The organism is Cryobacterium sp. CG_9.6 (assembly GCF_029893365.1).
Classification (GTDB): Bacteria; Actinomycetota; Actinomycetes; order Actinomycetales; family Microbacteriaceae; genus Cryobacterium.
The window spans coordinates 57,315-172,657 of record NZ_JARXUZ010000001.1 but is presented as its reverse complement, the minus strand read 5'-3'; the positions used below and the strand labels follow the sequence as shown (position 1 = coordinate 172,657).

The following is a 115,343-nucleotide window of genomic DNA, read 5'->3' as shown; positions in this document are numbered from 1 at the left end:
CGGGGAGCTGGCAGGCTGGCAACTCGGTGCGCTGATCGGGTTCCTTCCGCCCGTGCAGTGGGCGATGTACGGGGCCGCAGTGGCCGTGGGCGGTCTCACCCTCGTTGAGGCTCTGCACACTCGTGTGGCCGGACCACCGGAGTTCCGAGTGGCGGCCCGTGGAGAAGAGACCGCACCCACCTCATCGGCACTGCAGGTGGATCCGCGCCTCTTCACGAGCACGGCCTTTGTCGGTGCGCTGCGGGTAGTCATGTCGTCCCTCGACGACGTCCAGGCCGGAATGCTGCGCATTCCCTTTCCGGTGTCACAGTTTGCGGGCGAGGGTGGTTTGGGCATCGAGGGAGTGCAGAGCATGGCACGCGGGGTTCTCGGTGGAGGCCGCGCGGTGAGCGTGTTCCGGCGCAGCCCGGTGACCGTGAAACGTGTGGGTGAGGCCGTCCCGGTGCTGCCACCGCGCACGCTCGAATCCGTGGCCACGCGAATTCCGAATGCCCGGGCGCATCGACCTCAGGTGCGCATAGAAAAGTACGGTGACCTGCGGCATCCGTCGTGGGGGGTGTACGTGGCCGGGACCGTGGAGTGGAATCCGCGAGCATCGTCGGAGCCCTGGGACATCAGCTCCAACATTGCCGCGGTGGCCGGCGAGCAACCCGCCTCCGAGATGGCGGTACGCCACGCCATGCGTGCGGCGGGGATCGCCCCCGGTGACCCCGTGGTTTTAGCCGGCCACTCGCAGGGAGGTGCGGTGGTGCAACGCATTGCCGCTGAGGGTGAGTTCAACACGCGGGCCGTGGTGACCTTTGGTGCGCCGGAGGGAAACCTGCCCGTTCCGGCCGGTGTCTCCGAGGTGGCAGTGGAGCACACGAACGACCTCGTGCCCGCTCTCACCGGGGTGGGCGGTGTGGGCGGGGCCGAGTCCACGGGGGACCGACTGATCGTGCGCCGGGAGGCCTTTCATGACCAGCCCATTCCCACCAACGACCCACTTCCCGCCCACAACATGTCGACCTATGCCCACACGGCGCGGGCTATGGATGGGTCCACGGAGACTCGCCTCACTGACTTTGCCCGGCTCGTCACGACAACCCTGGGTGCAGGTGCCGGGTCCGCCACCCTGTGGAAGGGGGAGCGGCTGGTGCCTAGTTCTGTGGGGCCCGCACGATGAGGCCGAGGAGCCAGCTCACGATGCTGAGCACCACGGCACCGATTACGCCCTCCCAGAAGCCATCGACCACGAGCCCGAAGCCCAGAAAGCCGGAGACCCAGGCCGAGAGCAGCAGCAGGGCACCGTTCACGATGAGCGCAAACAGCCCCAGCGTGAGGATGTAAAGGGGAAAAGCCACCACCCGAACAACGGTTCCCACGATGGTATTGACCAGACCAAAGATGAGTGCCACCAGCAGGTAGGTGATAATCACGGCACTGGTTTGGGGTGCGTAGGGCAGCACCGTCACGCCCGAGACGAGGCTCGCGGTCACCCACAGGGCCACCGCATTGATGAGGAGTTTGATCAGAAAACGTGCCATGTGACCATGATGACACCCCATGGGGGCTGGTCACGGCGTTGAAAGGCATGCCACCTTGCGAATATGGGGCGGCGTAGAATCGCGGAGTGAGCCAATCTGACCAGCCCTCAGTCCGACTGCGCCCGGAGATCATTGCCCTGCCGGCATATAAGCAGGGTAAACCGGCCCAGGCCGATGCATTCAAGCTGTCCAGCAACGAGAACCCGTTTGATCCGTTGCCGGGCGTCATCGCTGCGGTGCAGGCCGAAACCGCCTTCAACCGCTACCCCGATGCGTCTGCGCTTGCCCTCCGTCAGCAGCTCGCTGCCAAGTTCGGTGTGGATGCCGAGCAGGTGCACGTGGGCAGCGGCTCGGTTGCCCTTCTGGCGCAGCTGATCCTCGCTGCGGCGGGCCCTGGCGACGAGGTGCTCTATTCCTGGCGCTCCTTCGAGGCCTACCCGGGCCTCGTTGCTGTTGCCGGTGCCACCAGCGTCCGAGTGCCGAACCGCGCCGATCATGGTCACGACCTGGTGGCGATGGCCGACGCCATCACCCCCCAAACCCGCGTCGTCATCATCTGCTCGCCCAACAACCCCACCGGAACCATTGTTACCGCCGACGAGTTCCACGCTTTCATGGCCGCGGCCCCCACCGACCTTCTCGTGCTCCTCGACGAGGCCTACGCCGAGTTCGTAACGGATGCCGATGCCGGCGCCGTTTCGGGCGGCCCGCTACTCGTGCGCTACCCCAACCTTGTGCTTCTGCGCACCTTCTCCAAGGCTTATGGCCTCGCCGGTCTGCGCGTGGGCTACGCCCTCGGGCCCATCCCCATTTTGAACGCGGCCCGCTCCACCGCCATCCCGCTCTCGGTAACCGGGCAGGCCAGCGCCGCCGCCATCGCCAGCCTCGCCGCCGAACCCGAACTTCTGGGGCGAGTGGCCGTGCTGGCGAGCCTCCGCGACGCCACCTGGCGCGCGCTCACCCTGCAGGGCTGGCAGCTTCCGGCCTCGCACGCGAACTTCGTGTGGCTGCCCACCGGCGAGGAGACGGCCGCCGTGGCGGAAACTCTGGCCGCGGCCGGTCTGGTCGTGCGCGCCTTCGCCCCCGAAGGTATTCGGGTGTCGATTGGGGAAGACGAGGCCATGCAAAAACTTCTCAGCGTGACCGCAGACATTATCAAGTCGTTGCCGCCCGAACACGCGGCACGACGGAAGGACTAGGTCTGTGACAGCTCAGACAACACCGCCCACGAGTCAGAACGACACGTCCGCGAGCCCCACCGTGCGCATGCTCTCGACCGAGGGTCGCTTTGAGCTCACCGATTCCGCCGCCGAGTTCCTGCCCTACCTCGATGCCCTCACCGAAGCGGACTATCGACGCTTCTACCGTGACATGGTCGTGGTGCGAAAGTTCGACACCGAGGCTGCCAACCTGCAGCGCCAGGGCCAGCTCGCTCTCTGGGTACCCAGCCACGGTCAGGAAGCGGCGCAGGTGGGTTCCGCGTACGCCACTCGCCCGCAGGACCACGTGTTCCCCTCCTACCGCGAGCACGTCGTTGGCATGATCCGCGGCCTTGACCTCGTCGACATTTTGCGGATGCTGCGGGGCGTCACCCTGGGCGGCTGGAAGCCCGAGGAGCACGGCAACTTTCACCTCTATACCCTCGTGCTCGCCTCGCAGACCCTGCACGCCACGGGCTATGCCATGGGGATGCAGCTGGACGGATCCACGGCCACCGGCACCCCGGAGACCGACCAGGCCGTGATCGTGTACTACGGCGACGGGGCCTCGTCTCAGGGCGACGCCAACGAAGCTCTCGTCTTTGCGGCGAGCTACCAGACACCTCAGGTCTTCTTCCTGCAGAACAACCAGTGGGCCATCTCCGTTCCGGTATCGCGCCAGTCCCGCACCCCGCTCTACCTGCGCGCCGGTGGTTTCGGCATGCCCGGCACGCAGATTGATGGCAACGACGTGCTCGCCAGCTACGCGGTCACGCGCAAGTCCCTGGACGACGCCCGTGCGGGCCTCGGTCCGTCGATGATCGAAGCGCTCACCTACCGTGTGGGCGCCCACACCACGGCCGACGACCCCACCAAGTACCGCGACGCCGATGAACTGGCCTACTGGGTGGCTCGCGACCCCATCCTGCGCTTCCGCAGCTACCTGCAGGGACTCGGCATCGAGCAGCAGTTCCTCGATTCCGTCGACGAAGAGGCCGCTGATTTCGCTGCGGACACCCGGCGACGTGCGCTGGACATCACCGGGCCGGAACGCTCCGTGATTTTCGACAACGTCTACGCCGAACCGCACGCCCTCGTGGCCGAGCAGAAGGCCTGGCTCGAACGCTACGAGGCGACCTTCGAAGAAGGATCCCACTGATGACCGACACGACTGTTCGCACGCTCGCAGCCCCCGCGGCACAGGCCCACGTGAGCGCTCCGGCATCCGCTACCATGCCCATGACGAAGGCGCTCAATGCCGGCATGCGTCAGGCGATGCGTGATGACCCCAAGGTCCTGCTCATGGGCGAGGACATCGGCCCGCTCGGCGGTGTGTTCCGCGTGACCGAAGGTCTCATTGCCGAGTTCGGCGACAAGCGCGTGCTCGACACGCCGCTGGCCGAGTCCGGCATCATCGGCACCGCCATCGGCCTGGCCATGCGCGGTTTCCGGCCGGTGTGTGAGATTCAGTTCGACGGCTTCGTGTTTCCCGGCTTCGACCAGATCACCAGCCAGCTGGCCCGCATGCGCAACCGGCACGAGGGCAACCTCATCATGCCCGTGGTCATTCGCATTCCCTACGGCGGGCACATCGGTTCGATCGAGCACCATCAGGAGAGCCCGGAGGCTTACTTCGCGCACACCCCCGGCCTGCGCGTTGTCAGCCCGTCCAACCCGCACGACGCCTACTGGATGATGCAGCAGGCCATTGCGAGCGACGACCCGGTGATCTTCTTCGAGCCCAAGAGCCGCTACTGGCCCAAGGGCGAGGTGGTCATGGCCGAAAGCGGCACGGCTCTGCACGCGAGCAGGGTCGTGCGCGTGGGCACCGACGTCACGGTCACCGGTCACGGCGCCATGGTGAGCGTGCTCTTGCAGGCCGCCGAGCTTGCCGCCGCCGAGGGCATCAGCATGGAGGTCATTGACCTGCGTTCGCTCTCTCCCATCGACTACGCGCCCATTCTCGAGTCCGTGCACAAGACGGGCCGCCTCGTGGTTGCCCAGGAGGCCGCCGGCTTCGTGAGTGTGGGAAGCGAAATTGCCGCCACCGTGGCCGAGAGGGCGTTCTACTCCCTCGAAGCGCCGGTTTTGCGGGTGTCAGGGTTTGATACCCCGTTCCCGCCGGCATCCGTTGAGACGCACTTTCTGCCTAGCCCCGACCGGGTGCTCGAGGCCGTGGACCGGTCCCTCGCCTTTTAATAACACCCCACTGTTGGTGAGCAACAGTTCCATCATCTGCAAGAAAGGCACCTCATGAGCGTGTCGCATTTCACCCTGCCCGACGTTGGCGAGGGTCTCACCGAGGCCGAAATCGTGGAGTGGAAGGTTGCCCCCGGCGACACGATTGCCATCAATCAGGTGCTGGTCGAGATTGAAACGGCCAAGTCGCTGGTGGAGCTGCCCTCACCCTACGTGGGTGTTGTGGGCGAGATTCTGGTTCAGCCCGGCACCACCATCGATGTGGGCACGGTCATCATCACCATCCGTTCGCACGACGATGCGACCGAAGCCGTAGCGGATGCCCCGGCCGGCGACCGCGAGCTGGCCGACGCGGCCGCCGACACCAGTTCCACCATCACGGAAGAGCCCGAAGACAAGGTTTTGGTCGGGCGCGCGGCCCCGGCCACCATGCCCACACGTCGTCAGCGGCACACGAGCGCCCCGGTGGCGCACGAGGCGCTGGCACCGGCCCCGCCCCGTTCTACGGCACCGGCCGCGCCGCTGCCGGCCGCGCCCGCTGGCCCGGTGATTGCCAAGCCTCCGATTCGTAAGCTCGCCAAGGATCTCGGTGTGGAACTCGGCCTCGTAGAGGCAACGGGACCCATCGGCGACGTCACCCGCGAAGACGTGCTGCGTGCCGCAACGCAGGCGAGCGTGTTCCGCAACATTCAGACGCCGGAGTGGCCCGTCGACCGCGACGAGCACATTCCGGTGAAGGGCGTGCGAAAGGCCATTGCGCAGGCCATGGTGAAGAGCGCCTTCACCGCGCCGCACGTGAGCCTGTTCGTGGATGTGGATGCCACCCGCACGATGGAATTCGTGAAGCGGCTGAAGGCATCCACTGACTTTGCTGGTGTGCGGGTGTCGCCGCTGCTCATTATGGCGAAGGCCATGATTTGGGCCGTGCGTCGCAACCCCACGGTCAACTCCACGTTCACCGATGAGGAGATCATTGTTCGGCACTATGTGAACCTCGGGATTGCTGCGGCCACGCCGCGTGGACTCATTGTGCCCAACATTAAAGAGGCCCAGGACATGAGCCTGCTCGAGCTTGCGTCGGCGCTGGAGGCGCTCACGATCACGGCTCGCGATGGCAAGACCAGCCCCGCGCAAATGGCGAACGGCACCATCACCATCACCAACATCGGTGTGTTTGGTATGGACACGGGAACGCCCATTCTCAACTCGGGCGAGGCCGGAATTGTGGCGCTCGGCACCATCAAGCAGAAGCCCTGGGTGGTGGACGGGGAGGTGCGCGCCCGGTTCGTCACCACCATCGGTGCGAGCTTCGACCACCGTGTCGTCGATGGAGATGTGGCGAGCCGCTTCCTGGCCGATGTCGCCAGCATCATCGAGGAGCCGGCTCTCCTCCTCGAGTAGCCCGTCTCCGCCCCCTCCCGCTGGTCGAGGAGCCGGCATGTTCTTCGCCGGCGTCTCGACGCTTCTATGGGAGTTGTCAAGCTGTTGAGGTCTTTTTTGATGATGTTTCGTGAGTCGTGTGGCGTGTTTTTGGGCGCGTGAGGGTGGCGGGCGGGCCGTCGAAGATGGCCTGTCCGCTGGGCGGTGGTGTCGTTTTAGGTGGTGTGGTTATCGAGGACGCGGAACAGGTGCCGGGCGATGTAGCGTTTCAGGACGCGTTGGATCTCTTTGGGTGTCTTGCCTTCCTTCGTCCGTTTCTCGACGTAGGCGGCGGTCGCCGGGTCGTGGTGTTAGCGGTAGAACGTGGTGACCCAGATGGCGGTGTTGAGCGCCCGGTCGCCACCGCGGTGCAGACGGTAGCGGATGGTGTTGCCCGATGACGCGGGGATGGGCGCGATGCCCGCGAAGCGGGCAAACGCGGCCTCGGAGCGGATGCGTCCCTGGTGCGACCACGACACGATCAGCTGCGCGGCGACGATCGCGCCGACGCCGTGCTCAAGCAGCAGGTAGGGGGCGAGGGCTTTCACGTGCTTGAGGAGGCCCTTCTCGTTCGCCGTGAGCTCGGCTTGACGGCTGAGGATCTCTCGCGCTTCGCGGGCAGCCTCGGCGCGGATGGTGACCATGCCGACGTCATCGTTTCGATGGGCGCGCCAGGCTGCGACGACTTTGATTTGCTCGGCTGTGAGGGCCAGGCGAACGTCCAGGCCGAAGCCGTACCCGCGCAGCAGCGCTGTGAGGCGGTTGTTGGAGGCGCTGTGGGCCTTCTTGAGGGCGGCGCGCGCGGTCAGTAGCACCGTCAAGGCTGCGTGGTGCCCAGCGTGGTTGCGGGGCGTGATGAGGTGCTCCATTGGCAGGGCGAGGGCGTAGCGGGCGGCGTGCTCTGCGTCGATGGGGTCGGTTTTGCCGGCCCGGCGAACGCCGCGCTTGGGCGGCCTGGTTTCGGTGACGCGCACGCCGGCGGCCGTCAGGAGGTCGCAGAACTGGGCTCCGTAGGACCCGGTGCCCTCCATGGCCACCAAAACCGGCCCTGTTGTTTCGCGTTCGATCCACGCCTGAGCCCGTTTGAGTCCGGGCGGAGTTGTCGGGAATGTTTGCGCGGTGCCGTGTTTCCCGCCCAGATGGTCGAGGGCGACCAGCGTGTGTGTCTTGGCATGGGTATCCACCCCGATGACATAACTGAACTGCTGTGAGACCATGGTCACGATAACTCCTTCGATGGGTGTTATGTCGTGCCGGTCTGGGGTTCCTCGGAGAACATCTCTGTAATGAGTCACGACCCTGTTGGGGGTACGGACAGGCTTCTAATCAAGTCACTCTGAGGGTCACAGGCCGGCCTGATTCGATGCGTGGAGCGGACATGTCGAGACGAAGACACCTCCGTGAAGAGAGTCAGAGACCAAAAGAGTCACGCAACCCACACGAATCAAGACCAGCCTGCCAGCTGATAACCAGACCAGCTACAACCATTACAGAGACCTCGCAACCTAGTCTCGAGATCGGCTCACGGGGTCTCGACTGCTCGCAAGCTCGCGCTCGACCAGCGAGAGGGGGGCGCGACCCTCGCGCTCGACCAGCGGAGGGCGCCGACCCTTGTTCAGTTGCCCTCCCCTCCCTACACTGAGAGAACCTCAGCAGAACGGCGGCGAGCGATGTGGTGCAGTCAGTGAGGCGAGCGTCCTGCCTTGTGGCCCTGCTCCTCACCGTCACCCTCACGGCCTGCGTGGCCGAGGTCTCCGCCACTCCGCCCACCGTCCTCCAGGTGCAGACCTCACTCCCCAGCGACTTCCTCACCGTTGCCGCCGACACCGATCCCGTGCAAAACGCCCTCGCCGTGAGCGCTGCACTGTTCGATCGGTCCGAGCTCGTGATCACCGCGCCGACGGGCAACGACCGCGCCCAGCTCCTCGCAGCATCAGCGGCCATTGATCTCGGTGTTCCTCTCCTGCTCACCCCCGCCTTCGGTGCGCCCACCACAGCCAATCTCAGCGCCGAACTCACCCGGCTACGCGTGTCCCACGTCGTAAACATCGGTGGCAGCACCCCCACGTCAATCGCGTCCGCGTCTACCGGTCCCACATGGGGAGCGGATGCCCCACGCACGCGACTTTCCGTTGCGGCGACCTCCGTGGCGGTGAATGCCCTGCTGCCCGCGCCGCTTCCCGTCGTTCGGGTCGCGTCGCCGCAGCTCGCGCTCACCGCGCTCTCCGTCATCAGTCCTGCGGCCCCGGTGCTGCTCGATCTTCCGCCGGCGTCCCGGCCTGCAGCCACCTCCTCTCCCGCGCCTGGCCCCACCGACTCGACGCCCGACTTTGCTCTGCCCCGCGTCACCCGCGCCGCCGCCCTCACAGGAGGCCTCCTGCTCGCCGCGGATGTCCCGGCCCAGCTCGCCGGCGTTGCCACGGCTCGCGCGGCCGGGGTGTCGGTCACGCTCCTCCCGAACGACGCCCCGAACCCGCAGTCCTCGTCCGCCGTGGTGGCCGCGATGGGCTCGGTGGCACCCACCGCTGTGCTGGCGCTCGGCGCACCCTTCGCCACCGAGATCGGTCTCGACTACAAGGTGCGCGCGGCCGCCACGGGTACCCAGCTTCCAGGCGGGGGTCAGGTGCTGTTTCCGAGCAGGCGCTTCGTGGCTCTCTACGGCACGCCGGGCACGTCGGCGCTCGGCGTACTGGGGGAGCAGGGCGTGGTCGAGGCTATTGCGCGCGCGCAGCAGCTGGCAGCGGACTACCAGCCGCTCAGCGATCGACCCGTGATTGCCATGCACGAGATCATCGCCACGGTGGCGTCTGCCGGACCCGGGGCCGACGGCAACTATTCCAGTGAGATTCCGGCAGAACAGCTGCGCCCCTGGGTGGAAGCGGCTGGAGCCGCCGGAGTGTACGTCGTGCTCGACCTGCAGCCCGGTCGCACCGACTTTCTCACCCAGGCGCAGCAGTACGCAGACCTCCTCACCCTGCCCTACGTGGGGCTGGCGCTCGACCCGGAGTGGCGGCTGGGCCCGGATCAACGCCATCTCGCGCAGATTGGACGCGTGGACATTGCCGAGATTAATGCCGTTGTCAGCTGGCTGGCCGCGCTCACGAGCGAGAATGCCCTGCCGCAGAAGCTGCTGGTGCTGCACCAGTTTCGCGGGAGCATGATTCAGAATCGCGCGGCCCTCGACCTCACCCACCCGGAGCTGGCCCTGCTCATTCACGTGGACGGTCTCGGTGGGCAGCCCGACAAGCAGGCCACCTGGGCCACTTTGCAAGCGGATGCCCCACCCGGCGTGGCCTGGGGGTGGAAGAACTTTATCGACGAGGATCAACCCATGCTCACCCCGGAGCAGACCATGCAGGGCGTCGTGCCGACGCCGGACCTGGTGACCTACCAGTGACCTGCACCAAGCGACCAGTCCACCCTATCGATAATGGTTTTGACAATCATTATCAACAACGGTACCGTCGAAGCATGCAGACAAGATACTTCGCCGTTCCCGTGCTGATCGCTTCAGCGGCCCTGGCCCTCTCGGGGTGCGCCGCGACTCCGAGCACGGCCTCGTCGGATTCCGCACTCAAGGTTGTGGCCACCACCACGCAGGTCGCGGACTTTACCCGTGCCGTTGTCGGCGATGCCGCTGACGTGAGCCTCACCCAGTTGATCCAGCCCAACCAGAGCGCCCACAGCTACGACCCGTCGGCCGCCGACCTCACCGCCTTGGGTACGGCTGATGTGCTCGTGATCAACGGTGTGGGCCTCGAAGAGTGGCTCGCGGATGCGATTGACGCCTCCGGTTTTGACGGGGTCACCATCGATGCGAGCCACGACATCACCGTGCTCGGCAGTGAGGTTGAAGCCGACCACGCCGATGAAACGGAGGAGGAGCACGCGGCCGAGACCGAGGACGACCACGCCGGTGAAACCGCCGAGGAGCACGACGAGCATGCCGAGGGTGACCCGCACATCTGGACCGACGTGCGCAACGCCGAAACGATCGTGAAAACCATCGAAGAGGGCCTCGCCGAGGCCGACACCGCGAGCGCGGCAAACGTCGCGGCCTTCGCGGACAACACGGCGGCCTACACGGCCCAGTTGGCCGACCTGGAGACGTGGATTCGCACCAACGTTGAGGCCGTGCCCGCCGCCGAACGACTGCTCGTGAGCAATCACGACGCCCTCGGCTACTACACAGCCGCCTACGGCATCACGTATGTGGGCGCTGTTATCCCAAGCTTCGACGACAACGCCGAGCCGAGCGCCGCAGCCATCGACACGCTGGTGAGCGCCATTCAGGCAACCGGCGTACAGGCTGTGTTCTCCGAGGCCTCCCTCAACGCTAAGACGGCCGACACCATTGCGACCGAAGCGAACGTTGCGGTCTACTCCGGTGATGATGCTCTGTACGTGGATTCCCTCGGTCCTGTGGGCGGCGCCGGCGAGAGCTACCTCAAGGCTCAGGTACACAACACGACACTGATTCTTGAGTCGTGGGGCGTTACGCCCACTGCGCTGCCCGCCGACCTGCAATAGTTAACACGTGATCGAGAACCCTTCTCAAGAATTGCTGACCGCTCCCGCCGCGCTTCGTGTGGCGGGGGCGTCTTTCGCGTACGGCCCGGCACCCGCACTCACCGACATGAACTTTCAGGTTCTACCGGGTGAGGCCGTGGCACTCATCGGGCCCAATGGGTCGGGCAAGTCCACCCTGCTCAAGGGAATTCTCGGTCTCATTCAGCGCACCGCGGGAACCGTGGAGGTGCTCGGTGCCGCCCATGCCCCGGCCGGATCGGTCGGTTACGTGCCACAGACCGATCAGCTTGACCCGCAATTTCCGATCACGCTCGCTCAGGTCGTGATGATGGGCCGTTACCGTTCGCTCGGCTGGTTCCGGTTGCCCGGCAAGGCCGACAGGCGCGCGGTGGCCGCTGCCCTTGAGGCCGTTGGCCTCAGCGACCGGGCCAAGACCCGTTTCGGTGAGCTCTCGGGCGGTCAGCAGCAACGCGGCCTGCTGGCGCGTGCCGTGGCATCCGGTCCCCGGCTGTTGCTGCTCGATGAACCGTTCAACGGCCTCGATCAGCAGAACCGGGATGCCCTGATTGACACCGTGCGCCGGCTGAAGGCCGATGGTGTGGCCGTGCTGGTCTCCACCCACGACCTGGAGCTGGCTCGCGCGGTGTGTGAATCGGTGCTGCTTCTGAACGGCACCCAGGTGGCGTTCGGTGCGCGCGACGCGGTACTCACTCTCGAGAACGTTCAGCGCGCCTTCCATGATGTGGGTATCGAAATGGACGAGCACACCGTGGTGCTACCCGGCCACGGCGGTCACTGAATGGATCTCACCGGCCCGCTCTTTGACGCCTTCGCGCTGCCCTTCATGTCGCGGGCGCTGCTGGTGCTCGCGGTGCTGAGCCTCGTGGCCGGACTCGTGGGCGTGCTCGTCAACCTGCGCGGGCTGGAGTTCATCAGCGACGGCCTCACCCACGCTGTTTTCCCCGGCATTGCCGTGGGATTCGTGTGGGGTGGGCGTGAGGGGCTCTTCCTCGGTGCCATGCTGTCGGCGCTCGTCGCGGCGGTTGTGCTCACGCTCATTGTGCGGCGGGCCGTGAGCTCGGATGCCGCCATCGCCGTGGTCTTCACGGCCATGTTCAGCGTGGGCGTCATCGTGGTGTCTCGGCAGACCAACTATGTGGGCCAGCTGGAGCAACTGCTCTTCGGCCGTCTGCTCACGGTGAGCGCGACCGAGGTGCTGCAGGCCACCGTCATTTGCGGTATCGCCCTCCTGCTCGTGGGTGTCACGCTTCGGCAACAGGTCTTTCGCGCCTTCGACCACTCCGGCAGCGCGGCCGCCGGGTATCGCCCGCTCGTGCTGGACATTGTGCTCAACGTGGCCATTGCGCTCGTGGTGGTGGCGGCCAGCAACGCTGTGGGGAACCTCCTGGTTCTGGCCGTGCTGATCGTGCCCGGCGCCTTCGCTCGGCTCGTCACCAACCGGCTCTGGCTGCTCTTTCCCATTGCGGCCGGCTTTGCCGTGCTCGCAGCCTGGTTCGGTCTCGCCATCGGATTCGAGGCATCCGTTAATGCGGGCATCGACCTGCCGAGTGGCGCCACCGTGGTGTTGCTGCTCGTGGCCGGTTACGCCGTGGCACTCGTGGCCCGGCTGGCCATTGACCGGTTTGCTGGCCGCTGGCCGGTTGGGGTGCGGCGCTAATGGGCTACTTCGAACAGGCGCTACTTGCCAGTGTGGTGATCGGCGCCCTCAGCGGCCTCGTGGGCACCCTGGTGGTGCTGCGCCGGCGCACCTTTTTTGCTCAGGCACTCACCCACGCCACGTTCCCCGGAGCGGTGGGCGCCACGCTTCTGGGGGTGAGCATCCCGCTGGGGGCGGCGGTGGCCAGCGTGCTGATTGTGGGCCTGATGACGCTCATCGGTCGGGTTCGACGTCAGGGCAGCCAGGTGGCCTCCGGCATTCTGCTCACCGCCGGCTTCGCGCTCGGCGTGCTGCTGCAATCACTGAACCCCTCGCTCCCCGTGCGCGTGGACTCCTTTCTCGTGGGCTCGATCCTCACCGTGACCACGAGCGACATCGTGCTCGCCTCCAGTGTGCTGCTCGTGGCGCTCGTGGTGATCATCGTGCTGGGCAAGCAGATTCTCTTCAGCACCTTTGACGTGAATGGCTACCGTGCGGCCGGGTATCGCGAGTGGCCCATTGAGCTGCTCACCCTCACCCTCATCACGGCCACGGTCGTCACCGCCATGCCCGCGGTGGGCGCAATTTTGGCCATTGCCCTCATTGCGGCCCCGGCAGCGGCCGCCCGCCTGCTCTCGCACACCACGACGCACATCTTTGTGATTGCCCCGGTGCTGGGCGCGGCGTCGGGTGTGATCGGTGTGCTGCTCTCCCGCTGGTTCGATCTGGCCGCGGGACCCGCCATCGCTCTCACCGCGGCGGGCTTCTTTGTGCTCGCCCTGGGGGTCAGCCGGGTGGGGCGACTGGGTCAGATGTCGGTACGGTTAAAGACATGAAGCGAAACACCTGGCAGCGCGAGGCTGTGCGCGGCGCCCTCGACGCGAGCGAGGGCTTTGTGAGCGCACAGGGCCTCCACTCCACCCTGCACGCCACGGGTTCACCCATCGGCCTCGCCACGGTGTACCGCGCACTCGCCGACCTCGCCACCGAGGGCAGCGCCGATTCCCTGCAGTCGCCCGACGGCGAAAGCCTGTACCGCGCGTGCAGCACCAACGACCACCATCACCACCTCATTTGCCGTAACTGTGGCCTCACCGTTGAAATTGAAGCGGATGCCGTAGAAACGTGGGCGAAGAACGTGGCGTCCGAGCATGGGTTCAGCGCTGCGGCGCACGTGGTTGACGTGTTTGGGCTGTGCGAGCGCTGCACGAGCGCTGCTGCCGCGGCATCCGCTGACTAAAGCGTGGGTTTGCGGTCGGGCGTCAAACCCCGTATCGTTGAAGACTGCTACGCCTCTGTGCGTGCATTGCGGGAACTTGCCACACGTGGCTGCCCGCCGACAAGGAATCTTGGGAAAGGCATTCGCCTTTCGGTAATGGAGGAAACCATGGCATCTGTATGCCAGGTGACCGGAGCTGTTCCTGGCTTCGGACACAACATTTCGCACTCGCACCGACGCACCAAGCGTCGCTTCGACCCGAACGTTCAGAAGAAGACGTACTACGTGCCGTCGCTTCGTCGTAATGTAACGCTGACCCTGTCAGCAAAGGGCATCAAGGTTATTGATGCTCGTGGTATCGAGCGCGTCGTCAAGGACGTTCTCGCTCGTGGGGTGAAGATCTAATGGCCAAGGCACATGACGTCCGTCCGATCATCAAGCTGCGTTCGACGGCTGGAACCGGTTACACCTACGTAACCAAGAAGAACCGTCGTAACGACCCCGACCGTCTCGTACTCAAGAAGTACGATCCCGTAGTGCGTAAGCACGTTGGCTTCCGTGAGGAGCGCTAAAAATGGCGAAGAAGAGCATGATTGCCAAGAACAACCAGCGCAAGGTTATCGTCGAGCGCTACGCCGCGAAGCGCCTTGAGCTCAAGAAGGCCCTCGTGGACCCGGCCGGCACCGACGAGTCTCGCGAAGAGGCACGCAAGGGCCTGCAGAAGCTTCCGCGCAACGCGAGCCCGGTGCGCCTGCGCAACCGCGACGCCGTTGACGGTCGTCCCCGTGGCCACCTCTCCAAGTTCGGCATCTCGCGCGTACGTTTCCGCGACATGGCGCACCGCGGCGAGCTGCCCGGCATCACCAAGTCCAGCTGGTAACTCCTGCTGGCGGTCGCTGTAGCGGCCACTGACGCATTCAAACGGGATGTCGACTTCGGTCGGCATCCCGTTTTTTTGTGTTCCACGCGCCGCCCTGGGTTTTCGCCCAGAGCGAAAATAGGGCGTTTCAGAGGGTGAAAGTGCCCTGAAACCGCCGGAAACAGGCGTAAATCCGCGGAATCTCGCGGATCTCTGCTAGATTTCAACTCGGTCGAACCGACCAACGGGTCAACTTTTACCAGTTGCATCCGCTTACGAATATCGCTGTTTTTACAGACGTAGGTCCGAGGAGGACACTCAATGGCTGACAAGTCGCTGAACAAGACCGAGCTCGTTGCCAAGGTTGCCGCTGACTCCGGACAGAGCCAGGCTGCAGTTGACGGCGTTCTGAACGCATTCTTCGCAACCCTTGCTGAGACCGTTGCCGCTGACGGCAAGGTCACCATCCCGGGATGGTTGGGCGTCGAGCGCACCGCCACCGCCGCTCGCACCGGCCGTAACCCGCAGACCGGCGAAGAGATCGCCATCGCTGCCGGCCACCGCGTCAAGCTGACCGCTGGTAGCAAGCTCAAGGCTGCCGCCAAGTAGCTTTCGCTCACTGGTATTACGGGGCGTCGACTTTGGTCGGCGCCCTTTTGCGTGCCACTCGGCACACGTTCGGCTGGGTCACGGGTGGGACGGTTAAGCTGATGAGGTGCCTCGTCTTGCCCGCGTTCTCGGTCCGTCAGCCCTGCTGCTGGTGGCGCTCCTGTCCACCCTTGTTGCCCTCGATTTTGGTGGGGGATCAGCGGCGCAGTTGATCGCCGACCCGGGCCCGGTGGTGCGGTGGGGCCTGCCCATCTCGAAGCTGCTGGTGAACATCTCGGCCGCCGGCGCGATCGGGGCACTCCTGCTCGCAATCTTCGCTCTCAGCCCGAAGGAGCGCGAGTTCGGCATTGCGCTCGACTTTGCCGCGGCATCCGCTGCGGTCTTCGCCGTGGCATCGGCCGTCACCGCCTTCTTCACCTTTCTGCAGGTCACGAACGTGCCGATCAGTCTTGATGATCGTTTCAGTGCCACGGTGGGCCAATTCTTCGGTCAGATCGATCTGGGTCAGGCGTGGCTGGCCACAACCCTGATCGCCGCCCTGGTGACCGTGCTGTGCTTTGCCGTGCGCAACCAGACGGCTCTCGTGTTCGTGTTCGGTCTGGCACTGCTGTCGCTGCTCCCCATGGCGCAGCAGGGCCACTCAGCCGGCGCCTCCGGGCACAACGCGGCCATCACCGCCCTCGGCCTGCACCTCGTGTTTGCGGCCATCTGGCTGGGCGGACTGCTCACCATCATTGTGCTGCGCAATCACCTCGTCAAGGACCGCCTCGGCGAGGTGCTCGGGCGGTATTCCACACTGGCCCTGGTGTCATTCATTGTCGTGGCGTCATCTGGTTATGTGAGCGCGGAACTGCGCGTGGGCACGTGGGACAACCTCTTCACGCCCTACGGCATTCTGGTGCTCGTGAAGGTGTCCGCTCTGATCGTGCTGGGCATGTTCGGCATTCTGCACCGGCGCTTCTTCATTGGACGCCTCAACGCCAGCGCCGAACACGGGCGCCGCTGGTTCTGGTGGCTCGTTGTGGCCGAGCTGGGCTTCATGGGCCTGGCCTTCGGTGTTGCCGCGGCGCTCGCCCGCACGGCCACCCCCATTTCGCAGACCGTACTCGCGGACGTGGCTGCGTCCACGCCCGCGCAGATTCTCACGGGTGAGCCGCTGCCGCCGGAACTTACCTTCAGCCGGTATTTCACCGAGTGGAACTTTGACCTGCTGTGGATGCTGTTCTGCGCGTTCGCCATCTTCTTCTACATCGCGGGCGTGCGGCGCTTGCACCGCCGCGGCGACAAGTGGCCCCTGTACCGCACCCTGCTGTGGGTGAGCGGGCTCGTTATCCTCTTCTATCTCACCAGTGGTGGCCTGAGCGTGTATCAGGAGTACCTCTTCTCCACGCACATGATCATGCACATGATGCTGACCATGCTCGTTCCCGTGCTTCTGGTTCCGGGCGCACCCGTCACTCTCGCCGCGCGTGCTATTGCCAAGCGCAAGGACGGCAGCCGGGGGTCCCGCGAGTGGATTCTCATCACCGTGCACTCCAAATTTGCGAGTACCATCGCGAACCCCTTCGTGGCGGCCGCCCTCTTTGTGGGCTCCCTCTGGGTTTTCTATTACACGCCCATCTTCAGCTGGGCCACAACCGAGCACCTGGGCCACCAGTGGATGATCGTGCACTTCCTGATCACCGGCTACCTGTTTGTGCAATCGCTCATCGGCATCGATCCGGTGCCCTTCCGCCTGCCGTATGCGTTCCGGCTGCTGCTGCTCATCGGCACCATGGTCTTCCACGCCTTCTTCGGCGTGGCACTCATGATGGGTTCCGGTCTGCTCCTCGCCGACTGGTTCGGCGCCATGGGTCGCACCTGGGGGCTGAGCGCTATCGCTGATCAGCAGATGGGTGGCGGATACGCCTGGGGAATCGGCGAGCTGCCCACGATTGCGCTGGCGATCGTGGTGGCCGTTCAGTGGAGCCGCAGCGACGAGAAAGAGACCAAGCGTCTCGACCGTAATGCCGATCGCACGCACGAAGCGGAACTCACCGACTACAACGCCAAGCTCGCTCGCATGGCCGCCCAGGATCGGTAGCCCGGCCCGCACCGAAACGTCTGAGCGGGATTAGGAGCGGAAGCGTTAGCGCAGCTGAATGGCCAGGGCGCCGCTCGGCTGAATGGCCACACTGAGGCCCATGGTGAACGGCACGTCTTCGTCGCGCGTCTCGATGCTGCCATCGAAGAGTGACTGCACCTCCACCACGAGGTGCGCCAGGCCCTCGGTCTGCGGCATCTCGAATGACGTCTCGCCGGGGGTGAGCGTCACCTCCGGGTAGGCGGCCATCGTCCAGGTGGGCGCACTGAGCACCCGGTTGTCGATGTCCATGCCAAACCGGCATCCGGTGGGTTGCAGCACCGTCTGAGTGATGCACTGTGCATCCAAAAATTCGTTCAGTTCAACCTGAACCTGATCCACGAAGACCGCGTTCGGAACCGCGTCCACCACCACATCGATGACGCCCGTCTTGGTCACGGGCACGGGCACCGCTGCCGCGTTCAGCAGCGTGGTGTCGTGCCGAAACGTGTACACCGACGGCGCGAAGGCGAGGTAGGTGGCGGCATTCGTGAACGAGGCCGGGGCATCCGCTTCGGCGTGCGCCCGGGTGTCGAGGGTGAGGCCGTTCACGGTGAAGATCGACTCGTGCTGTACCTCCACGGCCAGTGCAGCGACGGGGCTCGTGGCGAAGCGCCAGCTGGAGAAGACGCCCCCGAATGTGCCCGTGCTTTCCACGGAGAACCGCATGCTGGACGGCTGGCCGTTGAGGTCAAAATCGTAGACCACGGTGTGTTTGCCGGGCTGCACCTCAACATCGCTCGTGAGTGTGACGTTGGTCAGATCTCCCAGAGCGGATGCCCGCAGCAGCGTTGTGGGCAGATCGCTTGGCAACCCCGCCGCCTCGAGTTGAGCCGCGCGGGGCCGCACGCCGCCGAGTGACAGCGCCCCCACGGTGTCTTTTCGTTCCAGAGCATTGAGGTACTGACCCACAAAACCGCCGGCGCTATAGACGTTTGTGTTCAGTGCCGTGATGGTGGCCACGAGGGCACCCACCAGGAGGGCGGCGATGAGGGCTGTGGCCAGGACGGCGCGCAGCATGGCGCTGCGCTGCTTCTGGTCGGCGTGGGTCACTCCAATATCCTACGGTGGCAGTCGTGACTACCCTGCCGGACAGTTACAGTGGAATGTCCCGTTGATACCACCGCTGGTGGTGCGCGCGGGATCTAGCGAAAGTACGTGTGTGTCTGAGATCCCACTGTCCCGCGAGCAGGCCGCCGTTTTCGCGGCCATCGAGGGCACCCGCCAGAACGTGTTCGTCACCGGCCGCGCCGGCACGGGAAAGTCGACGCTGCTCAACCACCTGTCCTGGAACACGAGCAAGCAAATTGTCATTGCCGCGCCCACCGGCGTCGCTGCGCTGAACGTGGGCGGACAGACTCTGCACTCCCTGTTTCGACTGCCGATCGGCGTGATTGCCGACAGCCCCATTGATCAAAACGATCAGGTGCGCAAGCTGCTCAACACCATCGACACCCTCGTCATCGACGAGGTCTCCATGGTGAACGCCGATCTGATGGATGCCATTGACCGCAGCCTGCGCCAGGCTCGGCATCGTCCGCACGACACGTTTGGCGGCGTGCAGATTGTGCTCTTTGGCGACCCGTACCAGCTGGCTCCGGTGCCGGGTGGCCCCGAGGAGCGCGCGTACTTTGCCGACCACTACCGCTCCATGTGGTTCTTCGATGCCAAGATCTGGCAGGACGCCGATCTGCGCATCTTCGAACTCACCGAGATTCACCGCCAGAGTGACTCCGACTTTAAGCTGATGCTCAACGCCGTGCGACACGGGCAGGTCACCCCCGCCATCGGTGGTGCGCTCAACGCCGCCGGGGGCCGCACACCTCCCACGGAGGGCGTGATCACCCTCGCCACGCGCAACGACTCGGTGAACCGCATCAACGCATCCGCTCTCAAGCGCCTGTCGGGTAAATCGCTCACCGCCAAAGCGGATGTCGTGGGCGACTTTGGCGGGCGCACGTTCCCTGCCGACGAGGTGCTGGAGCTCAAGGTGGGCGCGCAGGTGATGTTTCTACGCAATGACTCACCGCTGGACGGCGGACCGCGCTGGGTGAACGGCACGATTGGCACCGTCACCAAGGTGGATTCCACGGTGTTCGTGGACATTGACGGGCAGACGCACGAGGTGGAGCCCGTGGTGTGGGAGAAGTACAAGTACACCTACAACGCGGCCACGAAGAAGCTCAGCAAAGATGTGGTGGCCGAGTTTACGCAGTTTCCGCTGCGGCTGGCCTGGGCCGTAACCATTCACAAGTCCCAGGGTGCCACGTATGAGCGGGCGATTGTGGACCTCGGGTCCCGGGTGTTCAGCCCCGGACAGACCTATGTGGCGCTCAGTCGCCTCACGAGCCTCGCGGGGTTGTACCTCACGCGGCCGCTGCGGCCGAGCGACATCATTGTGGACGAGAACGTGCAACGGTTCATGAACGTGCAACCGAGTGAGGCGCCCGGACTCACGTCGTAGCGCGTGCACTAGTGACCGGCGTGACCGCCGCCGTTGAGGCTCTCGAGCCCCGGGACCGAGTGGGAACCGTGGGGTACCGCGTAGAGGCCGGCGTTCGTTCCGGCTAGTGCCGGTGTGGTGAGACCTGAGAAGACGAGGCCGCCCACAACCAGCGCGGTGGCAAATTTCCACCCGGCCGGCTTGGCCGGTGTCGCGGTCTCCGTGGTGCCTGCGGTTTTCGCCGGGTTCGCACGCTGACGGCCAATGACGGTGAGTGCCACGGCGAGGAACACGTTGAACAGCGAGGCAACAAGCATGGGATAGAGCGGAAGTCCGGTGTCCGCCGCGGTCACGCCCAGGCCACTGCCGAGCGCGACCGTGACCGCCCACACAGCCACCGGAATGAGCGCGCCGCCCAGGGTGATGCGCGGCCAAATAATGCGCCCGGTCGCCAGCGTGGCCACGGCCCAGCCGAGTTCGGCGACACCGAACCCCACGAGCAGGACCGACAAGGGGAAGGGAGCTCCGGCGCCAATGGCCAGGTGGATGAGCCCGGCCCCGAGGGCCGAGAAGGCAAGCAAGATGCGGATAGCCGGGGTCATGGGGGCTCCCTTCCAGTGTCGGCGAGGTTCAGCTACGCGGTGGCTGAACGCACGGACTTATCGGCGGCCAGACCGGCGCCGAGCAGAACGATAGCGCTCGCGAGGTGCAAGAAGTGGTCGGCCGTGTTGAGAGCCAGGATGTTGAGGCCGGTACCCACCAGGAAGAAACCGACAATACCCAGCAGCAGGTAAACCGCACCGATTGTGGTGTTGGTCGCCTTCGCGGCCGAGACGCTGGAGAGTCCGGCGATGAGAAGGGCGGCACCAATGAGAAGGTGGGCAATATTGTGCAGCGGGTTGACCTCAAAGATGCCGAGAATCAGTCCACCTGATGTTGCGACAAGGCTTACGCCTCCGGTGTAGGCGAAGCCGAGAAGTCCAACGAGCAGATAGACCGCACCAAAAATGGTTGCGATGAGACGGTTGGGTGATTGAGTCATGTCGATTACCTCCTGTAGATTTCACGGCTAACCCGTGGCTTGCTATCTATTCGGAGATCCAGTCAACTCGGATTGGTCGGGTTTCTTGGGTGGAGCGAAATCGGGGTCAGGGGGCTCCTTTTTCAGGGGTATCTCATCGCCAATTGCGCACTCTCAACAGCCCATCTATGTGGGCAGTTAGACCCCCAAGTCAGGGGTGTCGTACTCCGTCACCATTGAGGAGCGCGCGGTAGCCCTCTCGATAGGTGGGATACGTGAACGCGAAGCCCGTGTCGCGCAGCAGCTGGTTGCTCAGGCGCTTGTCGCCGCCCCGCTTGCTGGGGTTCGGGGTGTCGTCACGCTCCGGTTCGGGCAGGCCCAGCTCCTCGGCCAAGAACGTGACCACCTCGTTCATGAGCACGGGAGCGTTATCGACGCCCAGGTACAGGGGAGCCGGTGCCTCGTCGCGGGTGAGCAGATGCATGATCGCGCCGGCCGCATCGTCGCGGTGGATGCGGTTCGTGTGCCTCGACGCCGTGGATACCCGGGCCTTGCCGTCGCGCACCTGCGCAATGAGTCGTTCCCGACCGGGACCGTAGATTCCCGAGAGGCGCAGAACGGTGGCGTCGGGAAAGCGTGCGTGCAACATCTGCTCGGCTTCCAGCAAAATGGTGTCGTTTCCCGCACTCGGGGTGGCGGGGGTCTCTTCGTTCACCCAGCTGCCGTCGTGCACGTCGTATACGGCGGTGGAGGACACGAGCAGCACCCGGCGGGGCGTGATGCCGTCGAGGGCGTTGAGCAGGTTGCGCAGGCCGTCAACGTAGGCCGCCCGGTACACCTCGGGGGTGGGGTTGCCGGCGGCAATGGCCACCACCACGAATTCCGTGTCGGCGGGCAGCGCGGGCTTCTCGAGGGAGAGGTCTACGGACTGCCCGGTGAAGCTGTCGGGAAGCACATCGGCGTTTCGGCGCAGCCCCAGAATGTTGTGACCGAGGGCGGCGAACCGCAACCCAACCTCGGTGCCCAGGTCGCCGCATCCTGCAATAACTACCGTCATATCGCTCCTCTTTGCCTGGCGCGACTCGGTCGTGCCGTTCCTCATAATCTACTTGTACCGAGGTGGTGTTTCGCTGGCAGGTGCGTACCCCCGAACACCGTCTTCGTTCGCCTGCTTATGAGGCGATACAATGAAATGTATGACTAGAATCCGGCCCGAACAGATGGGCCACAAAGCGCTGCTACGTCGTGGTCGCAGCACCAAAGCACTGCAGTACGTGCTTCTCGCGGTGGCTGTGATCGCCGCTGGTGGCCTCGGCTACGCGGCCCTCACCATCGGCTAGATCACAAAGGCTCGATCACAGCCCGCTCCGGCTACTTCTGGGGCGTACAACCCGGGGCGTCCACCGTCACCACGGTGGGGTTCAACATGGGGGTTGTCTGCAGCACGGGAGTGGCATAGGGGCCGGCCGCGCCGGTGAACGTGGCCGTGACTGCGCTGGTCTGTCCGGGAGTGAGCATCACCGAGAACCGCGCCACGGGGCGCCCCAGGTCGTCGGTTGTGGTCTCGAGCTCCGCGCCGCCGGAGGCCTCAACGGCCGACGACTCGAACGTGGTTCCGGGAGGACCGTAGACGAAGATTTCGGTGCGGAACTGCTCGGCCTTCCACGCGCCGCTGGCCACATATCTCGGCAGCGTCGCGGCGATAGCCGGCGTAACGGTGGAGTGCAGGTTCACTCTCGTGCTAAAGGTGGGGTTCTCTGCGGTGCACGAATCGGTGCTCAGCTGGGCACTGGTCTCAAGGTAGTAGTCCATCTTCGACTCGGACATGTCTCGAAAAAACACCCCGGTGGTGGTGGCCTCATCGTTGCTGGTCGGCAAGATACCCGCGATCGGTGTGCCGGCAAGAATTGCCTGTTCCTCCGGGTGCGAGCTCCAGGCCATGATGCGGTGCTCCTCCACACCCTGAGCCACGGCCTTCAGCATCACCTGCGGGTCGGCGGTGGAGTTCGTTACCGCGTCGAACATGGTCTTCGCGGCCTCGGCAAAGAACGCGTCGGTCTGATCGGGGCCATCCCTGCCCTGGTAGCGAAAGTAGATCTCGTTCAGCAACAGCGACACGGCGTTGTCCTCGGTGAGCACATCGCCTGTCGTCATGGTCACCGGGCCGGTGGCCCCGAGCATGTGTGCCAGGGCAGCCGGGTCGATCGAGATGACCCCGTCAACCGTTCCGCCCATGTCGTTTTGCCAGAACGCCTGCGTAATCTCTGCCGCCGTGGGAAAGTCGGGCCTGCTGGTGGCGAGGTTCAGCCGCGTGTACATCAACGGTCCAAACAGGGCCGATAGCGTGGGATTTTCCGCAATGACCGGTGCTCCGTCACGCCACGCGAAGTCCTGACTCGAGGCCTGGCGCGCAATACTGATGGCACCATCGTTCACCGTCACCTCGGTGAGCGCCGCCGCTGTTCCGCCCAGCGCAGTGGTTTCGGCGAGGTTCTGAAAGATCAGAATGTAGGTGCGCGGTCCAGAGACTCCGAGCATCTCGGGGGCCACCGAGGTGAACGTGCTCACGTCGCTCACGGTGGTCGCTGCGCTGTCCAACATGGTGGAAAGCTGGGTGCCGGCCGCGTTCACTTGGTCAATGGTGCCGCCTAGTTCGATGGCAGCCACGGATGCCGCGGCCGAGTCAAGCGCGGTGCTCGCTGTCGCGAGGGCGGTGTTCAGCGCCACGATCGGTGCGAGATCAATCTTTCCGTCAACGGGTTTCAGTGACGCGGCACTCAAGCTCGAAGCCACGGTCGCCACTGGCCCCACGGCATCCTGCGCCACGAGATCAATGGCTTCGGCCATCTGGCGCACGGCGGTGAGGTTCGCTCCTGCAATAGGAATAACTTCGGCCGCCCGCCACAGTGGGTCGTGGGCTTCGGCAACGGCTTTGCTCGTGGCGGCGGATAGGTCAGTCGACGTCTCGCCGAGTTTCACGAAGTCCATGGCTGCTGCGTCCGTCTTGAGCGTGCCGACGAGCCCCTGTGCTGTCTCTAACTCTGTTTTCACGGAGAGAGCCTTGGCGCCTACCCAGCCGCCAGCTGCTCCGAGCACGAGAACCGCGCCCACGGCCACGGACGCGCCAGTCCACACGCGGCGGTTGCGACGTTTTTTCACCCCTCGCCGAGCTGGGGTACTACCCACATCGTTTCCCCCACCGCTAGTGTTACCGATATTTGTTGGCCTCTTCGCGCCCGCAGCACGGTCCCCTACTGAATCACTCACAGATCAAACGCTAATCTATGAACCCGAGCTGACCTGACGTGAACCGATCGTTCAATCTATCCGCTCTCACGAGATTGCCAGTTGGAAGTGGGAGCGCTCCGAATTTCAATGGTCTTTGAATGTTTATGGCCACCGCCCTCCACTCGATTCTTTCAAAAAACTTCGTTTGAGGAGGTGGGTCCGGTTGAGGTTTCTACGTGTGCTCGTTCCGAGAACTTCCGTGGAAGTCGTTTAGGGAGAGACTCGTGTTCCTTCGCTACCAGCCCGGTGATACTTATGCACAGTCTTGGACCCAGTAGTCCTCGCACTCCGCAGAACACCAGCGATTCACGAGAGCCCCCGTTATGGTGCGCTGACACTGAAGGCAGCGATTTTGGCCTTTTTCTCCTAGGGCATGAATCCAGCGTAGGACGATTCTTCGTGGCACCTGAATACCTCCTGAGCCAGTCGAGTGAATGGTGCCAACACCATAGACCCGTCATGATGTGGAGATAACGGGATGGTGACCCTAACGGCATCTCCCCAGTTTTGAGCTCAGGGATGAATTGATTGGCCGTTGTGGCTGGAAGCCGCGCCGACCATGTTGGCAGCCGTCGGAGGATCACTTCAAATAGGTCAAGCGACCGAACTATTGCCCAATGACAGATCAACTCACGCTCAAGGCACTCTTGAGCCCGGTGATCTTCATATTCACTGCAAAGCCACTGTGCTCAATAAGAGTCTTCGAGTGTGTCACGAAATGAAACGCAGCCATTACGCCGTCCAAGCCACATTCCCTCGGACGGATGGGCGGCGGATTTATCCTCTTCAGCCAGCCAGCCAGCCAGCCAGCCAGCCAGCCAGCCAGCCAGCCAGCCAGCCAGCCAGCCAGCCAGCTAGGTGATGTCGTCGTCACAATAATCCAGAAACCAAACGACGGGACTGGGGAATGTCATCTTCACGGCGCCCCATTTAATCGCTAAAAGCACGGTACAGCGAAGCAGCTGACATGATTGTCGAGCCGGATGTTAGAGACGCTTCGTGCCTCGAAGCGTACCTTTTGCACGAGATTGGTTGCTACGGTCGCTCGGCAACACTGCCGCGTAAACGATACTCACGGACGCTATAGTCGATATTGACTTGTTGAACAAGGGCATGGCCGCGCAGGCCTTAGCTTCGCTACTTCGCAGTCCCAAAGGGGTAGGGGAATTCTAGATTGAGCGTCTGCAGGGCATGTTTCGTGGGGAACGCAATATGGCTCAATCAGCTTGACCCGGTAAATCTCTTGTCTGTTGCACTGTCGGAGATTTGCCTGTGAGCTTGTCGGCTGCTGCTACTCGAGGTGGCACGGCAGTGGTTACAGGGCAGGTCATCAAGCTAGGCCTGCTCCTCGTGAATCTAGTTGTTCTTGGACGCCTGCTGTCGCCCTCGGACTTCGGCCTTCTAGCAATGGTTATGGCCATCGTCGGAGTGGGGGAGCTTTTTCGAGATTTCGGTCTTTCATCAGCGGCCGTGCAAGCAAAATCGGTAAGTCACGCACAGAAATCCAACCTTTTCTGGATTAACTCACTGCTTGGCCTTTTTCTCGCAGGGGCTAGCTGTGCGGCAGCCAATCTAATCGCGTCGCTTTATGGCGATCCTCGACTGGTTAACGTCATTCTTGCGATCTCGATGACGTTCATCCTGAATGGCGTTCAGACGCAATTTCAAGTCGAGCTCATACGGAATCACCGATTTTTAGCCGTAGCCGCCACAGATGTGGCGTCGCAGGTCGCAGGCTTGGCCGTTGCCGTGATTCTTGCGCTTCTTGGAGGGGGATATTGGGCACTAGTTGGGTTACAACTGGGGATAGCAGCCACACTCTGCATTCTCCGGGTTGCATCTGCCAGATGGATTCCCAGCCTGCCGTCGCGTAGAACAGAAATTAAGTCATTTCTTCAGTACGGGTGGAATCTGGGCTGGGCCCAAATCGTCGGTTACATAAGCTACAACATTGACAGCATCATCCTCGGTGCTCGGTCGGGTGCCTCGGCCCTCGGCCTCTATAGTCGAGCATTCCAGATCATTACATTGCCGGTCGTGCAGCTTTTGGCCCCTCTTTCAAACGTTGTGCTTCCACTTCTATCTCGAGTTGAGTCCAAGGACGTGTTCGTTCGGGCGATCATTCGTATACAACTGATACTTAGCTATAGTGCAGCTCTATTCTTCGGACTTCTGGTCGCGACGGCGTACCCATTTGTTCGACTACTTCTGGGGGCCGCTTGGGTGCAATCCGCGCCAATCCTTCAGCTGTTGAGCATCGGTGCGCTCTTCCAAGTGGTGACCTTTGCAGGGTATTGGGTCTTTCTTGCTCGCGCTCTCACGAAATCGCTTCTCCGATATAACCTCGTCACAAAAACTTTTGTGATTCTCTGCGTCGCGGTGGGAAGCAGTTGGGGTCCGCTCGGCGTCGCGGCTGGCTATTCCCTTGGCCTTGTAGTTTCTTGGCCCGTTTCATTGTTTTGGCTAAGTCGCATCAGTGATTTCCCGGTGAGACAAACGACGCCTATAGTCCTCAGGGGAATCGGTCTAGCCGTGACAGTGGCCTCGTGCGGCCTTGCATTCGGGGCGCTTATGCCCGTAAACCACACCGTCCTCCAGTTCGCGATCAACTTCATCGGAGCAATCCTTGGACTTGGGCTAACGCTGGCTTACCGACCTTTGAGAATGGAACTTCTGCAGTTGGCTGCAGCCGCAGCCCAAACAGTTCGACGAAAGCTGTGATGGTCATCTCCACCACCGGCATGATGGGAATAAAAATTTGATATCCGCGAAATCTACGCGTCCGATCCCAACTAGAGCACCTTTGAACTCCAGGGTTAAAGCCGCCCTCACACGCGCTCTAGACAGTCGCTTCAGCCTCGCTCTGACTTCCAAACTTGATTGTCTCGTTGTTGGATGGCATTCCCGCTCGCGGGACAAAGGCCAAAACTTGGGCGCGCACGTACTTATTAATTCCACAGGAGGTGGAAATATTGGCGACCAAGCTATGTTCGAAAGTTTCCTAGGCAACGTCGACGGACCTGTACGAGTAATAGTTCGCAGTGTGGATGCTTTCGAAGTTCCGGAGGAATTTGAGCGGGCGAGGATCAAACTCGTTGTGCTCCCACGGCTCGTCTATGGACGGGGCGTGAGCCGTCTTTTTAACATCGTTGCGTTCGCTCGCGTTCTTCGCGGCGCTCGCTCCCTATCTATTGTTGGCGCTGATGTTATGGATGGCGGGTACGGACGACGGCCGTCGGTACTCGAGTGGAGCTTGGCTTCCGCGGCGGCCAAGGCTGGCATTCAGACCCGCGTACTTGGGTTTAGCTGGAAAAACGACGTAGACCGTCAGGTTCAGGTTGCTGCGCGCCGGGCAACACGCAGCGGAGTCGTTGCTTTCGCTCGCGATCCGCATTCACGAGCTCGATTGCAGGCCAATGGTGTGAAGGTGGAAGAGGCTGCCGACGTCGTCTTTTTGCATTCAGGAACCTCAAAACCGAATGTGCACGACGAACGCCTTCAAGGGTGGATCGAAGCGGGGAAACGTGTCGCCATTCTCAACATGAGTGGTCTGATCCAGGCGACATTTGATCAGACTGAAGAATATGGCCTCATAGTCGAAGTCCTCCGAGGGCTCGGGTATGAAATACTACTGCTTCCTCATGTTTCGACGGACATTTCCGTGATCGAGGCCTTTAGGTCGAGTGGCCCTACATACTCGAACATTGATTACGTAGAGCGATTGCTCACTCCGACTGAAGTCAAGGCTCTCGTGGCTAAAGCAGACGTTGTCGTCACAGGCCGAATGCACTTGTCCATCCTCGGCCTAAGTATGGGGGTCCCTTCCATTGTTCTGGCGACACAGGGGAAGGTTCTTGGTTTGATGGAATTGGTCGGTACGCCCAGATTCTGCGTCGACCCAGTGACGGGTTTCGCCAACATCGTCGAAATTCGGCTGCGTGAGCTGGAAATCAGTCGAACCGAGACGGTAGCGATGATCAATTCAGGTGTGCACGAGGCACGCGTGCTGGCTGCGGTAAATTTCCGTGATCTCTAGAAATGGCAAGAGCACGCATAATCGGTTCTCTGTCTCCGGTTGGGCGGAAGTGTCGCGTGCTCGCTAGTCTCTTGAATATTGTCAGGGCGTTAATCGTTCTGCGTACAGCTCGAGCTCGGGTGAGAGGTCTACCACGCCTTGACGGTCTGCTCCCGCAAATAAGAAATAGGGGCACGCTGCTTGTTGGGTCGGGGTTCCAAGCCCAAGGACAACGATTCCGCGTTGGGATTGCGGTCGGTCCGGGTGGGACCTTAGATATTGGTGAAAACGTGTTCCTGAATCAAGGTGTGAGCATTGCAGCAATGACGACAGTAACCATTGGTGACAACGTCAAGATTGCCGATCTCGTGACAATTCAGGACACTAATTACCATCGGGTCGCCCCGGGTGAACAGGTGGTTTCAGCCCCAATCACTATTTGCAGGAATGCTTGGCTCGGTCGACTTTCAATAATCTCTCCCGGAGTAACCATTGGTGAAAATTCGGTTGTGGCCGCCGGCGCGGTCGTGACCAGAGACGTCCAACCAAATACGGTTGTGGCCGGGACGCCCGCAAAAGTGGTTAGAACGTTTTTAGCGCCTCAAGGATGGATCCGTGAATAGTTGATCACAGGTTCCAGGGCTGGTGCTGTGGCGAGTAGCGCTTTATGGTAGCGCCAGTCCAGGTAGTTGGTAACAAATTTCTGACGAGGTGGTAGCGGCCCGGGAGTGGTGCCCGGGCCGCTTTGGTGTTATTCCCAGTAGCTCTCGTGGGCGCGGGCTTGGTCGTTGCGCTGCTGGCGCATGTCGATCTGGCCGAGCTTAATGATGCGGGCGTTGTTGGCGAGGCGGTTCACGATCGAGTCCGCTGCGACGCGGTCGGGCAGCTCGACGACCCAGTGCGCGGGTCCGGTCTGCGAGGCAATCATCGTCGGGAGGCGGTGTTCCCGGTTGGCGAGTATCGCGAATAGGTCGTTGCCAGCGTCGCTGTCGATGCCGACGGTGAGGAAGTCATCGATGATGAGCAGGTCGACGTTCGACAGCTCGTTCAACAGCTTCTGGTGAGCGATGGCATCACCGCGAGCGATGACGAGCTTTCGGGCGAGGTCGTCCATCCGGTAGTAGAGCACCGAATGCTCGCTCTCGCAGGCGCCGATGGCCAACGCGCAGGCGAGATAGGTTTTCCCGCCTCCGGTGGGTGAAATGATCAGCAGATTCGTCGCATCGGAGCGCCAGTCATGAGCGGCATAGCGTCGCATCCTGACCTGGGTGATGCCGCGTCCCTCGCGATAGTCGACCTCGGCGATGGTGGCGCCCGGGATCGGGAACGCAGCCTGGCGGATGAGCTTGTCGACCTTATTGATCCGGCGAGACTCCAACGCGTCGTCGACCGCGGTGAGGAACAGCTGCTCGGGGGTGAGGATGTCGTTGGCTTCGTCCTGAATGAGTTCCTCCAGCCGAGTCGCAACATGGGTCACCCGCAGGGCCCGGAACTTGTCGTAATCAACGCTGGTGAACATCACTTGACCTCCTCGTCGCGGGCATAGTGCGAGGCGTCACGCACATAAACATCCGGCATGGTGTCGCGGAACACGACCGTACTGACGTGTTTGCGCGTGGAGGCGGCCGGGACCTTCGCCCGCGGCTTTTTCGTGTCGCTGTCGATGGCCGCCATCAACCGTTTCAGCGTCGAATAGGTCGGATGCGCGCTGCGGTTCACGAGCTCCTGGCAGGCCGCCTCCAGCCGTTCCCGGTTGTTCTTGCCAAGCCCGTCGAGGATGTTCTGGCAGGACAGGTAGCCCTGCGCTTCGATCGCCTGGCTGTCCAGGATCTGCTCGATCACGGTGACGGTGGCCGGCCCGACGCTGCGCGCCCGGTCGGTGAACCAGCGCCTCGACCACAGCCCGTCGATATCGCGGTGCTGCGGCGGGACATGGTCCGGCAGGGTCGAGTATTGGCCTTTGCGGCCCGTCAGCCGCGGGTGTTCGCAGATGCTCTCGTGCCCGTCGAAGACCGTCACCCGTGACGACGTCAGCCGAACCCGCAGCAGCTTGCCCGCCAGAGCGAACGGCACCGAATACCGTTGCGTGTCCGCGGTGACATGGTAATTTCGGGCCGCCTTCAGCTCCTTCCACTCGACATCCTCGAACCCCGCATCTGGAAGAGGGCCCAGCAGCTCCCGCTCCTCGCTGTCGAAGCGTTCCCACCGGGTGGTGTCGTCAGCGCGGCGGATGTCATGGTTGATCTCCCGCACCCGTTCCTCAATCGCCGCGTTCAACTCGCCCAGCGTCGTGAAGACGTCGTCCTCGAGGTAGCCGATGACGCGTTTGTTGACCACGTTCACCGCATTCTCGGCAGCCGCTTTATCGCGGGGCTTTTTCACTCTGGCCGGAACAATTGCTGTCTGGTAGTGATCAGCGAGCTGCTGATACCTGGCGTTAACGATCCGCTCCGCATCACCCTTATGAGTCTGGTGGGTGGACGTTGTTGGGTTATCCGGCACGACGATCTGCGTCACGCCGCCGAAGAACGCGAACGCTTGAACGTGCGCGTCGAGCCACGCCGGAGACTTCATATCCGCGTAGGCGCGGCAGAACATCAGTCCCGAATACGGCAGCACCGCGACGAACAGAATTGCTCTGACGACCTCGCCGGTGATGGTGTCGACGACGTCCATCGTGTCGCCGGCCCAGTCCACCAGCATCGCCCGACCAGGCTCATGGCGCAGCATGTGTGTGATCAACTCTTTGTAGGCCGTTTCGGCGGTGGAATCCTGCCAAGTTAGCGGCTGGTTTCCTGCCAAAAGAGCACTAAAAATCAGGCCAGTCGATTCCCCTCCACGACCGTGGATTCGGGGATGGCGCAGAGATTGAGATCACCGGTGGCCGAGGCCCTCTTCAGTGAGCTGGAGACATGGGCCCGCCACCCCCCGATAGGTTCCTTACGGCGCAGCAACTGCCAAGCGGTCGCGCCGGAAGGAACCAGGAAGCAGATGACGGTACCCATGTCCGTGCAAGAAAATATCAGAACTCTCGACTCTCACGGAATCGCGGGCCGTGAAATCGCCCGCAGGCTCGGAGTCAGTCGCGACGCGGTGGTCAAATACACCAAGCAGCAGGATTACTCGCCGAAACCACCGGCACCCGTGCCCCGGCCCGCTGGGTCAGTTTTGACCGGGTGTGAGACCACCATTGAGATGTGGTTGGGTGAGGATCAGCGTCGGCCCCGGAAGCAACGCCACACCGCCAAGCGGGTCTTTGATCGCCTCGCCACCGAGGAAAGCTACACCGGGAGTTACTCCTCGGTGCAACGCTTCGTCAGGACGTGGAACGACCAACACCGCCAGGCCGGGGAGGGCTTCACCGAACTGGTCTGGCCGGCTGGCACCGCGCAGGTTGACTTCGGTCAGGCCGACGCCATCATCGGCGGAATCCGGCAGGTTCTGCACATCTTCGTTGTCACGTTCCCGTTTTCGAACATGCGCTTCGTTCAGGCCTACCGCGGCGAAACCGCCGAGTGTGTCTGCCACGGGCTGCGAACCGTGTTCGATCACATCGGTGCGGCTCCCCGGCACCTCGTCTTTGACAACGCCACCGGCATCGGCCGCCGCGTTGGCACCAAGGTCGTTGAGACGAAACTGTTCGGCGCGTTCAAGTTGCACTACAGATCCGAGTCCCGGTACTGCAACCCGTACTCCGGCAATGAGAAGGGGAACGTGGAAAACGCGGTCGGTTTCCTTCGGCGGAACTTGATGGTCCCCGAGCCCGAGGCGGCCACCCTGCAGGGCCTGAACAACGTGTTAATGGTGCGGTGCATGGCGTTGGCTGAGGCCACGCACTACCGCAAAGGCCTGCCCATCAGCGAGCTCTTCGCCCAGGACGTCGCCGCAAGCCTTGCTTTGCCCGGCGTTGGCTTTGACCCGGTGCGTTATGAATCCCGCACGGCCGACAAGAAAGGGAGCCTCCTCATTGACGGGAACACCTACGCCGCCGGGTCCTCTTTCCACAGCCGCACTCTCACGGTCGGACTCCGCCATGACGTCGTCGAGATCCTCGACGAGCACGCCACACCAGTCCGTTCATTCCCGCGAGCCTTCGGTCACCAGAGTGAGACGATCTTCGAACCGGCCGCCCTGCTGCCGTTGCTAGTGACCAAACCCGGAGCCTGGGGCCATTCCCAACTGCGGCCATTGGTCCCGGGGCTGGTGCGCGACTGGCTTGACACAGCCACCGCCACCAACCGCCGCCGGCTCCTCAGCGCCGTTGATGCCGCATCGGGATCAGCCGGTTTCGACGCCGCCATCACTGCTGCTGACCTGCTCATCCAGCGCGGAGACACCCCGGAGATCGCAGCACTGGGCATGCTCGCCCGGCGCCTGGCCGACGGCACTGCCCCGTCGGTGGAGAACGTGGACTTGAGCGTTTATGACATCTTCACCACCGACGCCTTCAGCACCATCAACACCATCAACACTCTGACGGGAGAAATCGCATGAGCCTCATCACCGTCCAAGACATCATCGACACCGGCCGGCAGGCATCACTGACCCAAACGGTGCTGCTCAAATGGGCTGAGAAAGGCACCCCGAAACAACGCGAATACCTCCACGGGATGCTCCTTGCGGAGCACGAATCCCGACAAGCATCACGCCGCCAACGACTGTTGAGCGCCGCCCGGCTGCCCGCACTGAAATCACTCACGGGTTTTGACTACTCGAGCGTCAAGTTCCCCGAGGACTACGGCCGGGAAGAGCTGACGTCGCTGGAATTCATCAACCGAGCCGAGGACCTGGTCCTCTATGGCGATGTCGGCACCGGCAAAACTCACCTCGCCAGTGCACTGATCGCCGCAGCCTGCCGCGAAGGAATCCCGGCACGCTTCTTCACCACCTCATCCCTAGTCATGCAGTTGCGCCGCGCTAAAGACGAAGGCCGACTCGACCGGGAGCTGGCCAACATAGCCAGAAACCGGCTAATCGCAATTGATGAATTTGGCTACTTACCCATTGACACCGAGGGCGCGCGGCTACTCTTCCAAGTCATCGCCGATGGTTATGAAAAAAGAAGCCTGATCATCACTACAAATTTGGAATTTTCGCGCTGGGGAACAGTGTTCGGCGACGACAACATGGCCGCTGCCGTCATCGACCGCATCGTCCACCACGGCCGCCTCCTCCAGTTTCGCGGAGAGTCCTACCGCGTGAAACACGCCCTCATGAAATAGCGTCGCGCCCGGCCGACCTCGACCCAAAGCCATCCGAGCCACCCAAACGCCACTCCGCCGCGGAGCAGAGCGATGAAACGACCCCAAAACCAGGCCGCTGCAGACACCATGCTCAAATGGCCGGAAACAGTGCCGCACTGGCCGGTTAATTAGTGCTCAAATGGCCGGCTTCAAGTTGACAAAACACACAGCACCGCGACCAAGTCATGGGTGCGGAGGTAGTCGGTGAACAGGGCGCAGAACTGCGAATACCCATACTTCTTCCCGGCGTCCTTGGTGTCGACATAGCGACGCCACGCCAACAGCAACGTGAAGTGCCGGTTCGCTTTCATCGACGCAAGCACACGCGATAAGTCGGGCTGGTCATACTCCTCCGACACGTTCCGGCGACCGTCGGGGAACCACTCGGCCAGCTCGACGTCGCTAACCGCGACCGTCGAGATCACACCGCGTCGCTGGACCTCGTGCCGGACCCGGGCCACGTCGCGATGGGAGCACCCCGCAATCTCCACGACCTCGCGGTAACTCCGCCCCTCCAGCAACAACCCCAAGATTCTTCGATAGTCCGCCATAACCCGCCCCTTACTGAAAAGGACCACGCCTGATGCGTGGCCCTCTCACAGCAGAGCAGATCACCCTGGCCCGCGCTACCGTGTAACCGGAATCGCGCTACCAGGTCGCCGGACTGGCGCTACCCACAAGCCCTACTCGCCATGCTGCTTAGACGCCACGTCCTGCTGCATCGCGCCAGGTCGTCCCATCAGACCAAATTGGTCTCTTCAATGTAGTGTCGTAATACTGTTGGCCGGGGTTGGAGGCCGGAGGGCGCTGCGAGCTCGTACCTGCCTGAGGCGTAAAGACTGCTTCACCTAGGGACGTTTGGAAGACAAGTTCCGGTCGGCCCTGATTGCTCAACCTAGCGAATGCTCTTGCCTGACCGGCAGATGGTAGGCCTTGAGAAGCCGTCTGTGGTACCTCAAATAGTATGAACCCAGCACCTCCAGCGCCATGTAGTCTCAGGCTCTCAGCGTGGATGGCTCCATCAGTCCTGAGGACCCTACGGCCCGCTCGATACAGGTTCGTATCGAGCGGTGCACTGCCGGTACCCCAAGTTATTTCACCATCACCCCGGACACGAAACCTCTCGTACAGGTCGGAAGCCACTTTTGAGCGCAATGCCACATCAGTGGCAAGTTGAGGATATATATCTGAGTGAAAGAGCCGAGTTCTAAGTGCATCCACATTGCTGAATCGCCCCATTACGTGGTACGTCGAGGATGCCCAGTAGTTTCCGATCTCGTTGATAAACCCGACCCCGTTTCCGGTCTGGATAGCGTAGCTAGTCCTCGCAGAGCTGCCTCCAGAGGCACCCGAGAAGTTACCAAGAAAACTCAAGGCGGCTACCTCCTCAAGGTAGATGTCGGGGTGCAAACCAATGCCCGCGGTGCTGTTCCCGCGGAATAGGTTTCCAGAAACCAGAGTGTTCAGCGAGCTTCCAGCTGCACCTATGGCGCCAAGGCCCGCGCCAATGTTGTTATCTATCGAGTTGTGAACTATTAAACAACTCGCGGCCCGACGCGTGAGCTGAATCCCGTATTTCGAGTTCGACCAGATTCCGCTATCCCGCACCCAGTTCGCTCCCCCATCAATATATGCACCAACTTGACCACGTATCCCGCCAATGCCACCGTGACTAAACGCACAGTCTGTCGATCTAACGACCCAACCGTACCGACCAAAATCTCGTATGGTGACATGACGAAATTGAATCTGCAAACGCGCTGCCTCGATTCTCGCGCCGTCTGTCAATGCGTTGATGATGTGGGAATTAATGATGTTCGATCGATCGGCATACCTAAATGTCAGTCCGAAGTATTCTTCGAAAACAAGGCAGTGCGACGTACCGAGCTGCGCCGTGTAGTTTCCATCGAGCGTGATGCCCTCCGCATTGAATCGCACTGCGTTGACACCGATCGACAGCAGAATCTGATCGGTGCCCGCGGCCAACCGAAGTGTTGCCCCGTAGGCAATAATTCGAACATCGGGGCTGTCTATACGTAGCGGCGTTACAACGTACTGCCCTGGGACGATCTCGATTTCACAGGCTCGACCGAAGGAATTCACCGCGCGGAACATCTCGTTGATTGAAGCGTAGTTGTTCGAATTGAAGGCAACCAAGGGTGCATAGTTTGCCGAAACGACACGTCTAGTTAGAGACTCTGGCTTGTCAATGAGGCTTGAAATCACTTCGTCGCTCGATGACGGCTGGATTTCATTCGGCACTGAATTCCCAGGCACGGTTTTCGCACCAGTTGCTGCAGCAGCCAGTGCAGCAGCAATACCGACGACGAACTGGCGGCGAGGAGTCTGGGTCATGGAGCACAGAGTAAACCCGAGTGAGCTATTGGTTTAGGTCCCCAAATGCGGGCAATTGCTGAAAATCACGCTGGCGCTGCGAAGACCAGGCAGATCATTTCATTCACAACAAGACTGCGACCATTTTAGTTGAGGGCTGCCTTCACGGTCGCGCAGTATTGGCAGACAAGCACATCTCTCAGGCATGCCTCACCAGAACCTCATCAATCTGCCTACGGGGAGACCTCGCTACCTTGAAACTCTTTGGCGGAATGCCGACTGCGATCAGGGTAACGATGTCTTCGTGTGCCGCGATTCCTGCCGAGCTTCGGAGGGCGTCCGATTCGGAATTCTTCATCGACCAGTTTAGGAAGCATGTCCCGAGATCTCGTGAATGAAGAGCCCACCCCAAAGTCATGGCAAAAAGTCCACCGTCAATCCATCTCTGATTGCGCTCTGATGCGCCAGAAAAAAGCCGCGCATCAACGGTTACTACCAGCACAACTGGAATTGAATTCCGAAAACCTGCATTCCCATTTTGCTGAGATAGGACTGAGGTAACAGCCTGCTTCCCTGTATACATGTGTACTCGAAACGCCTGCCTATTGCAGACAGATGGAGTATTCGTTGCCAGCGCTACAGCCGCCTCAATGTCCGCGATGTCGACGTTAAGAGAGCTGTCGAAGTCCCTGATGCTCCTCCGGGACGTGAAGAAGTCATCGAAGAGAATAGTTCGAGCTTCGCTCGAGTTAGCTTGGCGAAGCACGTCATCGCGGACGACGGGTAAAGCGACCCGGGGGTCAGCCGCACCTCCGGCGTTCCAACTTTGCAGGGCAGTCAGCGCAGATTCAGCGAAAGAACCATAGGTAATCGGACCCGCTGTCCCAGCTGCAAGAGTGCTTAGGCCTACTCGAAGTCTCTTTTCTACTTCTGCACCGAACGGGCGTTTGGGTTCACGAAGCGCTAACCCCTTCTCAACTCTGTGATAGTCCTTGGTCAGTTGAGTTTCCAGTTGCCGTCCGGTCCAGGAAGAATCGAAAGAGCCCTCTCCCGGACCTCCATAGACGCGGTGACGTTTCGCATCAAGAAGTGCCTCCCGAGTATTGGTTAGGCCTGTCTGCATCGTCTTCCAGCTATTCAGAACTCGAGTAGGCAAGTGCCTCTTCACTAGAGTTTTCATGCGCTGAATCATAAAGGTAAGGTCCTGTCATGTTCTTGAATAGATTGTGGGCGTCCGAGTATTCGGGCTCGGAATATGAATTGACCCCACAGAGGTATGGACTGGTTAGGGTGCTGCTCGGAGTCTCGTAATTCGTGGGCTGAAGCTTGCGGGACGACCGATGTCGTTGCGTGCGGTTGACCGTCTAATCTGTTCCTCACAGAACCCCAACACAAACAGCCATAATGGCAATGTGTCAGCCATCATGCCCCAGCCGGTGAGCGCCACTATCGAGATTCCGGGGAACGACGCAAGAATGGCGCGTGAATACCAACCGTTTGCGTGTAACGATCGTCGCGTACGCCAGGCCCGGACCATGAGAATCAAAATAGGCAGGAATAAGAGGATTGCACCAAGGAACCCGAGTTCAACAACGGCCAAAAGGACCGAATTATGTACGGGCCATCCGGTTGCTGTGAGCGCGTCATAGGGCCCGACTGCAGTCACGTAGGTACCTGGACCAGTCCCCACCCACCATGGTCTCATCTCTATCTGGGCGAGTGCTACGTCAGTAAAACGAGCACGATATCCCCCAATTTCGCCAGTTTCGAATCGACCCAGCCAAACACCGGCTGATGCGGCCACGACGCCAATCGCGGCCAAGGGAATCATTACCCGTCTGCCGGCGTGCTGAGCGCCCTCCGAAGTCATAGCCCAGATCACGACCATGATGATCACTGCAAAAAAGTTCGCTCTGCCTCCCGACAAGATGAAGGGGATTGCCGAGAGACAGATGGCCCACCATGCAAGCTTTCGAGCCCTCGGGTCCGAGGATTTTGTGAGGGGCAGTAGGAGGACAGTCAACAAGAGCAGGATTTTGCCGAGGGTTGTCGGATGCCCGAATGAACCGTTCACCCTCCCAAGAAGGCCTGTGTCTGCAGCGGCTGAAGCGCCAAGGGGAAACAACGGAATGCCAGCTACTTGTGCAACAGAAATTGCGACCTGAACAAAGACCGCAATGAATAGCCAGCCTGCAAGAATCTGTTCTGACTTACCGCTTGAAGCTACGTGTGTCGAGATGTAGCTACCCGCAACCCACGCCAAAGTAGCGACGCCGAGATGTACGACCCCGGCCCATTGCTCGCCGTTTCCAGCCCAAACCAAGGAGACCCAGATCAGTAGGAAGATGGTGAAAGCGCTATAGGTAGTCCACAGCGTGCCTTTTCTATGCAAAAAGCTCGCCACGAGGACCACGATACAAATGGCCACAGTGTAGGTCATTACCCGTGGTTCGGCACCCGAAATAGATGCCCTGGTCTGATCGGCAACGGTACCGCCGATGAGTACCTTTGGAAGAAAACAAAGACTCCCAAGCATGAGTGGCAGCAAGACATTCAGGCTTCCGAGAAAATGCCCGACGACAAGTAGAGCGACTAGGCCGACAAGGCCAATAACTATGAACATGTACCTACGTCCGGCGTCCTCTGGGCAGTCGACATTCGACGAACTCCATTCAGTCTCTTGAGTTGATCAGCAATTCGTGCGATCCATTGATAGTTTGCGCGCCTCATCTTTTGAGTATTTCTTCAACAGAAGCTGTGAACGCGTCTTGTGTGAAACGCGACGCTATTTGTGCATTGACCGATTCTGTAGGTGCTGATGGCTGATCTAATAATTCAGATTGAAATAACTCATCAATATTCCTGATCAAAGGCCAAAAATCTGGACTGAAGCCCGATCGGACATGGTCCGTCCCATAAACGATGAGCCCACGCGCTAAGGCCTCAACAGCCTTGACCTTGATACCTCCACCGTGGTCGATCGGCACAATCACCGCGTCAATACTGTCGTAGAAACTTTCTAGCTCGTCCAACGAGCCTAGGACGGTTGCCGGCACACCCCAACCTTTGACGCGCTCAGAACCGAATCCTGCGACAACGATTTCGAGCTTCTTAGACGAGAGTTGATGGCCAAAATCACGAAAAAATTTCCTCAGGGACATCTCATTTGGCTCATACCCCAAGTTTCCTATGAACCCAACGCGTCGAGGTCGACCTGGTGCGTTGAAAGTCCGCGGGTACATGCGGGTGGGCGTTGGTAGCCAGCCCGCGGTCGCATGACTACCGATAACTGCAAGGTCACCGAAGCCAGCCACTGTATTGAAGCGAGCCCTCCGGGGCAGATTCTTCTCTCGATGCTTCCAGACTAGGCTCTGCGTTAGCCCACCGGGGATTGAAAGAGGGGATGAGGCCCCCATCGTCCGAGCATTAACACTCCAGAGATCCATCCAGTCGAAGATCAGCGACTCTTTCTGAATCGCTTGGGCTGCAGATTTGAAAACCACGGGAACGGTCATTACATGAAGATCCGCCTTTCGCAACGGTGGGATGGCACGCGAGAACGGCATCGGCGCGATCATTCGCTTGGTGCTTGTTAAGAATGAGGGGTTGTCGTTGAGGCTCGGCCCTTGAGGGTTGATTCCCTGAATCTCCACTGAGTAGCCAAGGCTTTGCAAAGCCTCTTCCCATGCGAGTACCCGCAACCCTCCACCATCACGGGGCATTGAGGCGCGACTGTACCAATACACAATTGTCGCGGTCGGAGTCACTCGGCACGTCCAGCTGGAGATATTTCAGTCCAGAAGGATCTGAATCTGCTGTTGAAAGCCTCAATGGAATATGTGCGGAGGTAGGAATCTCTGGCAGCTGAACCCATTGCTTGCGCCTGTCCAATGTCGAGGCTCTCCAAGACTGACCTCAGTGCCTTGGGGTCACGCAGAGGGAATACTCGACCGGTTTTGCCATCATCGATGATCTCCGAGAGCCCGCCACCGTCGCTCCCGATAACGGCCCGTCCTCGCGCGAACGCTTCTATGGCAACTAGCCCGAAGGGCTCGGGCTCATCAGAAGGCACCACAACAAAATCTGCCGCGTCAACCAAAGTCGCGATGTCTTGTACCTCACCGCCAATCACAACGGTCCCACGATTTGTCATCCGCTCCACGAGGCGTGGAACATCGACTGGCTTCCCCATTTCAGGAGGGCCACCCAAAATGACAAGCTCACCAAGGGGAACGCCAGCATCCCAGGCGGCTAGCAGAGTCGCGTGCCCCTTCCAAGAATTCCATCTGCTTGCTACCAAGAAATTTAGCTTGCCGCCCCGGTCCTCAGGTTCGTATCGAGGCCGGTCATAGTCCTCGATACCGTTCAACATCACCCTTGAGCGATTTCGAACAGGTCCCTTCAGAGCCTCGTTTGCTGCATTCGAGATGCACAGGCATTCCGTCGCCGCTGTCGCAAGCGCGCCAAGCACGAATGCTTCACGCCCGCGCCAGACTTCTTGGCAGTGCAAGACAACGTGAGGGACTCCTAGGAGCCGCGCAAGAATGCCTACAGCAAGCGATGCGGACGTCGTCAAATAAACTGTCTGCGGTCTTAGTCTGAGCAGTTTGTATGCGGTTCGGAGCATCATAAGTAGCGTCTTTGGGAGGAACCGCGGGGATAGGTACTTGCGCCGGAGAATTGGTAGGGCCCGAATTTCAAAGTTGAATCCGCTACGTTTCAACTCTGCGTCCAAGCTATAAGTGGATGACGATGCGTCGTCAGGCAGCCATACCGTGGTTGAGCTTAGTTCAGTCGGGGGAAGAGTTTTGAGCACCTGCAGCAAAACCTTGTCGGCACCGTACATTTCGTTTGAGGAGTGGACGAAAACAATCCCGGACCTACTTCGACTCATGGTTTACTTTCCCCCGCGCTGACGAAGGACTCGGGCCGGTATGCCTCCGGCGACCGAGTTGTCGGGAATATCCCGGGTGACAACACTGCCAGCGGCTATGACCACTCCAGATCCAATACGAACACCTGCAGTAATCGTCACGCCGCTCGCGATCCAGCAGTTGTCTCCTATCTCAACAAAGCTCCGAGTAACTCCTTGTGATTTAATGCTGCTTGCCAAGCTATCGAATGAGTGATTTTCAGAGAAGACACGCACGCCGGGCCCAATCATCACGTCGGACCCAATCGAGATTCGCCCAGAACAACCTATGAATCCATCACAGCCGATGCTGGATCTGTCGCCAATCCATAGGCCTTCGCCGACTTCGCCTCCGTAGTAGCTGCTGGGGCGAATGGTCGTGCCCCGGCCGATAGACACATCCGCTCCGAGGTTAATGCCCCCGCGTGATATTCCCTGAAGTTCCGAATATGGCTCCAGGACCAGTCTCCCCGTGTGGCTCACGTAGCTCGGATTCAAAATTCGTGCGCCGCGGCCTAGAAGAAGTGCGCCCGTCGATCTCTTAAGGAGTGGCTTTACCGTCAAGGCCCGGAGGGCCATGAACGCAACACGTAGGTACACGTGCATCGTCGCATGAAGGTTTTGGTTTCGGGGCAGGCCCTTAAATCTGTGGAAGCGGCTCACGAGCTCAACCTGGCGGCGGACTTTTGTTGAATTCGATCGGAGTCTGCATTCGTTTGTGCATCCACGAGGCTAAAGAGATTCTCTTCGTAGGACTCGCAGACCTTTTCCCATGTGTAGGTGTCCTCTATCCGTTTGCGCCCGCGCGCAATTGCCTCAGACTGCCACTTGGGGTCGGCCATCGCAGCTGATATTACGTGCCATATATCGATGCTATTTGGGGCAACAAACCTTCCGGACGGGCCCAGAACTTCACGATTGTAATCAGTGTCTCTCGCAACCGTGGGTGCTCCACACGCCATTGCTTGAACTAGCGCAGGATTCGTGCCGCCAACGCTGTGGCCATGGAAATAGACGCCACAGTGTTGCCATAAAGAAAAGAGACGGCGGTCATCGCTGACGTGACCAAGCCAGGTGATCTTCGGGTTCAACTTTGCAAGGGCTGCAGCCTGTGCGTCGAGTGGCCCGCCGTAACCCTCTGAACCGACGATTACAACTTGATATGTCTGAGAAATCGATTCCGCAGCAACAAGGAATTCGGGAATTGTATTCTCGGGAACAAATCGCGCTACGACGAGCACGTAGCCGCGATGAGTTAGACCGCGCTCCAACGGCAGTTCAGGTGGCACATCGCCTCCATACGGGATGAAGGCACCATCTGTACCAAAGTCTCGCTTCCAACGTTCCGCGATTACTTTGGAGTCATACACTAGACGCGTTCCAAAGCGGGCCGTGAGTTTGGCGCCAGTCCGAAACATCCACTTAGCCATCCGACCCCACTTTGCGCGGTCCCACTCAATTCCATCTACGTTAATCAGCGTGGGGATGCCCCGTGCCTTCAAGATAGGGAGCCAGAATCCGTTTGCAACGTTCATTACGAGAGCAACATCGGGCTTCTGCTGGGCAGCGTCAAGACAGGCTGTTAGCCCATAAGAGAGGGTGCTGAGCGATTTCCGCTCCACGCCTCGGGTCACTTTGGAGTGCACACGTGGGTCAAGATTGGGATCAGTTGCGCTGGTCGCTCCGTGCCTTCCATAGACGGTGACGTCCCAACCTTGCTCAACCAAGTACGGCGCGAGCTTTCTGACAGCAGTTTCAAAACCACCGTAGTAACTCGGATATCCGCGCGTCCCAATGATTACAACGCTTGGCATTTCAGTAAGCTCCATTCGGTCGTGCGACAGCCCGCACGGTGCGGTACAAGATGATGACGTCCCCAAGAAGGGACCAGTTTTCTACGTAGTAGAGGTCCAGCCGTATGCTGTCGTCCCATGAAAGGTCCGAACGACCACTCACCTGCCAGAGACCGGTGATACCGGGCTTCACCAGGAGGCGGCGCTCGGCCCAGCCGTCGTACTGTTCCACTTCGCTCGCGAGTGGCGGGCGTGGGCCGACCAGAGACATGTGCCCGAGGAAGACGTTCACCAGCTGCGGCAGTTCGTCCAGGCTCAATCGGCGAAGCGTGGAGCCAACCTTGGTGATGCGTGGGTCTGCCTTCAGCTTGAAGAGCACTCCGTTGCCTTCGGATTGGTCGAGCAGGCCCGGGAGCTGCTCTTCTGCGTCTGTCACCATGGAGCGGAACTTGATCATTCGGAATCCATTGCCGTTCAGGCCGACACGTTTCTGAAAGAAGAACGCGGGCCCGGCGCTGTCCCGACGGATGGCGACGACGATCCACAACAGTAGGGGGCTGATCACGAGAAGACCGAGCCCGGAGGAAATAACGTCGAAGGTACGCTTCGCCAGGTGCCGGCGTCCTTCAAAGGACGGGAAGTCAACCTGGATGAGTGGCAGCCCAGACACCGGGCGTGCGTGAATTCGAGGGCCGGCAACGTCGGTGAGTGCGGGGGCCATAATCAGGTCCACCTTGCGGGACTGAAGCTCCCAGCCCAGCTCCCGCATTTGACGGGGTCCGTAGTTGTCGGCACCGGTCAAGATAACGGTGTCGGCACGCGAGGCATCAATGGCATTCAGAATTTGACTGAAATTGCCGAGCACGGGCACGCCCTCGATGAGGTCTTCGGTCACGGTGCCGTTCTCTGTGATGGCCCCGACAAGAAAGAGACCGGCGCCCGCATCACGTCGAACACCGATAGCTACGTGTTCGCTTTTCACGCGCTCGCCCACCACGAGGGTCCGGTGCACATACCGGCCCTCACGGCGCCGGGAGACAAGCCAGTGCCGCCAAGACCAGCGACCAAGGACGATGAGGACAAGCCCGATAGGCAGAGCGGTCAGAAAGTATCCGCGCGCCAGATCCACCTTGAAGAGAAACGAAATGATGGCGGTGGTGCCAAAGACCCGAATCGTGGCATCTACGAGCCGTTTGTATTCGGTAATGCCGGTTCCGATTATTTTATGGTCGCGGGTAGCGAAGTATGCGAGGGCGAGCATCCAGAGCACGATGATGCACAGGGACACGAGCGTGTACCCAATGGTGAAGTTACGCATCTCTTCGAGCGGAACACTCAATTCTGAGCGACGTGTGCCAAACCACAGAACCTGGCTGCCGAGCACCGTACCGACAACAACGAGAAGATCGGTCAGAAAGAGCCTTATGGCGTAGGCGCGCTGCCAGGTGCGCGTTTGACCGCTCAGGCCCACGACACACCATTGTCAGTCGAGCGAGCAAAGGCATCGCCGGCCCAGAGCCAGAGCGTGCCATCCTCGGCCGCAGACAAGGCAACCTCACCGGGGTTCACCGTGGCCGACACGCAGGCCGCGGGTGTGGAGTCGAGTGCGCCCACTAACGAGATGGTCACGAGTGAGATGCCGGTGCAGCCGGTCGGGTTCACCACGGCCACTCGGTAGCCCTCGGTCGAGGCCGTAAGCGCTGCGGCGCCGGGAACGGATGCCGCCGCCGACCACGTGGCGCCGGCATCCACTGTTGTGAACACAGACGCGTCGGTGCACAGCACGGCCGCCGTTGTGTCATCCGTGGCGGCGAGCGTGGCAACAGCTCCGCAGGGGGCCGTCACATCGCCGCTGGGGCTGTGAACGACAGCGGATGTCGCCGGGTCGACGTACCACTCGGCATCGACGCGATCCGAGTAGGCCCGCCACTGCTCGCCAGCAACGAAGGTACTCACCAGCTGCGGGGCGCAGTCGGTGATGTTGAGGGTCACCAGGGAGGCTTCGGCTTCGTCGAAAACATTGATCGCCAAAATAGAGGAGGCGTCGGTGTCGATAGCTGCGTTGAATCCGTCCCACGTGGCACCAGAGTCGGTGGTCAACTCGGGTGCAGCGGGCGCGGCCGGGCAGGCACCCGTTGTGGCCCGCCAGGCAGTTGTGGCGTCAAGTGCCGCCAATATTCGCGTGGGTGCCACCGTGGCAACAGGTGCGACGGCTGCCGCCGTGGTTTCCACCGGAGTGGGGGTGGGTTCAACGGCAGGAGCGGATGCCACCGGCTCGACCACCGCACCGGCATCAGTGGTTGGTTGACCCGTGGTGAGTGCCACAGACACCAAGACCACGTCGAACAGAAGAAATACGGCCAGGCCGGCAATGAATAGGCGCCGCCGAAGCCGGTTATCCCGGTTCTTGCGGCTCATCGTTTTGAAACCCCCCATGACGCCCCCTAGGCCTGACGTACCGATGCGGCACGGTGGAACAGGCCAATAACCGCGTTGACCGCGGGTAGAAGCTGCTGGGCGGACTGAACGTACACCTCATCGCTGCGGCGGTACGGGTCAATCACGTCATCGTCCTCGGGTGCCGCGGGCTGCGGCACGGCACCGCGCTGGGAGGCAGCGAGGGCTATCAGTGAGGAGAACCGCCCCACGACGTCGTCTACCGACAGTGCGGCAGCATCCTCGAGGTCATTGTCCGTGAGGTCGTTCACCAGGCGCGCGAATTCGCGAATGGTGAATGTGTAGCGGATGGCGCGGGGCACGAGCTCCACAATCGCGCGCCGGTGCTCCCGAGACATCGCGAACACCAGATCGGCGGTGGCCAAATGTTCTTCGGTGAGCAGCTGGGCAACATGGTTGGAGGGATCCCCACCGAAATGACGAGACAGGTCCGCGGCTTGCGCGGGCATAGCCTCACCGGTGAGGCCGACGGTGCCGGCGCTGGCCAGCGCAACTTCGGGCCACGGCGCCAAGCCCGTGCGCAACAGCTGTTCGGCCAACGGCGACCGACAGATATTGCCCGAGCACACCGTGAGAATAGAGAATTTTGTCATTATGCGGTTCTCCGGCGAGCCTTGCGGAACCCCGCGCGGGCGGGCGGAGCAGCCGCAGCGGTTTTCGTCTCTTCCAGGGCTGCGCCGTAGCTGTACTGGCCGTAGCCATAGGAGTCGGGGCCCTTGGTGGGCAGCATGGTGATAACCACACCCACGAGTCGGCTTCCGGCGCGCTCAAGTGCCTTCACCGCGCTGGCAAGTTCATTGCGCTTGGTGCGGCCGGAGGCCACCACCATGATGGCGCCGCCACAGAGCTTGCTCAGCACCGCGGCATCCGTTACGAGGAGCAGGGGAGGGGCGTCAATCACGACAATGTCGAACTCGCTCGTGAGAGCGGCCAGGGTGCGCACCATTGCGGCAGAGCCGAGCAACTCGCTGGGGTTCGGGGGCACGCGACCGCTGGGCAGAACGAACAGCTTGTTCTTGCCCCACTTCTGCAGCACATCAGCGAGTTCAGCCCGGCCGATGAGCACGTCGGTGAGACCTACCCCACCCTCAACACCCATGTATTCGGCCACGCGAGGCAGACGAAGGTCGCCATCGATGAGGGCCACGCGCGCGCCCGTTTCGGCGAGGGCGATGGCAAGGTTGGCCGAGGTTGTGCTCTTACCCTCGCCCGGAACCGAACTCGTGACCACGAAGCTGCGCGGACCACCCTCGATGTTCACAAACTGCAGGTTGGTGCGCAGCGCTCGGAACGACTCCGCACGCGGGTTCTTCGGGTCGGAGTGCACCACGAGGGGGCGCAGCCTGGCCTCGGGGTCGTTGGTGATGCCGCCGAGCATGGGCGAGTCGGTGACGAGCTCGATGTCATGCAGGGCATGAATGCGGGTGTCAAGCACGCTGCGCAGCACGGCCAGGCCCAGGCCCACAGCCAAACCAACCAGAAGTCCGAGAGCGATGTTCAGCGGGACATTGGGGCTGGCCGGCGCGGTGGGCATGATGGCCGGCTGAATGGTTGCGATCTTAACGGGGCTGACTGTTTCACCGTTGGGCTTTTCGAGCTGGTTGACGACGATCTTGCTGAAGTTCTGGCCCACCGAGTTGGCGATCTGCGCCGCGAGCTGCGGATCACTGTTCGTGACAGACACGTCAATAAGCACACTGTTGAGGGGGGAGGCAGAGGTGATGGTCTCTGCCAGTTCGGCAGCGGTCAGGTCGAGGTTCAACTCCGTAATGACCTCGTCGAGCACAATCGCGCTATTCACCACGTCAACATAGGAGACCACGGCTTGACGGGCGAAGCTCGTGCCCTGCAGCAGTTCTCCCGTGGCGGCGCCGTCGGCGGCCTGCACAGACACATACAGCTGCGTACTTGCGATGTATGTGGGCGTTGTGGCGATGGCCGCTCCGGCCGCTGCTGCGATCCCGAAGAGGACGGAAGCGAGTATCAGAATCCAGCTTTTATGCAAGATTCTGACGTAATCCTTGAGCTCCACGTGTTCCTCCGGTCGTGCTTGGCATGGAGAAATCGCCGAGATTGCCCCGTTTCCCCCGTGGCTATCTTGACACATACCTGACGGTCTACCCCCCAGAAGACACTGACGGATGCTCAAATTGGCGTTCGTTGGGCTGTCGGGCGGCATGTGATTGCTCGCTAGCTGTTCCGTTTTCCTCACAAACATCGAGCAAAATCGTGCGTAGTCGAGAACCGATAGGCTCGGCTTAGTGGGGGGAGTACGGGCTGAATGAGTCTGTAGTTCACCTCGACAAGGCCGCGCACCACGCCTCAGATGTGACAGTGACCTTCGGGTCGGGGGAGCAGGGGGCTGGCTGAGGTGTTTACCTCTGTCGCGGACGTGTGGCTGATGTGCTTGCGCACAAAGCGGCCGTGTGCGTCGACATCGGCTGTTTTCGGTGTTGCTCGCACGACCCGTCGTGTGGGGTGCCGCTCGCATGACTGATAGTGGATTGGGATGACCATGACGAGACCGACAAAAGCTCAGACGCCCAGAAAACGCACGGGCTGGAGAATCGCGCTGATTTCGGTGGGGACAGTGGTGTTACTCGTCGCCGGCGGTGCGGGCGCGTATGCGTGGAACCTCACCCGCACCTTCGACACGAAGACGCAGAAGATCACCGAGGTTTTTCCCGAGAACGAAGCCAACCGGCCTGCGGAGCTGGAGGGTGAGGCCGCGAAGTCACAGAACATCCTTCTGCTGGGAACCGACACGCGTGGTTCGATTAACGGCTCGATCGATGACATCAGTGGGCAACGCTCGGACACGGTGATGGTGGTGAATATCCCCGCCGACCGCACGAAAATATCTGTGATGTCGATCATGCGCGACAGCTGGCTCGAGGTTCCGGGTTATGGACAGGCGAAGATCAACGCGGCGCTCTCCTATGGCGGAGTGCCCCTGGCCGTTGAAACCGTGGAGGGTCTGCTCGGTGTACGCATGGACCACGTGGCAATCATCGATTTCGACGGGTTTACAGGCGTGACAGATGCCCTCGGTGGCGTCGATATTGAGAACTCGATTGGCTTCAATTCCTACCATTTAAAGGGACACTATTTCGAGCCGGGTACCCTGCACGTGAACGGCACGGAGGCGCTCGCGTTTGTGCGGGAGCGCTACGCGTTCCAAGATGGGGACTTTCAACGCACGCGTAACCAGCAGATCTTCATTCAGGCCGTTCTGAAGCAGGCCTTAAGCGCCGAAACGCTCACCAGCCCCGGCAAGGTGAGCGCGCTGATTGGAGCTGTTGCGCCCTACCTCGCCGTCGATGACGGCTTCAACTCTTCTTATGTGGCGGGCCTCGGCGTGGAGCTGCGCAGTGTGCGTGTCGGCGACGTGAACTTCTTCACGCTGCCCACTCTGGGCACCGGCACGGCGGGTGGGCAATCTGTGGTCAACATTGACTGGAACGAGCTCCCGCTCCTGCAGCAAGCCTTCCAATCTGACGCCCTGGCCGCCTACCAGCCTCCCGCCTGACCCCTGCTCCTGTCGCGACCCCACTCGCCAACCTCCGCAACGCCCCCGCCTCGCTCTCTTTTCCGCTGGTCATGCTTGTCGAGACCCCGCGAGCCAACCTTCGGAACGCTCCCCTTTTCGCTCTCTTTTGCGTTGGTCGTGTCTCGGCAGGCTCGACAACCGAACGAGACCCCCGCAACCCGACCTCAGGAACGCTCCCATCGCATCCGCTCGTCGGTACATGAGGTGTTCTCATGAATGTCGGTGGTGCCTGCTTGACTTGGGTTATGGAGAACAACGACGAAGTGCCTCCAGAGGAGGATGCCGCGGGACTTGTCCCGCCCGACCCACCAGCACCAACCATCCCCAGTTTGCCGATCCCTGGTCAGTTGGCGATCACCACCGGTGACATTCGGCCCTGTGACGTGCCGCGGGTGAGGCGGGTGATTGATAAGGGTCAGAACATTCTGCTGGAGAGCATCACGGCCTTTGACCGCCTCATCAACTCCGCGCATGCCGCCCGTGCCACTGTCATTGCTGGCGCGCACCTGTGGACCACCAGTACCGCGCAGACCGGTCGCCCGAACGGCTCGCACGACCTCAGCGAATTTCAGTGGTCTGATGCCACCGCAGCGCATGAGGGGTTCGTGGCGGAACTGGCGGCGTTACTGACCATCTCGGAAGGTTCCGCCCGCAACCTCCTTACCGAAAGTGAGGTGTTACAAAACACTCTGCCCGGTACCCGCCGGGCCCTGCAGGCGGGAGACATCAGCTACCGCCACGCGCAGGTGATCATCGACAACGCTCTCTCCTTGCCCGATGCGTCGCACGGCGACTACGAAACGGAGGTCCTCACCAACGCCGCCACGCTCACCGTCCCGCAACTAAAGAAAAAAGCCATCACCGTGCGCGAACTCACCCACCCCGACAGTATCCGCGCCCGGCACCGAACAGCCCTGACCGATCGGTGCCTGCACGTGCAACCCGCCCGGGACGCCATGGCCTACCTTGACCTCACCCTCTCCAACGAGGATGCGGCCGCGATCAACGACCGCATCGACACCCTCGCCCGCAGCCTGCAAACCACCGACGAAGACCGCACCCTCACCCAGTTACGCTGCGACGTGGCTGTTGACTTGCTCCTGAAAGGCGTCACCGACACCGGTCTCGGCGCCGGGGTCACCGGCAACGTTTACGTCACCGTGCCCGTACTCACCCTCATGGGTAAAGGAAACGAACCGGCGATGCTCGAAGGGTTCGGACCCATCGACCCCGACACGGCCCGCCGCATCGCCGGCACCGCCACCGGGTTCCACCGCCTCCTCATCCACCCCGAAACCGGTGCCGTGCTCTCCTTCGGCAAAGACACCTACCGTGTCCCGGCAGCCCTGCGCCGCTACCTCGAAGTACGCGACGAAACGTGCCGCTTCGTGGGCTGCAACAAAAGCGCCCGGCACTGCGACATGGACCACACCCTCGCCTGGCAACACGGCGGCGACACCACCTTCACCAACCTCGCCGCCCTCTGCCGACGAAGCCACAAAATCAAACACGAAACCGGGTGGAACGTCACCCAAGACACCACCGGCACCCTCACCTGGACCAGCCCCGCCGGCAAACACTACGCCACCCACCCCGCCAGCAGGCTCCGGCCCCCGGTCCTCCCGCCAGAACTCACCTCACCCCCAGAAAAGGCGCCCTACCTCAACCCCTGGACCCAACCCATCACCTTCCCCACCGACGCCCCCTTCTAGAAGAAGACGGCACGTCAGATCAGGCTCGTTCTAGCTGAACCGGCTCTCTTTCACGAGCCTGCCGTCTCGGTCATAGGTGCACCAGAGGCCTGTTTGTACGCCACGATTGAACGAGCCGGTGCGCATGCGGGATCCGTCGAGGCGAAACCACTCCCACTCGCCATGAAGTTCACCGTCAAGCATGAAGCCTCGCGCCTTGGTGACTCCGGTCTCGTACACCTCGATGCGTTCCACCGGCTGTTCACCATCCATGCGCTCAGCGTGCCACCGCCCTGCTCGACGCGCAACGGCGCATCCGTGTAGTGGCTTTGTCTTACATGTCGCGATAAACTTGGATATGGCTGTTGTGAATTTCAGAACCGATGACGCGAGTGACCGGGCGCTTGCGGAGCTGACCGCCGACGGTTCGACGGTCTCCGTCGCAATCCGCCAGGCTCTGGTGGATGCCGTTCGACTTCGCCGGCGAGAACGCATGCGCGCCGAATCGTTCGAGGCCGCCCACAACGAGAACGACCTCGCTGAGGCCCGCCAGGTGCTGAGCGAAACCGAGGCCCTGCGTGCGCGGTGACATCCATCGCCTCCCGGCTCCGCGGGACACCCGAGGGAATGAACAGTCGGGTGCGCGGTTCGCCGTAATTTTGCAGTCCGATGACCTTCTGCTGTCAACCACGCTGGTCGCTCCCACCTCGCGCTCGTCGATGCCGCGCAGTTTTCGACCCACAATTACGATCGGTCTCGACACGACGCAGGTGCTTGTGGAGCAGACCATCACGGTAGCGCCCGAACGGCTCGGTGAATTTGTGGGGAGAGTCACGCGCGCGGAACTCGACGAGATCAACCAGGCACTGCGCCTAGTGTTCGAACTCGACTGAGGTCGAGGAGGGAACGAGTACCAACTGAGCGGATGACGGGAATCGAACCCGCGCTATCAGATTGGAAGATGAGCCGCTCCTTAGGGGGCAGTCGTGGCTGGGTGGCGAGACTGACCACTTTCAGCTTCTGAATTAGCTCCACTCAGAGGAGACGTCCCAGAACTGACCGGGGGCCAGCTTGCTCTCCGACATTTCTTTCTGGAGGTCAGCGTAGAACTTCTCCACGGCGGCCCGTTCGGGCAGGGGAACCGGGTAGTCGGCGATGAACTCCTCGACAGTGGTCTTCTGTGCGATGGCCACCTGGATCCTATTCATCATGTCTACGGTGAGGAATAGACGTTCCCCAAATGCTGTCGGGTAGTCCTGTTCTGCCTTCTCGGGAGTGATCTGGTCCAGATCTACCCGACCAGAAAAGATGTCGTCCGCGAGGTAAGGAGCGACACTTATCCATGTGCTGGAGGTGTCGTCCCACCGCTCTTGGCGATTGGTTGCTGGAGCCCACCGAAATAGCCGGCCGATGCCCTGTTTGACGTAGTAATCAAAAGTCATGAGCGCCCCCCTGCTCTCATTTCTATTCTGTCGGGTCGGATGGCAATTGTCCTAGTCGTGAGTGCTTTGGAAGAACTTGATATGAAACCAACTTCTTCTCCGCAGAATCCGATGCCCCGAGACGTCCGTGAGGCGGCTGAATACCTGCACGTCAACATCCACTTCGTTCGACGCCTGGTGCGAGACCGTAAGATCCCGTTCGTTAAGCTCGGCCACCTCATGACTCAGTACACCTGATGTGTAGCCTTCTTGGTCAAGTGGGCGCCGCTTCTGCAACTTTGGACCGAGTCACCTGTTAACCCCGTCAGCAGAGGCGCAGATGGCTGCATACTGTGGTGTCGACGTATTTCACTCTGGTTTCGATGAAGGCCACGAATATGTCCCCCGAATCGAGGACTTTGTCCAAAGGGGCCAGTCCTATTGGAGGCTCTTCAGAGACGACTATGCCGGACAGCGGGCTGGAAGGGGTTTGCACCTGTTTTCTGATAGTTGCGTTGTCGGCCCGTCCAAACGTCACCCTCACCAGCTGCCCGTTGCAGTCGTAACCACCCTGGACAGGCTGCGCCGCTCCCCCCTCATCCAGCGCGTCCAGAGCGGGTTGCGTTGCCGGTGTCACCAGCGGCCACGATAACGTGCACGATCGTGCGGCGAAGCTTTCGTCGACGAGTGACGCGGCCTCTGAGGCTCGCACTGCCGGTGGGAAAGTAAGAAGAGCGGCTCGCGATACGAAGCAGGAGTAGGCCCGGGGGGCGTCCGGATTGCTGATCGAGCCGAGGGGGTCCACTGAGCAAGCATCCAAGATGCGGGTTGCGACGGGAGCACCGGCACCGGCACTGAGACTCGTCACTTCTATAACTGTGGCGGTGGCCGCCGGGCGGGTCTCATCTCCCATCGCTGGGCTCGCCTTTTCGGAAGTATCGCTACACCCCGTCAGGATGAGCACTACGAGGAGTACCGAGAGCGCTGTCATTCTGGTGCCAGATGCGGCCATGACATCCCCCCTTCCTATTGCTGTTCCGATGGGGCTGCTCCACGAAGTACGGTTCGCAGATTACGGGCCCCCACGGGCCAGATTAGAGTTTTACAAACGTCTAGGCCACAAATCTGACCGACCTTCTGCGGCATGTGGCAGCTATTGCAGCGGTGTCCTAACGTTCACGGCAACCGGTGAAATCTCAACCCATCGACACACAGCGCACTCATTCGATCGCCACGACTGAAGCTACTTCGATGAAACCCGCTTCGGAAATGCAAATTTCCAGTTATCTTCCTAAATCCTTTTGCCGCGGAAGAAGACTGCAACTTGCATACATTGGGAGAGCAGTCTCGGTATGAATGACGAAAGTCTTGATTACCTTGAGATCTGACGGAGGAAACGAATAACAACTGAGCGGATGACGGGAATCGAACCCGCGCTATCAGCTTGGGAAGCTGAAGTTCTACCATTGAACTACATCCGCGCGCCCGACCGTGAGTGATCAACAACCGGAACGGTGTCAGCTTACCAAGCTCTCGCCTATAGGCTGGCACCGTGCTGCTCTCGGATCGCGATATTAAGGCCCAACTCGACGCCGAACGAATCGGTCTCGACCCCTTCGACCCCGCCATGATTCAGCCGTCGAGTATCGACGTGCGACTTGATGGCTTCTTTCGGCTCTTCGATAATCACAAGTATGCCTATATCGACCCGGCCGAAGACCAGCCCGAGCTCACCCGTCTGATTGAAGCGAAGCCGGGCGAACCGTTTATTCTGCATCCGGGCGAGTTCGTGCTGGGTGCCACCTACGAAAAGGTGACCCTGCCCGACGATATTGCTGCCCGCCTCGAAGGTAAAAGCTCTCTGGGTCGACTGGGGTTGCTCACACACTCCACCGCCGGCTTCATCGACCCGGGCTTCACCGGGCACGTCACCCTCGAACTCAGCAACGTGGCGACACTGCCGATCAAGCTCTGGCCCGGAATGAAAATCGGACAGCTGTGCTTTTTCCAGCTCAGCTCGCCCTCCGAACGCCCCTACGGTTCAAGCCAGTACGGCTCCCGCTATCAGGGACAGCGTGGCCCCACGGCGAGCCGCTCGTTCCAGAACTTTCACCGCACCGACGTGCGCGGCGACGACGGTACCAGCGCCGAGTAGGCGGCCACGGGCATCTGCTGTGCTGTAATCGGGCTGATGAGCTCCCACTCAGGGGAGAGGGACAACCAACACGGGAACGCTGGTGAACTCCAGAACCCGCAGGGTGTGACTGCCGATGGAGGGAATGACGTGCCCGGGTCGCTCCACCCGACCCATAACGATCATGATGGCCTGCACAGCATGGGCCTCCTCGAGGATCTCGGCCGCCACCCGCCCGGAACGCTGACGAACCGTCACCATCAACCCGGCAGACGAGCCGCGCACGGCAACATGCCGCAACACGGCATCCGCTGCTGCTCGTCGCTTGTCGGCCAGCAGATCGTGGGCCGCCAAATGACGTTCCATTTCGCCGCCCTCGATCACCGTCACCGCGTGCAACCGAGCGTCTAACCGTCGGGCGTGCTCAATGGCTACGGTCACCGCCGCAAATGCCGCCGAGGAATCATTGACCGCCACGAGGATCACGTCACTCATCGCGTTACCGCCTCTCCTGTCACGCCCACCGACGACTGCTGACCGGCCTGCTGATGCTCTGCCGCCCAGTGCACCCGCAGATTCTCCTCAAGCTCCTGTTCCTCGAGCCTCTGCCGGATCACCCGAAGCTCGCGCTCCAACCGGGGAATCCACCGGTTTTCGACGGCGGCCTGACGAGTGCGGGTGGCAGCCAACTCCCGCGAGAGCAGTAGAACCGCCCGTTGCGCAGCCGCGTGCGCGGCGGCGGCGCCGAGGGCGGAGCGGTGCGTTACCGACGCCCACGCTAGCGCCGAGCTGCCGCCCGCCCGGGGTGCGTCGGGCAGCTGGCAGGTGGCCTCCACCGGAAACCTCACCCCCATGGCACCTCCCCAGGTGAGCATGACGGTGGCGGGGTCCGCCGGGGAGGCCTGGGCCAGAAGGTCGTGGCCGTCTAACGCCACGGCACGGCCTAGCCACACCGCGGCCTCGGCAGCGTGCTGCTCCCACAGGCGCCGCGCACTATCGGCGTGCAGATGCAAGCGGTCGAGTTCATCAGAGAGGATGCGTTGTTTTCGGTCGAGCAGCTCGGCCCCGTGCCGCGCTGTCACCAACCGCCGCTCGATGCGTACCTTGCCGGCCCGCCCGGTGGCCGTCACGATGCGTCCGATCGCGGAGGGAGATACTTCTGCAGCAGGTCGGTCGAGAGCATGGTGAGTTCCGAGCGGGGGAGTGCGGCCAGCGCGGACCAGGCCCGATCGAGCGTGTCGTTCAGGGTGCGAACCTCGTCGCGTCCCTGAGCGAACAGGTTTCGCTCCACCAGCTGGTGGTAGGCGAGGTAACTCCGGTCGGTCTCACTCAGCGCGTCGGCCCCCACCAGCTCGGCGAGTTCCCCGGCCTGCCCGGCCCGCGCCAGAGCCGCCAGCAGCTGCGCCGCAACATCAAGGTGGTCTTCCCGGGTTCGACCGGCACCGGCTCCGCTGCGCATGAGCCGGGAGAGCGATGACAGAGCGTCGACGGGTGGGTAAATCCCGCGAGCGTAGGCCTCCGGAGACAGCACAATCTGGCCCTCGGTGATGTAGCCGGTGAGGTCGGGAACCGGATGCGTGATGTCGCCTCCCGGCATCGTCAACACGGGAACAATGGTCACCGAACCAGCCCGCCCGCGCACGCGACCGCACCGCTCATACAAACCGGCCAGATCGCTGTAGAGGTAGCCGGGATAGCCTCGCCGGGCCGGAATTTCTCGGCGGGCGGCAGACACCTCGCGCACAGCCTCGGCGTAGCTGGTCATGTCCGACATGATCACGAGCACGTCGTTGCCCTCCGTGTAGGCGAGATGCTCCGCAATCGTCAAGGCAATTCGGGGCGTCAGGATGCGTTCAATCACCGGATCGTCGGCGGCGTTCAGCAGCAGCACCAACTCGCCGGCCGCCGATCGTTGCTCGAGCCGGTCGCGCACGTAAGCAATATCGGCGTGGGTGAGACCCATGGCGGCAAAGACCACCCGAAAGCTGGTGTCGCCCGACGTAGCCTGCGCCGCAATCTGCGTGGCCAGCGTGAGGTGGGGCAACCCGGCCACCGAGAAGATCGGCAGTTTCTGGCCCCGCACCAGTGTGGTCAGAGCATCAATGACAGAGACGCCGGTGAGAACGGGTTCCTGCGGTGGTTCCCGGTGCACCGGGTTGAGTGGCCAGCCAGAGACGGGGAGGGACGTGGCCCCGGTCACCGGCGGACCGCCATCCAGCGGTTCCCCGCGACCATTGCACACCCGCCCCAGCCAGCCCGTACTCACGGGAATCTGCAGGGGCTGACCGGCAAAACACACCCGGATGGAGCCAGGCGCCATGTTGTCGGTGCCTTCCAGAACCTGCAGCGTGACGATGTCGTGGTCCACCTCCAGAACGAGGCCATGCCGGTCGGTCCTTGCGGTGTCTGATAGGTCGGTGTGAGTCAGCTCGATGGTGGCGAACTCGTCCCAGCCCACGTTCTCAACATCGCCGAGAACCACCAACGGGCCGCGCAGCTCGCGCACGTCGCCGAACGACAGCCGGCCTGTACCCGCAGTCCCTGCACCTGCAAGGCCTGTACCCGCGTTACTGGCCGGTGCCGGCTCGGCAGCGGCGGGATCTCTGGCACCCGTCACGACACCTCCCGAATTCGCTGAATAATTGAGGCGCCGAGGTCAGCCACACCGGCGGCATCCGCTGGCCCCACGTCTTCTCGCGCACGCAGCACCGGCCGCAGGTCCATCTGCTCGATCACCGTGGCCGGAACGCCACTCTCAATGCGTTGCTGACACGCATCCACAACCTGTAAAACCAGATCCAGCAGCGCTGCCCCCTTCTCCGCCGAACAGAAACCATCGTTGCCGCTGAGTGCGTTCTGCATCAGGACGCCGTCCCGCAGTAATCGCCCGCCGAGGAGAACCATGCGCTCATGGCCGGGAAGAGAGTTGGTGCCAATGATCTCCGCCAGCTCGCCCAACCTGTCGGCCTCGGCGAGCAGGGCCGCGGCCCGGGCCCGCCGCTCGCCCCACCGCGGGTCACCGTTGGCCGCATGCCAGAGGCCCAGCGCCTCCGAGTCTCGCGCGAAGGAGCCGGTGCAACTCACCGCCGGATAGTGCCGTGAATAGGCAAGATCACGGTCGAGTAGCCACAGTGAGCGGATGAATCGTTGCGTGTCGGTCGTGACCGGCTCGGTCATGTCGCCCCCGGGCGGGGAAACGGCCCCGATCACGGTGACCGAGGCGATCGGGCCGCCGAGCGTTGTCACGCGGCCCGCCCGTTCATAGAAGGCGGCCAACGCCGAGGCGAGGCTGGCCGGGTACCCCTCCTCGGCGGGAAGGTCGCCGTTGCGGTTCGCGAACTCGCGCAGCGCCTCCGCCCACCGTGAGGTGGAGTCGGCGATCAGCACCACGTCGTAGCCCATATCCCGGTAGTACTCAGCCACGCAGATACCGCTGTAAATGCTGGCCTCACGCGCCATCATGGGCATGTTCGACGTGTTCGCAATGATCACCGTGCGATCAATCAGCCTGCCGCCCGTGCGTTCGTCCACGAGCGTCGCCAGCCCGTCGAGCACATCCGCCATCTCGTTGCCGCGCTCGCCGCAGCCCACGTAAACGATCACGTCGGCAGCACTCCACTTGGCAATCTGTTGCAACAGCATGGTCTTTCCGGTGCCGAACCCGCCAGGCACGGCGGCGGCAGCACCGCGGGCGAGCGGATACATCAGGTCCAGCACGCGCTGGCCGGTGTGCAGGGGCACGATGCCTGGCGGTCGGTCCCGAAAGGGGCGCGGGGTGCGAATGGGCCACGACTCCGCCAGCGGCACATCGACCTCGCCCACCGTGGCGACGGTATCGAGGGCGTGCAGGGTGCCCGGCGGCGCCAACCCGGTCACGATTCCGGCAACCCCCGGCGGCACCAGCACGCGGTGTTCCACAGCGCCCGAGTGGGGAACGGTACCGAGAACCTGCCCCGGAGCCACGGTATCGCCCACGGTCACGGCCGGCACAAAGGTCCACTCTCGAGCAAGGGTGGCGGAATCGTAAGCGGATGCCGCGGGCTGTGCTTCCGACGGCTGTACTTCCGACGGCTGTGTTCCCAAGCGGTGTGGCTGAAGCCACAGTGGCGCAGAGGACAGCGGTCGCAGCAGCCCATCGAAAGCCTGCCCGAGCATGCCCGGCCCCAACAGCCCGGTGAGGGGGCCGTCGAGAGCGGCCGCGATATCGCCCACCTTCAGTCCCCCCGTATATTCGTAAGCCTGAAGCGTGCAGAGGTCACCCCGAATGGCCACGGTTTCGGCGCTGATGCGATTGGGGCCAAGGGCCACGATCTCCAGCATGGACAGGTCGTCGAGACCCTCCACCTGCACCAGCGGACCACTTACCCGCACGACGGTGCCGCGCCGCCTCGTCATTCCGAGCCCCAGAGGGTGCTGAGCTCTGCCGCCATGGCGTTCAGGGTGCCGAGCGCCAGAGTGGGCAGGGACAGGTCAAGCCGCCGGGACCCGAGGTGCGCGAGACTGCCGCCATCGGCACTTTCGGTGATTACGGCATCCGCTCCGAGGGTGCTGCGGGCGCGTTCGGCCAGTCGAGTTTGGAGCGACGCGTAGCGGGGGTCGGTGCGGAGCGCCGTCGCGGATGCGGTAACGCGGTAACGCAGCTCCAGCAGAAGGCGGTTTTGCTCGGCCAGCACCAGCTCATGGGCCTGTCGGCGAGAGCGAGCCGATTGCAGCGCGGCCTCCGACCGACCGGTCGACTCGCCGGCTGCGGTGGCTTTGGCGCGAATGGTGTGAGCCTCGGCACGCGCCGCCGCGAGGATGCCCGTGGCCTGCTCCTCGGCCATCTGGCGAATCTCCGCGGCTCTCGCCTGCGCGGCGGCCAGAAGCGCGGCCCGCACGGGGGCGAGGGTGGCGTCGACTTCTGCGGGAAGCCCGGTCACGACGGCAACTCCTTGAGCAGCACCGATGGCAGCACCGACGGCAGCACGGCGGTGAGCGGCGCGTGCGGATCGGTGATGGCGGCGCCCAATGCCCGTGCTGCGTGTGGGGTCACAATGACGAGGCCGGTCTGGCCGAGCAGCGTCGCCCAGACACGACGCACCTCGTCATCGGTTTCGGCAGAATAGAGGCGCACCCCGGCGAGGGCGAAGCCGTCGATCAGCACTCGTTCACCGAGCGCAGCCACAACAGTCGACATGGTGAGCACGCCTCAGGCTTTTCCGATGAGAATGATGGCGATAATCAGGCCGTAAATGGCGATTCCTTCTGCCAACCCCACCACCACCATGGCCCGGCCGAAAATCTCCGGTCGTTCGCTCATGGCGGCCAGCGCCGCCGACCCCGTGTAGGCAACGGCAAACGAGGCACCAATTGACGACCCCGCCACGGCAATGGCGGCGGCAATGAGCGCGGACCCGCCACTGCCCGTGGGTGGGGCGGTGGCCATCTCGGTGGCGGCGCTCGCCGGACCCGCCGTGAGCGCCACCGTCACGAGCGCGAGGGCGCCCGCCATGATGGCGACATTCACCACCACGAGCAGGGTGAGCCCCGACCGGCGTCGACGTTGCAGAAGCACAACGGCCCCGGCCGTGGCCAGAAGAAAAATGGGGATCGTGCCGAGCCAAATGTTCACGACGCACGCCTTTCGGTTTCACGAGTGGGAGAGCGGATGCCGTCGGTCGACACGTCGGTCGATTCCTCGGCACGGAGCGGTGACCAGGCCTGGAAGGCACGTCCTTCGGACTGAAAGATTCGGGAAAAAAGCTCGTAGTACTCGAGCCGAAGCGCCTGAATTGCGGCCACCAGAGCCTCGAGAGCGAAGGTGAGTGCATTGCCCACCAGGAACACCGCAATGGCGGCGACGGCCCGCCAATCCGGGGCCCACAGTGCGGTGGTTCCGGCCCAGACCACCGCCAGCAGCGCCGCGTGCGTCAGACCGAAGGCGGCGAGCCGGGCAAAGGAGACCAGATTAGAGCCGAGCCGAATCACCGTGTCAATGAGTTCGATGGCGGCCTGAGCAACCCCCGTTGCGCCACCACCGGCATCCACAAAGTACCCGACGAAGATGAACCCGAGAGCCGCCGCCCCGAGCACGGCGGCCAGGCCGATCAGCGCACTCTGGTTGGCGAGGAGCCCCCACGTGAGGAGGCCGACCGCGAGAAATAGGGCGGAGCCGGCCAGCCCGGAACTGGCATACAGCGCATACCCCCAGCCGCCCTCACGCACGCGGTTGATCGTGCCGAGCGCGTAGGCGCCGGCCAGAAGAACGGCTCCGAAGACGAGGGCGGTCACGAGCAGGGGGATGGGGTTTTCCAATGGGTTCAACCACAGCACAGGGATGAGTCCGGTGGGTCCAAACGCCTCGCCGTACAGCAGCCCAAAGAACATGGAGGTGAGACCGGCACCGGTCACAAAGAGCCACGTTGTGCGCAGTCGTTTCAGCCGGGTGATTTTTCCCGTGCGCAGGAGGAGTCCGATACCGAGCAGAATAGCCCCGTGTCCCAGGTCGCCAAACATCATGCCGAACATGACGATGTAGGCAAGGCCTGCTAACCGTGACGGGTCTACGTCGGCGTAGGGGACGGTTCCGTAGGTGTCCACGAGACTGCGCGACACCCGGCCGGTTCTGGTGCCAGTTCCGGTGAGCAGCGTTGGAGGTTGCACGCCGCGCGGACGAGCCAGCGGAACCACGGCTGCACCCAGTGGCTCAAGCGCCTGGGTGAGTGCGGCGAGTTCCCGCGCGGGGGTCCAGCCCACCCAGCCCGCAGTTGGGCCGGACACCACGGCCGCCTTCGCCGCGCGCAGAATCTCCTCGGGGCCCACACCCACCGGGGCGGGTAGCTCGAGCTCAACCGCGGCGGTGTGAGCGACCGCACGCAGAGCGGCCTCACGCCGGTTTTCGGGGGCCACAATGGCCACTCGCGTCATCTGCACGGGACTGAGCGACTCACGCCAGGGCATCGAGCACCTCGCTGTGACCGATGCCTGCAGCCGCCGCCGAGAGGGCGGCCCGTACGCGCCACGCGTCCATCGCGAGCACCGCTATACCCCCGAGAACAATGTCTGGTCCCGGCATGGCGCCCCGCAAAAGACGGAACCCCTCGGCCTCCACCCTTGCCCGCAGCCTGGCCTCCGATCGCCACAGATCGAGCGGTCCCTCGGTGTGGCGCAGAGCGTCGCGCGCCCCCCGGGGCAGGCTCGCCCGAAGATCAGCAAGGGTTCCAGCACGCTCCCATGCTCGTCCGAGCAGCGGCCGGGCAACCGCACACAGGCGCGGCGAGGCCGGGGTCTGGTCCACGAGCAGCATTCGTGCCACGAGTAGCCCTGCGGCAGCCTCCGCCCACGGCCGAGCGGCCCCCGCAACCGCAGCAATGCGAGTGAGCCAGACGAGGGTGAGAACGTCTCGGTCAGCGGGGGTGCTGGTCTCACCCGTGTTGGAATCGCCCGCGCTGACGCTACCCGCGCCAGCCTCACCTGCGTTGGAGTAGGCCCACGGCGAGGTGCGCAGTGCCGCATCCAGTTCCGAAACGGATGTCGCCTCCCGCAACCGAGGCCATGCCGTTGCCAACGCTCCCAACTCGAACGGCTGCCCCGCGGGCTGACCGGTGCCGAGAGTGTGGGCCAGCGCCACAATGTTGTCGCGTTCGTAGCCGGCAGCCACCGCGCGCACCAGCCGCGTTCCCGTGGCGGGAATCCAGCCCGCGAGCACTCGAATGTGCCACAGCACCGTGCTGCGGATGGCGTGTTCGGCAGCACCCTGCTCCGTGCACCCGGCCACGCCCGCGCCATACGTCGTGTCGGCCAGCAGAGCGAGGGCGTTGCTCAGGCGGCGGGGGTCGTTCGTGCTGTTCGTGCTGTTCGTGCTGTTCAGGTCGGTCAGTACATTCAGCGTTGCGATCTGCTGGCAGGCACCCGCGCCCACGCGGCGCTCGGCTAGTGATCTGGCCCGCACCGACGCGGCCACCCAGTCAGACTTCATCGACTGGCCGTTTTCATTGTCTGGCCGTTTTCATTGCCCGGCAGGTTTCCCCCTGCGCCCGATTCATTGTGCGGCCAGCTGTTCGCTCAGCATGGTGGTGAGAACCCGCTGTGCGGCAACCGATAGTCGGGCATCGCCGGCAACTCCGAGCGACGTGGCCCTGGCGTGAGCCGCCGCGAGCACGCGGGCATCCGCTTCGGCCTCGGTCTGCACGATGTGTGCTGCAGCACGTGCCTGGTCGGCACCGGTGTTCAGTCTGGCCTCGGCCACGAGTGCCGTGGCGCGGTCCGAGGCCTTCGCAACCGCAGCCGCGGCGTCACGTTCGGCTTCCTGCACGAGCGTCTGGCATGCGGCCAGATCGGCGGCGAGGGCGGCGAAAACCGGCGCCAGCTCCACGGCGGGGCCGAGCACGTCCGTGGCCGGAACACCGACCGCACCCGCTGCTCCGGGCGCGCCCACCGGGCGAAACCGGTCCAGAAAATTCTGTCCTGCCATGAATCTCCCTGGGTTGAGAGCCCTGTGATGCTTGGAGTGTAAACCCAAGCCGCCACCATCACACCGGGCACAGCGACTCTATTTTGCCTGCTGCCTCGATGCGCCACCGGCGTTCATACGCAGGTAACGTTCACCCGGTAAAATCGTGGCATGACCGCCACGCCCATTCCGCCCTTCGCAGACGCCCTGATCGTGCCCGAAGCGACACCCGAGTACCCGGAACGCATGAAACGATTCGGACGACTCGTGGGCTCCTGGGCGGCCAAGGGAAGCCGGCTCAACGAGGAGACCGGCGAGTGGTCCGAGCGCACCTTCGTGTGGCAGATGGCGTTCATCCTCGACGGCCGTGCCGTGCAAGACATCGAGATCGAAACGAACGACGCACACCCGGCCGGCCGCGAAACCGTCGCGACCGCGATTCGGGTCTATGACGCCCTCGCCGGTGCCTGGCGCGTGAGTTATTTCGCGCCCACCCTGGGGGAGTACTGCCACCTCGTGGCCACCCCGTATCGGCTGGGGATTCGCCAGGATGGAACGCGCACCGACGGCAAACCGATCCGCTGGAACTTCACGTCAATTACGGCCAACTCCTACAAGTGGGAGGGCTGGGTGTCCTCCGACGAGGGCGCCACCTGGCTGCTGATTGAGCACAACGAGGCCACGCGCATCCACTGAAAATAGGCGAGTGGATGCCCCAACCAGGTTGGGGCATCCACTCGCCTTGGGTCACGTGGCCGGGTGTGCGACCGCCACGTGTGTGCTGCGGAGTTTAGAGCTCGAACTTAAAGCCGAGCTCAGCGGGGTATTCGCCGAGCGCGGTGAGGTTCGTGGCGGCGTTCTGCAGCGCGGCGAGCGTGAGACCGAGCGTGCCCGGTCCGAAGCTCACCCGGGAGATGCCGAGCTCGGCCAGGCGGGCGAGCGGCACGAGGCCGGGAGCGCCGATCACGGAAATGCGACCGTTTACCTGCTCCAGGGCGCGCTGCACCTTGTCTTCGTCGGTGAGGCCGAGGAAGAAGATGACGTCGGCTCCGGCGCCGAGGTAGGCGTTGGCGCGGGCAACCGCTTCGTCCCAGTCGCCGCCACCGGCGAGCGTGTCGACGCGGGCGTTGATCACGAGGGGGATTCCGCTCTGGTCGGCACCGGCGCGGGCGGCGGCCACGCGGGCGGCCGCAGTGGCAATGTCGTACTGCGGGGCCTTGGGGGCGCCGATGGAGTCCTCAATATTGATGCCCACAATGCCGGATTCCTCGATCAGGCGACGCACGTTGCGCGTGATGCCGGCCTCGCTGTCGGAGTAACCCTTTTCGAAATCGGCGGAGACGGGCAGATCAACGGCGTGGGCGATGATGCCGGCGGCGATGATGGCCTCGTCCACCGTGAGGCCTTCGCCGTCTTGCAGACCGCGAACGTTGGAGATGGAGTGGCTCGCCGTGGCGAGTGCCTTCACTCCGGGAGCCTCGGAGACAATCTTCGCGGTGATGGCGTCCCAGACGTTCGTCACGATGAGCGGCTCACCGGGTACGTGCAGGGCGTTCAGCAGTTCGGCTTTCTGAAGCTGTGAGAGTGTCATCCTTCCAGTCTGCAGCGGGCCTCGCTCGATCACAGCATCAACTCAGTGGATGCTCAGGCTGCGCCCTGCTGCCACTCAGGTCGTTCGCACCCGGTCAGGAAATCTGCTTTTGGTGCGCTTTCACGGGCAGCAACAGCAGCAGGCCAAGCAGCAGCACGAGCATGATGCCCAGAATGCCCCAGTAGGTTTCACCGGAGATTGTCACCATCACCGCGAAGGACAGCGGCGCCAGAAAACTCACGGCACGCCCCGTGGTGGCATAGAGGCCAAACACCTCGCCCTCCCGTCCCGGCGGAATGAGCCGGGCCAAAAACGTGCGGCTGGCCGACTGCGCCGGACCCACAAACAGACAGAGTGCGAGTCCGGCTGTCCAGAACACAATTTGGCCACCATCGTGCAGAAAAAAGACCACCAGACCACTCACGAGCAGCCCAATGAGCGCCGTGACAATCACCGGTTTGGCCCCCAGTCGATCGTCGAGGGCGCCCACACTCATGGTGGCCACGCCGGCCACCACGTTCGCGGCAATGGCAAAAATAATCACCTCGCCCGCCGAGAATCCGAAAACGGATGCCGCCAGCACGCCCCCAAACGTGAACACCCCCGCGAGCCCATCACGAAAAACGGCACTGGCCAACAGAAAGTACACCGTGGGACGGCTGGTCTTCCAGAGGCGCGCAATGTCGTGACCGAGCTCCGCGTACGAACGCAGAAACCCCACGCGTTCGCGGCGGGCGGCCTTCGGCACGCGGTATTCCGGCACCCCCAGCAACACCGGGAGTGCAAACAGGCCAAACCAGGCCGCCGAGATGAGCATCGATACCCGAACGGCCATCCCGTTTTCGCTCGTGACTCCGAACAAACCCACCTCGGGGCTGATGAAGCCGAAGTACACAATGAGCAGCAGCACAATGCCGCCGAGATAGCCCATGCCCCAGCCAAAGCCGCTCACCCGGCCGATGCTTTGCGGGGTCGATACCTGCGCGAGCATGGCGTTGTAGTTCACCCCGGCAAACTCGAAGAACACGTTGCCGGCGGCCACAAGGAACAGGCCGAGAAGGAGTGCGCTGGGGCTCGCTTCCACGAAGAACATGCACGCCGTGATGGCCACCACCACGAAGGTGTTCACGCCGAGCCAGAACTTGCGGCGACCGGAGGTGTCGGAGCGCTGCCCGGTGATGGGCGCGAGCACGGCAATCAGAAACCCGGCGATGGCAAGCGCCCAACCCAGCTGAGCGGAGACGATGTCCTTATCACCGAAGGCCGAACCGGTGAGGTACACGGTGAAGACAAACGTTGTGACGACCGCATTGAAGGCGGCGGATCCCCAGTCCCAGAAGGCCCAGGCCACCACCCGCCCGCGCGTGGGGGTGGCACCAGCGTCTACGGCGACTGTCTCGGTCATGAGCACAATCTACTGCGCCGAGGCAACAGACACGCGCTAGTTGTCGCGGTAGTCCTTCAGGTACAGGTTAGCCACCGAATCTCGGGTGATCAGCTCGGTGGGGAGCACCACGAGCTCGGTTGGTTGGCCGGGCTCGTCGATCTCGGCGAGGAGTTTCGTCACGGCTAGACGGCCGATTTCTTCGACCGGACGCGCGACCACGGTAATGCCGGGAACGATGGCGGCTGCCCACTGGCTATCGTCCACCGTGATGACCGACAGATCCCGTCCGATGGTGAGTCGGCGATGACCGGCAACCTTGAGCACGGCCAGCGCCATGTCGTTGTTTGACGTGAAGATGATGGTGGGCGGGTTTGGTCGGTCAAGAAGTGATGCCACGGCCGCTTCGGACAGCACCGGCTTATCTTCGCAGAAGATCCAGTGCTGGTTTGCGGGCCTGATGCCGGCATCGGTGGCGCCCTGCAGAAATCCCTCGGTACGGTCCTGCACGGTGGAGATGAGCTCGCTCGGGCGCTGCTCCGTCATTCCCTTCACGCTGGAGGCGGTGATGAGAAAGCCCAGCCGCTTGTGACCGAGGGAAATGGCGTGGCGCACGGCTGCCCGCGTGCCGCTGAAGTCATCCGTGGTGATGGCGGTGAGGGGCGGGTAGTCGAGGCGGCGGTCAATGAGCACGATTGGTTTTCCGCCAAGCTTGGCCGGTGTGAGGTGCTTGTAGTTCGCCGACAGGGACGGGACGACGATCAACCCGTCTACCTGTTTTTCGAGCAGCGTCTCAATGGCCTGCCGCTCGATGGTGCTGTCTTCATCGGCGTTGGTGATGAGCAGCTGGTACCCGTTTTTCTTCGCCTCGTCAACGATTGCCTTGGTGGCGCGATCAAAGAAGGCGTTGGTGAAGTCAGCAATGATCACCAGCCCGATGGTCTTGGTGACGCCCACGCGCATTGCGCGCGCAAGCTCGTTCGGACGGTAGCCCAGTACCTCCGCGGCCTGTTCTACCCGGGCCACGGTGGCGGCAGACGTGCGCCCATAGCGGCCTAATGCCCGGGATGCGGTGGCGCGGGAGACTCCCGCCTCGGCAGCCACATCGACAATCGTGGGCGGCTGACCCGGTTTGGTGACGTCCTCGTCCCGCACAGTGTTCCCCTTTAATCGTGACCTAACCGTTACCCAGTCAAGTTGCGAAATCTTTTCTCACATTGGAATATATAGTACCAAGGTTTGCGAGAACGATCTCGCACCGGTCACGTAAGTCAAAGGAGACATTCATGAGGCGTTCAACCCGATCGATTGCAGTTGTTGGTGCAATGGCGGCTTTCGCATTGACGCTCGCCGGTTGCTCAAGCGCCGGCAGCGCCGATTCCACCGATGCTGCGGCACCGGAGGACATCACAATTGCATTCGTCATGGGCGCAGAGGCAGACCCCTTCTTCCAGGCCATGAAGGTCGGTGCAGAAGACGAAGCCGCAAAGCTCGGCGTCACCCTCATCTGGCAGGGCGACCCGTCCAACTACTCGGCCGAGACGCAGATTCCGATCGTCGACGCGGTTCTCGCCCAGCAGCCCTCGGGCCTCGTGCTGATTCCCACCGACCCGACCGCGCTGCAGGCTTCGGTCTCCAAGGCCGTTGCGGCCGGCATTCCGGTGGTCAACGTGGACACCCACGTGGACGACCTCAGCGATGTTGTCTCGTTCATCACGGGTGACAACGCCGACGGCGGCGCGAAGGCTGCCGACGCACTCGCCACGCAGATCGGCTACACCGAGGGCGAGACGTACCAGGTTGTTGTTGGACTCACCAGCGCCACCGCCACCACCAACGTCAGCCGTCTCGATGGCTTCACGGCTCAGATCGAAGCCGAGTACCCCGGCATCGAAATCGCTGATGTTGCCTACTCCGAGTCCAACCCGGAAAAGGCCGCCACCAACGTGAACGGCTGGCTCACCCGCTTCCCCGACCTGGCTGGCATCTTCGCCATTGACGGCACGAACGCCTCGGGTGCGGCTGCCGCGCTCGAAGCCAAGGGTCTCGAAGGCACCATCGGTCTCGTCGGCTACGACGCATACCCGGACAACGTGGCCAAGGTCAAGTCGGGTGTCTTCACCGCGCTCGTCGCCCAGGACCCCGCCGCCGAGGCCCGTCTGGCCATCCAGACGCTCGTTGAGTACATCAAGACCGGGAAGACAGCCACCGCAAGCGAAGTTGTCATCCCGAACGTCGTTCTGGACGCCAACACGTCCGACGCCGACTTCTCGAAGTACACCTACGTCGCTTCCTAAGCCGACGTCCTCCCGGTAGCTGCAGAAAACAAAGGCACACACATGACCAACGTCAGTCAGAGCGCGCAGAAACCCGCCCTCTCGTCCCGACTCGCCGCACTGGCCAACCAGAGCACCATCCTGGTGGGGGTGATGATCATCTTGATCGGAGTCTTCACCCTGCTCGAACCGAAGTTCTTTTCGGTCGCCACGGCCAACAACGTGCTCACGGACTGGGGCTCTGTCGCCCTGATTGCCGTTGGTCAAACCTTTGTTGTCATCAGCGGTGGCATCGACCTGTCGGTCGGTGCCACCATCGGACTCAGCGGAGTGATCTCCGCCTGGACCATGGCCAACGTTCTGGGCCTGGACCAGACCGTGAAGGGGCAGGATGCCGCCGGGCCCCTCCTCATCGGAACCGTCGTCTCGGTTGCCGTGGGGCTGGGTGTCGGTTTGGTGAATGCCTTCCTGATCAACAAACTCAGAATTGTTCCCTTCATCGCCACCCTGGCCACCATGGGAGCCGCGCTCGGCTTCTCGGTGATCATTTCCAAGGGCGCCCCCATTGGCAGCGCCAATGACTTCGGCCTCATCACGGCCATCTCACCCACCTGGAACCCACTGTCCTGGGCCGTGCTTTTCGTGGCGATCGTGATCGCCGTTCTTGGTCTTTTTCTCCACAAGTCCCGCTTTGGTCTCTACACCTACGCCATCGGCTCCAACGCCTTCGCCGCACGGGCGGCCGGCATCAACGTGGAACGCCACCTCACCATGGTCTATGCGCTCTCGGGTGCACTGGCCGGCCTCGCGGGTATGTACGTGTATATACGTCTGGGTGCAGGCTCGCCCTCCTCGGGTACCGGACGCGAACTCGACGCCATTGCGGCAGTCGTCATCGGCGGTGCGTCCCTCATGGGCGGCGTGGGTCGCATCATGGGTACCATCCTCGGCGCCCTCATTCTCTTCACGGTTCAGTCCGGCCTCATCATGGTCGGTGTCGCACCCGACTGGAAGAAGGTCGTCGTGGCCGTTCTCATCGCCGCGGCAGTCGCCGCGCAGACCCTCCAGAGCAAGAACGGGAGAAAATAACCATGGTCGGCGAAGTCATCTATGAAGTACGGAACGTCTCCAAGCGCTACGGATCGGTGATCGCACTCGACGGAGCCAGCCTCAAGCTGCACGCCGGAGAGGTTGTCGGCCTCGTTGGTGACAACGGAGCCGGAAAATCAACCCTGGTGAAGGTTCTCTCGGGAGCCCACAAACCGGATGGCGGACAAATCTTTCTCGACGGTGTGGAGCGGGAGTGGAGCTCACCGCGCGAGGCCCTCGAGGCCGGCGTGGAGACGCTGTATCAGGACTCGGGCCTGGCACCACACCTGACCGTCTCGGAGAACGTGTTCCTGGGCCGTGAAAAGGTCGTGCCGGGAATTCTTGGCAAGCTGGGCTTTCTGTCCAAGACCGCCATGGCTCGGGAGGCTCACAACGACCTCGAGCGGGTGGGGATTGCTGTGCCCGCGTCGAATCGCTCCGTATCCCAGCTGTCCGGCGGTCAGCGCCAGGCGGTGGCAATCGGCCGCGCGGTGTCGTGGGCGAGAAAGGTGATCATTCTTGATGAGCCCACCAACCACCTCGGTGCGCGGCAGGCCGGCGAGGTGCTCAACGTCATTCGCGCCGCCAAGGCCAAGGGGCTCGGCGTCATTTTCATCTCGCACACCCTCCCGCACGTGCTCGAGGTGACCGACCGCGTGGTGGTGTTGCGCCTCGGCCGCATCGTGATGGATGCCCCCACCTCCGAGTTCGATGGCGACCGCCTGATCGGCGTGCTCACCGGAACCATCTCCACCATCAAGGTGGACGGCGACTAGCCAGCCTTCGGGCACTTCATACCTGGACGGGTCGCACTGAGTACAGCGTGCGGCCCGTTCTTCCATTTAGTACTGGCTTCCATTTCATGCTGGCTTCCCGCAAAGTTGAGTCACTCACACTCAACTTTCAGCACGAGAAATTGACACCTGCCACGGTGGTCTGGAATACTTGAGTCATCGAGGCTCAAGTCTTGAGATCACTTAGCAGTTTGTTTCACACATGATTGAAGGAGAACAACCCACATGGCTCGTGCAGTAGGTATTGACCTGGGAACCACTAACTCCGTGGTGGCCGTGCTCGAAGGTGGAGAACCCACCGTCATCGCCAACGCTGAAGGACTGCGCACCACTCCTTCGGTCGTTGCCTTCACCAAGGACGGCGAAGTTCTCGTTGGTGAAACCGCCAAGCGCCAGAACGTCACCAACGTTGACCGCACCATCTCCTCCGTGAAGCGCCACATGGGCACCGGCTGGACCGTGGGCATCGACGAGAAGAAGTACACGCCGCAGGAGATTTCCTCGCGTATTCTGGCCAAGCTCAAGCGTGACGCCGAGCAGTACCTCGGAGAAAAGGTCAGCGACGCCGTCGTCACCGTTCCCGCGTACTTCAACGACGCCGAGCGCCAGGCCACCAAGGAGGCCGGTGAGATTGCCGGACTCAACGTGCTGCGCATCATCAACGAGCCCACCGCGGCCGCTCTGGCCTACGGGCTCGACAAGGGTAAGGAAGACGAGCTTATTCTGGTCTTCGACCTCGGAGGCGGAACGTTCGACGTGTCACTGCTCGAAGTGGGCAAGGACGACGACTTCTCCACCATTCAGGTTCGCTCGACCGCCGGTGACAACCGCCTCGGTGGAGACGACTGGGACCAGCGCATCGTTGATCACCTGATCAAGAAGTTCAAGGAGACCACGGGCGTCGACGTCTCCGGCGACAAGATCGCCAAGCAGCGCCTGAAGGAAGCCGCCGAGCAGGCGAAGAAGGAACTCTCCTCGAGCATGTCGACGAGCATTCAGCTTCCCTACCTGTCGCTGACCGAAAACGGCCCGGCCAACCTCGACGAGACGCTCACCCGCGCCCAGTTCGAGAAGATGACCGAGGACCTGCTCGACCGCACGAAGAAGCCCTTCCAGGACGTCATTCGTGAAGCCGGCGTGAAGGTGGGCGACATTGCCCACGTTGTTCTCGTTGGTGGTTCCACCCGTATGCCCGCCGTGTACGAGCTCGTCAAGAGCGAGACCGGCGGCAAGGACCCGAACAAGGGCGTCAACCCCGATGAGGTCGTCGCCGTGGGCGCTGCCCTGCAGGCCGGCGTGCTGAAGGGCGAGCGCAAGGACGTTCTGCTCATTGACGTCACCCCGTTGAGCCTCGGTATCGAGACCAAGGGCGGCATCATGACGCGCCTCATCGAGCGCAACACGGCCATCCCCACCAAGCGCAGTGAGACCTTCACCACGGCTGATGACAACCAGCCGTCCGTGGCCATTCAGGTCTTCCAGGGCGAGCGTGAGTTCACCCGCGACAACAAGAACCTCGGTACCTTCGAGCTCACTGGAATCGCACCGGCACCCCGTGGCATCCCGCAGGTTGAGGTCACCTTCGACATTGACGCCAACGGCATCGTGCACGTGTCCGCCAAGGACAAAGGCACCGGAACCGAGCAGTCAATGACCATCACGGGTGGATCCTCACTCGCGAAGGAAGACATCGAGCGCATGGTTCGCGAGGGTGAAGAGCACGCGGCAGAAGACAAGCGTCGCCGTGCCGAGGCCGAGACCCGCAACACGGCCGAGCAGCTCGCCTACTCCATCGAGAAGCTCATCAAGGACAACGACGAGAAGCTGCCCGAAGACGTGAAGAGCGAAGTTCAGGCCGACGTTGACGCACTCAAGTCGGCTCTGGCCGGCGACGACGAGGCAACCGTCAAGACCGCCTACGACAAGCTCAACGAGAGCCAGGGCAAGCTTGGCGAGGCCATCTACAAGGCCAGCGAAGCGGATGCCGCAGCTGCTGCTGCCGGCGAGGCAAGTGCCGAGGAGGCACCTGCCGACGCCAACAAGGATGAAGACGTTGTCGACGCCGAGGTTGTCGACGACGACGAAGACGAGAAAAAGAAGTAGACCGAGAAATGGCAGACAAGAAGCACCCCGACAAGAAGCGCCGGGACGACGAGTCTTCCGCTCCGGAGGCATCCACTACGGGTGCCCCCGGGGCTGGCGACCAGGCGTCTGGTGCCGACTCAGTCTCCGGCGCGGAAGCGACTGAGGCATCCGCTACCGAGGCTGAGGCCGCGGAGAGCGCCGATGGTATCGAGGAAGACGAGCTGACCGTACAGGATATTCTCGACGCTGCCGAGCGCGAGGCTACCGAGCCGACCAGTGAGCACCTGGCCGATCTGAAGCGGGTCACCGCCGAGTACGCCAACTACCGTCGACGCACCGAGGCCAACCGTCAGGTGGAGAAGGAGCGCATCACCGGCGACATTGTGAAGCTGCTCATTCCCATTCTCGATGACCTCTACCGCGCCGAGAAGCACGGGGACCTGGACAGTGACTCGGCGTTCTCCACCATCGCCGCGAAGCTGCGCTCCAGCGTAGAGCGCCTCGGACTCACCTCGTTCGGAGCCGTGGGCGACCCCTTCGACCCCACCATGCACGAGGCGATCTTCCAGCAGCCGTCCGCAGACGTCGACACGGAAACCGTCGGCGATGTGGCGGAGACGGGCTACTACCTCGGGTCCACACTGCTTCGTGCGGCCAAGGTCGTCGTGCAGGTACCGAGCGATGGCTAGCCAAGACTGGTTCGACAAGGACTTCTACAAGGTTCTGGGCGTCTCGAAAGATGTCACCCCGGCCGAACTGAAGAAGGCGTATCGCAAACTCGCTCGCAAGTACCACCCGGACTCCAACCCGGGGAACCCCGCCGCCGAGGCGAAGTTCAAGGAACTGAGTGAGGCGCACTCCGTGCTCTCCGACGCCGCGCAGCGCAAGGAGTACGACGCCGTTCGGGCTATGGGCAGCGGGGCGCGGTTCGCCGCGCCCGGCGGCCGTGGCCAGTCGGGTGGTTTTGAAGATGCCTTCGGCGGCATGTTCGGTGGCGGTGGCGGCGGAGGTCGTCAGCAGAGCTACACCTTTGAACAGGGCGGGTTTGACGACATTCTCGGTGGAATGTTTGGCCGCGGTGGCCAGGCCGGTGCCGGGTTCGGTAACCCCAGCGGCGGCTATCGCGGCTCGGGTGCGCCCACCCGTGGTCTTGACATGGTGGCCAGTACCACCATCGACTTCATCACGGCCGTGCAGGGTGATCAGATCAACCTGCAAACGCATGACGGTCGGCCGATGAAGGTCAAGATTCCGGCAGGCGTTGCCGATGGGCAGAAGATTCGCCTGCGCGGCAAGGGCCAGCCCAGCCCCGATGGCGGAGAGCACGGCGACATTGTGCTCACCATCACTGTGCGTCGACACCCGGTCTTCGAGCGTGAAGGCCTGAACCTGCGGGTACACATTCCGGTCACCTTCGTGGAGGCGAGCCTCGGAGCAACAATTGAGGTTCCCACCCTCGGTGGCTCACCCGTGAAGCTGCGGGTGACGGCCGGCACCCCGAGTGGGCGCGTGCTGCGGGTCAAGGGCCGCGGCGTCGTGACCACCAAGGGCACCGGAGACCTGCTCGCCGAGGTTCAGGTGGCTGTTCCGTCGCACCTCTCCAAGGACGCCGAGGAAAAGCTGCGAGCTTTTGCCGAGGCATTGCCGAAGGAAAACCCGCGCGATGAAGTGATTGCCCGGGCCAAGGGCTAGTCATGGATGAGAACACCCCGGTCTTCGTGATTTCTACGGCGGCGGAGCTTGCGGGTATGCACCCGCAAACTCTGCGCCAGTACGATCGCCTGGGCCTCGTGTGCCCCGAGCGCACCGCCGGAAAATCGCGTCGTTACTCGATGCGGGACGTCGTAAAACTGCGGGAAATCGCGGAACTTGGCGTTCAGGGGGTGAGCTTGGAGGGCATCCGTCGTATCCTCGAACTGGAGGATCACGTGCGTCGCCTCGAATCTCGCCTGCGAGATTTGGAAACGACGCTCGCCGACGAGCTTTTGAACCGACCGGGCCGCCGCGTTTTCGCGGCTGGCTCGGCCGGGGACGTCATCTCTATGAGGGCTGGTACCCGAACCCGGCGTGCCAACCAGGTTGTCATCTGGCGCCCTCGAGACCACGGTTGAAGCACTCAGCTTCACCACGCGTTTTAGTTATTTTTCACCAGTGTCACCACGTAACCGCAGTTAGCAGGGGGAACGATGTCCGAATCGGGCACACGCAAGCAGACGCTCACCACGTCACGGACCGATTTCGACTTCGATCGACTGAGCCGCCAACCAGACGTTGAAGCCGACAACCTTTTCGCGGTCGACGCGAGTGACCGGCTCATCCTCGACGAAGCGGCCGGCGCACTCGCCGGAGCCGGCTCCGGCAACGTCGTTATCCTCGAGGACCGCTACGGCGCACTCACCCTCGGCGCCGCTGCCCTGCACGGCGCCCGCAAGCTTCGCGTCTACCAGGACGCCCTCTCGGGCGAGCATGCCCTCGAGCGCAACGCCTCCCAGTTCGGTCTCGACGACTGCTACCGCTCGCTGCCTCTCGGCGAAGAGCTCCTGACCGGCGCACGCGTGGTGCTTTTTCAGATTCCGCGCAGCCTCGGTGAACTCGACGAGATCGCCAGCGCCATTGCCCGCTACGCTGCGCCCGACGTTCTCGTCTTCGCCGGTGGCCGCATCAAGCACATGTCCGTCACCATGAACGAGGTGCTGCGCCGTCACTTCGGCGCCCTCAACGTGACGCCGGCACGCCAGAAGTCCCGCGTGCTGATCGCCACGTCACCCATCGCCACGGGCCCGTCCGACTGGCCGCACACCGAAGTGCACGAGGATCTCGGCCTCACCGTGCGCGCCCACGGCGCCGCATTTGCCGGCACCAGTGTTGATATCGGCACGCGCGCGCTGCTCGACGTGCTCGACCGCATGAAACCGGATGCCGAATCCGCGATTGATCTGGGCTGTGGCACCGGTGTGCTCGCCGCGGCTCTGGCCCTGCAGCGGCCGCGACTGCGCGTGATCGCTACCGATCAGTCGGCAGCTGCCGTGGCATCCGCTCGCGCCACCATGGACGCGAACGCGCTGGCCGAACGCGTGACCGTGGTGCGTGACGACGCCCTGAGCAGCCGCGCCGAGGGTTCGGCAGAACTCATTTTGCTCAACCCGCCGTTCCACATTGGGTCCTCCGTGCACGCCGGTATCGCACTCAAGCTGTTCGCAGACGCTGCCCGTGTGCTGAGCCCCGGCGGTGAGTTGTGGAGCGTCTGGAACACGCACCTGGGGTATCGCCCCGAGCTCACCCGCATCGTGGGCCCCACGCGCCAAGTGGGCCGTAACACCAAATTCACGGTGACGGTCTCCACCCGGCGCTAACGCCGTGCTGCGGGGCTAGTCGGCTGCCGGGCTAGTCGAGCGAGGTGCCCTTCGTGAGGGTTTTGCCCTGGAAGAACGCGGGGTTCGCCCGGCGCTGCACGAACATCAAAATGATGCCCGAGCTGAACAGCACCACGGCGAGCACGAACACGAGCCCGACGCCGCCGATGTTGGAGCCGCTGCCGTAGTCGGGGCTCATGCTGTCGATCACGGTCGTCACGAAGATGACGCTGAGGATCACCCCGCCGATGAGCGGCGCGAGGAACTTCAGGAAGAAGGCCCGCGCGTTTGAGAATGCCTCGGCCCGGAAATACCAGACGCACGCGAATGCCGTGACGCCGTAGTAGAAGCAGATCATCATGCCGAGCGTGAGGATCGTGTCGGTGAGTACGTCGGTGCTGACTACCCGCAGCACGGCATAGAAGCCCCACGCCACGACCGCCGCAACGATCGTGGCAAAACCGGGCGACTTGAACCGCGGGCTGATGCTCGCGAACCGCTTGGGGAATGCGTCGTAGTGACCCATCGCCAGCATGGTGCGGGCCGGACCCACGAAGGTGGACTGTAGGGACGCGGCCGAACTGGAGAGCACGGCGAGGGAGAGCAGAATGGCGAACGGACCCATTACCGGCCCCGCCAGAGCCGCAAAAACGTTGCCCTGAATGTCTTCGTTTCCGAGGCCGAGGGCGCCCGTGCCGATGCCGGAGAACATCAGGGCGGCAATGGCCACCAGAATGTAGAGGGCAAAGATAATGACCACGGTGAGCGTGGCGGCGCGGCCCGGCGTGGTCTTCGGGTTTTTGGTCTCCTCGTTCATGGTGAGGGTGACGTCCCAGCCCCAGAAGATGAAGATCGACAGCGAGACCCCGGCCGCAAAGGCGGAGAAGCTCGGTACCAGGAACGGGTTGAACCAGCTGGCGCTGAACGCGAGTTCGTCGAAGGCGGACCCATTACCGAATTCGATCAGGGCAGCGACGCTGAACCACACCAGCACAATGAGTTGGAAGGCAACGAGAACGTATTGCACCACCTTGGTGGTTTCCATGCCGCGGTAGGAGACGTAACAGGCCAACACCATGAACACCAGACAGGTGACGATGTTGATCAGTACATTGTTGGTGAGATCGGCGAGGGCGGGGTTGTTGAACACCTGCGCGAGCGCCAGATAGAGGAAGTCGACCGCGACCCCGGCAAGGTTGGAGAGCACCACCACCGTGGCGACGATCAGTCCCCAGCCGCCCATCCAGCCGATCCACGGGCCGAAGGCTCGGGTGGCCCAGGTGAAGGAGGTGCCACTGTCGGGCATGGCCGTGTTCAGTTCGCGGTAGCCGAGAGCAACGAGCAGCATGGGGAGGAACCCCACAAGAAAGATGCCCGGCATCTGTGTTCCCACGGCGGCTACCGTGGGGCCGAGGGATGCCGTGAGTGTGTACGCCGGCGCAATGCACGAAATGCCGATGACGGTGGCGCCGAGCAGGCCGATTGAGCCAGCGCTGAGGCCCTTGGCTGACAGGCCGCCGGTGGTAGGCAGGGCGGAAGCATCGGGCGTCGCGCTGGGCGAGGGGGTGTGTGCCATAATCCTGGTCCTTGAAGTCGGCTAAGCGTGGAGCGGAACGCGCGGGAGGTTGGGAACGACCACGAGCGGCACGGGGAGCCCGTGCAGCATGCGGTGCGCCGTGATGCCGAGGAAGATGCGGCTGGGGCTGGCCAGCCTGCTCGAGCCGACAAAAGCGATCTCGCCGGGTCGCCAGTCCAGAGCCTCCACTGCGGCCTCCACCGTTGCACCGGTGGCGACCTCGGTGGTCACGGTTCCGGTCGCGCCCGAGCGCTTCTGGAAGTACGTGAGGACCCCGGCCAGGTGGGCGGCGCTGTCGACCTTGGCCGCGTCATCGTGGGCGCGGGTGCGTTCGTGCGCGGGTCGGGCGTGGGAGGCATCCGCTTCGACCAGCGTGACAAAGCGCAGGTCAACGGGAAGGCCGTCCGCGAGAGCAACCATGGAATCGAGCAGCGCCTCCCACCCGGAGCGGGTGCCAATGGCGCAGGTGATGCGGGTGACCGCCTCCGGCGCCCGGTAACCGCGGGGGGCGAGCGCAACGGGCACCGGGGAGGCGTGCAGCAGGGCGTTGGCGACACTGCCAATCGTGAAGCGGTTCAACAGACCGCCGCGCGCGGCTCCCACCACAATGCGGTCGGAATCGAACTTTGCGGCTGCCGCGATGAGGCCCTCCGAGGTGGAATCGGCCCAGAGCACGTGGGTGGTGACGGGAACGTCGCTGGGGACCTGGGTGGCCGCCGCGGCGAGCCACTCTCGGGCCTGCTCTTCGAGCAGCCGTTCGAAATCGGCCGTCGAGGCGGGAACCTTCGCGGGCACGGCCGTCGACCGCTCGAGCATGAGGCACACCCGAAGCTCAGCGTGCGTGAGCCGGGCGAGTGCCACTCCCAGCTCAATGGCCTCCTTGCCGCGTGCGGTCGCCTCGTAGGCGACGACATAGTTGGGAATTCGGGTCATTCCGCTACCTCCTGATGGTGCTGGCTGTGGTCGTGTTCGGTGTGGTCGTGGCTCGCCTGGTCATGACCGGGGGCGCAGTGCGTTGACATGCTGGGAGCTACGTCGAGGGAGGGGTTGCGATCGAAGAATCCCACCGGCTTGAGCCAGAAAGCCACCGTGTCGCTCGGCATGATGGGCCAGTCCTCCGGCCGTGTCACGTGATGAATTCCAAAAACATACCAGAGCACGACGTCGGTGTTACGCACCGGGCGTTCGGCCTGAATCCACTCGGGCAAACCGTGGTCCACACTGCTCTGGTTCACGAATTCGCCGCACGGCCAACGCTCTGTCTCGTCGCTGGGCGTCACCCACACGGTGTGGCCGATCACCTGGGCGCGTTGAAACGCGGGGGCGGTGGGGTCGAAGAGGGAGGGGATCGCTGCGCTCGGCACGAGCTTGTACGACACCGCGGTGCCGAGACCATTAAGCGAGTTCTCGTTGACCACCTTCCAGGTGCGCTGGGTGTTCCAGTCGAAGTCGTCAAAGCCTTCCTGCTCGATCGGGGTGTTCACCTGGATCAGGCCCAGTCCGTGCGGATTATCGGCGTTTGTGGGCTGAATGTGAGTTTCGGAGCGGAAAACCGTGTTGTCGCTGCCGTCGATGTCCAGGTCCATCCGGGCCACGATGAAGTGCTGGTGGATGGGGGCGTAGGTGAGGTTGTCCACGAGGGGGCCGTTGGGGTGCAGTTGACCCTCTTTAATGTGAGTCACCACCATGATGCCGGTCGCGCGCACCTCGCACTCGATATTGCCGTCTTCATAGAAACGCCAGTACACGAGGTATTCGTAGTTGGCCACGGTCACGTGGAAGGACACGACGAGCCGACGCATCCGTCTCACCTCAACGTTGCCATTGTGGTCCACGTGCTTCCAGAGCACACCGTTGTCTTCTTCGTGCACGCAGAACGCGTTGGGGATCTTGTAAGGTTCACCCGCGCTGTTGTGCAGCACGGCGTCGATGTACTGCACCTCGCCGAGGCAGTCGCAGCCGAGCTCCAGAGACGTGGTCATGAAGCCGAGGCCCCACTCACCGATGTCGAAGGCCGTGCGGCGAAAATGGTCCACGCTGGGGTCGCGATACGGCACGATCATTTCCGAGAATGAGAGCCGGTTGGCAACCGGGCGCACGCGCTCGCCGCCCACGGCAGCGCCATCGCGGTACCCCACACGGTGCAGCGTCATGCCCTCGCGGTAGTTGAAGCCCACCCGCATCGACCAACCCTGCCACTGGATCAGGTGGCCGTCGATCGAGAACCCGGCACCCTCCGGCTGCGCAATGTCGAGCGGCTTGCGCGGCGGTCGCACGCTCTGGGCACGAATCCGCTCCGGCACCAGGTGCGGCACGTATTCGCCCATGATCTCGGGCGTCTCCACGGTGAAGGAGTCCTCGATCTCGAGCAGCTCCATCGTGTTCACGTCGATTACCAGGTGCAGACCGTTCACCGGTCCGGCGTAGGGGTTGCCGTCTGTGGAGGCGCGTACCCAAATGTCAGACCAGCCGAGCCGGCGACCGCGGTACTGGTCGGGGATGACGGCGTCGCCATACGTCCACGTATCGATGAAAACCAGGTCAAGGTTGGTGATGCCGCGCTGTGCGAGAGCGGCAATCACGTCCGGGTGCACGCGCAGGGCAGCATCCGCTTCTTCCCACTCGTCCACGGTGAAGTTGGCCTGCACGCCGGGAACATGAGTGAACTCCAGCACCCGATCGTTGGTCAGCGACACCACCGCCGTGTAGGTGGCATTCTCGGCCCGGTGCAGCACCACGAGTCGGGCGAGACGTTCGGGAACGGTCCCGGTCTGCTCAAAATCGGTGATGAGCTGCCGGGGTGGTTCCACGAGTTCGATGGAGGCGAAGCGCCAGCCGGCCCCCACGCCGTGTTCGCGCGCCAGTATGGCGCTCGCCCCGGAGAATTCCTCGGCGGCGAGCGGATCAAGTGGATGCATGCCAGTAGTACGGGCGGGTGAAGGCGACACAGATCTCATCCTCTGCAGTGAGCGACGGAACAACGTGTAGACAGACTACGTCCAAATCGGGCCATTCGTCCCGTTTTGGCTCGCGCCGAGCCGAAATTACTGGGGCGGGGTCTCGCCGTTCAAGATCTCGAGCTTCCAGCCGGCGGGGTGATGCTGCACGAGGGTGAGCGCGGCGTTATTAATGCTTCCGATCGGCCGCTCCAGCACGCGCTCGAGACACAGGCGAATGAGCGTGCCGTGGCTGACGACGATGATGCGGGCACCGGGGTGTTCGCGTGCGAGTTGCTGCAGGGCGTCGATCCCGCGTTCGGCAACGTCTGACTCGGCTTCGGCGCCATGAAAGCCGCCCGGAAAACGGAGGGCCTCAAGCTCTTCGCCGTCCTGCAGACCCTCTGCGGGACCGTAATCACGCTCAATCAGACCCGGAATGCGCAGCGTGACCGTGAGGTCAAGGTCGGCAGCGATGAGATCGGCCGTCTCGGCGGCGCGGGAGAGTGGGCTCGACACCACAAAGTCCCACTCGAAGGCGGAGAGGGGAGCCACGGCATCCGTTGCCTGACCTCGTCCCACGTCGTTCAGGGGAATGTCGGTGGCACCCTGGATGCGCAGCGCTGCGTTCCAATCGGTTTGACCGTGGCGAATGAGGGCGAAGGTGGTGGAAGTCACTCCTCTATTCTGCCCTAGGCGAGAAGTTCCCGGATGTCCGAGGCGGTGAGTGCGGTTGCCCGAGCGGCGCCATCGGTCATCACGCTTTCAAACAGTCGAGCCTTCGTGGCTTTGAGCGCCATCACTTTCTCTTCGATAGTGTCCTTGGACACCAGGCGATACACCATCACGTTCTTGGTCTGTCCGATGCGGTGCACGCGGTCCACGGCCTGCGCCTCGGTGGCCGGGTTCCACCACGGGTCCAGCAGAATGACGTAGTCGGCCTCGGTGAGGTTGAGTCCGAATCCGCCGGCTTTCAGGCTGATCAGAAACACCGAGGTGTCGCCGTCCTTGAAATCGCTGATGGCCTTGGCCCGGTTGCGCGTCTTGCCGTCGAGGTAGGAATAGCTGATGCCAGCCGCCTCCAGCCGGTCGCGGGCCTTGCCCAGGTACTGCGTGAACTGGCTGAAAATGAGCGTGCGGTGTCCCTCCGCCACGGTGTCCTCCAGCAACTCCAGCAGGGCGTCGAGTTTGGTTGACGGAATGGCATCATATTTCTTGTCGTACAGGCTGGCATCGAGGCTCAGCTGACGCAGCATGGTGAGCGACCGAAAAATCTCGAACCGGTTCGCGTTCATGTTGTCGATGAGTCCCAGCACCTTCTGGCGCTCACGGGCCAGGTGCATGTCATACACCTTGCGGTGTTTGGGGTGCAGGTCGAGTTCGAGCACCTGCTCCTGCTTCTCGGGCAGGTCCCCGGCCACCTGATCTTTGGTGCGGCGCAGCATGAACGGGCGGATGCGTCGGCGCAGCTGCCCCAGTCGCTCGCTATCCCCGTCGGTCTCGATCGGCTTGCGGTAGTAGTCCGTGAACCGGCTCGGGCTGGCGAAGAGGCCCGGGGCCGTGATCGAGAGCAGTGACCACAGCTCCATGAGGTTGTTCTCCATGGGCGTTCCGGTGATGGCGAGCTTGAACGGAGTGGTGAGGCGCCGTGCGCACTGGTGCGCCTTGCTCTGGTGATTCTTCACGAACTGAGCCTCATCGAGCAGCAGTCCGGCCCAGTCGAGGCTGTTGTACTCGTCGAAGTCGAGTCGGAACAGGGTGTAGCTCGTGATGACGACATCCGCTCCCTGACTAGCGGATGCGAGACTCACGCCCCGCTTACCGGCCGTCTGGCTTACCGTGGCCACCGTGAGCCCGGGCGCGAAGCGTGCGCACTCCGCGGCCCAGTTCGACACCACGCTCGTGGGTGCGACCACGAGGAACGGAGCCCGGGGGCCGTCGCTTTCGGCTCGGCTGTCCCGGGCGTGGGCGATCAGTGCAATCGCTTGCAGGGTTTTTCCGAGGCCCATGTCGTCGGCGAGCACGCCACCGAGGCCGTGGTCGTACAGAAAACTGAGCCAGTCGAAACCGGCCTGCTGATAGCCGCGCAGCGTGGCGTGCACGAGCGGGGAGAGCGGACGCTCATCGATCTGCGTGGCGTCGGTGAGCCCCTCGATGGCGCTGCGCCAGCTGGCCGCCTGCTGGGCAACGACGCCGAGCTCCTGCAGTTCCTCCCAAAGGTCGGCCTGAAAACGGCTGAGCCCCAGCGAGTCGGAGGAGGCGTCCTGCAGACCCCTGGCCTCCTCAATGAGGTGGCGCAGCTGGTGCAGTTCGGGCCGGTCCAGGCTGAAGTAGGTGCCGGTGGGCAGGATCATGAGTTCCTGCTCCGAGGCGAGCGCACGGAACAGCTCGTCGAAGGGGATCTCCTCGCCCTCGATGCTCACCGTCACATCCAGGTTGAACCAGTCACGGCTGTCGGCGCGAGCGGTGGTGGCGAGGCTGATGACGGGAGCCTCGTCGGCTTCCCGGTAGCTGGGCGCACCCTCGGCCACCGTCACGGACACGTGCGGCAGGGTGCGCAGGGTGGGGAGCAGCGTGTCGAGGAACGAGATCATGGCCGAGCCCTCGAGGCTGGAGCGCGCGTTCAGTCGTGGGTGCCCGCGGTAGTCGGGAGCCAGGGCCGGGAACGCGGTGAGGGCGGAGTCGAGGCTCAGCAGAATGGCGGCCTCGGCGGCCGCGTCGCGGTAACCGGCATCGCTCGGCGAGGTCCACAGGGCCAGGCGGTAACGCTCGAGACCGGCATCTGCTTCATCCGCTGCCGCCGAGGGGGGAGTGTCGCTGGTGGGAGCGGGCGCGCTGGCGAGGTAGCGCCACTGCCAGAGCAGTTCAACCCGGTGCCCCGCTTGGTGCGTCACGCCCAGGCAGAGCTCGGGCCGGGGGCTCTCCGGCAGGGTGAAGGAGCCGTCGTGACTGGTGAGCGTGAGCTGCTGGCGCAAAAACGGGTAGTAGTCCGAGACGAAGGCCGGTTCATCGGCGCTCGGAATGTGCAGCGGCGTCGGTGCCGTGGCCAGCGCTCGCATGTCCGCGTTCACCCGGTGGGCGAGCGGGGCCAGGGTGAGGTTGGTCACGGTATCGTCGTCGAGGTCGTCCGCGTTCGACCAGGTGAAAATTCCGTGGGCCGGTTCCCCGATGAAGCCCACGTCGCGGCGCTGCAGCCGAACGGAGTTGAGCACCACCAGGGGGGTGAGCGTGAGGCCCTCCTCCGTGCGGTTGATGTCGAGCTCGAGTGCGGCATCCGCTTGGCTGAGAATAATGGGGGACTGGGTGGCGTTGCTCGAGACGAGCGGAAGCCCGGTCGCGCGCGCCTCGCCGAGCAGTTCCCAGAGCGCGCGGTTGGCGAAGCCGTCGAGATGAATCCACTGGTCCGCGTAGGTGTAATAGCGCGAACCGGCCGAATACAGCGCGTAAATGGCGGCAAGAATCTTGCGGTGCTCGGGGGCGAATGACCCGGGCAGGTAGGAAAGGTTGTCCCAGGTGATGTTGCCGCGAATCCACTTGCCCTTCTTGCCCATGAGCATGGGGCGGGCGCCGAGTCGCTGCGGTTGTGGGCCACGGCGGGCGGCGAAACGCGTGGCGGGGGCAGGCTCCAACAGATCGAACTGCAGCGCAATCGCGGTGGCGGTCGCCTCCTCGTCGCGGGGGCGGGTGAGCGCACCGAGGGCCGTCTGCCAGGCGGGGGCAGCCGGTGGCTCCGGGGCGGACTCGAAGGCGGGCATCCGCCTTTCACCGAGTGGACGCCCGGGTGAGCGGGCGGGTTGGCTGGCCTCCGGCGCGCTCGCGCTGGAAATGAGGAGGGCGGCCACGTGCTTGCAGTTCGTTTTCATGGGGCAGGTGCACACACCGGATGCCCGCAGCACCACGCCGGAGCCGCTGAGCGTAAACGACACGGTCACCGAATATGGCTCGGGGTTGCTGCCCTGCACGTTGCCGAACAGCTGGGTGCCATTACCAAACCAGGAGCGGGCGGTGACGTGGCCGTTGCGCGCGTAGCGCTCGCCGCGGGAAAACGACTGGCTGCCGACGAGTCGGGCGATCTCGTGTGTGCTGAGGGAATGCGCCATGGGCGAGAGAAACTCCAGTGGTTGGGCCAACCTCCATTCTCGCACCTCCCACCTGACCGGCCGCCCGGCACGTGGTGGGGGTGGAGTGCCTGGCGCGGTGGCGGGGCCCCGGTGGGAGGGATAAAATTGAGCTAATTCGACTCAACTCGGGAGGCATGCGATGCAAGCCGGACAGCAACCGTCACAGGAAAAAGCCAAGTCGCCCTTGGAGCTCTACGGCGTCAACCTCACCGAGATCGCCAAGAGCGGCAAACTCGACCCGGTGATTGGTCGTGATGCCGAGATTCGTCGCATCAGCCAGGTGCTCACGCGTCGCACCAAGAACAACCCGGTGCTGATCGGTGAACCCGGCGTGGGGAAGACCGCCGTGGTGGAGGGCCTCGCGCAGCGCATCGTGGCCGGTGACGTGGCGGAATCCCTCAAGGGCAAACAGCTGGTGGCCCTCGACCTGGCCGCGCTCGTGGCCGGGGCCAAGTACCGCGGCGAATTTGAGGAACGCCTCAAGGCCGTGTTGAAAGAGATCAACGATGCCGACGGACAGATCATCACCTTCGTTGACGAACTCCACACCCTCATGGGCGCGGGTGGTGGCGAGGGGTCGGTAGCGGCCTCCAACATGCTCAAGCCCATGCTGGCCCGCGGCGAACTGCGCCTGATTGGCGCCACCACACTCAACGAGTACCGCGAATTCATTGAAAAGGATGCCGCGCTCGAGCGCCGCTTTCAGCCCGTGCTCGTGGACGAACCGTCCGTGGAAGATACCGTGGCCATTCTGCGTGGCCTCAAGGAACGCTACGAAGCCCACCACAAGGTGACGATTGCCGACGCTGCCCTCGTGGCCGCGGCATCCCTCTCCAATCGCTACATCACCGCCCGTCAGCTGCCCGACAAGGCCATCGACCTCATCGACGAGGCCGCGAGTCGGCTGCGGATGGAGATCGACTCCTCCCCGGTAGCGATCGACGAGCTGCGCCGCGGCGTCGACCGGCTGAAACTGGAGGAACTCGCGCTCAAGAAGGAGAAGGACGACGCCTCAAAGGCCCGGCTCGTGAAGCTGCGTGCCGACCTCGTGGAACGGGAAGCGACCCTGGCCGAGCTGCAGATTCGCTGGGACAAGGAACGTGCCTCGCTGAACCGCATTGGTGAGCTGAAGGAACGACTGGACTCCGCCCGCAGCGCGGCCGATCGGGCGCAGCGCGAGGGCAACCTCGAGACGGCGTCCCGGCTGCTGTACGGCGACATCCCGGTGATGGAGCGGGAGCTTCGTGCGGCGGAGCTGGAGGAGTCCGACGGACCCCGAATGGTCAGTGACCAGGTTGCGGCCGAGGACATTGCTGCCGTGGTTGCCGCGTGGACGGGCATTCCGGTGGGCCGACTGCTGCAGGGGGAGATCGAAAAGCTGCTGAGCCTCGAGCAAGAGCTTGGCCACCGACTCATTGGGCAAAAACCGGCCGTTCGCGCGGTTGCCGACGCCGTGCGCCGCTCGCGGGCCGGAATCTCCGACCCTGAACGACCCACCGGTTCGTTCCTCTTTCTGGGACCCACCGGCGTGGGCAAGACCGAGCTGGCCAAGGCGCTCGCCGAGTTTCTTTTCGACGACGAAAAGGCCATGGTGCGCATCGACATGAGCGAGTACGGCGAGAAATTCTCCGTGTCCCGCCTGGTGGGAGCGCCTCCCGGGTACATCGGCTACGAGCAGGGGGGTCAGCTCACCGAGGCCGTGCGGCGCCGCCCGTATTCCGTCATTCTCTTTGACGAGGTGGAGAAAGCGCACCCCGAGGTGTTCGACGTGCTCCTGCAGGTGCTCGACGACGGCCGGCTCACCGACGGTCAGGGTCGCACGGTGGACTTTCGTAACACCATTCTCGTGCTCACCTCCAATCTGGGCTCCCAGGTTCTCGTGGACCCCACCCTCTCCACCCCGCAGAAGGAGGCGGCCGTGCAGCAGCTGGTGCGGCAGGCCTTCAAGCCCGAGTTCGTGAACCGCCTCGACGACATTGTGATCTTCTCCACTCTCACCACCGACGAGCTGGGCGAGATTGTGGAGCTCTACGTGGAACGGTTGCAGCGCCGGCTCGGCGAGCGTCGGCTGGAACTGGCCGTGACACCGGATGCCCGTCGCTGGCTTGCCGACGAGGGCTACGACCCCATTTACGGGGCGCGTCCGCTTCGTCGACTCATGCAGCGCGAGATCGACGACCGGCTGGCACGTGCCCTTCTGGCCGGGAGCGTTCGCGACGGTGATACCGTGCTGGTGCAACTGGCGAGCGACGGGGGATCGCTCACCGTGGCATCCACTGCCCTCGCCGATGCCACCGCCGAGGAACTCGACGACCTGCTCTGAACCACTAGTTGCGGGGCGATGCACCGGATGTGTTCAGAACCACGGGTTACGATCCAATAATGCTTGCAACTGTAATTTATGGAGAACGTGACGTGCGCCTCGAAGAGGTTCCCGATCCCGAACTGTCCACCGGCGGCGACGCCATCGTGCGCGTCGTCGCAGCCTGTGTCTGCGGTTCAGACCTCTGGCCCTACCGGGGCGTCGCCCCCACCACCGAACCTCACCGGATTGGCCACGAATTCGTGGGCATCGTTGAGCAAATCGGTGCCGACGTGTCCACCATCAAGGTGGGCGACTTCGTCATCGCCCCCTTCTATGACTGTGACAACACCTGCGTCAACTGCCGCAACGGCGTGAGCACCTCCTGCCTGAACGGTGGCTGGTGGGGTGCCGACGACCGCATGGGCGGCTTCGCCGATGGCGCCCAGGGCGAGCGCGTGCGCGTGCCGCACGCCGACGGATCGCTCGTGGCAACCCCGGAGCAGCCGGACGATGCACTCGTTCCGAGCCTCCTCACCCTCGCCGACGTGATGGGAACCGGACACCACGCCGCTATGTCTGCCGGTGTGACCGCGGGCAGCACCGTTGTCGTCGTGGGTGACGGCGCTGTAGGCCTCTGCGCCATCCTCGCGAGCAAGCGCCTCGGCGCCTCGCGCATCATCGCCATGTCCCGACACGCCGACCGTCAGGCCGTGGCCCGCGAATTCGGTGCGACCGACATCGTGGAACTCCGCGGTGACGAGGGCGTGGCGCGCGTTCAGGAACTGCTCGACGGCATCGGCGCGGACTGCGTGCTCGAGTGCGTGGGCACCGAAGAATCCATGGATCAGGCCATCCGCTCGGCTCGTCCCGGCGGAATGGTCGGCTACGTGGGCGTACCGAACGGCGGACCCGTTCTGCCCGTTCGCACCCTGTTCGGCACGAATGTGGGAGTGAACGGCGGCGTCGCATCCGTTCGCGCCTATGTCGAAGAGTTGCTGCCCGAGGTCCTGTCGGGCGCTCTCAACCCGGGTCGGGTCTTCGACCTGCAGCTGCCGCTCGCTGAAGTGGCCGAGGCCTACGCGGCCATGGACGAGCGTCGCGCCATCAAGGTGCTGCTCCGCCCGTAAGGCCCTTATGGCCGTAAGGCTCAAATTGCTCATTGCAACACCAACGGCTGGCAGGCCACTCTGGAAGGAATCCTGTGAATCAACCATTCCTCTGGGGAGGCCTGCTGGCCTTCGCCGTTGCCGCCGGAATCACGCGGCTGGTGGTGGGGCATCCGCTGCTACGTCACCGCTCCGTGCGCGTGGGCCGGGTGGGCGCTGTCGTGGCGATCGTCGGCGGTCTGGCGCTGGTGTTCCACTGCGCCGCGATGTTCTTCGCGCCGTGGATCGACGCCGTGCCGTTTTTTGTGGCGCCTGCCACCATGGTGCGGGACATGGGCGCGGGAAGCCAGATTGCGTACTGGCTTCCTGCGGCCGCCCTCGTTGTGGCGTGGCGCCGCGTGTGGTGGCCGGCCCTCGCGGCGATCGTCATCGCACTGGTCGGGGTGGGCGTCACCATGTACTGGCCCTACCCGCTTAACGTTCACCTCGCGTGGCTCACGGCCGTGATCATTGTGGGATCACTGATTCCGCTGCTGCTGCTCCGCGGGCCACGCTCGGCGAGATAGGTTACTTAGTCGTTGACGAGCAGCAGCTCGGTGAGCGGCTTACGCGTGCGCGGTGCGATCTCGCGCTCCAGCAGCTCGGGCGTGAGAGTGGATGCGTCGCCGAGCACGCCGAGCGTCGTGATGGTCACGATGACCTGGTTTGCGGCGAGGTTAAAAGCCTCGGCCAGTGCCTGGCCCTCGAAGCCGCCGAGCTGGTGGGTGTGCAAACCCTCGGCCTGTGCCTGAATGCTGAGGTGGGCCACGGCTTGGCCCACGTCGTAGCGTGTCCACGGGCTTTCCTTGGGCAGGTTGGTCTCGGGGTCGATGGGCACTTCGGCCACGCTGGCGATGAGCACGGAAGCCGAGTCGGCCCACGCCTGGTTGAAGCCCATGAGGTTGGCGTGAATGGTGGCGAAGTTCGCCGAGCCGCGACGAGTCACAATGAACCGGGCGGGCTGCGAATTGCTGGCCGACGGAGACCAGCGCGCTGCCTCCAGCACGGTCGTCAGCACGGCTTCGTCCACGACGGCCGACGCGTCATAGCCGCGGGGGCTCCAGCGCTCGGCAAGAACCGGAAGAAGCTCGGCGTCGGTATCGGCGAGGCGGCTGTGGGTATCGGTAATGAGGCTCATGGGTCAAATCCTTCAGACGTGGTGACAGTGTGGACTAACATCGTGCGGAACCACTCCGGCGAGCGACTCCGTGCGGGGCTACTCTGACCCACTCGTTCTAACAGCGGATGCCGCGCGCTCATTCCCGCGCGCGGCATCCGCTTTTCAGGCCTCGCGCTTTTCAGGCCTCGTCGCTTCGCATGAGCGAGGAGCGCACCTCTCGGCGAAGCACCTTGCCGATGAGCGAGCGGGGTAACTCGGGCACCTCGAGGATGCGGCGCGGAATCTTGTAGGCGGACAGTCGGGTTCGGCAGTAGTCGCGCACGGCCTCCACGTTCAGCTCCGCGCCGCTCGTGAGCACGACCGCGGCCACCACGTCTTCGCCGCCGGCGGCACTGGGCAGCCCCACCACGGCAGCATCCACGATGTCGGGGTGGCTCAGCAGAGCCGCCTCCACCTCGCTCGGGGCCACGTTGAAGCCGCCGGAGATGATGAGTTCCTTCATGCGGTCGACCACGGTGATGAACCCGTCTTCCGACACCCGCACAATGTCGCCGGTGCGCAGCCAGCCGTCGGGCAGCAGCACCTGAGCGGACTCGCTCGGCCGATCCCAGTACCCCGAGAAGATCTGCGGACCGCGCAGCAGCAGTTCGCCCTCCTCCTCGAACTCCAGATCGATCAGCGGGTCAGACGGGGCAACCACGCGAATCTCGGTGCTCGGGAACGGAACACCCACGGTGCCCGGGCGACGGCTGGGTCCCATCGGATTGCCGGTGGCGATCGGTGAGGCCTCGGTCATGCCGTAACCCTCCACCAGAACGCCGCCGGTGGCGTCTTCCCAGCGTTCCACAATGGACACGGGCAGGTTCATGGCGCCTGAAATTGCGAAGCGGATGCCCTCCAGGCTCACCTTGCGCGCCGCGGCCGCGGTCACGAGGCGATCGTAGATCGGGGGAACCGCCGGCAGGAACGTGGGTGGCGCGTGACGTGCGGCGTCGAGCACGAGCTTCTCATCGAACTTGGGGAACAGCACGAGGCGCGCACCGATGCTCATGGCAAAGGTGAGACACAGGGTGAGCCCATAGGCATGGAACATGGGCAGGACGGCATAGACGGTTTCATCGCCGGCACGGAGCCCCGGTACCCACGCCGCACCCTGGGCCGCATTGGCTCGCAGGTTGTAGTGACTCAAAATCGCACCCTTGGGTGTGCCGGTCGTGCCGCTCGTGTACTGCAGCACCGCGGTATCGGTGAGCAGTGGACGCGGATGCGAGCGGTGCAGCCGGCGGGACTCCACGAGGGTGTCCCAGTGGATCGCACCCTTTCCGGGCCCGGACGTGAGCGCCGCACGGGCATCCTTCGCCTTCTTGATCGGGAGCTTCAGGGCGAGGCGCTTGCCCAGTGGCATCGCCTGAACGAGATCGACGGTGACGATGGAGGTCACCCCCATGTCTTTCGGGAATGATCGCACCCGGTCGTAGACCTTGTCCCACACGATGGCCACGTGCGCTCCGTGATCCTCGAACTGATGGCGCAACTCCCGATCGGTGTAGAGCGGGTTGTGCTCCACCACGATTGCGCCGAGGCGCAGCACGGCGTAAAAGGCCACCACGTGCTGCGGGCAGTTGGGCAGCACCAGGGCCACCCGGTCCCCGGGCGTCACCCCGAGTTTGCGCAGCCCATTGGCCACCCGGCTGATCTGCTCACGGAGATCCTCGTAGCTGGTTGTCGCGCCAAAAAAGTCCAGGGCCACGCCCGGCCCATACGTCTTGGCCGACGTTTCCATCATGTCGGTGAGTGTTTCCCGCGGCTCATCGATCGTGTGCGGAACCCCCGGTGCGTAAGCGGCGAGCCACGGCTTGTCGGCGAATGCACTCACGAAGCAACCAGCTCACGCTTGAGTGCGGCAACGAACGCGTCAATGTCCTCTTCGCGCGTGTCGTAACCGCACATCCAGCGCACTTCGCCGGTGTGGGCGTCCCAGTCGTAGAAACGAAAGCTTTCCCGCAGCCGGTCGGCCACGCCGGGCGGCAGTATGGCGAAGATCGCGTTCACCTGCGTGGTCTGAGTGAAGGCAATGTTCGGCACCGAGCCATCCGCTATTCCCGCCTCCAGTGCGCCGCGCAACCGCTGCGCCATGGCGTTGGCGTGGCTCGCGTTGCGAAGCCACAGATCGTTACTCAGCAGGGCGACGAACTGGGCCGAGATGAAGCGCATCTTGGAAGACAGGTGCATGTTCGTTTTGCGCAGATATTTGAGGCCAGTGGATGCTGCGGGGTTGAGCACCACAATGCACTCACCGAGCATCATGCCGTTCTTGGTGCCGCCAAAGCTGAGCACGTCCACGCCGGCGTCGCGGGTGAAGGCCCGCAGGGGAACGCCGAGGCTGGCGGCGGCATTGCTGATGCGGGCGCCGTCCATGTGCAGCGTCATACCGTTCTTGTGTGCATGGTCGGCGATGGCCCGCACCTCGTCAACGGTATAAACGGTTCCAAACTCGGTACTCTGCGTAATGGACACCACGAGAGGTTGGGCGCGGTGCTCGTCACCCCAGCCCCAGGCCTCCTGGTCGATGAGCGCGGGGGTGAGCTTGCCGTCGGGAGTGCTGACCGGGAGTAACTTGAAGCCACCCACATACTCGGGTGCTCCGCCCTCGTCGGTATTGATGTGTGCGTTTGCCGTGCAGATGACGGCGCCCCAGCGCGGCAGCATCGACTGCAGACCGATGATGTTGGCGCCGGTGCCGTTGAACACGGGGAAGGCCTCGATGCCCTCACCGAAGTGCCCCACCAGTACGTCTTTCAGGCGTGACGTATAAACGTCCTCGCCGTACGCCACCTGGTGGGCGCCGTTCGCCTGCACGATCGCCTCGAGTATCTCGGGGTGAATGCCGGAGTAGTTGTCGGAAGCGAAACCGCGCAGGTTCAAGTCATGGATTTGAGTCACCTCTCTATTGTCCCGCACCTTTCTTCGCCGCGCCTCTTGTTGTGCGCATGTTTCCGGGTACCGGCCCCGCCCGCCCAAATATTCCGCCTGCACTGTCCAACTCCACTGTCCTATTGGCGCGCCCCGATTCGGGGTTCGCGCGGGTTCGCGCGGGTTCGCGCGGGTTCGCGCGGGTGACCGCGCCCCTCTTCGGTGGTCGCTACGTTTCTCGGTCGTGGCCGCGCCTCAAATCGGTGGCCGCTACGCCGGTTCGGTAGTTGTCAACCTGCTTGAGACAGTAGGTGGGTGTTGATGCCTGTGGGTTGGGGTAGTGGTGGTGCTGTGGGTGGTTGGCGGAAGCGTGTGGGGTGCTGGGCGTAGTAGGCGTCCAGTGCCCGTTGTCGTTGCGCGTGGATGAGGTGGGCGGTGCCGTCAAAGACGGATGCTGGGGTGTGCCGGCCGAGACCGCTGTGGCGGTGTTGGGTGGCATACAGGTCCAAGAAGTCCTTGGTCCATTGGCGGGCGTGATCGCGGTGATCGAATCGGTCCGGGGAGCTGGGGTCGTACTTGATGGTCTTGAACAGTGATTCTGAGAAGGGGTTGTCGTCGCTGACCCGGGGGCGAGAGTACGAGGTGATGATGCCGTTGCTCTCGAGGGCGTTGATGAGGTCTGTGGAGCGCATGGAGGACCCGTTGTCGGAGTGCACGACTGTGGGGGCGCCGTGGGTGGCGATCGCGTCGGTGAACAGTGTCACAGCGCGTTTCTTCGAGATGTAAGTCTCGATGCACCAGCCAATGGGGTAACGCGAGAACACGTCAATGATCAGGTAAAGGTAGTACCGATCGTGGTAGCTGGGTCCGTTCAATTCGGTGATGTCCCACGACCACAAATCCCCGGGCTTGAGCGTCGCGACGGCCGGAGTGCGCGGTGACGGGGAGCGCGGGGTTCGGGTGCGTCGACGATCCCCGACCAGGCGGTGAGCGTTGGCGACCCGGTAGAACGTGCGCTGCGAACACGCGAGAGTCCCGGCGTCGAAGGCGTGCCAGTACGTTTGCACCACCGATTTGTCTTCATATTTCGGCTCGCAGAGCACGGAGAGTATCGTGGCGCGCTCGTGCGTGTCCAAGGCTGCGGGTTGCCGGCGTTCGCGGTGCGGGATCGCCTCAGCCACGGGGCGGTAGTGCTGGTAGCCACGGCTGAGCCGGTAATACGTTGACCGTGGCATCCCGACCAGACGACATGCGTCCACGATCGGCATCGCCATTTCTTGGGCCAGTGCCGTGACCGTCAAGGTCAGGACAGCTTGCTTCGTTTCAGCCACGCCGCGTACTCGCCCGCGCTCATCAACGCTGGTGGGATCGGTGTTTGTTCCTCGTTCGAGCGGGTGGTGATCCCGTCCAAGAGCTCGAATGCTTTTCCCAAGATTTGTTGTGCTGCTTCGGACTGCGCGACCTTCTTCTTCAAAGCCTCGTTTTCCATCCGCAGCCGCGCCAACTCCGCACGATCGCGATTGTCCATTCTTTGTGGTGACCTCTCTGACGTTGCGACCATCGATGCCGTCCATTCTCCATCGTCGCGAGCCCTCAGCCAACGATTCACCGTGCCCTTTGCCAAGTCGAACTCGCGCAGTAACCGCACCTTCGCGCCTCGTTCCACGCACTCATCCCAGCGGCGTATGTACTCAATCCGAAACGCCAACGGAAACGACCGCCCACCATTTCTCGTTCGACCTATCGCCATATCATTCATGTCCTGCTCCGATTCAGCGTCCGTCACCACGATGTCTCACGACCATCATGGCAACTAACGGGTTACCGTGGCGCCCACCCGTGTGGGGCGCGCCGACATCTGCTCGCCTGTGTCGGGCGGATGCCGCCAACTACTCACACCTTTCCTGCGGATGCCGCCAGCCATCGTGAGTGCAGAGCACTGCACTGCACAGCACAGCTGGCTGTCTTCGTCGCGCCCGGCCGCTCCCCCCGGACCGCTGCGTACGTCGGTGACCGCGCCCCTCTTCGGTGGTCGCTACGGTTCTCGGTCGTGGCCGCGCCTCAAATCGGTGGCCGCTACGCCGGTTACCGTGGCGCCCACCCGTGTGGGGCGCGCCGACATCTGCTCGCCTGTGTCGGGCGGATGCCGCCAGCCATTATGAGTGCCGAGCACCGCTGGCCGTCGTCGCTGCGCCCTGATTCGGTCGCCGCTGTGGTTCTCGTGGGTGACCATGCCCCGATTCGGCGGCGGTTCCGCCGGTTACTGGAGCGTTCACCCGTTTCGGGTGCGCTGAAGCCCTCGTGGGTTTGGGTTGCTGGCCCGCAGCCGTTTCGTGCGGATGCCGCCCGCCAGTGGCAACGCGCCGCACCGTCGTCCGCAACCGCGCCACCGCCAGCTCTCGCCCTCAGCGCCGTGCGCCCTGTCGGGCTGGTCGCGCCTGGTGTCGGAGACCAAGTCCTGCTTCGGTGGGTGCCGGGCCGGTTACCGTAGGGCCGGACTCCTCGCGGTAGTGGCGGAGTGAGTGGCCTGGTTACCTCCGGTGCTGGTGTCAGGAGCGGATGTTGTCGGGTGGGCTCGACGCCGCCCGCCTGCTCCGGGTGGCTGCTCCCGTTTCCGGTCGTGGGCGCGCGCGTTATTGGTGGGTGCTGCGCCGGCTACCGTAGCGCCCACCTATACGACGCGCCACGTTCGATCCGTGACCAGGCTTCGTGCCATTGCGTCCCCTCATTCGTCTCAGTGCTGGGAGCGGATGCTGTGGCGTGCGCTGGCATGGGCCTTGATACTGTGACCGCGCCTTGATTCGCTGGTCGCTACGGTTCTCGGTCGTGGCCGCACCTCAAATCGGTGGCCGCTACGCCGGTTACCGTGGCGGCCACCGATTTGACGTGCGGGCGTGGATGGGGCGTAGATATGGATGCGAGGAGTGGGGGATGGCCAGTGGTGGTCGCAGCGGGGGGTGCGGGAATCGCGCTCTGCGCGCGGCGGCGCGCCCGGGATGTGGGGAATTGGGGCTGGATTTGCGTGGGTGGGGGTTTGACCGTAATCTCATCTAAGTCACCCCACAGGTGCGGAAAGCTGCTTAGCTTTTCGGCCTCATGCGGGACCATTTCTATGCTGTGAAGATAGCCGCTGTTTGCCTTGTGTGAACGTTGTCTTCTGGTTTAGAATTCTATTCCCTCCTTCACTGGTTTTCGGGTAAGTGGCGTGGGTTGTGTGGTGTGCTTCGGCGGCCCGGAACACGCGTTGTACTCGGTTTGACACGGGTGAGCGGAGTGGGTAAGTTAGACAAGTTGCCTCAGCGAGACCGCCCGATTGGGTGTGAAGCTGGGTGCGTCCGATCCTTGAGAACTCAACAGCGTGCACAATGTCAAATGCCAAAAACCTCGTGATTGTTGGTCGGTTTCTAGCCGATTGCAGTCAATGGGATTCCTTTGGAATATGAATTGAAAGTCCTGGTTTCGATCAGGCACTATAACAAAGCAAGTCAGTAATGATTTGTTCTTGCTAGTTTCAAACTTGCAGTTTCTTCGCCTATTCCGGCGGGTTTCTGCACTAAATGGGCGCTCAACTTATTGGGTAGCTATTCAAACATTTACGGAGAGTTTGATCCTGGCTCAGGACGAACGCTGGCGGCGTGCTTAACACATGCAAGTCGAACGGTGATGAGGAGCTTGCTTCTTTGATCAGTGGCGAACGGGTGAGTAACACGTGAGCAATCTGCCCTTGACTCTGGGATAACTGCGGGAAACTGTAGCTAATACCGGATACGACCCTTAGAGGCATCTCTTTGGGTGGAAAGAATTTTGGTCAAGGATGAGCTCGCGGCCTATCAGCTAGTTGGTGAGGTAATGGCTCACCAAGGCGACGACGGGTAGCCGGCCTGAGAGGGTGACCGGCCACACTGGGACTGAGACACGGCCCAGACTCCTACGGGAGGCAGCAGTGGGGAATATTGCACAATGGGCGCAAGCCTGATGCAGCAACGCCGCGTGAGGGACGAAGGCCTTCGGGTTGTAAACCTCTTTTAGTAGGGAAGAAGTGACTGGGTTTTCCTGGAAGTGACGGTACCTGCAGAAAAAGCACCGGCTAACTACGTGCCAGCAGCCGCGGTAATACGTAGGGTGCAAGCGTTGTCCGGAATTATTGGGCGTAAAGAGCTCGTAGGCGGTTTGTTGCGTCTGCTGTGAAAACCCGAGGCTCAACCTCGGGCCTGCAGTGGGTACGGGCAGACTAGAGTGCGGTAGGGGAGATTGGAATTCCTGGTGTAGCGGTGGAATGCGCAGATATCAGGAGGAACACCAATGGCGAAGGCAGATCTCTGGGCCGTAACTGACGCTGAGGAGCGAAAGCATGGGGAGCGAACAGGATTAGATACCCTGGTAGTCCATGCCGTAAACGTTGGGAACTAGATGTGGGGACCATTCCACGGTCTCCGTGTCGCAGCTAACGCATTAAGTTCCCCGCCTGGGGAGTACGGCCGCAAGGCTAAAACTCAAAGGAATTGACGGGGGCCCGCACAAGCGGCGGAGCATGCGGATTAATTCGATGCAACGCGAAGAACCTTACCAAGGCTTGACATATACCGGTAACGGCTGGAAACAGTCGCCCCGCAAGGTCGGTATACAGGTGGTGCATGGTTGTCGTCAGCTCGTGTCGTGAGATGTTGGGTTAAGTCCCGCAACGAGCGCAACCCTCGTCCTATGTTGCCAGCACGTAATGGTGGGAACTCATGGGATACTGCCGGGGTCAACTCGGAGGAAGGTGGGGATGACGTCAAATCATCATGCCCCTTATGTCTTGGGCTTCACGCATGCTACAATGGCCGGTACAAAGGGCTGCGATACCGCAAGGTGGAGCGAATCCCAAAAAGCCGGTCTCAGTTCGGATTGAGGTCTGCAACTCGACCTCATGAAGTCGGAGTCGCTAGTAATCGCAGATCAGCAACGCTGCGGTGAATACGTTCCCGGGCCTTGTACACACCGCCCGTCAAGTCATGAAAGTCGGTAACACCCGAAGCCGGTGGCCTAACCCCTTGTGGGAAGGAGCTGTCGAAGGTGGGATCGGTGATTAGGACTAAGTCGTAACAAGGTAGCCGTACCGGAAGGTGCGGCTGGATCACCTCCTTTCTAAGGAGCACGTGCAGTCCCGTCTGTATACAGCGGAATAAGGCTGCCAGTCACACCAATCCGAACGGGTTGGGTGGCGCTCATGGGTGGAACATTGACATTGATATGAGGACGGTCGTTCTCGAGTTAGTACGCTTTCCGGTGTTTACACGGGGGAGTTGGAGGATTCGGGTTCGGAGAGAGTCATATATGCACGCTGTTGGGTCCTGAGGGACCGGAACATTCCTGGCTTTTGCCGGGGTGGACCTTTCCTCTGGATCCTTTTCTGTTGGCAGTCGCGTTGTAGAGATACAGCCGCCGGCAGTAGGGGATACCGCCCGTACTTTGAGAACTACACAGTGGACGCGAGCATCTTAAATTTGACTCTCTTAGAAGAGCAAATTACAAAGATCTAAGCAATTAGATCATTGGTCAATTTCGATCATCACTTTTTGAGTGGTGATACTTAATCGATTCAAACTCATGTGATTTCAAATTTTTAAGAGCAAACGGTGAATGCCTTGGCATGTAGAGCCGAAGAAGGACGTAGTAATCTGCGATAAGCCTCGGGGAGTTGATAAACGAACTGTGATCCGAGGATGTCCGAATGGGGAAACCCCGCCAGGCCCGTGAGGTGACCTGGTGACTCCCGCCTGAATATATAGGGCGGGTAGAGGGAACGTGGGGAAGTGAAACATCTCAGTACCCACAGGAAGAGAAAACAATAGTGATTCCGTTAGTAGTGGCGAGCGAACCCGGATGAGGCTAAACCGATCATGTGTGATAGCCGGTAGGCGTTGCATGGTCGGGGTTGTGGGACTTTTCAGCCAATTCTACCGAATGGTAAGGGTTAGAGCGTTGTATAGACGAACAGGATTGAAAGCCTGGTCATAGAGGGTGCGAACCCCGTAGTCGAAATGCAGTAATCGCCCGAAGAGTATCCCAAGTAGCACGGGGCCCGAGAAATCCCGTGTGAATCTGTCAGGACCACCTGATAAGCCTAAATACTCCTACATGACCGATAGTGAACAAGTACCGTGAGGGAAAGGTGAAAAGTACCCCGGGAGGGGAGTGAAATAGTACCTGAAACCGTTTGCTTACAAACCGTTGGAGCCAGCTCTGTTCTGGTGACAGCGTGCCTTTTGAAGAATGAGCCTGCGAGTTAGTGATATGTGGCGAGCTTAACCCGAGAGGGGAATGCGTAGCGAAAGCGAGTCTGAATAGGGCGATTCAGTCGCATGTCCTAGACCCGAAGCGAAGTGATCTATCCATGGCCAGGTTGAAGCGACGGTAAGACGTCGTGGAGGACCGAACCCACTTCAGTTGAAAATGGAGGGGATGAGCTGTGGATAGGGGTGAAAGGCCAATCAAACTTCGTGATAGCTGGTTCTCTCCGAAATGCATTTAGGTGCAGCGTTGCGTGTTTCTTGCCGGAGGTAGAGCTACTGGATGGCCGATGGGGCCCAAAAGCTTACTGACGTCAGCCAAACTCCGAATGCCGGTAAGTGAGAGCGCAGCAGTGAGACGGTGGGGGATAAGCTTCATCGTCGAGAGGGAAACAACCCAGACCACCAACTAAGGTCCCAAAGCGCGTGCTAAGTGGGAAAGGATGTGGAGTTGCACAGACAACCAGGAGGTTGGCTTAGAAGCAGCCACCCTTGAAAGAGTGCGTAATAGCTCACTGGTCAAGTGATTCCGCGCCGACAATGTAACGGGGCTCAAGCACGCCACCGAAGTTGTGGCATTGATATTTTTGGTAAGCCGCCACCTTGTGTGGTTGGTTCAGCCGTGTTGATGGGTAGGAGAGCGTCGTGTGGCCAGCGAAGCGGCGGTGTAAACCAGCCGTGGAGGCTACACGAGTGAGAATGCAGGCATGAGTAGCGAAAGACGGGTGAGAAACCCGTCCTCCGAAAGATCAAGGGTTCCAGGGCCAGGCTAATCCGCCCTGGGTAAGTCGGGACCTAAGGCGAGGCCGACAGGCGTAGTCGATGGACAACGGGTTGATATTCCCGTACTGACGAAAAACCGCCCAAGCTAATCCAGTAATGCTAAGTATCTGAATCCCCTAGACCAATCCCTTCGGGGTGAGGCGTGGGGCCTAGCGTACGACCCTATTCTGGTGCGGTTAGCGTATTAACAGGTGTGACGCAGGAAGGTAGCTGAGCCGGGCGATGGTTGACCCGGTCTAAGGATGTAGGGCGAACGATAGGCAAATCCGTCGTTCATGATGCCTGAGACCCGATGGGTAGCCCGTAAGGGTGAAATCAGTGATCCTATGCTGCCAAGAAAAGCATCGACGCGAGGTTTTAGTCACCCGTACCCCAAACCGACTCAGGTGATCAGGTAGAGAATACTAAGGAGATCGAGAGAATCGTGGTTAAGGAACTCGGCAAAATGCCCCCGTAACTTCGGGAGAAGGGGGGCCTGAGGCGTGAACGGACTTGCTCCGGGAGCGTTCGAAGGCCGCAGAGACCAGTGGGAAGCGACTGTTTACTAAAAACACAGGTCCGTGCTAAGTCGCAAGACGATGTATACGGACTGACGCCTGCCCGGTGCTGGAAGGTTAAGAGGAACGGTTAGCCGCAAGGCGAAGCTGAGAATTTAAGCCCCAGTAAACGGCGGTGGTAACTATAACCATCCTAAGGTAGCGAAATTCCTTGTCGGGTAAGTTCCGACCTGCACGAATGGCGTAACGACTTCCCAGCTGTCTCAACCGCGAACTCGGCGAAATTGCATTACGAGTAAAGATGCTCGTTACGCGCAGCAGGACGGAAAGACCCCGTGACCTTTACTACAGCTTGGTATTGGTGTTCGGTGTGGCTTGTGTAGGATAGGTGGGAGACTGTGAAGCTTGGACGCTAGTTCAGGTGGAGTCATCGTTGAAATACCACTCTGGTCATATTGGATACCTAACTTCGAACCGTGATCCGGTTCAGGGACAGTGCCTGGTGGGTAGTTTAACTGGGGCGGTTGCCTCCTAAAAAGTAACGGAGGCGCCCAAAGGTTCCCTCAACCTGGTTGGTAATCAGGTGTCGAGTGTAAGTGCACAAGGGAGCTTGACTGTGAGACTGACAAGTCGAGCAGGGACGAAAGTCGGGACTAGTGATCCGGCAGTGGCTTGTGGAAGCGCTGTCGCTCAACGGATAAAAGGTACCTCGGGGATAACAGGCTGATCTTGCCCAAGAGTCCATATCGACGGCATGGTTTGGCACCTCGATGTCGGCTCGTCGCATCCTGGGGCTGGAGTAGGTCCCAAGGGTTGGGCTGTTCGCCCATTAAAGCGGTACGCGAGCTGGGTTTAGAACGTCGTGAGACAGTTCGGTCCCTATCCGCTGCGCGCGCAGGAAATTTGAGAAGATCTATCCCTAGTACGAGAGGACCGGGATGGACGAACCTCTGGTGTGTCAGTTGTTCCGCCAGGAGCACCGCTGATTAGCTACGTTCGGAACGGATAACCGCTGAAAGCATCTAAGCGGGAAGCCGGCTTCGAGATGAGATTTCCATCCCTTCGGGGGAGAGGCTCGCAGCTAGACTACTGCGTTGATAGGCCGGATGTGGAAGTGGGGACTAAAGACCCATGAAGCTGACCGGTACTAATAAGCCGATAATTTGATAACACTTCAGTTTGAAGAAGCTGCTTTAGCGTCCACTATGTGGTTCTCGATGTACGGTCGAGAACAACAACTAAATACTTATGTATAAGTTTGTTCGAACCATCGAAAGATGTTTCGGCGGCTATAGCAAGAGGGAAACGCCCGGTCACATTCCGAACCCGGAAGCTAAGACTCTTTGCGCCGATGGTACTGCAGGGGGGACCCTGTGGGAGAGTAGGACACCGCCGGACATAACTTAGCAACACCAGAAAAGCCACCCCACGGGGTGGCTTTTCTGCGTTAACCCCCAAAGCTACGAGCCGACACTCGACACCCTCACCCGCTGGTCGTGTCTTGCCACCCTCACCCGCTGGTCGCACCTCGACACCCGCGACAACCGAGCGCCTCCCCCCTTTTTCGCTGGTCGAGCAGTGCCCGCTAGGGCGCGTGTCGAGACTCCGCACGACAACCCATGGAAGCCAGCCACAGAACGACCGCGTGCCGGGTCTCGACGGGGCTCGACCAACGTATGTCTGGAGCTTCCCGCAGGGTCTCAACAGGGCTCGACCAACGACGAGGCAGGAGCGCTGTCACCGACAGCCTCTCGAGTCCTGTACTCTGGAAACACGAAGCAATGTCTGTTCGGAATACTTGACGCTCAGGCGTCACCCAAGTGTTTCGGCGGCTATAGCAAGAGGGAAACGCCCGGTCACATTCCGAACCCGGAAGCTAAGACTCTTTGCGCCGATGGTACTGCAGGGGGGACCCTGTGGGAGAGTAGGACACCGCCGGACTTCGCTTAGAAAGACCAGTAAGGCCGCCCACGGGCGGCCTTACTGCGTTAATGCCACTCAGCGACGAAGTGCCTCGCGCAAAGAGACTCGAGTTCCCATTCTGAGTAGCGCATGCGCGTAAATGCGCGATCCGAGTGCGATCACTGCCGAGGTTGTCAGAGCGAGAACAGCCAGAGACAGTAGCGGCTCCCACCACGCGGCCGTCCCGAGGAAGATCCGCATGGGCATGCCGACAGGTGCCGAGAATGGAATATACGACATGATCGCCAAGACGGCGGGGTTGTCGTTGAAGAAGATCACGAGAAAATACGGGATCATCACGAGAATGACCACCGGTGACGTTGCGGACCCCACGTCTTCCTGGCGAGACACGAGCGAGGCCGTGGCCGCGTAGAGCGACGCCAGCAGCACGAAGCCGAACGTGAAGAACACGGCGAACCACACGATGGAGGGGCCCACCCCCGCGAGTACACTCTGTTGGCCGGTTGCAGCGAGGCCCAGAGACACCAGCAGGCCAATCGTGACGATCTGGGCAAATGCCATGACGCTATTGCCGAGTACCTTGCCGGCAAGCAGTGCGCGCACCGAGATCGTCGACATGAGAATTTCCACGATCCGCGTCTGCTTCTCCTCGACGACACTCTGGGCGATCGTCGACCCGAACGTGACCGAGGACATCAGGAACACCAAACCGAAGCCGATAGCCACAAGATACGCCAACCCGTTGCTGGGTGTACCCGGTTCGAGGAGCGTCACCGACGGGGGCGCGCTAAGGGCCGCCATGAGGGAGGCTGGAGGCTCCGAGAGTGCGATCACAGAGACCCCGAGAGGGGAGACTTCAGTGGATGCGGGTATAACGGCCGCATCCACGGTGCCGTCCCGCACCAGGGCCTCCGCATCAGCGACATTGTCAACCTGGATGAGGCTGAACGCCAGAGTCTGCGGTACGTCCTGGCTTACGTACCCGATGACAGCGACTCGGGGGACGCTCGTGTTTTGCGATGCGATACTCCCCACAACCACGGATGCAATGGAGATGAAGAGCAAAATCGCGGTGGAGACGAGAAACGCCTTGCTTCGCAGTCGTGCCATGATCTCGCGGTTGGAGACCAGCCGCACACTCTGGGCGAAGGTGGGTGCCGTATGCACCGGGTGCCGGCTCGTCACCGGCCTGTTCTCGTTCACTGCACAACCTCCTTGAAGATCGAGGCAAGACTGGGACTCTGCTGACTGAAGGACTCAACCGGGCCACGCTCCAAGGCGTGGCGCAGAACGAGCTGGCTCGCGGCATCCGTTTCGGCATGAAAAATTGCAAAACCCGCCTCGCGCTCCACCAGCGTGATGCCGGGGACGGTACCAATCCAGACGGAATCGCCGGGTAGTCGGATTTCGAAGACTGGGCTGCTGAACTGCTCGCGCAGGGCTTCACGCGACCCGTTGGCACGAATCTGCCCGTCGGCGATGATGACGAGGTCATCGCAGAGGCGCTCGACGATGTCGAGCTGGTGGGAGGAGAAAAGTACGGGGGCGCCCGTGGCGGCGTAATCAGTAAGTACCGTCGTCACGGCCTCGACGGCGAGGGGGTCGAGACCCGAGAACGGTTCGTCAAGAACAAGGAATTCGGGATCGTGCACGAGTGCCGCTGCGATCTGAGCGCGTTGCTGGTTACCGAGTGACAGCGCTTGCACCAGGTCGCCCGCCCGCTCGGCGAGTCCGAGCTGCTCGAGCAGGGAACGCGTGTTTGCGCGAGCGGATGCCGTGCTCAGGCCGTGTAACCGCGCCAGGTATACGAGTTGCTCGCCCACCTTCATCTTGGGATACAGGCCGCGCTCCTCGGGCATGTAGCCAAATCGCCGACGGTCGCTGTTGGTCACGGCCACGCCGTCGATGAGCACGGTGCCGGTATCGGGGGTGAGGACACCGAGGATGATGCGCATGGTTGTGGTCTTGCCGGCCCCGTTGGCGCCCACGAAGCCGGTCAGGCGCCCGTTCCCCACGGTGAAGCTGACGTCGGTGAGCACCGGCTTGCTGCCGTAACGCTTACTGATGCCCTTGATGTCGAGCATGCCCACCTTTTCGTTAACCGTCCTCTCCAGAATATCGACTCGGGGACGGTCCTGGCGCGCATACTGTCGCTGGTCGAGCACCACCGAGACCCCAGCCGGCCGGTGCGCACGGCGGCGTCTCGACATCTGCGGCACTCGCACGTGTCCGGCGCCAACCGGGAGGTCAGGCGGTGAGGACGACCCGGGTGTTGTTAACGGATGCTGCCGGCGCGTCCCACAGGCCCACCACACCAGACGCCAGCTCGCCTTCGAGCCCGTCGAGAGCTTTCACCACAAAAATACGTGCTGCTGCCTGCTCGGCTTTCGCGAAACCGAACGCCACGGCCCCAACCCACGTTTCCGCAGCGGCCTTGGCAGCAGCATAGTTTGCGCCGCCGGGCGTGGGCCGGTCAACCGACACCGAGGACACGATGGCGAGGCGGCCTGCCGGTGAGGCGAGAAGATCGGCGTTGAACGCCCGGGTGGTGTTGCGCAGGGTGGTGACGACGTGAGCGTGGAGAAAGTCCCAGTCTTCATCGGTCTGGCCGAGAAGACCGCCGCCGCCACGCCATCCGCCCACGAGGTGGATAAGGCCGTCGATCGGGCCGAGATCGTTGTGTACCTGTGCGGCGAGGTTCTGCACGGCGGTGAGGTCGGTGAGGTCGCAGACATACCGTGCTTCGGCGGTGACAGCCTGGAGGCGTTCTAGATTGGAGCCCACGGCAACGACGTGCGCGCCGGCATCCGCGAGAGAAACGCAGGTGGTCAGACCGGCCGCGCTGGACGCACCGGCAACGAGCACGATGCGTCCAGCGACGGCACTAGTCATGAGCGGTGATGCCCGCCGTTGACGTGATAACCGTCTTCATCTTCTTGTCGAGCGCTTCGAAGAACATCGACAGTGGGAATTCGTCGTCGAGAACCGCGTCGGTGTACCCCTTCGGCGCGCCGGCAAGTACCTCGAGCGGCAGCCCCGCGGCCCAGGCCGAGGCCGGGTTGGGGGTGAGGGTCCGGGCGATCATGTCGTACGCGGCGAGCCAGTGCGCCTTCTTCGGCCGGTCGATCGACGCCCAGTACAGGTCGTCGATCTGCTTGCCGAGAGCGATGACCACGTCTGGCACGGCGTCCCAGTCGAACGTGAGGCGCGTGTCCGTCCAGTGCAGCACGTGGTGCTGGTGCATCCAGGCAAACAGCAGCTGTCCGCCGAGACCGTCATAGTTGCGCACTCGGGTACCCGTGATCGAGAATCGAAAAATTCGATCGAAGATCACGGCGTACTGCACCAGCTTGGCGTGCTTACGTGCCTCGGGGCTCGCGTGCTCGCTGCGTTCGATCGCCACCGACTCGCGGAAGGCGGTGAGGTCGCAGCGCAGTTCCTCGAGTGAATACAGGAAGAACGGCATCCGCTGTTTGATCATGAACGGGTCAAACGGCAGGTCGCCGCGCATGTGGGTGCGGTCGTGAATGAGATCCCACATCACGAAGGTTTCTTCCGTGAGCTGCTGGTTATCGAGCAGGCCGAGCGCGTCTTCCGGCAGGTCGAGTCGGGTGATGTCGGATGCCGCGCGCACAACCCGGCGGAACCGTGCGGCTTCGCGATCGGCAAAAATCGCACCCCACGTGAACGTGGGAATCTCGCGCATGGCTACCGTTTCGGGAAACAGCACCGCGGAATTCGTGTCATAACCGGGCGTGAAGTCGACAAAACGAATGGGCACGAACAGCTTGTTCGTGTAGTCCTCCTCGAGCTCTGCGATGAAACGCGGCCAGATCACCTCGATCAGCACCGCCTCCACGAGCCGGTTCGTGCTGCCGTTTTGCGTGTACATGGGGAAGACCACGAGGTGCGCGAGGCCGTCGATGCGATCCCGCTGCGGCTGAAACGTCATCAACGCGTCGAAGAAATCGGGCACGCCGAAGCTCTCCGATACCCAGCGATCGAAATCCAGCACGAGCGCGGTGAGGTACTCGGCGTCGTGGGGGAAGAGCGGCGCGAGTTGCACCACGGCCGCGGTGATCTCGGCAACGGATGCCGCGGCATCCGTGTGCAACGCCGCGTCGGCTACCGAGCCGTCCTGCGTCTGCATCGCCTGCAGCGCGGTGGCGGCGGCCTTCAGGCGCAACCAGGCGGGGTGCGCGGCGAGGTTGGTGGTGCGGGCATCTTCGAGAACCTCGGGCTCACCGACCAGCGCATCTTGAGCGTGCGTTTCTTTTACTGACATCGACATGGGAACCTCCCGTCCTCGTAAGCGCCGCGGTTGCGACTGTTGCGCAGTTTATGCGCAGATACCAGCGTATCGAGGCGAGACCGGCTTTTTCTTGCGATTTCTCGCAGTAATTGCGCGCCGAACGGCCGTGAGACGCGGGGAAAGCTGCGCCCACGCGCACAATCGATGCTGCCCCTTCTTGAGAGTGGATGCCCGCCCAACGCCCTCCGGCCCGCCCGCCCCACGCCCGCCCCGGGTACCCTCTGGTGCCCGCGGTGGCGTCGTGGCACTTCTTTGGGCGGGTGGCACTCGTTGAAGCGAGTGCCGGGCGGCCAAACGAGTGCCGCGGCGCAGACTTCGGTGTCTCCGGTGCACGATAGTGAATCGCAGGCGTCCGAGACTGCCGCACGTGTCCCGGGCTCGCGAGGGCTCGTGGCACTTGTTTGGCCAGGTGGCACTTGTTCAGACGGGTGCCGGGTGGCTAAACGAGTGCCGCGGCGCAGGTCCGGTGCCTCCGCTGTGCGGCCGCCCATCGCAGACTTCCTGACCTGCCACCGATGTCCCTGCCTGCCGCACGTGTTCCAGCCCGCAGCCCAGTCGTGGCACTTGTTTAGGCAGGTGGCACTTGTTTAGACGGGTGCCGGGCGGCCAAACGAGTGCCGCGGCGCAGGTTCCCGGTGCCTCCGGGGTGCGGCACCCCTGCGGCGCCCGCTGTATGTGTCCGGGCCTGCAGCCTCCTCGCAGGACGCGTTCCGGCCTCGTGGACGGCTCGCGGCACTTGTTGAGGCGGGAGGCACTTGTTCAGACGGGTACCGGACGGCCAAACGAGTGCCGCGAAGCTAAACACGTGCCGCAGGCAGCTCCTCCGTGCCTCCGGTGTGCGGCACCACTGGCCCTCCGTTGCCGGCGTCCGGGCCTGCAGCCGACGTGCAGTCCGCGCCGCGGCCTCGCGGACGGCTCGCGGCACTTACTGAGGCAGGTGGCACTTGTTTAGACGGGTGCCGGGCGGGCAAACGAGTGCCGTGGCGCAGCTGCAGCGGCGCGTGCCATCTAGTCTTCGAGGGCGGTGCCCTGTTTCTCGGGCAGGCCGAAGGCACCCACGGCGGCCACCACGAAGAAGGCCGCGAACACCGCGAACAGGAGGCCGACGCCACCAGCATCGCGCAGCAGGGGAACTGCCAGCGGGGCCAGAATCGCGGCGATTCGTCCGATTGCGGCGGCCCATCCTGCTCCGGTGGCCCGAATACTGGTGGGATAGATCTCCGGCGTCACGGCGTAGAGGGCGCCCCACGCACCCAGGTTGAAGAAGGACAGCAGCATGCCCGCACCGATCACCTGGGTGGCGTCACCGGCGAGCCCGAACAGCACGGCCGACACCGCGGAACCGGCCAGGAAGACCGCGAGTGTGCGGCGACGACCCCAGCGCTCAATGAGCCAGGCCGATGCGGCGTAACCCGGCAGCTGCGCCACCGTAATGATGAGCGTGTACGCAAACGACCGCACCAGTGAGAATCCGGACGCCACCAGAATGGTGGGCAGCCAGATGAAAGCACCGTAATACGAGAAGTTGACGCAGAACCACACGAGCCACAGAGCCGCGGTGCGCCGTCGCAACCCGGGAGCCCAGAGCGCCGACACCCGTGGCTTCGCGGGAATCGGGCCAGCGGATGCGTCGCGCACGTCGCGCTCGTCGGCTGGCGTGATCGCGTCGGTCGCCGCGCCGCCGGTCGGAGCGCCGCCGGTGAAAGCGCCACTAGTCTCGGCGCTGCCGGTGGACGCACTTCCGGCGGATGCGCTGTCGGTAGACGCGCTGCCGGGGGAGCGGCTGACAGGGGACGCAGTGCCGGTCGGAGCGCCGCCGGTTGACGGGCTGCCGGTGGCAGGGCTGCGGGGCGACGCACTGTCAGCCGAGGCGTTACGGGCGGCCCCAGGCGCAGCCACCGCGGGCGCGGCGACCCCGGCCGAAGCCTCGAAGCGGCGCACCGTGGCCTCGGCTTCGACGTGACGTGCGCGAGACTCCAGAAACCGCACGGATTCCGGGAGCCCCAGGCGCACGACAACGGCATAGACCGCGGGAATGGCACCGATGAAAAGAGCCCAGCGCCAGCCATCTGCTGAGGACGGCACAACGAGGAAGCCGATGACGGCCGCGAGGGTCCACCCCACGGCCCAGAACGATTCGAGAATCACGATGATGCGACCGCGAATCCTGGGCGGCGCGAACTCACTCACGAGCGTCGATGCCACCGGGAGCTCGGCGCCGAGGCCGAGGCCCACGACGAAGCGCCACGCGATCAGCACGGCCACGCCACCCGAGAGAGCGGAGGCCCCGGTCGCCAGACCATAGACAAGCAGCGTGAGCGCGAACACCTGCCGGCGACCCACGCGGTCGGCGAGCAGGCCGCCCAAACCCGCGCCGATGGCCATGCCCACGAAACCGGCGGAGGCGATGAACGAGAGCTCGGTGCTCGTGGCCTGCCACTGCACCGCTAGTTGCGCGAGGACGAAGGAGATGAGGCCCACGTCCATGGCGTCGAGCGCCCAACCGACGCCGGACCCGACGAGCAGTTTGCGGTGCTCGCGGGTGAACGGCAGGGCGTCAAGCCGCTCGGAACGAGAGCGGGCCGGCGCGCGGGTAGTCACAGAGTGCCCGGTGTGGCCATGCGCGTGAGGGTGCAGCGCAATGATGCAGAACGTTCCATCGCAACTTCTTCTTCCCTAGCAACGGGTCAGGCGGCTCTTGTGAGACGCCAGAGTGAGGTGACCTCGGCGGCGCGTGCGGCATGCAGCGGGTCGGTGGCATCCAGTGCACGCGGATGCGTCGGGCGAGTGTCGAGGCGAGCAACGACGGCGAGACCCGCGTCCTCGATCAGGTCGAGCAGCGTCGATCGTGAGCGCAGTCCCAGGCGCTCGGCGATATCGGAGAGGATGAGCCAGCCCTCCCCGGCGGGTTCCAGGTGATCGGCCAGTCCGGCCAGGAAACCGCGCAGCATGCGACTGTCCGGGTCATACACGGCGAAGTCGGTAGACGTTGATGCGGGGGCGGGGATCCACGGTGGGTTGCAGACAATGAGTTCTGCCCGGCCGTCGGGAAAGAGGTCTGCCTCGACCACGTCGACGGTGGAGGAGAACCCGAGTGCCGTTATATTCTCACGAGCGCATCTGAGGGCGCGAGGGTCTTGATCTGTCGCGGTCACGTGGGACATGCCGCGCTTGGCCAGGACGGCGGCGAGCACACCCGTTCCGGTTCCAATGTCGAAGGCGATCCCGGTGCCGGGCAGCGGAGCGGATGCCACCAGATCGAGATATTCGCCGCGGATCGGGGAAAATACCCCGTAGTGCGGGTGAATGCGAGCGCCGAGTGCGGCGATCTCCACGCCCTTGATGCGCCATTCGTGGGCGCCAATGATGCCCATCACCTCACGCAGAGACACCACGGAGACCGGAGCTTTCGGGCCATAGACCTCGAGCAGAGCCTGGCGCACGCTGGGCGCGCGGCGCAGCGGAATGCGCAGGTCGGTGTCGAGCGGAACGAGCAGCAGCCCCAGCAGGTGCGCTCGGCGCAGTGCCTCGGTGCGGTGGCGGCGGAAGGCGGCGTTCAGGTCGCGGTCTCGCATCCGCTGCCCACGTTCGACCCGACGCGCGAGTGCGGTCAGCAGCTGGCGGGCGTTGTGAAAGTCCCCGCGCCACAACATTCCGGTGCCCGACGAGGCGAGACGGTAGGCGGCATCGGCGGTGAGCGTGTCGTCGGCAATGACCACGCGGGTGGGCGGCGGCCAACCGCTGTCGGAGCGCCACAGCGCGGAGTGCGCGGCGCCGTTCTCCTCCCACTGAATGCGGGGAGCGGTGGTGGCTGCGTGTGTGGTGCTGGGCATTGCGGTGGCTCCCGGGGTCGAACGACCCGAGCGGTCGTCTGTTCTGAATTATCCCACCCGCACGCGTCGGCGAGGGCAGCAGCTAGTCTTCGGCGTGAATTGCCGCGTCTTCGCGTTGCAGACGGCGGCCGTGTGCCAACACAACGGCACCGCGGCGCACAAAAGACATGCCGTCAAGGGACGGGTGATCGCGCCAGATGACCGCGCCGGAGGCGATGTAGGCAATCAACAACGACCCCACCAGGGTGAGGCCTCCCCATGCGGTTGGTATCAGCAGAACGACCGCTATCACGAGCGCCACGACGCTGGGGAAATGCAGCCAGGGGCGCCACCGTCGCATTGATCCGACCGCCATTCCCATGCCACAGACCGCCCCGACCGCAACGGCCACAATCACAGCCAGCATGTCAGTCCTCTTCTTTGTGGCGTGTGCCGTGAGCAGCGCAGCCGGTTCCCTTCGACTCTAGTCGGGTGGCCAGCGCGCAGTGGGGGTAACGCTGCGGGGATCTTTGTACAAAACTATGGAATCCCGAATGGCCAGTCGCTATGGTGACAGTCAGGCGTGAAGGTGCGGCGCTGAGCGCCCCCGGAACGATGCGTTCTGGCCAAGTGTCGAAGGACGAAGCAGATGTCGAAAACGCCGAATCATGTGATCGTGGCGGGCGCGGGAATCGTCGGGTTGTCGACCGCCTATGCCCTCAGCCAGCGCGGACAGCGGGTCACTGTGCTCGAGAAAGAATCTAACGTGGCCCAGCATCAGACGGGCAACAACTCCGGCGTGATTCATTCCGGACTGTATTACAAGCCCGGCAGTCTCAAGGCCGAACTCGGAACGGCCGGAGCGATCTCGATGAAGGCGTTCGCGCGCGAGAATGACGTGACCGTCACGACCTGCGGCAAGCTCGTGGTGGCGACCACCGCGGCGCAGATTCCGGCACTGCAGGAACTGTACCGTCGCGGTCAGGCCAATAACGTGCCCTGCCGGGTGATTAGCCCCGAGGAGGCGCGAGAATACGAGCCGCACGTCGCTGCCGTTGCGGCCCTGCGGGTGGACTCAACCGGCATCGTCGACTATGTGGGCGTGTGTGCTGCACTGCGTCGCCACATCGAGGCCAACGGCGGTCAGGTGCACCTGAACCAGCAGATTGTGGGGATCTCCTCCGACCGGGATGCCGTCACCGTCACCACGGAGCAGGATGAATTTCGGGCTGATCAGTTTGTGAACTGCGCCGGACTGTACAGCGATCGGGTGGCGCGTTTGGCGGGGCGCAAGCCGGAGGTGCGCATCATCCCTTTTCGGGGGGAGTACTTCGAACTGACGCCGGAGGCGTCGCACCTCGTGAAGGGCCTCATTTATCCGGTCCCCGATCCGGATCTCCCCTTCCTCGGGGTGCACTTCACGCGCATGTTCAACGGATCCGTGCATGCCGGCCCGAACGCTGTCTTTGCGCTGGCTCGCGAGGGGTATACCTGGCTCAACATCAACCCGCGCGACGTTCTGGAAAGCGCACAGTGGCCGGGACTATGGAAACTCGGGGGAAAGTTCTGGCGCACCGGGATTGCAGAGGTGCAGCGATCGTTCTCGCAGAAGCGGTTTCTCGCGAGTCTGCGTGAGTTGGTGCCGGAACTCGCCGACAACAGCCTGGTTCCCACCCATGCCGGCGTGCGCGCCCAGGCGATGCGACGAGATGGCAGTCTGGTGGATGACTTTTACTTTGAGAAGGCTCCCCGCCAAATTCACGTGCTCAACGCTCCCTCGCCGGCGGCCACGGCGGCGCTCGAAATTGGGGTGCGAATTGCTAACGAGCTGGCGGCGGCGTAGCCCCAGGCCGTCTCATCAGCCAACGGAGACCGCCGCAGACCCTGTGGCGGTGGCTCAGAACCCCTGCGCAGCCGATAACATTTACCGACAGGGATAGTGACGACGGAGGGTGGATGGTGTGGAGTTTGAGGCGATCTCCGGAATCATCAGTGAGATTCTCACCCTTGTGGGGCTGGCCGCCGGAATTCCGCTGCTCATCACCGGCCTTATCGTGCGTGCGGTCAGTCATCGCTGGGTGAAAGCGGATGGCGTGATCGCCGTGTCCAAAAACGGCTCGGTGATTCGATGGTTCGACGGCCAGGGCGATGTGCACGCGGGCCATCAGAACACCCACGAGTCCCAGGGGCTGCTGCCCGGGGACGACATTCCCGTGTGGTACCTGCCGCGCTCACCCGATCGCTGTCGCACCGACAACCCGAGTCACGACGGCCGCGCCCTGCGCCTCACCGGGCTGATCCTCATTCTGGTGGGCGTTGTAGCCGCTATCTTCGGCTTTGTGCTGATGTTTGTGTAGCTAGCCCCGCGCAGCCTGCACGATATCGGCAATGTGTCGGGGAGCGGTGTCGTCCTGCAGCGATGACACATCACCGAGCGGTCGACCGTCCACGATATCGCCGAGCAAACGCCGCATGATCTTGCCGGAACGGGTCTTCGGCAGGTCCGGGACCAGAAAGACATCGCGCGGCTTGGCGATGGCACCGATCTCGTGCGTGATGTGTGCCCGCAACAGCGGTGCCAGTTCGGCGCCGAGCTCAAGCCACGCTCGCACGCTCGCGGGGTCGGTGGGGGCCACCGCGGGAATGACGAACGCAGCGATCCCCTCACCGGTCGTCGGGTCTGACACGCCCACGACACCGGCCTCACCCACGGCCGGGTGGGCCACGAGTGCGGATTCGATCTCGATCGTCGACAGCCGGTGGCCGGAGACGTTGATCACGTCGTCCACCCGGCCGAGCAGCCAGATATCACCGTCGTCGTCGTACTTGGCACCATCTCCGGAGAAAAAGTAGCCCTGGGCAGCGAACCTGGCCCAGTACGAGTCCCGGTACCGCTCCGGGTTTCCCCATACCGTGCGCGCCAGGCCGGGCCACATGCCGTCGATCACCAGATAACCACCGGTGCCGAGCGCAACCTGCTCGCCCGCGTCGTCGACCACCAGGGTCTTGAGCCCCGGGATCGCTCGCAGTGCCGAGCCCGGTTTGAGCGTGCTCGCGCCGGGAAGCGGCGACATAATGGCCGCGCCCGTTTCGGACTGCCACCACGTGTCCACGATCGGTGTGTGTCCGGCCCCGAAATTCTCCCGGAACCACACCCACGCCTCCGGGTTGATGGCCTCCCCAACGGAGCCGAGCAAGCGGATGCTGCTGAGGTCGAACTCCGCCGGCAAACCGTTCGGGAACCACGTCATGAACGTGCGAATGAGGGTCGGGGCGGTGTAGTACGTGGTGACGCCGTAGCGCTCGATGATCTCCAGGTGCCGCCCGGGGTGCGGCGTGTTCGGCGTGCCCTCGTAAATGACCGAGGTGGTGCCGTTCGAGAGGGGGCCGTAGTGCACGTAGCTGTGCGCGGTGACCCAGGCCAGGTCGGCCGTGCACCAGTGCACGTCGGTGTCCTTGGCGTCAAAAACCGCCCAGTGGCTCCAGCTAGCGTGCACGAGGTACCCGCCACTGGTGTGCACGAGCCCCTTGGGCTTTCCGGTGGTTCCCGACGTGTAAATGATGAACAGGGGCGTCTCGGCGTCGAAGTATTCCGGTTTGTGAATATGTGACGCGGGGTCGACGACATCGTGCCACCAGACATCCCGTCCCGGTGTCCAGGGAATGTCGGGGGTGTCGTCGCCCGTGCGCCTCACCACGAGCATGTGTTCGATGGAGGGCACACCGGCCACGGCGTCGTCGGCCGCGGCCTTGACCGGAACGGCCTGACCTCGGCGGTATTGACCGTCGGTCGTCACGAGGAGCTTGGCGCCGGTGTCTTCCACGCGAAAGCGCAGGGCCTCGGCGGAGAAGCCACCGAAGACGAGGGAGTGGATGGCTCCGAGCCGCGCGATCGCGAGGGTGATGATGATCGTCTCGGGGATCACCGGAAGGTAGAGCACCACGCGGTCGCCCTGCACGATGCCGAGTGCGGTGAGGGCGTTCGCGGCCCGGTTGACCTCGCGTTCCAGCTCGGCGTAGGTGATCGTGCGCCGATCGCCGGGTTCCCCCTCGAAGTAGAACGCCACCTTGTCGCCGCGCCCGGCGGCCACATGGTGGTCCACGCAGTTCACGGCCACATTGAGCGTGCCACCGGCGAACCATTCCGCTTTGGGGATAGACAGCACGCCGTCGGCGTCGGGGACGGCCGGCTCCCAGGTGTGGGCGCTCGTCCACGGGGTGGCCCACTCCAGGCGGGCGGCCTGCTCGGTCCAGAAGGCGATCGGGTCGGCGGCCGCCCGGTCCCACCAGCTGGCGTCCACATTGGCCTGCGCCGCGAAAGCGGCGGGGGCCGGGTAGGTGCGGGTTTCGGTGAGGAGATTACGGATGGTGTGGCTGGTCTCGCTCATGTCGCTTCCGTTCCGAGCAGTCATGCCCACTTCGTCGTTGCCCACTTTTCGAAGACGCCCACGAGGGCATCCGTCAGCTTGCCGAGCACGGCCAGCGCAATGATCGCGAGCACGATCCGGTCAATGCGGCCATTGTTCTGCGAGTCGATGAGCAGAAACCCGAGACCCATCGACGAGGCGAGCAGCTCGGCGGCCACGAGAAAAAGCCAGGCCTGCGCGAGCGCGAGCCGCAGCCCGGATACAACGGCGGGGATCACGGCCGGGAGCTGCACGGTGAGGAACAGGCTGAGGCCGTTGTAGCCGAACGCCCGGCCCGCTTCCACCAGTTGACGATCCACGTGCCGCAGCGACGCGGCAACCGTGGTGTACACCGGGAAAAAGGCCCCGATGGCAATGAGCGTGATCTTAGAATCCTCCTGAATGCCCAGCCACAGCAGCAGTAGCGGAATCCAGGCCAGGGACGGAACGGCGCGGATGGCGCCGAGTGTGGGGGCAAAGAAGATTTCCGAAGCCCGGGACAGACCGACGAGGGCACCGAAAGTGAGGCCGAGCGCCGCCCCGATCAGAAAGCCAATCAGTACCCGCTGGGTCGAAATGGCCGCGTACTGACCGAGCAGCCCCCGTTCGGCGAGATCAACCCCGGCCTTCCACACCATCTCGGGGGACGGCAGCTGGGAGGTGCTGACAAGTCCCAGCGAGGTGCTGACCTGCCAGGCCGCGAGCAGCAAAACGGGCAAGATGATCCCGCCGAACACCCGGAACCACGGGCGCGCAGCGAGGGGTCGCCGCGCGCCCGACACGACCGACGGCGTGGCTACAGCCTGTGTCTGGGTCATGAGGGTCCTTTCCGTGTGCTGGGGAGTGCGCCGTTCGGGCCGCGATTATTTGACGATGGTGGGGTCGGCCTGGGTGGCAAACTCATCGTTGATAATGGTGTCCAGTGCGGCATCGACTAAGTCCTGGTCTGCCACGTCGAAGTTGGCCACGAACGTGGGACCAATCTTCGTCAGCACCGAGAGCTGAGCGTCACCGGGAACGTTGTCGACGTCCAGGTTGCTGCGCTCGGTGATGACCGTGGTGGCTACAGCGAGGTCGAGACCGGCAACCGTGGCCAGAATCTGCGCGGTTTCGTCGGGGTTGGCCAGGGCCCAGGCCCGCGCGTGCTCGTAGACGCTCACCACGGTCTGCGCCACATCGGGCTTCTCTGCAATAAAGGATTCGGTGGCGTTCAGGAAGCCGTAGCTGTTGAAGTCCACGTTGCGGTAGAGCAGCGTGGCCCCGGCCGCCTCGGCACCGGCCATGATGGGGTCAAGTCCGGCCCAGGCATCCACGGCACCGGTCTGCAGCGCAGCCCAGCCGTCGGCGTGCTGCAGGTTCTGCACTGTCACGTCGTCCTGGGTGAGTCCTTCGGCCTCCAGGGCCTGCAGGAGGAAGAAGTAGGGGTCGGTGCCCTTGGTGGCGGCGATCTGCTTGCCCTTGAGGTCGCCAACCGAGGTGATGGCCGAACCGGCCGGCACCACGAGAGCGGCCCACTCCGGCTGGGAGAAGATGTCGATGACCTGAATGGGCGACCCGTTTGAGCGGGCCAGGAGCGCGGCCGAACCGGCCGTTGAACCCACGTCGATGGCTCCGGCGCGCAGCGCATCGTTTGCTTTGTTCGATCCGGCCGACTGCACCCAGTTCACTGCCACACCCTGCGCGGAGAGGGCGTCTTCGAGCCAGCCCTTTTCCTTGATCACGAGCGAGAGCGGGTTGTAGGTGGCGAAGTCGATGTTGAGGGTTCCGCCCTCCGTGACCGTTGCCGTGGACTCGGCGGCGGCCGGGGCGGCAGGCTGGTTCTCGCCCGCCACGCATCCGCTCAGCAGAAGCGTGGCCGCGGTGGCGCCGGCAATAAGCGCCGCGCTAACGAAACGTCGTGAGGTCATGGGGTTCTCCTGGGCTGTGTGAAGGGGGCTGTGTGTACGTGAGGGATGGTGCTAACCGGAGCTGCTCGCGCAGCGGGTTAGTACTGAAAGAGGGGGATGGTGGTCGTGGCGGCGATTCCGCGCGCAACACCATGTCGGTTGATGCCGAGACCGGCCAGAAGTCGCCCGCGCAGCTCAGCGAGTTCGGCTGACCCACGGTCACGGGGACGCTTGCCGGGAACGGTCAGCTCCTGCACAATTGTGGCCCCGGTGCGTCCGCCCGCACTGTCATCCACGTCGTCATCGGCGCCCAGCAGAATGATGCGATCCGCGAGTTGCAGCGCTTCGTCAACGTCGTGGGTTACCAGCAGAATGGTGGTGGGTGCCGCGGCATGCACGTCGAGGAGGAGGTCCTGCATCTGCAGCCGGGTGAGGGCGTCGAGGGCGCCGAACGGTTCATCGAGCAGCAGAACGCCGGGGTTGCGGGCCAGGGCCCGAGCGAGCGAGGCCCGCTGCGCCATGCCGCCAGAAACCGCGCGCGGCCGGTGGCTGGCAAAGGCGGTGAGTCCCACCAGCTCCAGCAACTCCGCAACGCGGGCACGACCCACGGCTCGGCTGGTGCTACGCGGAAGGCCGAGGGCCACATTTGCGGCCAGTGTGCGCCACGGCAGCAGACGGGGTTCCTGAAAGCC

At 62.9% G+C, this 115,343-nt stretch carries 99 protein-coding genes, 1 tRNA gene and 4 rRNA genes (2 of these 104 cut by a window edge); 47 read left to right on the top strand and 57 right to left on the bottom strand.

Translation table 11 applies throughout. The features are described 5' to 3' along the window. A protein-coding gene (locus tag H4V99_RS00780; RefSeq protein ID WP_280674659.1) for a hypothetical protein crosses the window boundary here: on the top strand, nucleotides 1-1,165 show its 3' portion. 347 nt of this gene lie to the left of the window's left edge; 1,165 of the gene's 1,512 nt are visible here — the last part of the coding sequence; its start codon lies off the left edge, out of view; the stop codon is at nucleotides 1,163-1,165. Here the strand turns inward: H4V99_RS00780 and H4V99_RS00775 are convergent. Next, on the bottom strand, nucleotides 1,140-1,526 hold the full coding sequence (locus H4V99_RS00775; RefSeq protein ID WP_280674656.1) for a phage holin family protein: 387 nt from the start codon (nucleotides 1,524-1,526) through the stop codon (nucleotides 1,140-1,142). The genes H4V99_RS00780 and H4V99_RS00775 overlap by 26 nt on opposite strands. Nucleotides 1,527-1,612: 86 nt before the next feature. Between H4V99_RS00775 and H4V99_RS00770 the strand changes: the two genes are divergently transcribed. The 4 genes from H4V99_RS00770 (at nucleotide 1,613) to H4V99_RS00755 (ending at nucleotide 6,325) form a co-directional block, all read left to right on the top strand. After that, on the top strand, nucleotides 1,613-2,725 hold the full coding sequence (locus tag H4V99_RS00770; protein WP_280674654.1) for a histidinol-phosphate transaminase: 1,113 nt from the start codon (nucleotides 1,613-1,615) through the stop codon (nucleotides 2,723-2,725). 67 nt (nucleotides 2,726-2,792) lie between these two features. After that, the gene (locus H4V99_RS00765) at nucleotides 2,793-3,884 is read left to right on the top strand and encodes a thiamine pyrophosphate-dependent dehydrogenase E1 component subunit alpha (protein ID WP_280679863.1); all 1,092 of its coding nucleotides are present in this window, start codon (nucleotides 2,793-2,795) and stop codon (nucleotides 3,882-3,884) included. 74 nt (nucleotides 3,885-3,958) lie between these two features. Beyond that, nucleotides 3,959-4,924, top strand: a complete 966-nt coding sequence (locus tag H4V99_RS00760; protein WP_280679861.1) for an alpha-ketoacid dehydrogenase subunit beta — start codon at nucleotides 3,959-3,961, stop codon at nucleotides 4,922-4,924. A gap of 54 nt (nucleotides 4,925-4,978) precedes the next feature. Further along, nucleotides 4,979-6,325 carry a dihydrolipoamide acetyltransferase family protein gene (locus H4V99_RS00755; protein WP_280674652.1) on the top strand — a complete coding sequence of 449 codons (1,347 nt, stop codon included), beginning with the start codon at nucleotides 4,979-4,981 and terminating at the stop codon, nucleotides 6,323-6,325. Between the two features lie 329 nt (nucleotides 6,326-6,654). Here the strand turns inward: H4V99_RS00755 and H4V99_RS00750 are convergent, their stop codons facing one another. Continuing rightward, entirely contained in the window at nucleotides 6,655-7,560 is a 906-nt protein-coding gene (locus H4V99_RS00750; protein WP_280679859.1) for a transposase, read from the bottom strand. Between the two features lie 467 nt (nucleotides 7,561-8,027). Here H4V99_RS00750 and H4V99_RS00745 point away from each other — a divergent pair, with 467 nt between their 5' ends. The 11 genes from H4V99_RS00745 (at nucleotide 8,028) to H4V99_RS00695 (ending at nucleotide 17,300) form a co-directional block, all read left to right on the top strand. Continuing rightward, entirely contained in the window at nucleotides 8,028-9,740 is a 1,713-nt protein-coding gene (locus H4V99_RS00745; RefSeq protein WP_280674650.1) for a hypothetical protein, read from the top strand. A gap of 74 nt (nucleotides 9,741-9,814) precedes the next feature. Next, complete coding sequence (locus tag H4V99_RS00740; protein ID WP_280674648.1) at nucleotides 9,815-10,873, top strand: metal ABC transporter substrate-binding protein; 1,059 nt, start codon at nucleotides 9,815-9,817, stop codon at nucleotides 10,871-10,873. 7 nt (nucleotides 10,874-10,880) lie between these two features. After that, nucleotides 10,881-11,672 carry a metal ABC transporter ATP-binding protein gene (locus tag H4V99_RS00735; RefSeq protein ID WP_280674646.1) on the top strand — a complete coding sequence of 264 codons (792 nt, stop codon included), beginning with the start codon at nucleotides 10,881-10,883 and terminating at the stop codon, nucleotides 11,670-11,672. Next, on the top strand, nucleotides 11,673-12,551 hold the full coding sequence (locus H4V99_RS00730; RefSeq protein ID WP_280674644.1) for a metal ABC transporter permease: 879 nt from the start codon (nucleotides 11,673-11,675) through the stop codon (nucleotides 12,549-12,551). It abuts the gene before it with no gap. Continuing rightward, a complete protein-coding gene (locus H4V99_RS00725) occupies nucleotides 12,551-13,366 on the top strand; it encodes a metal ABC transporter permease (RefSeq protein ID WP_280674642.1) in 816 nt (271 codons plus the stop codon). The genes H4V99_RS00730 and H4V99_RS00725 overlap by 1 nt, the downstream gene beginning before the upstream one ends. Beyond that, nucleotides 13,363-13,770 (top strand): transcriptional repressor, encoded by a 408-nt coding sequence (locus H4V99_RS00720; RefSeq protein WP_280674640.1) that lies wholly within the window; start codon nucleotides 13,363-13,365, stop codon nucleotides 13,768-13,770. The genes H4V99_RS00725 and H4V99_RS00720 overlap by 4 nt, the downstream gene beginning before the upstream one ends. 147 nt (nucleotides 13,771-13,917) lie before the next feature. Next, nucleotides 13,918-14,154 carry a 50S ribosomal protein L28 gene (rpmB, locus tag H4V99_RS00715; protein WP_280674638.1) on the top strand — a complete coding sequence of 79 codons (237 nt, stop codon included), beginning with the start codon at nucleotides 13,918-13,920 and terminating at the stop codon, nucleotides 14,152-14,154. Next, nucleotides 14,154-14,321, top strand: coding sequence for a 50S ribosomal protein L33 (gene rpmG, locus H4V99_RS00710; RefSeq protein WP_280674636.1), 168 nt, complete (start codon nucleotides 14,154-14,156; stop codon nucleotides 14,319-14,321). The genes rpmB and rpmG overlap by 1 nt, the downstream gene beginning before the upstream one ends. 2 nt (nucleotides 14,322-14,323) lie before the next feature. Beyond that, complete coding sequence (gene rpsN, locus H4V99_RS00705; RefSeq protein ID WP_035835254.1) at nucleotides 14,324-14,629, top strand: 30S ribosomal protein S14; 306 nt, start codon at nucleotides 14,324-14,326, stop codon at nucleotides 14,627-14,629. Nucleotides 14,630-14,929: 300 nt separating this feature from the next. After that, on the top strand, nucleotides 14,930-15,217 hold the full coding sequence (locus H4V99_RS00700; RefSeq protein ID WP_035835256.1) for an HU family DNA-binding protein: 288 nt from the start codon (nucleotides 14,930-14,932) through the stop codon (nucleotides 15,215-15,217). Nucleotides 15,218-15,323: 106 nt separating this feature from the next. After that, entirely contained in the window at nucleotides 15,324-17,300 is a 1,977-nt protein-coding gene (locus H4V99_RS00695; protein ID WP_280674627.1) for a cytochrome c oxidase assembly protein, read from the top strand. A gap of 45 nt (nucleotides 17,301-17,345) precedes the next feature. On the opposite strand, the gene H4V99_RS00690 is transcribed toward H4V99_RS00695, so the two are convergent. Next, nucleotides 17,346-18,392: a hypothetical protein gene (locus tag H4V99_RS00690; protein ID WP_280674625.1), complete on the bottom strand. Its 1,047-nt coding sequence runs from the start codon at nucleotides 18,390-18,392 to the stop codon at nucleotides 17,346-17,348. A gap of 109 nt (nucleotides 18,393-18,501) precedes the next feature. Between H4V99_RS00690 and H4V99_RS00685 the strand changes: the two genes are divergently transcribed. Continuing rightward, nucleotides 18,502-19,803, top strand: coding sequence for an AAA family ATPase (locus H4V99_RS00685; protein WP_280674623.1), 1,302 nt, complete (start codon nucleotides 18,502-18,504; stop codon nucleotides 19,801-19,803). Nucleotides 19,804-19,811: 8 nt separating this feature from the next. Here H4V99_RS00685 and H4V99_RS00680 read toward each other — a convergent pair whose 3' ends face one another. The 3 genes from H4V99_RS00680 to H4V99_RS00670 all read right to left on the bottom strand — a co-directional run bounded on the left by H4V99_RS00680 (nucleotide 19,812) and on the right by H4V99_RS00670 (nucleotide 21,860). Continuing rightward, nucleotides 19,812-20,384: a hypothetical protein gene (locus H4V99_RS00680; protein ID WP_280674621.1), complete on the bottom strand. Its 573-nt coding sequence runs from the start codon at nucleotides 20,382-20,384 to the stop codon at nucleotides 19,812-19,814. Between the two features lie 32 nt (nucleotides 20,385-20,416). Then, nucleotides 20,417-20,824, bottom strand: coding sequence for a DUF4383 domain-containing protein (locus tag H4V99_RS00675; protein WP_280674619.1), 408 nt, complete (start codon nucleotides 20,822-20,824; stop codon nucleotides 20,417-20,419). Nucleotides 20,825-21,014: 190 nt separating this feature from the next. After that, the gene (locus tag H4V99_RS00670) at nucleotides 21,015-21,860 is read right to left on the bottom strand and encodes an SDR family oxidoreductase (protein WP_280674618.1); all 846 of its coding nucleotides are present in this window, start codon (nucleotides 21,858-21,860) and stop codon (nucleotides 21,015-21,017) included. A gap of 139 nt (nucleotides 21,861-21,999) precedes the next feature. Here H4V99_RS00670 and H4V99_RS00665 point away from each other — a divergent pair, with 139 nt between their 5' ends. Beyond that, on the top strand, nucleotides 22,000-22,143 hold the full coding sequence (locus tag H4V99_RS00665) for a hypothetical protein (RefSeq protein ID WP_280674616.1): 144 nt from the start codon (nucleotides 22,000-22,002) through the stop codon (nucleotides 22,141-22,143). Nucleotides 22,144-22,174: 31 nt separating this feature from the next. Here the strand turns inward: H4V99_RS00665 and H4V99_RS00660 are convergent, their stop codons facing one another. Further along, nucleotides 22,175-23,989, bottom strand: a complete 1,815-nt coding sequence (locus H4V99_RS00660) for a DUF4012 domain-containing protein (RefSeq protein ID WP_280674614.1) — start codon at nucleotides 23,987-23,989, stop codon at nucleotides 22,175-22,177. A 1,374-nt stretch (nucleotides 23,990-25,363) separates the two neighbouring features. Here H4V99_RS00660 and H4V99_RS00655 point away from each other — a divergent pair. The 3 genes from H4V99_RS00655 to H4V99_RS00645 all read left to right on the top strand — a co-directional run bounded on the left by H4V99_RS00655 (nucleotide 25,364) and on the right by H4V99_RS00645 (nucleotide 28,729). After that, a complete protein-coding gene (locus H4V99_RS00655; protein WP_280674612.1) occupies nucleotides 25,364-26,812 on the top strand; it encodes a lipopolysaccharide biosynthesis protein in 1,449 nt (482 codons plus the stop codon). Nucleotides 26,813-27,134: 322 nt separating this feature from the next. Then, nucleotides 27,135-28,127: a polysaccharide pyruvyl transferase family protein gene (locus H4V99_RS00650; RefSeq protein ID WP_348522345.1), complete on the top strand. Its 993-nt coding sequence runs from the start codon at nucleotides 27,135-27,137 to the stop codon at nucleotides 28,125-28,127. 287 nt (nucleotides 28,128-28,414) lie between these two features. Then, nucleotides 28,415-28,729, top strand: a complete 315-nt coding sequence (locus tag H4V99_RS00645) for an acyltransferase (protein WP_280674608.1) — start codon at nucleotides 28,415-28,417, stop codon at nucleotides 28,727-28,729. 128 nt (nucleotides 28,730-28,857) lie between these two features. Here H4V99_RS00645 and H4V99_RS00640 read toward each other — a convergent pair whose 3' ends face one another. Further along, nucleotides 28,858-29,625, bottom strand: a complete 768-nt coding sequence (locus tag H4V99_RS00640; RefSeq protein WP_280674606.1) for an ATP-binding protein — start codon at nucleotides 29,623-29,625, stop codon at nucleotides 28,858-28,860. Beyond that, entirely contained in the window at nucleotides 29,625-30,908 is a 1,284-nt protein-coding gene (gene istA, locus H4V99_RS00635; protein ID WP_280674604.1) for an IS21 family transposase, read from the bottom strand. Before istA (H4V99_RS00635) ends, H4V99_RS00640 begins: the two co-directional genes overlap by 1 nt. A 201-nt stretch (nucleotides 30,909-31,109) precedes the next feature. Between istA (H4V99_RS00635) and istA (H4V99_RS00630) the strand changes: the two genes are divergently transcribed. Continuing rightward, a complete protein-coding gene (istA, locus tag H4V99_RS00630; protein ID WP_280679857.1) occupies nucleotides 31,110-32,600 on the top strand; it encodes an IS21 family transposase in 1,491 nt (496 codons plus the stop codon). Continuing rightward, nucleotides 32,597-33,328 carry an IS21-like element helper ATPase IstB gene (istB, locus tag H4V99_RS00625; protein ID WP_280674602.1) on the top strand — a complete coding sequence of 244 codons (732 nt, stop codon included), beginning with the start codon at nucleotides 32,597-32,599 and terminating at the stop codon, nucleotides 33,326-33,328. The genes istA (H4V99_RS00630) and istB overlap by 4 nt, the downstream gene beginning before the upstream one ends. A 170-nt stretch (nucleotides 33,329-33,498) precedes the next feature. Here the strand turns inward: istB and H4V99_RS00620 are convergent, their stop codons facing one another. From H4V99_RS00620 to H4V99_RS00570, 11 genes are all read right to left on the bottom strand, one after another. Further along, nucleotides 33,499-33,900 (bottom strand): hypothetical protein, encoded by a 402-nt coding sequence (locus H4V99_RS00620; protein ID WP_280674600.1) that lies wholly within the window; start codon nucleotides 33,898-33,900, stop codon nucleotides 33,499-33,501. A gap of 148 nt (nucleotides 33,901-34,048) precedes the next feature. Next, nucleotides 34,049-35,704 (bottom strand): right-handed parallel beta-helix repeat-containing protein, encoded by a 1,656-nt coding sequence (locus H4V99_RS00615; RefSeq protein ID WP_280674598.1) that lies wholly within the window; start codon nucleotides 35,702-35,704, stop codon nucleotides 34,049-34,051. A 178-nt stretch (nucleotides 35,705-35,882) separates the two neighbouring features. Continuing rightward, on the bottom strand, nucleotides 35,883-36,863 hold the full coding sequence (locus H4V99_RS00610; protein WP_280674596.1) for a nitroreductase family protein: 981 nt from the start codon (nucleotides 36,861-36,863) through the stop codon (nucleotides 35,883-35,885). Between the two features lie 105 nt (nucleotides 36,864-36,968). Next, nucleotides 36,969-38,306 (bottom strand): hypothetical protein, encoded by a 1,338-nt coding sequence (locus H4V99_RS00605; protein WP_280674594.1) that lies wholly within the window; start codon nucleotides 38,304-38,306, stop codon nucleotides 36,969-36,971. 103 nt (nucleotides 38,307-38,409) lie between these two features. Beyond that, a complete protein-coding gene (locus tag H4V99_RS00600; protein WP_280674592.1) occupies nucleotides 38,410-39,405 on the bottom strand; it encodes a glycosyltransferase in 996 nt (331 codons plus the stop codon). Nucleotides 39,406-39,446: 41 nt separating this feature from the next. Further along, nucleotides 39,447-40,055, bottom strand: coding sequence for a glycosyltransferase family 4 protein (locus H4V99_RS00595; protein ID WP_280674591.1), 609 nt, complete (start codon nucleotides 40,053-40,055; stop codon nucleotides 39,447-39,449). Nucleotides 40,056-41,254: 1,199 nt separating this feature from the next. Beyond that, nucleotides 41,255-42,424, bottom strand: a complete 1,170-nt coding sequence (locus H4V99_RS00590) for a glycosyltransferase (RefSeq protein ID WP_280674589.1) — start codon at nucleotides 42,422-42,424, stop codon at nucleotides 41,255-41,257. Further along, nucleotides 42,411-43,859 carry a sugar transferase gene (locus H4V99_RS00585; RefSeq protein WP_280674588.1) on the bottom strand — a complete coding sequence of 483 codons (1,449 nt, stop codon included), beginning with the start codon at nucleotides 43,857-43,859 and terminating at the stop codon, nucleotides 42,411-42,413. Before H4V99_RS00585 ends, H4V99_RS00590 begins: the two co-directional genes overlap by 14 nt. Continuing rightward, on the bottom strand, nucleotides 43,850-44,824 hold the full coding sequence (locus tag H4V99_RS00580; protein WP_280674586.1) for a hypothetical protein: 975 nt from the start codon (nucleotides 44,822-44,824) through the stop codon (nucleotides 43,850-43,852). The genes H4V99_RS00585 and H4V99_RS00580 overlap by 10 nt, the downstream gene beginning before the upstream one ends. Nucleotides 44,825-44,832: 8 nt before the next feature. Then, nucleotides 44,833-45,438 carry a low molecular weight phosphatase family protein gene (locus H4V99_RS00575; RefSeq protein ID WP_280674584.1) on the bottom strand — a complete coding sequence of 202 codons (606 nt, stop codon included), beginning with the start codon at nucleotides 45,436-45,438 and terminating at the stop codon, nucleotides 44,833-44,835. Continuing rightward, nucleotides 45,438-46,877: a polysaccharide biosynthesis tyrosine autokinase gene (locus H4V99_RS00570; RefSeq protein WP_280674582.1), complete on the bottom strand. Its 1,440-nt coding sequence runs from the start codon at nucleotides 46,875-46,877 to the stop codon at nucleotides 45,438-45,440. The genes H4V99_RS00575 and H4V99_RS00570 overlap by 1 nt, the downstream gene beginning before the upstream one ends. 483 nt (nucleotides 46,878-47,360) lie before the next feature. Between H4V99_RS00570 and H4V99_RS00565 the strand changes: the two genes are divergently transcribed. After that, nucleotides 47,361-48,374: an LCP family protein gene (locus H4V99_RS00565; RefSeq protein WP_280674580.1), complete on the top strand. Its 1,014-nt coding sequence runs from the start codon at nucleotides 47,361-47,363 to the stop codon at nucleotides 48,372-48,374. A gap of 266 nt (nucleotides 48,375-48,640) precedes the next feature. Beyond that, nucleotides 48,641-50,107: an HNH endonuclease signature motif containing protein gene (locus tag H4V99_RS00560; RefSeq protein ID WP_280674578.1), complete on the top strand. Its 1,467-nt coding sequence runs from the start codon at nucleotides 48,641-48,643 to the stop codon at nucleotides 50,105-50,107. Nucleotides 50,108-50,137: 30 nt separating this feature from the next. On the opposite strand, the gene H4V99_RS00555 is transcribed toward H4V99_RS00560, so the two are convergent. Next, nucleotides 50,138-50,359, bottom strand: coding sequence for a hypothetical protein (locus H4V99_RS00555; protein WP_280674576.1), 222 nt, complete (start codon nucleotides 50,357-50,359; stop codon nucleotides 50,138-50,140). An 85-nt stretch (nucleotides 50,360-50,444) separates the two neighbouring features. On the opposite strand from H4V99_RS00555, the gene H4V99_RS00550 reads away from it, so the two are divergent. Then, nucleotides 50,445-50,675 carry a hypothetical protein gene (locus H4V99_RS00550; RefSeq protein ID WP_280674574.1) on the top strand — a complete coding sequence of 77 codons (231 nt, stop codon included), beginning with the start codon at nucleotides 50,445-50,447 and terminating at the stop codon, nucleotides 50,673-50,675. Continuing rightward, nucleotides 50,665-50,979 (top strand): type II toxin-antitoxin system PemK/MazF family toxin, encoded by a 315-nt coding sequence (locus tag H4V99_RS00545; protein WP_280674573.1) that lies wholly within the window; start codon nucleotides 50,665-50,667, stop codon nucleotides 50,977-50,979. The genes H4V99_RS00550 and H4V99_RS00545 overlap by 11 nt, the downstream gene beginning before the upstream one ends. A gap of 132 nt (nucleotides 50,980-51,111) precedes the next feature. Here H4V99_RS00545 and H4V99_RS00540 read toward each other — a convergent pair whose 3' ends face one another. Then, nucleotides 51,112-51,528: a hypothetical protein gene (locus H4V99_RS00540; protein WP_280674571.1), complete on the bottom strand. Its 417-nt coding sequence runs from the start codon at nucleotides 51,526-51,528 to the stop codon at nucleotides 51,112-51,114. Between the two features lie 1,389 nt (nucleotides 51,529-52,917). Beyond that, nucleotides 52,918-52,988, bottom strand: a tRNA-Gly gene (locus H4V99_RS00535). A gap of 71 nt (nucleotides 52,989-53,059) precedes the next feature. On the opposite strand from H4V99_RS00535, the gene dcd reads away from it, so the two are divergent. Next, nucleotides 53,060-53,662, top strand: a complete 603-nt coding sequence (dcd, locus tag H4V99_RS00530; RefSeq protein WP_280674570.1) for a dCTP deaminase — start codon at nucleotides 53,060-53,062, stop codon at nucleotides 53,660-53,662. Between the two features lie 48 nt (nucleotides 53,663-53,710). Here the strand turns inward: dcd and H4V99_RS00525 are convergent, their stop codons facing one another. The 10 genes from H4V99_RS00525 to H4V99_RS00480 all read right to left on the bottom strand — a co-directional run bounded on the left by H4V99_RS00525 (nucleotide 53,711) and on the right by H4V99_RS00480 (nucleotide 62,093). Continuing rightward, the gene (locus H4V99_RS00525; RefSeq protein WP_280674569.1) at nucleotides 53,711-54,136 is read right to left on the bottom strand and encodes a universal stress protein; all 426 of its coding nucleotides are present in this window, start codon (nucleotides 54,134-54,136) and stop codon (nucleotides 53,711-53,713) included. Next, nucleotides 54,133-54,771 carry a V-type ATP synthase subunit D gene (locus H4V99_RS00520; protein WP_280674568.1) on the bottom strand — a complete coding sequence of 213 codons (639 nt, stop codon included), beginning with the start codon at nucleotides 54,769-54,771 and terminating at the stop codon, nucleotides 54,133-54,135. The genes H4V99_RS00525 and H4V99_RS00520 overlap by 4 nt, the downstream gene beginning before the upstream one ends. Further along, a complete protein-coding gene (locus H4V99_RS00515; RefSeq protein ID WP_280674567.1) occupies nucleotides 54,768-56,258 on the bottom strand; it encodes a V-type ATP synthase subunit B in 1,491 nt (496 codons plus the stop codon). The genes H4V99_RS00520 and H4V99_RS00515 overlap by 4 nt, the downstream gene beginning before the upstream one ends. Continuing rightward, nucleotides 56,255-58,036, bottom strand: a complete 1,782-nt coding sequence (locus H4V99_RS00510; protein ID WP_280674565.1) for a V-type ATP synthase subunit A — start codon at nucleotides 58,034-58,036, stop codon at nucleotides 56,255-56,257. Before H4V99_RS00510 ends, H4V99_RS00515 begins: the two co-directional genes overlap by 4 nt. After that, the gene (locus tag H4V99_RS00505; RefSeq protein WP_280674564.1) at nucleotides 58,033-58,560 is read right to left on the bottom strand and encodes a hypothetical protein; all 528 of its coding nucleotides are present in this window, start codon (nucleotides 58,558-58,560) and stop codon (nucleotides 58,033-58,035) included. Before H4V99_RS00505 ends, H4V99_RS00510 begins: the two co-directional genes overlap by 4 nt. Continuing rightward, nucleotides 58,557-58,817, bottom strand: coding sequence for a V-type ATP synthase subunit F (locus H4V99_RS00500; RefSeq protein WP_280674562.1), 261 nt, complete (start codon nucleotides 58,815-58,817; stop codon nucleotides 58,557-58,559). The genes H4V99_RS00505 and H4V99_RS00500 overlap by 4 nt, the downstream gene beginning before the upstream one ends. A gap of 12 nt (nucleotides 58,818-58,829) precedes the next feature. Beyond that, nucleotides 58,830-59,252 carry an ATP synthase subunit C gene (locus H4V99_RS00495; protein ID WP_280674560.1) on the bottom strand — a complete coding sequence of 141 codons (423 nt, stop codon included), beginning with the start codon at nucleotides 59,250-59,252 and terminating at the stop codon, nucleotides 58,830-58,832. Beyond that, nucleotides 59,249-60,580 carry a V-type ATPase 116kDa subunit family protein gene (locus tag H4V99_RS00490; RefSeq protein WP_280674558.1) on the bottom strand — a complete coding sequence of 444 codons (1,332 nt, stop codon included), beginning with the start codon at nucleotides 60,578-60,580 and terminating at the stop codon, nucleotides 59,249-59,251. Before H4V99_RS00490 ends, H4V99_RS00495 begins: the two co-directional genes overlap by 4 nt. Beyond that, on the bottom strand, nucleotides 60,567-61,598 hold the full coding sequence (locus tag H4V99_RS00485; RefSeq protein WP_280674557.1) for a hypothetical protein: 1,032 nt from the start codon (nucleotides 61,596-61,598) through the stop codon (nucleotides 60,567-60,569). Before H4V99_RS00485 ends, H4V99_RS00490 begins: the two co-directional genes overlap by 14 nt. A 63-nt stretch (nucleotides 61,599-61,661) precedes the next feature. Continuing rightward, nucleotides 61,662-62,093 carry a hypothetical protein gene (locus tag H4V99_RS00480; RefSeq protein ID WP_280674555.1) on the bottom strand — a complete coding sequence of 144 codons (432 nt, stop codon included), beginning with the start codon at nucleotides 62,091-62,093 and terminating at the stop codon, nucleotides 61,662-61,664. A gap of 150 nt (nucleotides 62,094-62,243) precedes the next feature. Here H4V99_RS00480 and H4V99_RS00475 point away from each other — a divergent pair, with 150 nt between their 5' ends. Beyond that, nucleotides 62,244-62,768 (top strand): hypothetical protein, encoded by a 525-nt coding sequence (locus H4V99_RS00475; protein ID WP_280674554.1) that lies wholly within the window; start codon nucleotides 62,244-62,246, stop codon nucleotides 62,766-62,768. Between the two features lie 94 nt (nucleotides 62,769-62,862). On the opposite strand, the gene H4V99_RS00470 is transcribed toward H4V99_RS00475, so the two are convergent. The 3 genes from H4V99_RS00470 to H4V99_RS00460 all read right to left on the bottom strand — a co-directional run bounded on the left by H4V99_RS00470 (nucleotide 62,863) and on the right by H4V99_RS00460 (nucleotide 66,202). Next, nucleotides 62,863-63,663 (bottom strand): isocitrate lyase/phosphoenolpyruvate mutase family protein, encoded by an 801-nt coding sequence (locus H4V99_RS00470; protein ID WP_280674552.1) that lies wholly within the window; start codon nucleotides 63,661-63,663, stop codon nucleotides 62,863-62,865. 94 nt (nucleotides 63,664-63,757) lie between these two features. Continuing rightward, entirely contained in the window at nucleotides 63,758-65,068 is a 1,311-nt protein-coding gene (locus tag H4V99_RS00465; protein ID WP_280674551.1) for an MFS transporter, read from the bottom strand. Between the two features lie 36 nt (nucleotides 65,069-65,104). After that, nucleotides 65,105-66,202 carry a LacI family DNA-binding transcriptional regulator gene (locus H4V99_RS00460; RefSeq protein WP_280674549.1) on the bottom strand — a complete coding sequence of 366 codons (1,098 nt, stop codon included), beginning with the start codon at nucleotides 66,200-66,202 and terminating at the stop codon, nucleotides 65,105-65,107. Nucleotides 66,203-66,333: 131 nt separating this feature from the next. Between H4V99_RS00460 and H4V99_RS00455 the strand changes: the two genes are divergently transcribed. The 8 genes from H4V99_RS00455 (at nucleotide 66,334) to H4V99_RS00420 (ending at nucleotide 74,644) form a co-directional block, all read left to right on the top strand. After that, the gene (locus H4V99_RS00455) at nucleotides 66,334-67,344 is read left to right on the top strand and encodes a substrate-binding domain-containing protein (protein WP_280674547.1); all 1,011 of its coding nucleotides are present in this window, start codon (nucleotides 66,334-66,336) and stop codon (nucleotides 67,342-67,344) included. 42 nt (nucleotides 67,345-67,386) lie between these two features. Beyond that, nucleotides 67,387-68,412 carry an ABC transporter permease gene (locus tag H4V99_RS00450; protein ID WP_280674545.1) on the top strand — a complete coding sequence of 342 codons (1,026 nt, stop codon included), beginning with the start codon at nucleotides 67,387-67,389 and terminating at the stop codon, nucleotides 68,410-68,412. 2 nt (nucleotides 68,413-68,414) lie between these two features. Further along, nucleotides 68,415-69,188: an ATP-binding cassette domain-containing protein gene (locus H4V99_RS00445; RefSeq protein WP_280674543.1), complete on the top strand. Its 774-nt coding sequence runs from the start codon at nucleotides 68,415-68,417 to the stop codon at nucleotides 69,186-69,188. 243 nt (nucleotides 69,189-69,431) lie between these two features. Beyond that, nucleotides 69,432-71,309 (top strand): molecular chaperone DnaK, encoded by a 1,878-nt coding sequence (gene dnaK / locus H4V99_RS00440; RefSeq protein WP_280674541.1) that lies wholly within the window; start codon nucleotides 69,432-69,434, stop codon nucleotides 71,307-71,309. A gap of 8 nt (nucleotides 71,310-71,317) precedes the next feature. Next, nucleotides 71,318-71,980: a nucleotide exchange factor GrpE gene (locus H4V99_RS00435; RefSeq protein WP_280674539.1), complete on the top strand. Its 663-nt coding sequence runs from the start codon at nucleotides 71,318-71,320 to the stop codon at nucleotides 71,978-71,980. Next, complete coding sequence (locus tag H4V99_RS00430; protein WP_280674537.1) at nucleotides 71,973-72,983, top strand: DnaJ C-terminal domain-containing protein; 1,011 nt, start codon at nucleotides 71,973-71,975, stop codon at nucleotides 72,981-72,983. Before H4V99_RS00435 ends, H4V99_RS00430 begins: the two co-directional genes overlap by 8 nt. Nucleotides 72,984-72,985: 2 nt before the next feature. After that, the gene (locus H4V99_RS00425; RefSeq protein ID WP_280674535.1) at nucleotides 72,986-73,402 is read left to right on the top strand and encodes a MerR family transcriptional regulator; all 417 of its coding nucleotides are present in this window, start codon (nucleotides 72,986-72,988) and stop codon (nucleotides 73,400-73,402) included. Nucleotides 73,403-73,477: 75 nt separating this feature from the next. Then, nucleotides 73,478-74,644, top strand: a complete 1,167-nt coding sequence (locus H4V99_RS00420; RefSeq protein ID WP_280674533.1) for a methyltransferase — start codon at nucleotides 73,478-73,480, stop codon at nucleotides 74,642-74,644. A 31-nt stretch (nucleotides 74,645-74,675) separates the two neighbouring features. On the opposite strand, the gene H4V99_RS00415 is transcribed toward H4V99_RS00420, so the two are convergent. The 5 genes from H4V99_RS00415 to H4V99_RS00395 all read right to left on the bottom strand — a co-directional run bounded on the left by H4V99_RS00415 (nucleotide 74,676) and on the right by H4V99_RS00395 (nucleotide 83,256). Then, nucleotides 74,676-76,220: an APC family permease gene (locus H4V99_RS00415; protein WP_280674531.1), complete on the bottom strand. Its 1,545-nt coding sequence runs from the start codon at nucleotides 76,218-76,220 to the stop codon at nucleotides 74,676-74,678. Nucleotides 76,221-76,241: 21 nt separating this feature from the next. Next, nucleotides 76,242-77,153: a universal stress protein gene (locus H4V99_RS00410; protein WP_280674529.1), complete on the bottom strand. Its 912-nt coding sequence runs from the start codon at nucleotides 77,151-77,153 to the stop codon at nucleotides 76,242-76,244. After that, nucleotides 77,150-79,138, bottom strand: a complete 1,989-nt coding sequence (locus tag H4V99_RS00405) for a primary-amine oxidase (RefSeq protein ID WP_280674527.1) — start codon at nucleotides 79,136-79,138, stop codon at nucleotides 77,150-77,152. Before H4V99_RS00405 ends, H4V99_RS00410 begins: the two co-directional genes overlap by 4 nt. Nucleotides 79,139-79,264: 126 nt before the next feature. Next, nucleotides 79,265-79,834 carry a histidine phosphatase family protein gene (locus H4V99_RS00400; RefSeq protein WP_280674525.1) on the bottom strand — a complete coding sequence of 190 codons (570 nt, stop codon included), beginning with the start codon at nucleotides 79,832-79,834 and terminating at the stop codon, nucleotides 79,265-79,267. A 14-nt stretch (nucleotides 79,835-79,848) separates the two neighbouring features. Continuing rightward, entirely contained in the window at nucleotides 79,849-83,256 is a 3,408-nt protein-coding gene (locus H4V99_RS00395; protein ID WP_280674523.1) for a DEAD/DEAH box helicase, read from the bottom strand. Nucleotides 83,257-83,416: 160 nt separating this feature from the next. Between H4V99_RS00395 and H4V99_RS00390 the strand changes: the two genes are divergently transcribed. The 3 genes from H4V99_RS00390 to H4V99_RS00380 all read left to right on the top strand — a co-directional run bounded on the left by H4V99_RS00390 (nucleotide 83,417) and on the right by H4V99_RS00380 (nucleotide 87,254). Continuing rightward, nucleotides 83,417-85,600 carry an AAA family ATPase gene (locus H4V99_RS00390; RefSeq protein ID WP_280674521.1) on the top strand — a complete coding sequence of 728 codons (2,184 nt, stop codon included), beginning with the start codon at nucleotides 83,417-83,419 and terminating at the stop codon, nucleotides 85,598-85,600. A gap of 59 nt (nucleotides 85,601-85,659) precedes the next feature. Further along, the gene (locus tag H4V99_RS00385) at nucleotides 85,660-86,709 is read left to right on the top strand and encodes a zinc-dependent alcohol dehydrogenase family protein (RefSeq protein WP_280674519.1); all 1,050 of its coding nucleotides are present in this window, start codon (nucleotides 85,660-85,662) and stop codon (nucleotides 86,707-86,709) included. A 74-nt stretch (nucleotides 86,710-86,783) separates the two neighbouring features. Next, the gene (locus H4V99_RS00380; protein WP_280674518.1) at nucleotides 86,784-87,254 is read left to right on the top strand and encodes a hypothetical protein; all 471 of its coding nucleotides are present in this window, start codon (nucleotides 86,784-86,786) and stop codon (nucleotides 87,252-87,254) included. Nucleotides 87,255-87,259: 5 nt separating this feature from the next. Here the strand turns inward: H4V99_RS00380 and H4V99_RS00375 are convergent, their stop codons facing one another. From H4V99_RS00375 to H4V99_RS00355, 5 genes are all read right to left on the bottom strand, one after another. Next, nucleotides 87,260-87,865, bottom strand: a complete 606-nt coding sequence (locus H4V99_RS00375) for a nitroreductase family protein (protein WP_280674516.1) — start codon at nucleotides 87,863-87,865, stop codon at nucleotides 87,260-87,262. Nucleotides 87,866-88,025: 160 nt separating this feature from the next. Next, nucleotides 88,026-89,723, bottom strand: a complete 1,698-nt coding sequence (locus H4V99_RS00370) for a long-chain-fatty-acid--CoA ligase (protein WP_280674514.1) — start codon at nucleotides 89,721-89,723, stop codon at nucleotides 88,026-88,028. Next, on the bottom strand, nucleotides 89,720-90,790 hold the full coding sequence (locus tag H4V99_RS00365) for a low specificity L-threonine aldolase (protein WP_280674512.1): 1,071 nt from the start codon (nucleotides 90,788-90,790) through the stop codon (nucleotides 89,720-89,722). Before H4V99_RS00365 ends, H4V99_RS00370 begins: the two co-directional genes overlap by 4 nt. A 260-nt stretch (nucleotides 90,791-91,050) precedes the next feature. Continuing rightward, nucleotides 91,051-92,091: an IS3 family transposase gene (locus H4V99_RS00360; protein ID WP_280674510.1), complete on the bottom strand. Its 1,041-nt coding sequence runs from the start codon at nucleotides 92,089-92,091 to the stop codon at nucleotides 91,051-91,053. Continuing rightward, entirely contained in the window at nucleotides 92,064-92,426 is a 363-nt protein-coding gene (locus H4V99_RS00355) for a hypothetical protein (protein ID WP_280674508.1), read from the bottom strand. The genes H4V99_RS00360 and H4V99_RS00355 overlap by 28 nt, the downstream gene beginning before the upstream one ends. A 384-nt stretch (nucleotides 92,427-92,810) precedes the next feature. Here H4V99_RS00355 and H4V99_RS00350 point away from each other — a divergent pair, with 384 nt between their 5' ends. The 5 genes from H4V99_RS00350 to rrf (H4V99_RS00330) all read left to right on the top strand — a co-directional run bounded on the left by H4V99_RS00350 (nucleotide 92,811) and on the right by rrf (H4V99_RS00330) (nucleotide 100,253). Next, nucleotides 92,811-93,251: a hypothetical protein gene (locus H4V99_RS00350; RefSeq protein WP_280674506.1), complete on the top strand. Its 441-nt coding sequence runs from the start codon at nucleotides 92,811-92,813 to the stop codon at nucleotides 93,249-93,251. A 1,101-nt stretch (nucleotides 93,252-94,352) separates the two neighbouring features. Beyond that, a 16S ribosomal RNA gene (locus H4V99_RS00345) occupies nucleotides 94,353-95,887 on the top strand. Between the two features lie 468 nt (nucleotides 95,888-96,355). Next, nucleotides 96,356-99,483 (top strand): 23S ribosomal RNA (locus tag H4V99_RS00340). Between the two features lie 110 nt (nucleotides 99,484-99,593). Then, nucleotides 99,594-99,710 (top strand): 5S ribosomal RNA (rrf, locus tag H4V99_RS00335). Between the two features lie 426 nt (nucleotides 99,711-100,136). Beyond that, nucleotides 100,137-100,253 (top strand): 5S ribosomal RNA (gene rrf / locus H4V99_RS00330). Together the 16S, 23S and 5S rRNA genes form the textbook arrangement of a ribosomal RNA operon. 57 nt (nucleotides 100,254-100,310) lie before the next feature. On the opposite strand, the gene H4V99_RS00325 is transcribed toward rrf (H4V99_RS00330), so the two are convergent. The 7 genes from H4V99_RS00325 to H4V99_RS00295 all read right to left on the bottom strand — a co-directional run bounded on the left by H4V99_RS00325 (nucleotide 100,311) and on the right by H4V99_RS00295 (nucleotide 108,786). After that, nucleotides 100,311-101,438 carry an ABC transporter permease gene (locus tag H4V99_RS00325; protein WP_280674505.1) on the bottom strand — a complete coding sequence of 376 codons (1,128 nt, stop codon included), beginning with the start codon at nucleotides 101,436-101,438 and terminating at the stop codon, nucleotides 100,311-100,313. After that, the gene (locus H4V99_RS00320) at nucleotides 101,435-102,319 is read right to left on the bottom strand and encodes an ATP-binding cassette domain-containing protein (RefSeq protein ID WP_280679855.1); all 885 of its coding nucleotides are present in this window, start codon (nucleotides 102,317-102,319) and stop codon (nucleotides 101,435-101,437) included. The genes H4V99_RS00325 and H4V99_RS00320 overlap by 4 nt, the downstream gene beginning before the upstream one ends. Nucleotides 102,320-102,482: 163 nt before the next feature. Then, nucleotides 102,483-103,127, bottom strand: a complete 645-nt coding sequence (locus H4V99_RS00315; protein ID WP_280674504.1) for an SDR family oxidoreductase — start codon at nucleotides 103,125-103,127, stop codon at nucleotides 102,483-102,485. Then, nucleotides 103,120-104,526, bottom strand: coding sequence for a DUF6421 family protein (locus H4V99_RS00310; RefSeq protein ID WP_280674503.1), 1,407 nt, complete (start codon nucleotides 104,524-104,526; stop codon nucleotides 103,120-103,122). Before H4V99_RS00310 ends, H4V99_RS00315 begins: the two co-directional genes overlap by 8 nt. Before the next feature lie 1,029 nt (nucleotides 104,527-105,555). After that, nucleotides 105,556-107,148: an MFS transporter gene (locus H4V99_RS00305; RefSeq protein WP_280674502.1), complete on the bottom strand. Its 1,593-nt coding sequence runs from the start codon at nucleotides 107,146-107,148 to the stop codon at nucleotides 105,556-105,558. Nucleotides 107,149-107,234: 86 nt separating this feature from the next. Continuing rightward, nucleotides 107,235-108,380, bottom strand: a complete 1,146-nt coding sequence (locus H4V99_RS00300) for a class I SAM-dependent methyltransferase (protein WP_280674501.1) — start codon at nucleotides 108,378-108,380, stop codon at nucleotides 107,235-107,237. Between the two features lie 82 nt (nucleotides 108,381-108,462). Then, nucleotides 108,463-108,786 (bottom strand): hypothetical protein, encoded by a 324-nt coding sequence (locus tag H4V99_RS00295; RefSeq protein ID WP_280674499.1) that lies wholly within the window; start codon nucleotides 108,784-108,786, stop codon nucleotides 108,463-108,465. A 222-nt stretch (nucleotides 108,787-109,008) separates the two neighbouring features. Here H4V99_RS00295 and lhgO point away from each other — a divergent pair, with 222 nt between their 5' ends. After that, on the top strand, nucleotides 109,009-110,202 hold the full coding sequence (gene lhgO, locus H4V99_RS00290; protein WP_280674497.1) for an L-2-hydroxyglutarate oxidase: 1,194 nt from the start codon (nucleotides 109,009-109,011) through the stop codon (nucleotides 110,200-110,202). A 118-nt stretch (nucleotides 110,203-110,320) separates the two neighbouring features. Then, nucleotides 110,321-110,716 (top strand): DUF3592 domain-containing protein, encoded by a 396-nt coding sequence (locus H4V99_RS00285; protein ID WP_280674495.1) that lies wholly within the window; start codon nucleotides 110,321-110,323, stop codon nucleotides 110,714-110,716. On the opposite strand, the gene acs is transcribed toward H4V99_RS00285, so the two are convergent. From acs to H4V99_RS00265, 4 genes are all read right to left on the bottom strand, one after another. Further along, entirely contained in the window at nucleotides 110,717-112,771 is a 2,055-nt protein-coding gene (gene acs, locus H4V99_RS00280) for an acetate--CoA ligase (RefSeq protein ID WP_280674493.1), read from the bottom strand. Continuing rightward, nucleotides 112,768-113,583, bottom strand: coding sequence for an ABC transporter permease (locus H4V99_RS00275; RefSeq protein ID WP_280674492.1), 816 nt, complete (start codon nucleotides 113,581-113,583; stop codon nucleotides 112,768-112,770). Before H4V99_RS00275 ends, acs begins: the two co-directional genes overlap by 4 nt. Before the next feature lie 45 nt (nucleotides 113,584-113,628). Then, entirely contained in the window at nucleotides 113,629-114,672 is a 1,044-nt protein-coding gene (locus H4V99_RS00270; RefSeq protein ID WP_280674491.1) for an aliphatic sulfonate ABC transporter substrate-binding protein, read from the bottom strand. A gap of 77 nt (nucleotides 114,673-114,749) precedes the next feature. Further along, a protein-coding gene (locus H4V99_RS00265) for an ABC transporter ATP-binding protein (RefSeq protein ID WP_280674490.1) crosses the window boundary here: on the bottom strand, nucleotides 114,750-115,343 show its 3' portion. It continues 330 nt past the right edge of the window; 594 of the gene's 924 nt are visible here — the last part of the coding sequence; its start codon lies off the right edge, out of view; it ends in the stop codon at nucleotides 114,750-114,752.

Bases quoted from the DNA above. Each gene is read 5' to 3' on its own strand.
- H4V99_RS00565 (WP_280674580.1), top strand. From the start codon at position 47,361: ATGACGAGACCGACAAAAGCTCAGACGCCCAGAAAACGCACGGGCTGG.
- H4V99_RS00665 (WP_280674616.1), top strand. From the start codon at position 22,000: ATGACTAGAATCCGGCCCGAACAGATGGGCCACAAAGCGCTGCTACGT.
- H4V99_RS00435 (WP_280674539.1), top strand. From the start codon at position 71,318: ATGGCAGACAAGAAGCACCCCGACAAGAAGCGCCGGGACGACGAGTCT.
- H4V99_RS00610 (WP_280674596.1), bottom strand. From the start codon at position 36,863: ATGAAAACTCTAGTGAAGAGGCACTTGCCTACTCGAGTTCTGAATAGC.
- H4V99_RS00300 (WP_280674501.1), bottom strand. From the start codon at position 108,380: ATGCCCAGCACCACACACGCAGCCACCACCGCTCCCCGCATTCAGTGG.
- H4V99_RS00755 (WP_280674652.1), top strand. From the start codon at position 4,979: ATGAGCGTGTCGCATTTCACCCTGCCCGACGTTGGCGAGGGTCTCACC.
- H4V99_RS00600 (WP_280674592.1), bottom strand. From the start codon at position 39,405: ATGCCCCGTGATGGTGGAGGGTTGCGGGTACTCGCATGGGAAGAGGCT.
- H4V99_RS00310 (WP_280674503.1), bottom strand. From the start codon at position 104,526: ATGTCGATGTCAGTAAAAGAAACGCACGCTCAAGATGCGCTGGTCGGT.
- H4V99_RS00395 (WP_280674523.1), bottom strand. From the start codon at position 83,256: ATGGCGCATTCCCTCAGCACACACGAGATCGCCCGACTCGTCGGCAGC.
- H4V99_RS00415 (WP_280674531.1), bottom strand. From the start codon at position 76,220: ATGGCACACACCCCCTCGCCCAGCGCGACGCCCGATGCTTCCGCCCTG.
- H4V99_RS00390 (WP_280674521.1), top strand. From the start codon at position 83,417: ATGCAAGCCGGACAGCAACCGTCACAGGAAAAAGCCAAGTCGCCCTTG.
- H4V99_RS00540 (WP_280674571.1), bottom strand. From the start codon at position 51,528: ATGACTTTTGATTACTACGTCAAACAGGGCATCGGCCGGCTATTTCGG.
- rpsN (WP_035835254.1), top strand. From the start codon at position 14,324: ATGGCGAAGAAGAGCATGATTGCCAAGAACAACCAGCGCAAGGTTATC.
- rpmG (WP_280674636.1), top strand. From the start codon at position 14,154: ATGGCCAAGGCACATGACGTCCGTCCGATCATCAAGCTGCGTTCGACG.
- H4V99_RS00315 (WP_280674504.1), bottom strand. From the start codon at position 103,127: ATGACTAGTGCCGTCGCTGGACGCATCGTGCTCGTTGCCGGTGCGTCC.
- H4V99_RS00375 (WP_280674516.1), bottom strand. From the start codon at position 87,865: ATGAGCCTCATTACCGATACCCACAGCCGCCTCGCCGATACCGACGCC.
- H4V99_RS00760 (WP_280679861.1), top strand. From the start codon at position 3,959: ATGCCCATGACGAAGGCGCTCAATGCCGGCATGCGTCAGGCGATGCGT.
- H4V99_RS00295 (WP_280674499.1), bottom strand. From the start codon at position 108,786: ATGCTGGCTGTGATTGTGGCCGTTGCGGTCGGGGCGGTCTGTGGCATG.
- acs (WP_280674493.1), bottom strand. From the start codon at position 112,771: ATGACTGCTCGGAACGGAAGCGACATGAGCGAGACCAGCCACACCATC.
- dnaK (WP_280674541.1), top strand. From the start codon at position 69,432: ATGGCTCGTGCAGTAGGTATTGACCTGGGAACCACTAACTCCGTGGTG.
- H4V99_RS00465 (WP_280674551.1), bottom strand. From the start codon at position 65,068: ATGACCGAGACAGTCGCCGTAGACGCTGGTGCCACCCCCACGCGCGGG.
- H4V99_RS00580 (WP_280674586.1), bottom strand. From the start codon at position 44,824: ATGGGGGGTTTCAAAACGATGAGCCGCAAGAACCGGGATAACCGGCTT.
- H4V99_RS00615 (WP_280674598.1), bottom strand. From the start codon at position 35,704: ATGACCCAGACTCCTCGCCGCCAGTTCGTCGTCGGTATTGCTGCTGCA.
- H4V99_RS00385 (WP_280674519.1), top strand. From the start codon at position 85,660: ATGCTTGCAACTGTAATTTATGGAGAACGTGACGTGCGCCTCGAAGAG.
- H4V99_RS00590 (WP_280674589.1), bottom strand. From the start codon at position 42,424: ATGGAGCTTACTGAAATGCCAAGCGTTGTAATCATTGGGACGCGCGGA.
- H4V99_RS00555 (WP_280674576.1), bottom strand. From the start codon at position 50,359: ATGGATGGTGAACAGCCGGTGGAACGCATCGAGGTGTACGAGACCGGA.
- H4V99_RS00620 (WP_280674600.1), bottom strand. From the start codon at position 33,900: ATGGCGGACTATCGAAGAATCTTGGGGTTGTTGCTGGAGGGGCGGAGT.
- istB (WP_280674602.1), top strand. From the start codon at position 32,597: ATGAGCCTCATCACCGTCCAAGACATCATCGACACCGGCCGGCAGGCA.
- H4V99_RS00725 (WP_280674642.1), top strand. From the start codon at position 12,551: ATGGGCTACTTCGAACAGGCGCTACTTGCCAGTGTGGTGATCGGCGCC.
- H4V99_RS00560 (WP_280674578.1), top strand. From the start codon at position 48,641: ATGGAGAACAACGACGAAGTGCCTCCAGAGGAGGATGCCGCGGGACTT.
- H4V99_RS00485 (WP_280674557.1), bottom strand. From the start codon at position 61,598: ATGAAGTCTGACTGGGTGGCCGCGTCGGTGCGGGCCAGATCACTAGCC.
- H4V99_RS00320 (WP_280679855.1), bottom strand. From the start codon at position 102,319: ATGCTCGACATCAAGGGCATCAGTAAGCGTTACGGCAGCAAGCCGGTG.
- H4V99_RS00490 (WP_280674558.1), bottom strand. From the start codon at position 60,580: ATGCCCTGGCGTGAGTCGCTCAGTCCCGTGCAGATGACGCGAGTGGCC.
- H4V99_RS00670 (WP_280674618.1), bottom strand. From the start codon at position 21,860: ATGACGGTAGTTATTGCAGGATGCGGCGACCTGGGCACCGAGGTTGGG.
- H4V99_RS00430 (WP_280674537.1), top strand. From the start codon at position 71,973: ATGGCTAGCCAAGACTGGTTCGACAAGGACTTCTACAAGGTTCTGGGC.
- H4V99_RS00730 (WP_280674644.1), top strand. From the start codon at position 11,673: ATGGATCTCACCGGCCCGCTCTTTGACGCCTTCGCGCTGCCCTTCATG.
- H4V99_RS00550 (WP_280674574.1), top strand. From the start codon at position 50,445: ATGGCTGTTGTGAATTTCAGAACCGATGACGCGAGTGACCGGGCGCTT.
- H4V99_RS00450 (WP_280674545.1), top strand. From the start codon at position 67,387: ATGACCAACGTCAGTCAGAGCGCGCAGAAACCCGCCCTCTCGTCCCGA.
- H4V99_RS00455 (WP_280674547.1), top strand. From the start codon at position 66,334: ATGAGGCGTTCAACCCGATCGATTGCAGTTGTTGGTGCAATGGCGGCT.
- H4V99_RS00605 (WP_280674594.1), bottom strand. From the start codon at position 38,306: ATGTTCATAGTTATTGGCCTTGTCGGCCTAGTCGCTCTACTTGTCGTC.
- H4V99_RS00750 (WP_280679859.1), bottom strand. From the start codon at position 7,560: ATGGTCTCACAGCAGTTCAGTTATGTCATCGGGGTGGATACCCATGCC.
- H4V99_RS00575 (WP_280674584.1), bottom strand. From the start codon at position 45,438: ATGACAAAATTCTCTATTCTCACGGTGTGCTCGGGCAATATCTGTCGG.
- rpmB (WP_280674638.1), top strand. From the start codon at position 13,918: ATGGCATCTGTATGCCAGGTGACCGGAGCTGTTCCTGGCTTCGGACAC.
- H4V99_RS00675 (WP_280674619.1), bottom strand. From the start codon at position 20,824: ATGACTCAATCACCCAACCGTCTCATCGCAACCATTTTTGGTGCGGTC.
- H4V99_RS00480 (WP_280674555.1), bottom strand. From the start codon at position 62,093: ATGGCAGGACAGAATTTTCTGGACCGGTTTCGCCCGGTGGGCGCGCCC.
- H4V99_RS00765 (WP_280679863.1), top strand. From the start codon at position 2,793: ATGCTCTCGACCGAGGGTCGCTTTGAGCTCACCGATTCCGCCGCCGAG.
- H4V99_RS00275 (WP_280674492.1), bottom strand. From the start codon at position 113,583: ATGACCCAGACACAGGCTGTAGCCACGCCGTCGGTCGTGTCGGGCGCG.
- H4V99_RS00740 (WP_280674648.1), top strand. From the start codon at position 9,815: ATGCAGACAAGATACTTCGCCGTTCCCGTGCTGATCGCTTCAGCGGCC.
- H4V99_RS00475 (WP_280674554.1), top strand. From the start codon at position 62,244: ATGACCGCCACGCCCATTCCGCCCTTCGCAGACGCCCTGATCGTGCCC.
- H4V99_RS00500 (WP_280674562.1), bottom strand. From the start codon at position 58,817: ATGTCGACTGTTGTGGCTGCGCTCGGTGAACGAGTGCTGATCGACGGC.
- H4V99_RS00680 (WP_280674621.1), bottom strand. From the start codon at position 20,384: ATGACCCCGGCTATCCGCATCTTGCTTGCCTTCTCGGCCCTCGGGGCC.
- H4V99_RS00470 (WP_280674552.1), bottom strand. From the start codon at position 63,663: ATGACACTCTCACAGCTTCAGAAAGCCGAACTGCTGAACGCCCTGCAC.
- H4V99_RS00595 (WP_280674591.1), bottom strand. From the start codon at position 40,055: ATGTTGAACGGTATCGAGGACTATGACCGGCCTCGATACGAACCTGAG.
- H4V99_RS00410 (WP_280674529.1), bottom strand. From the start codon at position 77,153: ATGACCCGAATTCCCAACTATGTCGTCGCCTACGAGGCGACCGCACGC.
- H4V99_RS00405 (WP_280674527.1), bottom strand. From the start codon at position 79,138: ATGCATCCACTTGATCCGCTCGCCGCCGAGGAATTCTCCGGGGCGAGC.
- lhgO (WP_280674497.1), top strand. From the start codon at position 109,009: ATGTCGAAAACGCCGAATCATGTGATCGTGGCGGGCGCGGGAATCGTC.
- H4V99_RS00270 (WP_280674491.1), bottom strand. From the start codon at position 114,672: ATGACCTCACGACGTTTCGTTAGCGCGGCGCTTATTGCCGGCGCCACC.
- H4V99_RS00525 (WP_280674569.1), bottom strand. From the start codon at position 54,136: ATGAGTGACGTGATCCTCGTGGCGGTCAATGATTCCTCGGCGGCATTT.
- H4V99_RS00700 (WP_035835256.1), top strand. From the start codon at position 14,930: ATGGCTGACAAGTCGCTGAACAAGACCGAGCTCGTTGCCAAGGTTGCC.
- istA (WP_280679857.1), top strand. From the start codon at position 31,110: ATGTCCGTGCAAGAAAATATCAGAACTCTCGACTCTCACGGAATCGCG.
- H4V99_RS00510 (WP_280674565.1), bottom strand. From the start codon at position 58,036: ATGACGAGGCGGCGCGGCACCGTCGTGCGGGTAAGTGGTCCGCTGGTG.
- H4V99_RS00775 (WP_280674656.1), bottom strand. From the start codon at position 1,526: ATGGCACGTTTTCTGATCAAACTCCTCATCAATGCGGTGGCCCTGTGG.
- H4V99_RS00425 (WP_280674535.1), top strand. From the start codon at position 72,986: ATGGATGAGAACACCCCGGTCTTCGTGATTTCTACGGCGGCGGAGCTT.
- H4V99_RS00640 (WP_280674606.1), bottom strand. From the start codon at position 29,625: ATGTTCACCAGCGTTGATTACGACAAGTTCCGGGCCCTGCGGGTGACC.
- H4V99_RS00420 (WP_280674533.1), top strand. From the start codon at position 73,478: ATGTCCGAATCGGGCACACGCAAGCAGACGCTCACCACGTCACGGACC.
- H4V99_RS00445 (WP_280674543.1), top strand. From the start codon at position 68,415: ATGGTCGGCGAAGTCATCTATGAAGTACGGAACGTCTCCAAGCGCTAC.
- H4V99_RS00720 (WP_280674640.1), top strand. From the start codon at position 13,363: ATGAAGCGAAACACCTGGCAGCGCGAGGCTGTGCGCGGCGCCCTCGAC.